At 71.9% G+C, this 107,091-nt stretch carries 102 protein-coding genes, 3 pseudogenes and 1 riboswitch; of the genes and pseudogenes, 30 read left to right on the forward strand and 75 right to left on the reverse strand.

The window, feature by feature from the left end; all coding sequences use genetic code 11:
• Nucleotides 1–223: 223 nt before the first annotated feature.
• From ACEQ2X_RS06720 to alaS, 31 genes and pseudogenes are all read right to left on the reverse strand, one after another.
• Complete coding sequence (locus ACEQ2X_RS06720) at nt 224–814, reverse strand: trans-aconitate 2-methyltransferase (protein ID WP_370325024.1); 591 nt, start codon at nt 812–814, stop codon at nt 224–226.
• Nucleotides 815–816: 2 nt separating this feature from the next.
• Complete coding sequence (gene nusB, locus ACEQ2X_RS06725) at nt 817–1,239, reverse strand: transcription antitermination factor NusB (protein ID WP_370325025.1); 423 nt, start codon at nt 1,237–1,239, stop codon at nt 817–819.
• Nucleotides 1,236–1,793 (reverse strand): elongation factor P, encoded by a 558-nt coding sequence (gene efp, locus ACEQ2X_RS06730; protein ID WP_370325026.1) that lies wholly within the window; start codon nt 1,791–1,793, stop codon nt 1,236–1,238. Before efp ends, nusB begins: the two co-directional genes overlap by 4 nt.
• Nucleotides 1,794–1,841: 48 nt before the next feature.
• Nucleotides 1,842–2,897, reverse strand: a complete 1,056-nt coding sequence (locus ACEQ2X_RS06735) for a M24 family metallopeptidase (protein ID WP_370325027.1) — start codon at nt 2,895–2,897, stop codon at nt 1,842–1,844.
• The gene (aroB, locus tag ACEQ2X_RS06740; protein WP_370325028.1) at nt 2,897–3,985 is read right to left on the reverse strand and encodes a 3-dehydroquinate synthase; all 1,089 of its coding nucleotides are present in this window, start codon (nt 3,983–3,985) and stop codon (nt 2,897–2,899) included. The genes ACEQ2X_RS06735 and aroB overlap by 1 nt, the downstream gene beginning before the upstream one ends.
• 19 nt (nt 3,986–4,004) lie before the next feature.
• Entirely contained in the window at nt 4,005–4,577 is a 573-nt protein-coding gene (locus tag ACEQ2X_RS06745) for a shikimate kinase (RefSeq protein WP_370325029.1), read from the reverse strand.
• 22 nt (nt 4,578–4,599) lie between these two features.
• Nucleotides 4,600–5,889, reverse strand: a complete 1,290-nt coding sequence (aroC, locus tag ACEQ2X_RS06750; RefSeq protein WP_370325030.1) for a chorismate synthase — start codon at nt 5,887–5,889, stop codon at nt 4,600–4,602.
• Nucleotides 5,890–5,926: 37 nt separating this feature from the next.
• The gene (locus tag ACEQ2X_RS06755; protein ID WP_370325031.1) at nt 5,927–6,769 is read right to left on the reverse strand and encodes a hypothetical protein; all 843 of its coding nucleotides are present in this window, start codon (nt 6,767–6,769) and stop codon (nt 5,927–5,929) included.
• 64 nt (nt 6,770–6,833) lie between these two features.
• The gene (gene pilO, locus ACEQ2X_RS06760) at nt 6,834–7,568 is read right to left on the reverse strand and encodes a type 4a pilus biogenesis protein PilO (protein ID WP_370325032.1); all 735 of its coding nucleotides are present in this window, start codon (nt 7,566–7,568) and stop codon (nt 6,834–6,836) included.
• Between the two features lie 16 nt (nt 7,569–7,584).
• Nucleotides 7,585–8,226 carry a hypothetical protein gene (locus ACEQ2X_RS06765; RefSeq protein WP_370325033.1) on the reverse strand — a complete coding sequence of 214 codons (642 nt, stop codon included), beginning with the start codon at nt 8,224–8,226 and terminating at the stop codon, nt 7,585–7,587.
• Nucleotides 8,223–9,278, reverse strand: coding sequence for a type IV pilus assembly protein PilM (gene pilM / locus ACEQ2X_RS06770; protein WP_370325034.1), 1,056 nt, complete (start codon nt 9,276–9,278; stop codon nt 8,223–8,225). The genes ACEQ2X_RS06765 and pilM (ACEQ2X_RS06770) overlap by 4 nt, the downstream gene beginning before the upstream one ends.
• 24 nt (nt 9,279–9,302) lie before the next feature.
• The gene (locus tag ACEQ2X_RS06775; RefSeq protein ID WP_370325035.1) at nt 9,303–9,530 is read right to left on the reverse strand and encodes a helix-turn-helix domain-containing protein; all 228 of its coding nucleotides are present in this window, start codon (nt 9,528–9,530) and stop codon (nt 9,303–9,305) included.
• Between the two features lie 400 nt (nt 9,531–9,930).
• Nucleotides 9,931–10,659: a hypothetical protein gene (locus ACEQ2X_RS06780; protein WP_370325036.1), complete on the reverse strand. Its 729-nt coding sequence runs from the start codon at nt 10,657–10,659 to the stop codon at nt 9,931–9,933.
• Nucleotides 10,656–11,372: a type 4a pilus biogenesis protein PilO gene (locus ACEQ2X_RS06785; RefSeq protein ID WP_370325037.1), complete on the reverse strand. Its 717-nt coding sequence runs from the start codon at nt 11,370–11,372 to the stop codon at nt 10,656–10,658. Before ACEQ2X_RS06785 ends, ACEQ2X_RS06780 begins: the two co-directional genes overlap by 4 nt.
• The gene (locus ACEQ2X_RS06790; RefSeq protein WP_370325038.1) at nt 11,369–12,025 is read right to left on the reverse strand and encodes a PilN domain-containing protein; all 657 of its coding nucleotides are present in this window, start codon (nt 12,023–12,025) and stop codon (nt 11,369–11,371) included. Before ACEQ2X_RS06790 ends, ACEQ2X_RS06785 begins: the two co-directional genes overlap by 4 nt.
• Nucleotides 12,022–13,077, reverse strand: coding sequence for a type IV pilus assembly protein PilM (pilM, locus tag ACEQ2X_RS06795; RefSeq protein WP_370325039.1), 1,056 nt, complete (start codon nt 13,075–13,077; stop codon nt 12,022–12,024). The genes ACEQ2X_RS06790 and pilM (ACEQ2X_RS06795) overlap by 4 nt, the downstream gene beginning before the upstream one ends.
• Before the next feature lie 148 nt (nt 13,078–13,225).
• Nucleotides 13,226–13,480, reverse strand: a complete 255-nt coding sequence (locus ACEQ2X_RS06800; RefSeq protein ID WP_370325125.1) for a hypothetical protein — start codon at nt 13,478–13,480, stop codon at nt 13,226–13,228.
• A 60-nt stretch (nt 13,481–13,540) separates the two neighbouring features.
• Nucleotides 13,541–13,690 (reverse strand): annotated as a pseudogene (locus ACEQ2X_RS06805) (prepilin-type N-terminal cleavage/methylation domain-containing protein); the annotation flags it as partial.
• A gap of 12 nt (nt 13,691–13,702) precedes the next feature.
• Complete coding sequence (locus tag ACEQ2X_RS06810) at nt 13,703–14,122, reverse strand: prepilin-type N-terminal cleavage/methylation domain-containing protein (protein ID WP_370325040.1); 420 nt, start codon at nt 14,120–14,122, stop codon at nt 13,703–13,705.
• Nucleotides 14,123–14,173: 51 nt separating this feature from the next.
• Nucleotides 14,174–14,272, reverse strand: a riboswitch (cyclic di-GMP riboswitch).
• A gap of 100 nt (nt 14,273–14,372) precedes the next feature.
• Nucleotides 14,373–15,596, reverse strand: a complete 1,224-nt coding sequence (locus tag ACEQ2X_RS06815) for a type II secretion system F family protein (RefSeq protein ID WP_370325041.1) — start codon at nt 15,594–15,596, stop codon at nt 14,373–14,375.
• Between the two features lie 33 nt (nt 15,597–15,629).
• Entirely contained in the window at nt 15,630–17,330 is a 1,701-nt protein-coding gene (locus ACEQ2X_RS06820; RefSeq protein WP_370325042.1) for a hypothetical protein, read from the reverse strand.
• Complete coding sequence (locus ACEQ2X_RS06825; protein WP_370325043.1) at nt 17,327–18,142, reverse strand: type II secretion system protein J; 816 nt, start codon at nt 18,140–18,142, stop codon at nt 17,327–17,329. Before ACEQ2X_RS06825 ends, ACEQ2X_RS06820 begins: the two co-directional genes overlap by 4 nt.
• A 1-nt stretch (nt 18,143) precedes the next feature.
• Entirely contained in the window at nt 18,144–19,886 is a 1,743-nt protein-coding gene (locus ACEQ2X_RS06830) for a hypothetical protein (RefSeq protein ID WP_370325044.1), read from the reverse strand.
• A 55-nt stretch (nt 19,887–19,941) separates the two neighbouring features.
• Entirely contained in the window at nt 19,942–21,636 is a 1,695-nt protein-coding gene (locus tag ACEQ2X_RS06835; protein ID WP_370325045.1) for a PilT/PilU family type 4a pilus ATPase, read from the reverse strand.
• A 339-nt stretch (nt 21,637–21,975) separates the two neighbouring features.
• The gene (locus tag ACEQ2X_RS06840; RefSeq protein WP_370325046.1) at nt 21,976–23,664 is read right to left on the reverse strand and encodes a GspE/PulE family protein; all 1,689 of its coding nucleotides are present in this window, start codon (nt 23,662–23,664) and stop codon (nt 21,976–21,978) included.
• Nucleotides 23,665–23,672: 8 nt separating this feature from the next.
• A complete protein-coding gene (locus tag ACEQ2X_RS06845) occupies nt 23,673–24,251 on the reverse strand; it encodes a hypothetical protein (protein ID WP_370325047.1) in 579 nt (192 codons plus the stop codon).
• A 22-nt stretch (nt 24,252–24,273) separates the two neighbouring features.
• Nucleotides 24,274–25,422, reverse strand: coding sequence for a DUF4388 domain-containing protein (locus tag ACEQ2X_RS06850; protein WP_370325048.1), 1,149 nt, complete (start codon nt 25,420–25,422; stop codon nt 24,274–24,276).
• A 42-nt stretch (nt 25,423–25,464) separates the two neighbouring features.
• The gene (locus ACEQ2X_RS06855) at nt 25,465–26,268 is read right to left on the reverse strand and encodes a shikimate dehydrogenase (protein ID WP_370325049.1); all 804 of its coding nucleotides are present in this window, start codon (nt 26,266–26,268) and stop codon (nt 25,465–25,467) included.
• 106 nt (nt 26,269–26,374) lie between these two features.
• Nucleotides 26,375–27,424: an endolytic transglycosylase MltG gene (gene mltG / locus ACEQ2X_RS06860; protein WP_370325050.1), complete on the reverse strand. Its 1,050-nt coding sequence runs from the start codon at nt 27,422–27,424 to the stop codon at nt 26,375–26,377.
• Nucleotides 27,421–27,867: a Holliday junction resolvase RuvX gene (ruvX, locus tag ACEQ2X_RS06865; RefSeq protein ID WP_370325051.1), complete on the reverse strand. Its 447-nt coding sequence runs from the start codon at nt 27,865–27,867 to the stop codon at nt 27,421–27,423. Before ruvX ends, mltG begins: the two co-directional genes overlap by 4 nt.
• Nucleotides 27,868–27,881: 14 nt before the next feature.
• Complete coding sequence (gene alaS / locus ACEQ2X_RS06870; RefSeq protein WP_370325052.1) at nt 27,882–30,566, reverse strand: alanine--tRNA ligase; 2,685 nt, start codon at nt 30,564–30,566, stop codon at nt 27,882–27,884.
• Between the two features lie 33 nt (nt 30,567–30,599).
• Here alaS and sppA point away from each other — a divergent pair, with 33 nt between their 5' ends.
• Together sppA and ACEQ2X_RS06880 are read left to right on the forward strand one after the other, a co-directional pair.
• Nucleotides 30,600–32,330, forward strand: coding sequence for a signal peptide peptidase SppA (gene sppA / locus ACEQ2X_RS06875; protein ID WP_370325053.1), 1,731 nt, complete (start codon nt 30,600–30,602; stop codon nt 32,328–32,330).
• Nucleotides 32,315–33,823, forward strand: a complete 1,509-nt coding sequence (locus ACEQ2X_RS06880; protein ID WP_370325054.1) for a glycoside hydrolase family 3 protein — start codon at nt 32,315–32,317, stop codon at nt 33,821–33,823. Before sppA ends, ACEQ2X_RS06880 begins: the two co-directional genes overlap by 16 nt.
• A gap of 10 nt (nt 33,824–33,833) precedes the next feature.
• On the opposite strand, the gene ACEQ2X_RS06885 is transcribed toward ACEQ2X_RS06880, so the two are convergent.
• Entirely contained in the window at nt 33,834–34,550 is a 717-nt protein-coding gene (locus tag ACEQ2X_RS06885; RefSeq protein WP_370325055.1) for a septum formation family protein, read from the reverse strand.
• Nucleotides 34,551–34,618: 68 nt separating this feature from the next.
• Between ACEQ2X_RS06885 and ACEQ2X_RS06890 the strand changes: the two genes are divergently transcribed.
• A complete protein-coding gene (locus tag ACEQ2X_RS06890; protein ID WP_370325056.1) occupies nt 34,619–35,164 on the forward strand; it encodes a CoA pyrophosphatase in 546 nt (181 codons plus the stop codon).
• A gap of 37 nt (nt 35,165–35,201) precedes the next feature.
• On the opposite strand, the gene ACEQ2X_RS06895 is transcribed toward ACEQ2X_RS06890, so the two are convergent.
• The 3 genes from ACEQ2X_RS06895 to ACEQ2X_RS06905 are packed head-to-tail and all read right to left on the reverse strand — an operon-like array spanning nt 35,202 to nt 37,479.
• Entirely contained in the window at nt 35,202–35,942 is a 741-nt protein-coding gene (locus ACEQ2X_RS06895) for a hypothetical protein (protein WP_370325057.1), read from the reverse strand.
• 7 nt (nt 35,943–35,949) lie between these two features.
• Nucleotides 35,950–36,876, reverse strand: coding sequence for a 1,4-dihydroxy-2-naphthoyl-CoA synthase (locus ACEQ2X_RS06900; RefSeq protein WP_370325058.1), 927 nt, complete (start codon nt 36,874–36,876; stop codon nt 35,950–35,952).
• 15 nt (nt 36,877–36,891) lie between these two features.
• Nucleotides 36,892–37,479 (reverse strand): hypothetical protein, encoded by a 588-nt coding sequence (locus ACEQ2X_RS06905; protein WP_370325059.1) that lies wholly within the window; start codon nt 37,477–37,479, stop codon nt 36,892–36,894.
• Nucleotides 37,480–37,610: 131 nt separating this feature from the next.
• Here ACEQ2X_RS06905 and ACEQ2X_RS06910 point away from each other — a divergent pair, with 131 nt between their 5' ends.
• Nucleotides 37,611–38,012, forward strand: coding sequence for a response regulator (locus tag ACEQ2X_RS06910; protein ID WP_370325060.1), 402 nt, complete (start codon nt 37,611–37,613; stop codon nt 38,010–38,012).
• 18 nt (nt 38,013–38,030) lie between these two features.
• A complete protein-coding gene (locus tag ACEQ2X_RS06915) occupies nt 38,031–40,187 on the forward strand; it encodes a cell wall-binding repeat-containing protein (RefSeq protein ID WP_370325061.1) in 2,157 nt (718 codons plus the stop codon).
• Nucleotides 40,188–40,212: 25 nt separating this feature from the next.
• Here the strand turns inward: ACEQ2X_RS06915 and ACEQ2X_RS06920 are convergent, their stop codons facing one another.
• Nucleotides 40,213–40,977 carry a D-alanyl-D-alanine carboxypeptidase family protein gene (locus ACEQ2X_RS06920; RefSeq protein WP_370325062.1) on the reverse strand — a complete coding sequence of 255 codons (765 nt, stop codon included), beginning with the start codon at nt 40,975–40,977 and terminating at the stop codon, nt 40,213–40,215.
• 98 nt (nt 40,978–41,075) lie between these two features.
• On the reverse strand, nt 41,076–43,658 hold the full coding sequence (locus tag ACEQ2X_RS06925; RefSeq protein ID WP_370325063.1) for a cell wall-binding repeat-containing protein: 2,583 nt from the start codon (nt 43,656–43,658) through the stop codon (nt 41,076–41,078).
• Between the two features lie 451 nt (nt 43,659–44,109).
• On the opposite strand from ACEQ2X_RS06925, the gene nudC reads away from it, so the two are divergent.
• Nucleotides 44,110–44,919 (forward strand): NAD(+) diphosphatase, encoded by an 810-nt coding sequence (nudC, locus tag ACEQ2X_RS06930; protein ID WP_370325064.1) that lies wholly within the window; start codon nt 44,110–44,112, stop codon nt 44,917–44,919.
• A gap of 105 nt (nt 44,920–45,024) precedes the next feature.
• Here nudC and galE read toward each other — a convergent pair whose 3' ends face one another.
• Together galE and ACEQ2X_RS06940 are read right to left on the reverse strand one after the other, a co-directional pair.
• Nucleotides 45,025–45,960 carry a UDP-glucose 4-epimerase GalE gene (galE, locus tag ACEQ2X_RS06935; protein WP_370325065.1) on the reverse strand — a complete coding sequence of 312 codons (936 nt, stop codon included), beginning with the start codon at nt 45,958–45,960 and terminating at the stop codon, nt 45,025–45,027.
• 36 nt (nt 45,961–45,996) lie between these two features.
• Nucleotides 45,997–48,384, reverse strand: coding sequence for a cell wall-binding repeat-containing protein (locus ACEQ2X_RS06940; RefSeq protein ID WP_370325066.1), 2,388 nt, complete (start codon nt 48,382–48,384; stop codon nt 45,997–45,999).
• A 180-nt stretch (nt 48,385–48,564) separates the two neighbouring features.
• Between ACEQ2X_RS06940 and ACEQ2X_RS06945 the strand changes: the two genes are divergently transcribed.
• Nucleotides 48,565–51,417, forward strand: a complete 2,853-nt coding sequence (locus tag ACEQ2X_RS06945) for a cell wall-binding repeat-containing protein (protein WP_370325067.1) — start codon at nt 48,565–48,567, stop codon at nt 51,415–51,417.
• Between the two features lie 3 nt (nt 51,418–51,420).
• Here the strand turns inward: ACEQ2X_RS06945 and ACEQ2X_RS06950 are convergent, their stop codons facing one another.
• The 11 genes from ACEQ2X_RS06950 to ACEQ2X_RS07000 all read right to left on the reverse strand — a co-directional run bounded on the left by ACEQ2X_RS06950 (nt 51,421) and on the right by ACEQ2X_RS07000 (nt 62,764).
• Nucleotides 51,421–51,789: a hypothetical protein gene (locus tag ACEQ2X_RS06950; protein ID WP_370325068.1), complete on the reverse strand. Its 369-nt coding sequence runs from the start codon at nt 51,787–51,789 to the stop codon at nt 51,421–51,423.
• 38 nt (nt 51,790–51,827) lie between these two features.
• Complete coding sequence (locus ACEQ2X_RS06955) at nt 51,828–52,442, reverse strand: acyltransferase (protein ID WP_370325069.1); 615 nt, start codon at nt 52,440–52,442, stop codon at nt 51,828–51,830.
• Nucleotides 52,439–53,455 (reverse strand): Gfo/Idh/MocA family protein, encoded by a 1,017-nt coding sequence (locus tag ACEQ2X_RS06960; RefSeq protein ID WP_370325070.1) that lies wholly within the window; start codon nt 53,453–53,455, stop codon nt 52,439–52,441. The genes ACEQ2X_RS06955 and ACEQ2X_RS06960 overlap by 4 nt, the downstream gene beginning before the upstream one ends.
• Nucleotides 53,448–54,533: a DegT/DnrJ/EryC1/StrS family aminotransferase gene (locus tag ACEQ2X_RS06965; RefSeq protein WP_370325121.1), complete on the reverse strand. Its 1,086-nt coding sequence runs from the start codon at nt 54,531–54,533 to the stop codon at nt 53,448–53,450. The genes ACEQ2X_RS06960 and ACEQ2X_RS06965 overlap by 8 nt, the downstream gene beginning before the upstream one ends.
• Entirely contained in the window at nt 54,533–54,940 is a 408-nt protein-coding gene (locus tag ACEQ2X_RS06970; RefSeq protein WP_370325071.1) for a type II toxin-antitoxin system VapC family toxin, read from the reverse strand. Before ACEQ2X_RS06970 ends, ACEQ2X_RS06965 begins: the two co-directional genes overlap by 1 nt.
• A complete protein-coding gene (locus tag ACEQ2X_RS06975; RefSeq protein WP_370325072.1) occupies nt 54,937–55,161 on the reverse strand; it encodes a type II toxin-antitoxin system CcdA family antitoxin in 225 nt (74 codons plus the stop codon). The genes ACEQ2X_RS06970 and ACEQ2X_RS06975 overlap by 4 nt, the downstream gene beginning before the upstream one ends.
• Before the next feature lie 21 nt (nt 55,162–55,182).
• A complete protein-coding gene (locus ACEQ2X_RS06980; protein WP_372530546.1) occupies nt 55,183–57,180 on the reverse strand; it encodes an ATP-binding protein in 1,998 nt (665 codons plus the stop codon).
• Nucleotide 57,181: 1 nt separating this feature from the next.
• The gene (locus tag ACEQ2X_RS06985) at nt 57,182–59,563 is read right to left on the reverse strand and encodes an EAL domain-containing protein (protein ID WP_370325074.1); all 2,382 of its coding nucleotides are present in this window, start codon (nt 59,561–59,563) and stop codon (nt 57,182–57,184) included.
• Nucleotides 59,564–59,798: 235 nt separating this feature from the next.
• The gene (locus ACEQ2X_RS06990; RefSeq protein WP_370325075.1) at nt 59,799–62,021 is read right to left on the reverse strand and encodes a cell wall-binding repeat-containing protein; all 2,223 of its coding nucleotides are present in this window, start codon (nt 62,019–62,021) and stop codon (nt 59,799–59,801) included.
• Between the two features lie 100 nt (nt 62,022–62,121).
• Nucleotides 62,122–62,547, reverse strand: coding sequence for a type II toxin-antitoxin system VapC family toxin (locus ACEQ2X_RS06995; protein ID WP_370325076.1), 426 nt, complete (start codon nt 62,545–62,547; stop codon nt 62,122–62,124).
• Nucleotides 62,531–62,764 carry an AbrB/MazE/SpoVT family DNA-binding domain-containing protein gene (locus ACEQ2X_RS07000; protein ID WP_370325077.1) on the reverse strand — a complete coding sequence of 78 codons (234 nt, stop codon included), beginning with the start codon at nt 62,762–62,764 and terminating at the stop codon, nt 62,531–62,533. Before ACEQ2X_RS07000 ends, ACEQ2X_RS06995 begins: the two co-directional genes overlap by 17 nt.
• 81 nt (nt 62,765–62,845) lie before the next feature.
• Here ACEQ2X_RS07000 and ACEQ2X_RS07005 point away from each other — a divergent pair, with 81 nt between their 5' ends.
• Nucleotides 62,846–63,991, forward strand: coding sequence for an ATP-binding protein (locus ACEQ2X_RS07005; RefSeq protein WP_370325078.1), 1,146 nt, complete (start codon nt 62,846–62,848; stop codon nt 63,989–63,991).
• Between the two features lie 12 nt (nt 63,992–64,003).
• On the opposite strand, the gene ACEQ2X_RS07010 is transcribed toward ACEQ2X_RS07005, so the two are convergent.
• Nucleotides 64,004–64,555 carry a hypothetical protein gene (locus tag ACEQ2X_RS07010; RefSeq protein WP_370325079.1) on the reverse strand — a complete coding sequence of 184 codons (552 nt, stop codon included), beginning with the start codon at nt 64,553–64,555 and terminating at the stop codon, nt 64,004–64,006.
• Nucleotides 64,556–64,858: 303 nt separating this feature from the next.
• Between ACEQ2X_RS07010 and ACEQ2X_RS07015 the strand changes: the two genes are divergently transcribed.
• From ACEQ2X_RS07015 to ACEQ2X_RS07025, 3 genes are all read left to right on the forward strand, one after another.
• The gene (locus ACEQ2X_RS07015) at nt 64,859–65,092 is read left to right on the forward strand and encodes a hypothetical protein (RefSeq protein ID WP_370325080.1); all 234 of its coding nucleotides are present in this window, start codon (nt 64,859–64,861) and stop codon (nt 65,090–65,092) included.
• 128 nt (nt 65,093–65,220) lie between these two features.
• Nucleotides 65,221–65,460, forward strand: coding sequence for a DUF6364 family protein (locus ACEQ2X_RS07020; protein WP_370325081.1), 240 nt, complete (start codon nt 65,221–65,223; stop codon nt 65,458–65,460).
• Entirely contained in the window at nt 65,457–65,873 is a 417-nt protein-coding gene (locus ACEQ2X_RS07025) for a PIN domain-containing protein (protein ID WP_370325082.1), read from the forward strand. The genes ACEQ2X_RS07020 and ACEQ2X_RS07025 overlap by 4 nt, the downstream gene beginning before the upstream one ends.
• 42 nt (nt 65,874–65,915) lie before the next feature.
• Here ACEQ2X_RS07025 and ACEQ2X_RS07030 read toward each other — a convergent pair whose 3' ends face one another.
• Complete coding sequence (locus tag ACEQ2X_RS07030; RefSeq protein ID WP_370325083.1) at nt 65,916–66,500, reverse strand: Uma2 family endonuclease; 585 nt, start codon at nt 66,498–66,500, stop codon at nt 65,916–65,918.
• 112 nt (nt 66,501–66,612) lie between these two features.
• Between ACEQ2X_RS07030 and ACEQ2X_RS07035 the strand changes: the two genes are divergently transcribed.
• Nucleotides 66,613–66,816: a type II toxin-antitoxin system VapB family antitoxin gene (locus tag ACEQ2X_RS07035; RefSeq protein ID WP_370325084.1), complete on the forward strand. Its 204-nt coding sequence runs from the start codon at nt 66,613–66,615 to the stop codon at nt 66,814–66,816.
• The gene (locus ACEQ2X_RS07040) at nt 66,813–67,208 is read left to right on the forward strand and encodes a PIN domain nuclease (protein WP_370325085.1); all 396 of its coding nucleotides are present in this window, start codon (nt 66,813–66,815) and stop codon (nt 67,206–67,208) included. The genes ACEQ2X_RS07035 and ACEQ2X_RS07040 overlap by 4 nt, the downstream gene beginning before the upstream one ends.
• Before the next feature lie 86 nt (nt 67,209–67,294).
• Here ACEQ2X_RS07040 and ACEQ2X_RS07045 read toward each other — a convergent pair whose 3' ends face one another.
• Entirely contained in the window at nt 67,295–67,705 is a 411-nt protein-coding gene (locus ACEQ2X_RS07045) for a type II toxin-antitoxin system VapC family toxin (protein WP_370325086.1), read from the reverse strand.
• Entirely contained in the window at nt 67,702–67,941 is a 240-nt protein-coding gene (locus tag ACEQ2X_RS07050) for a ribbon-helix-helix protein, CopG family (RefSeq protein WP_370325087.1), read from the reverse strand. The genes ACEQ2X_RS07045 and ACEQ2X_RS07050 overlap by 4 nt, the downstream gene beginning before the upstream one ends.
• Before the next feature lie 66 nt (nt 67,942–68,007).
• Between ACEQ2X_RS07050 and ACEQ2X_RS07055 the strand changes: the two genes are divergently transcribed.
• Both ACEQ2X_RS07055 and ACEQ2X_RS07060 read left to right on the forward strand, forming a co-directional pair.
• Nucleotides 68,008–68,253, forward strand: coding sequence for a type II toxin-antitoxin system Phd/YefM family antitoxin (locus ACEQ2X_RS07055; RefSeq protein WP_370325088.1), 246 nt, complete (start codon nt 68,008–68,010; stop codon nt 68,251–68,253).
• 2 nt (nt 68,254–68,255) lie between these two features.
• Complete coding sequence (locus tag ACEQ2X_RS07060) at nt 68,256–68,624, forward strand: type II toxin-antitoxin system VapC family toxin (RefSeq protein ID WP_370325089.1); 369 nt, start codon at nt 68,256–68,258, stop codon at nt 68,622–68,624.
• A 138-nt stretch (nt 68,625–68,762) separates the two neighbouring features.
• Here ACEQ2X_RS07060 and ACEQ2X_RS07065 read toward each other — a convergent pair whose 3' ends face one another.
• The 5 genes and pseudogenes from ACEQ2X_RS07065 to ACEQ2X_RS07085 form a co-directional block, all read right to left on the reverse strand.
• On the reverse strand, nt 68,763–70,175 hold the full coding sequence (locus tag ACEQ2X_RS07065; protein ID WP_370325090.1) for a hypothetical protein: 1,413 nt from the start codon (nt 70,173–70,175) through the stop codon (nt 68,763–68,765).
• A gap of 24 nt (nt 70,176–70,199) precedes the next feature.
• Nucleotides 70,200–70,253, reverse strand: a pseudogene (locus tag ACEQ2X_RS07070) (hypothetical protein); the annotation flags it as partial.
• Nucleotides 70,229–70,828 carry a cell wall-binding repeat-containing protein gene (locus tag ACEQ2X_RS07075; protein WP_370325091.1) on the reverse strand — a complete coding sequence of 200 codons (600 nt, stop codon included), beginning with the start codon at nt 70,826–70,828 and terminating at the stop codon, nt 70,229–70,231. The pseudogene ACEQ2X_RS07070 and the gene ACEQ2X_RS07075, both read right to left, overlap by 25 nt.
• Nucleotides 70,829–70,913: 85 nt before the next feature.
• Complete coding sequence (locus tag ACEQ2X_RS07080; protein ID WP_370325092.1) at nt 70,914–71,363, reverse strand: lamin tail domain-containing protein; 450 nt, start codon at nt 71,361–71,363, stop codon at nt 70,914–70,916.
• A gap of 16 nt (nt 71,364–71,379) precedes the next feature.
• Nucleotides 71,380–72,297 (reverse strand): tyrosine-type recombinase/integrase, encoded by a 918-nt coding sequence (locus ACEQ2X_RS07085; RefSeq protein ID WP_370325093.1) that lies wholly within the window; start codon nt 72,295–72,297, stop codon nt 71,380–71,382.
• 133 nt (nt 72,298–72,430) lie between these two features.
• Here ACEQ2X_RS07085 and ACEQ2X_RS07090 point away from each other — a divergent pair, with 133 nt between their 5' ends.
• Together ACEQ2X_RS07090 and ACEQ2X_RS07095 are read left to right on the forward strand one after the other, a co-directional pair.
• Nucleotides 72,431–72,754 (forward strand): hypothetical protein, encoded by a 324-nt coding sequence (locus ACEQ2X_RS07090; RefSeq protein WP_370325094.1) that lies wholly within the window; start codon nt 72,431–72,433, stop codon nt 72,752–72,754.
• Nucleotides 72,755–72,758: 4 nt separating this feature from the next.
• Nucleotides 72,759–73,292, forward strand: coding sequence for a DUF6036 family nucleotidyltransferase (locus tag ACEQ2X_RS07095; RefSeq protein WP_370325095.1), 534 nt, complete (start codon nt 72,759–72,761; stop codon nt 73,290–73,292).
• A 636-nt stretch (nt 73,293–73,928) separates the two neighbouring features.
• On the opposite strand, the gene ACEQ2X_RS07100 is transcribed toward ACEQ2X_RS07095, so the two are convergent.
• Nucleotides 73,929–76,946, reverse strand: a complete 3,018-nt coding sequence (locus ACEQ2X_RS07100) for a cell wall-binding repeat-containing protein (protein ID WP_370325096.1) — start codon at nt 76,944–76,946, stop codon at nt 73,929–73,931.
• A gap of 486 nt (nt 76,947–77,432) precedes the next feature.
• Entirely contained in the window at nt 77,433–79,331 is a 1,899-nt protein-coding gene (locus ACEQ2X_RS07105) for a cell wall-binding repeat-containing protein (RefSeq protein ID WP_370325097.1), read from the reverse strand.
• 73 nt (nt 79,332–79,404) lie between these two features.
• Between ACEQ2X_RS07105 and ACEQ2X_RS07110 the strand changes: the two genes are divergently transcribed.
• The gene (locus ACEQ2X_RS07110; protein WP_370325098.1) at nt 79,405–80,259 is read left to right on the forward strand and encodes a hypothetical protein; all 855 of its coding nucleotides are present in this window, start codon (nt 79,405–79,407) and stop codon (nt 80,257–80,259) included.
• Between the two features lie 430 nt (nt 80,260–80,689).
• A complete protein-coding gene (locus ACEQ2X_RS07115) occupies nt 80,690–82,318 on the forward strand; it encodes a DUF222 domain-containing protein (protein WP_370325099.1) in 1,629 nt (542 codons plus the stop codon).
• A gap of 323 nt (nt 82,319–82,641) precedes the next feature.
• On the opposite strand, the gene ACEQ2X_RS07120 is transcribed toward ACEQ2X_RS07115, so the two are convergent.
• From ACEQ2X_RS07120 to ACEQ2X_RS07145, 6 genes and pseudogenes are all read right to left on the reverse strand, one after another.
• Nucleotides 82,642–83,070 (reverse strand): HipA domain-containing protein, encoded by a 429-nt coding sequence (locus ACEQ2X_RS07120; protein WP_370325122.1) that lies wholly within the window; start codon nt 83,068–83,070, stop codon nt 82,642–82,644.
• Nucleotides 83,030–83,905: pseudogene (locus ACEQ2X_RS07125) on the reverse strand (HipA domain-containing protein); the annotation flags it as partial. The gene ACEQ2X_RS07120 and the pseudogene ACEQ2X_RS07125, both read right to left, overlap by 41 nt.
• Nucleotides 83,905–84,207 (reverse strand): helix-turn-helix transcriptional regulator, encoded by a 303-nt coding sequence (locus ACEQ2X_RS07130; RefSeq protein WP_370325100.1) that lies wholly within the window; start codon nt 84,205–84,207, stop codon nt 83,905–83,907. The pseudogene ACEQ2X_RS07125 and the gene ACEQ2X_RS07130, both read right to left, overlap by 1 nt.
• Nucleotides 84,208–84,301: 94 nt before the next feature.
• Nucleotides 84,302–84,460: a DUF86 domain-containing protein gene (locus tag ACEQ2X_RS07135; RefSeq protein WP_370325101.1), complete on the reverse strand. Its 159-nt coding sequence runs from the start codon at nt 84,458–84,460 to the stop codon at nt 84,302–84,304.
• The gene (locus ACEQ2X_RS07140; protein ID WP_370325126.1) at nt 84,453–84,713 is read right to left on the reverse strand and encodes a DUF86 domain-containing protein; all 261 of its coding nucleotides are present in this window, start codon (nt 84,711–84,713) and stop codon (nt 84,453–84,455) included. The genes ACEQ2X_RS07135 and ACEQ2X_RS07140 overlap by 8 nt, the downstream gene beginning before the upstream one ends.
• A complete protein-coding gene (locus ACEQ2X_RS07145; protein ID WP_370325102.1) occupies nt 84,670–84,978 on the reverse strand; it encodes a nucleotidyltransferase family protein in 309 nt (102 codons plus the stop codon). The genes ACEQ2X_RS07140 and ACEQ2X_RS07145 overlap by 44 nt, the downstream gene beginning before the upstream one ends.
• Nucleotides 84,979–85,159: 181 nt before the next feature.
• On the opposite strand from ACEQ2X_RS07145, the gene ACEQ2X_RS07150 reads away from it, so the two are divergent.
• The 8 genes from ACEQ2X_RS07150 to ACEQ2X_RS07185 all read left to right on the forward strand — a co-directional run bounded on the left by ACEQ2X_RS07150 (nt 85,160) and on the right by ACEQ2X_RS07185 (nt 96,541).
• A complete protein-coding gene (locus ACEQ2X_RS07150; protein ID WP_370325103.1) occupies nt 85,160–91,360 on the forward strand; it encodes an alpha-2-macroglobulin family protein in 6,201 nt (2,066 codons plus the stop codon).
• 113 nt (nt 91,361–91,473) lie between these two features.
• The gene (locus tag ACEQ2X_RS07155) at nt 91,474–92,478 is read left to right on the forward strand and encodes an ATP-binding protein (RefSeq protein ID WP_370325123.1); all 1,005 of its coding nucleotides are present in this window, start codon (nt 91,474–91,476) and stop codon (nt 92,476–92,478) included.
• A gap of 93 nt (nt 92,479–92,571) precedes the next feature.
• A complete protein-coding gene (locus ACEQ2X_RS07160) occupies nt 92,572–92,700 on the forward strand; it encodes a hypothetical protein (protein ID WP_370325104.1) in 129 nt (42 codons plus the stop codon).
• Nucleotides 92,701–92,748: 48 nt separating this feature from the next.
• Nucleotides 92,749–93,123, forward strand: a complete 375-nt coding sequence (locus tag ACEQ2X_RS07165; RefSeq protein WP_370325105.1) for an ArsR/SmtB family transcription factor — start codon at nt 92,749–92,751, stop codon at nt 93,121–93,123.
• Nucleotides 93,120–93,662, forward strand: coding sequence for an SRPBCC family protein (locus ACEQ2X_RS07170; RefSeq protein ID WP_370325106.1), 543 nt, complete (start codon nt 93,120–93,122; stop codon nt 93,660–93,662). Before ACEQ2X_RS07165 ends, ACEQ2X_RS07170 begins: the two co-directional genes overlap by 4 nt.
• Nucleotides 93,662–94,255, forward strand: a complete 594-nt coding sequence (locus tag ACEQ2X_RS07175) for a dihydrofolate reductase family protein (RefSeq protein WP_370325107.1) — start codon at nt 93,662–93,664, stop codon at nt 94,253–94,255. Before ACEQ2X_RS07170 ends, ACEQ2X_RS07175 begins: the two co-directional genes overlap by 1 nt.
• An 11-nt stretch (nt 94,256–94,266) precedes the next feature.
• A complete protein-coding gene (locus ACEQ2X_RS07180) occupies nt 94,267–94,686 on the forward strand; it encodes a nucleotidyltransferase domain-containing protein (protein ID WP_370325108.1) in 420 nt (139 codons plus the stop codon).
• Nucleotides 94,687–94,903: 217 nt separating this feature from the next.
• Nucleotides 94,904–96,541 (forward strand): DUF222 domain-containing protein, encoded by a 1,638-nt coding sequence (locus ACEQ2X_RS07185; protein WP_370325109.1) that lies wholly within the window; start codon nt 94,904–94,906, stop codon nt 96,539–96,541.
• Nucleotides 96,542–96,585: 44 nt separating this feature from the next.
• On the opposite strand, the gene ACEQ2X_RS07190 is transcribed toward ACEQ2X_RS07185, so the two are convergent.
• On the reverse strand, nt 96,586–96,951 hold the full coding sequence (locus tag ACEQ2X_RS07190; RefSeq protein WP_370325110.1) for a DUF2200 domain-containing protein: 366 nt from the start codon (nt 96,949–96,951) through the stop codon (nt 96,586–96,588).
• Nucleotides 96,948–97,478 (reverse strand): Uma2 family endonuclease, encoded by a 531-nt coding sequence (locus ACEQ2X_RS07195; protein ID WP_370325111.1) that lies wholly within the window; start codon nt 97,476–97,478, stop codon nt 96,948–96,950. Before ACEQ2X_RS07195 ends, ACEQ2X_RS07190 begins: the two co-directional genes overlap by 4 nt.
• A 78-nt stretch (nt 97,479–97,556) precedes the next feature.
• Between ACEQ2X_RS07195 and ACEQ2X_RS07200 the strand changes: the two genes are divergently transcribed.
• Nucleotides 97,557–97,799 carry a hypothetical protein gene (locus ACEQ2X_RS07200; RefSeq protein WP_370325112.1) on the forward strand — a complete coding sequence of 81 codons (243 nt, stop codon included), beginning with the start codon at nt 97,557–97,559 and terminating at the stop codon, nt 97,797–97,799.
• A complete protein-coding gene (locus ACEQ2X_RS07205; protein ID WP_370325114.1) occupies nt 97,799–98,212 on the forward strand; it encodes a PIN domain-containing protein in 414 nt (137 codons plus the stop codon). Before ACEQ2X_RS07200 ends, ACEQ2X_RS07205 begins: the two co-directional genes overlap by 1 nt.
• A gap of 7 nt (nt 98,213–98,219) precedes the next feature.
• Here the strand turns inward: ACEQ2X_RS07205 and aspS are convergent, their stop codons facing one another.
• The gene (gene aspS / locus ACEQ2X_RS07210; RefSeq protein WP_370325124.1) at nt 98,220–100,007 is read right to left on the reverse strand and encodes an aspartate--tRNA ligase; all 1,788 of its coding nucleotides are present in this window, start codon (nt 100,005–100,007) and stop codon (nt 98,220–98,222) included.
• 134 nt (nt 100,008–100,141) lie between these two features.
• On the opposite strand from aspS, the gene ACEQ2X_RS07215 reads away from it, so the two are divergent.
• Nucleotides 100,142–101,848, forward strand: coding sequence for a putative bifunctional diguanylate cyclase/phosphodiesterase (locus ACEQ2X_RS07215; protein WP_370325115.1), 1,707 nt, complete (start codon nt 100,142–100,144; stop codon nt 101,846–101,848).
• Nucleotides 101,849–101,868: 20 nt separating this feature from the next.
• On the opposite strand, the gene ACEQ2X_RS07220 is transcribed toward ACEQ2X_RS07215, so the two are convergent.
• The 5 genes from ACEQ2X_RS07220 to ACEQ2X_RS07240 form a co-directional block, all read right to left on the reverse strand.
• Entirely contained in the window at nt 101,869–102,519 is a 651-nt protein-coding gene (locus ACEQ2X_RS07220) for a DUF5684 domain-containing protein (RefSeq protein ID WP_370325116.1), read from the reverse strand.
• 56 nt (nt 102,520–102,575) lie between these two features.
• A complete protein-coding gene (locus tag ACEQ2X_RS07225; protein ID WP_370325117.1) occupies nt 102,576–103,277 on the reverse strand; it encodes an MBL fold metallo-hydrolase in 702 nt (233 codons plus the stop codon).
• The gene (locus ACEQ2X_RS07230) at nt 103,277–105,802 is read right to left on the reverse strand and encodes a bifunctional (p)ppGpp synthetase/guanosine-3',5'-bis(diphosphate) 3'-pyrophosphohydrolase (protein WP_370325118.1); all 2,526 of its coding nucleotides are present in this window, start codon (nt 105,800–105,802) and stop codon (nt 103,277–103,279) included. The genes ACEQ2X_RS07225 and ACEQ2X_RS07230 overlap by 1 nt, the downstream gene beginning before the upstream one ends.
• 51 nt (nt 105,803–105,853) lie before the next feature.
• A complete protein-coding gene (locus tag ACEQ2X_RS07235) occupies nt 105,854–106,387 on the reverse strand; it encodes an adenine phosphoribosyltransferase (protein ID WP_370325119.1) in 534 nt (177 codons plus the stop codon).
• 28 nt (nt 106,388–106,415) lie between these two features.
• The coding region (locus tag ACEQ2X_RS07240; RefSeq protein ID WP_370325120.1) for a GGDEF domain-containing protein at nt 106,416–107,091 on the reverse strand (676 nt) is incomplete at its 5' end.

The following is a 107,091-nucleotide window of genomic DNA, read 5'->3' on the forward strand; positions in this document are numbered from 1 at the left end:
CCCCCCGCGCCGCCCCCTCGGGGGGCCCCGGCGCCTGGCCCCCCTGGCCCCCCCGCAATTGGGTCCGGCGGCCCTCCCGCCCGCGATCGCGGAGGCGTAACGTCCCCGCGGACGGGCGGCCGCCCCCCTCACACGCCGCTCGTCGAACCCGCCAGGTCCGGGGAGGCCGTACCGCAACGGGGGGCGGCCTCCCCGGATCGACCGGCAGACTGCGACCGAGCGCTCAGGCCACCAGCCGGTGGGTGCTGACCGCGTAGTCGCCGCCGGCGTACCCCTCACCCTCCCAGGTGGCGCGGCGATCGACCAGGACCAGCCCGGCCGCCTCGCATGCCTGGTCGTAGGTGGCGAGCGGCAACTCGATCGGGCTCGGCCCGCCCCGCAGCGCGAATCCGGCGACCAGGTGGCCACCGGGGGCGAGGTGCGCGGCAAGCCGCGCGACGACCGCGTCGAGCGTGCCCGGCGTCAGGAACACCATGACGTTCCCCGCGGCCAGCACGACGTCGACCGTGCGGCCGAGGTCCACCGACACCAGGTCCGCCTCGACCCACTCGACGTCCTCGGACGCCCCCCGGGCCACGGCGAGCATCGACGGGTCCACGTCCACGCCCACGACCGACAGCCCGCGGCGGGCCAGCTCGACGGCCACCCGCCCGGTGCCGCACCCCGCATCCAGCACGGTCCGCGCCCCCAGCCCCTCCACCAGATCCGCCTCCGCGTGCAGGTACGCGCCGCTCGCGGCCTTGGCGGCCAGCCGGCGCTGGTAGGACGTCCCGCGGTCGGCGTCCCCGCCGGCGAGCCACGGGTTCTCGGGCACGCCTACAGCAGCCCCCGGTCGGTCGCCACGGCGGCGAGGATGCCGTTCACGAAGGACGACGACGAGTCGGTCGACAGGGTCTTGACCAGCTCGACCGCCTCGTCGATCGCGACACGCGGGGGGACGTCCTCCACGTACAGCAGCTCGGCGAGGCCCAGGCGGAGGACGTTGCGGTCGACGACGGGCATCCGCTCGAGGCTCCACCCGCGCGCCCGCTCGCGGATCAGCGCGTCGATCTCGTCGCGGTGCGCCGCGACGGTGTCGAGGAGCCGCTCGGTGAACTCGTCCAGCCAGCCGGCCCCCTCGAGCACCCGGTCGACCGGGACGTCGCGGACGTCGGCGGCGAACAGCGCCTCGAGGGCCCTGGTCCGGGCCTCATGGCGGGGCAGGGCCGCCCCGGTGTGCGGATCGTCAGCCTCGGTCACGCCCGCGAGAGGTACTCGCCGGAGCGCGTGTCGACCTTCACGCGGTCGCCGATGTTGACGAAGAGGGGCACCTGGACGACCGCGCCGGTCTCGAGCGTCGCGGGCTTCGACGCCCCGCTGACGGTGTTGCCGGCGACGCCGGGCTCGGTCTCGGCGATCTCGAGCTCGACGTTCGCCGGGAGGGTGAAGTCGATGACCTGGCCCTCGTGAAAGGTCAGCTCGATGACGTCGGACTCCTTGGTCCACTTCATCGCCTCGGCGACGACCTCACCTGGCACGAAGGTCTGCTCGTACGTGCTGGTGTCCATGAACACGTAGTTCTCGCCGTCCTGGTAGAGGTACTGCAGCTCGGTGCGGGTGACGATGGCCTGCTCGAGGTCCTCACCGGCCCGGAAGGTGCGGTCGACGGTCTTGCCGTCGGGGACGCTCTTCAGGGTGGTGCGGACGAACGCGCCGCCCTTGCCGGGCTTGACGTGCTGGAAGTAGTCGATCTTCCAGAGCTTGCCGTCGATCTTGACGGTCATCCCGTTCTTCAGGTTGTTCGTGGAGACCATGGGGAGATCCTCGTGGTGGTGGCAGGTGAGGGGTGGGGCGGCGGCGGCTCAGAGCTCGATCAGCTGCCGGGGGGCGGTGGTGAGGCGCTCGGCGCCGTCGGCACCGACCAGCACGACGTCCTCGATGCGGACTCCGCCCAGACCCGGCACGTACACGCCCGGCTCGACCGTGACGGTCGTTCGGGCACGCAGTGTACCGGGCGTGCTCGGTCCCAGGAACGGCGTCTCGTGTATCGCCAGGCCGACGCCGTGACCGGTCCCGTGGGCGAAGTGCTCGCCGTGCCCGGCATCGCGGATCAGGTCCCGGCAGGCCGCGTCGACGGCCTGGGTCCCCACCCCGTCGGCGACCGCCTCGACACCGGCTTGCTGGGCAGCACCGACCAGGTCGTGGACGCGCCGGAGGGAGGGGGTGGGCCGGCCGAGGGCGACGGTCCGGGTCATGTCGGCGTGGTAGCCGTCGACCAGCGCGCCGAAGTCCATGGTCACCAGGTCGCCCGTCCTGAGGGTCCGCGGGCCCGGCGCGTGGTGGGGCCGTGAGCCGTTCGGGCCGGACGCGACGATCGGGTCGAAGGCGGAGCCGTCGGCACCGAGGTCGGCCATGGTCTCGAGGAGCCGCCGCGCCACCTCCGCCTCGGTCAGCCCGGGCGCGAGCCAGCCCAGCGCCTCGTCGAAGGCCGTGGAGGTGATGGCGCAGGCCCGGCGGAGGATCGCGATCTCGGCGTCGTCCTTGATCTCGCGGAGGGTGCCGACGATCCCGGTGGAGGGGTGGAGGGGCCGGTCGGCGTCCAGGTCCTCCAACTGGCGAACGACCGACCAGGTGAGGTGGTCGGCCTCGACGGTGAGGGGGACGCCGGCCGGGTGGTGCTCGGCGAGCCACCCCCAGGTGCGGTCCGACACGATGGTCCAGCCGGGGGCGTCCTCGGCTGCCCGCTCGGCGTAGCGGTCGTCGGTCACCAGCACCGCCGGGCCGTCGGCCATGACGTGGACGGTCCCCGCGGACCCGGCGAACCCGGTCAGCCAGCGGACGTTCACCCGATCCGTGACGAGCAAGGCCGCGATGCCGTCGGCGACCATGGCCTCGCGCAGCCGGCCGAGCCGCTCCATCAGGCGAGGCTCCGCAGCACGTCGTCGACGAGGCCACGGCGCGGCTGGTCGACCAGGATGGCCTCGCCGGGGTGGGTGGACAGGACGAAGCGCACGCCGTCGCGGGCCTTCTTGTCCCGCGACATCACGTCCCACACGTCGCGGGGGTCGAGCCGCAGCCCGCGGGTGGGCAACCCCAGCCCGTCGAGGACCGCGACGGTCCGCTCGGCCAACCCTGCCTCGGAGACGCCCATCCGCTCCCCCAGCCGGGCGGCGAACACCATGCCGAGCGCGACCGCCTCGCCGTGGCGGTAGGTGTCGTAGCTGGTCAGTGCCTCGATGGCATGGCCGACGGTGTGGCCGTAGTTGAGCAGCGCCCGCCGGCCCGCCTCGGTCTCGTCCTCGCTGACGACCTCCGCCTTCACCGCCGACCCGCGGCGCACGATCTCGGCCAGCACGTCCGGGTCACCCGCCGTCGCCGAGCCGGGACGGGTCTCGAGCAGATCGAGCACGACGGGGTCGGCGATGAACCCGTACTTGGCGACCTCGCCGAGGCCGGCACGGCGCTCGCGGCTGGGGAGGGTCGCCAGCGTCGCGACGTCGCTGATGACCGCGAGGGGCTGGTGGAACGCCCCGACCAGGTTCTTGCCCTCGCTCAGGTTGATCCCGGTCTTGCCGCCGATGGCCGAGTCGACCTGGGCCAGCAGGGTCGTGGGGACCTGGACCACCGCCACTCCGCGGTTCCACGTCGCGGCGGCGAACCCGGCGAGATCGCCCACCACCCCTCCCCCGACGGCCACGACCACGTCGTCGCGCAGCAGCGGGATCTGGGCGAAGCGGTGCCACAGGGCGGTGAGGGTGTCGGTGGACTTGGCCTGCTCGCCGTCGGGGACGCGGATGCACTCGACGGCGAGCCCCGCCCGCTCGAGGGCGGCCTGGACCACGTCGCCGTGGAGCTCCCACACCATCCCGTTGGTGACGACTGCGGCGGTGCGGGCGTGCTCCGGCCACGTCACCAGCTCGTCGAGGCGTCCGAGCAGGTCCGCACCGACGTGGATCGGGTAGCTCCGCTCGCCGAGGTGGACGTGGATCGTGGTGGTATCGGTCATGGGGTCCCCTCCGTGGTGGTCACAGGCGCTCCTCCCGCGCGAGCAGCCCGGGTCGGGTGCGGGCCCAGGCGATCACCTCGTCGGCCAGGACCTCCGGCGGTCGACCCTCGGTCGCCAGGATGTGGGTGGCCGCCCGCTTGTAGGCGTCGTAGCGCTCGACGTACAGCCGCTCGAGGGTGGCCTGCAGCGTCGCGGGGTCGCCCAGCAGCGGTCGGGTGCCGCGCTCGGCCTCGGCGGTCAGGTGCATCACCAGCGCCGAGATCGGCGCATCCAGCCAGACGAGGTCACCGGTGCCGCGCAGCGCGGTGGCGTTCGTGGCCGACACCACGGCGCCGCCGCCCACGGCGATGACCTGGCCGCGGAGGGCGGAGACCTGGCGGACGGCGGCGCTCTCGAGCTCGCGGAAGTCCCGCTCGCCGTCGGTGGCGAAGATCTCGGCGATGCTGCGGCGCGCGTCGTGCTCGACGACGTCGTCGGTGTCCACGAACGGGCGGTCGAGGCGGTCCGCGACGAGCCGCCCGACTGTCGACTTGCCGCTCCCCATCAGCCCGATCAGGACGATGTTGCGGCCGGGGCTGATCACCGACGACATCTGCTGCGCATCCGGTCGCCGCTCAGGTCCCGTCGGGTGCGCGGTAGCGGCCGCCCTCGACGGGGTCGCCCTGGTAGGTCGCCTGGTCGGCGGTGGCGTCGTCGTAGGGGCCGCGCGGGCGGTCCACGCCGGCGGTGTAGGCCGACAGGTTGCGGACGACCTCGGCCACGCTGTCCCCGCCGGTCTTCTCGAGCAGGGCGTCGGCGAGGGTGAGGGCCACCACGGCCTCGCAGACCACGCCGGCACGGGGGACCGCGCAGACGTCGGAGCGCTGGGTGATCGCCGTCGCCGGATCCCCGGTGGCGGTGTCGACGGTGGCGAGGGGCCGCATCAGGCTGCTGAGCGGCTTCATCGCCGCGGAGACCCGCAGCACCTCGCCGGTGGTCATGCCGCCCTCCAGCCCGCCGGCGCGGTGGGTCTTGCGGGTGAAGTGGGTGCCCGCGTCGGTCCGGGCGCCGGGGAGGATCTCGTCGTGCGCCACCGACCCGGGGACGGCCGCCGAGCCGAACCCGTCGCCGATGCCGACGCCCTTGAACGCCTGGATGCTCATCAGCGCGGCGGCGAGGCGGGTGTCGAGCTTGCGGTCCCAGTGGACGTGGCTGCCGAGGCCCGGCGGCAGGCCGTGGACGACGACCTCGACCACGCCGCCGAGGGTGTCGAGCTCGGCCTTCGCCCGGTCGATCCGCGCCTGCATGGCCGCGGAGGTGTCGGGGTCGGCGCACCGGACCGGGTCGGCGTCGAGCGCCTCGAGGTCCCCCGGCTCGGGCAGGGGCGCCTCGGCGGGGGTGGCGACGTCGCCGATCCGCGTGACGTGGCTCAGGACGTGGACGCCGACCGCCGCGAGGAGCTGCTTGGCGAACCAGCCGAGCGCGACCCTGGTCGCCGTCTCCCGGGCGGAGGCCCGCTCCAGGACGTTGCGGGCGTCGTCGAAGTCGTACTTCTGCATGCCGACCAGGTCGGCGTGGCCGGGTCGGGGCCGGGTGAGCGCGACCCCGCGTCCGGTCCGGCCCAGCGCCTCGGGGTCGTCGGGCGCCTCGATGCCCATCGCCTCGGTCCACTTCGGCCACTCGGTGTTGTGGATCACCAGGCCCACGGGCGAGCCGAGCGTCAGGCCGTGCCGGACCCCGCCCATGATCTCGAGCCGGTCGACCTCGAAGTCCATCCGTGGCGAGCGGCCGTACCCCAGCCGGCGCCGGGCCAGCTCGGCGACCAGGTCGTCGGAGTCGACGGCGATGCCGGCCGGCAGGCCGTCGATGATGCCGACCAGGGCGGGGCCGTGGGACTCTCCGGCGGTCAGGTAGCGCAGCGTCATGGGGCGGACAGCGTACCGATGGGCGTGGGCACGCCGGTCACTTCACGATCGACTCGCCCTCGCAGAGGGTGAAGCGGGAGTCGCCGAAGAGGAACGTGGCGCAGACCCCGTCGATGTCGAGGACGCGGAAGCGGTCGGCGAACACGTCGCCCTCCCCGGCCTCGTGGGTCGTGCCGTTCACCGTGACGACCAGGCGGGGGGCGCCGTCGTCGTCGATGAACGCGTCGTCGAGGCGGACGGTCGTGCTGCCCACGTCGGCGGCGGAGGGGGCCATCGCGCCGGAGCCGGAACCCGACCCGCCGCCGGATCCGGACCCGCCGGTCGCGCCACCCGAGCCGGAGCCCGTCCCGGATCCGCTGCCCGAGCCTGATCCCGTCCCGGAGCCGGAGCCTGAACCGGAGCCCGTGCCGCCGTTGGCGTCGGCGGTGTCGTCCGCTGTCGCGCCACCTCCGGAGCCGGTCCCGCCGGTGGTCCCGCCCGTGCTGCCGCCGGTGGTGGCACCGCCGGTGCCCGTCGCCGGGGCCTCCGCCTCGACCACCAGCTGCTGGAAGGGGTCACGGGCGGTGAAGATCTCGAAGGTCTCCGGCACGACATCGTCCACCAACGGGTCGTCCACCAGCGGGTCGTCGCCGAGCGGGGCATCGGGGCCGTCGGTGGCATCCGGTCCGGGCGCCGCCCCACCGTCGTCGCCCGCGCCGTCGGGGTCCGTCGGCTGGACCGGCCCGGGCGAGGGCGCCTGCACGGTGTCGTCACCGTCACCCTCCAGCAGCGGCTGGGCGACGAACACCCAGACCGCGTAGAGGCCGGCGAGCACGACGACGACGCCGAGGGTGATCAACAGCCCGCGGCTGACCTGCTGCTCCTCGCGGGGCGTGCTCACAGCCCACTCCCATCGCTTGCGCGCCGGGAGTGCCCCCCGGCCTGTTCAGTGATCACTGGCGTGCTCACTGGACCTGCACCTCTCCGCCGGGGGCGCCGGCGTCGCCATCGCCCGGTGCCGCGGTCGCGGGCGTCGGGCTCGCGGTCTCCTCGACCGGCACGTCGGCGCCGACCTCCCCCTCCGCCTCCTCGGGGACGGGGGCGTCACCGCCCTCGGCCGGCCCCTCGGTCACGGTCGACTGGGGCAGCATCGCGAAGATCCGGCCGGTCATCGACACCGTCAGCTCGGGGAAGCCGTCCTCGGACTCGGTGATCGTGAAGCTGTCGACCTGCACCGCGCGGACCACCTCGATCTCGAGCCGGCGGAACAGGTCGACCAGCTGGAAGTACCCGCCCTGGACGTCCGCGGCGAGGTCGATGCTCGACAGCACCACCCCCTCGGTCGTCGGCGTCGCCCCCTCCATCGCCATGGGCGTGCCGAACGTGACCGACTGGATCGCGCTGCCCGACGCGTCGGCCGCCAGCTGCACCGAGCGGACGAAGGAGGGTTGGGCCGGGTCGCCGCTCGGGATCAGCGCGCGGAGCCGGTTCAGGTCCGCGCGGATCTCGAGCTCGGTGTCCCGGATCTCCTGCAGCTGGGCGAGCTGGTTGCGGAGCTGCTGGGCCTGGCCCTCGAGCTGGGCGGTCTCGTCGCGCAGCGCGGTCTCCTGGTCGTCCAGCGGCTTCCATGCCAGGAAGAAGAACGCCGCGCCGATGACCAGCATGGCCACGACGGCGATCGCGACGGCGGCCGGCCTCATGACGCGCTCCGCGGGATCACTCGGCGACCTCCGGCAGGCCCTCGTCGTAGCGGCCGGTGAAGATCTCGTCGGTCAGCAGGCCGGTCGCGTCGAAGTCGGTGACCCCGACGTCGCCGATCTCGTTCGCGTTCGCGGTGTTCAGGTACGTGACGGTCAGCCCGTTGACCTGGTCGAACTGGAGCAGGACCCCTTCGACGCCGGGCGCGTACCGCTCGATGGAGTAGCCCGACAGCTGGAGGGTGGCGACGTTCTCCCCCAGCGTCACCTCGCCCGCCACGTCGGCGGTCACGTCCCGTGCGACGGCCAGGTCGGTCAGCGACGCGGTCGACGGGAGGCTGAGCGCCACGTCGTTCAGCAGCCGTGCGACGGCGATCTCACCGGACATCGCCGTCATGAGCGTGGTGTTCCCGGTCGCGAGCTCGTCGGCCAGCGCCTGGAAGGCGCTGAGCGCGTCGACCTGGGCCTGCAGGTCGTTGACCTCGCGCTGGGCGGTGTCCCGGTCCGCGACCGCGTCGTCGACCGCCCCCTGCTTCATCACGAACACGAACGCGAGGGCGGCGCAGAACACCAGCACCAGCAGGACCAGCAGCGCGTTGGCGCGGCGCGCGCCGGCACGCCCCCGCTCGGCGGGGGGCAGCAGGTTGACGCGGACGCTCATGGCCGCGACCCCTCGAGCACGCCGAGGGCCAGGCCGATCGCGACGCTGAGGAACGGCTCGGCCTCCGACAGCTGCTCCGGCGACAGCGGCACGTCCCCGATCTTCAGCGACTGCATCGGGTGGCCGCGGTCGACCGGCATCCGCAGGACCTGGGCCAGGCGGTTGGGCAGCCCCGGGAGCATCGCCCCGCCGCCGGTCAGCACGACCCGCTGGACCTGCACCGCCTCGGACTGCGCGCGGTAGTAGTCGAGCGACCCGCGGATCTCGGAGATGAACCGCTCCGAGCGCTCGGCGATGATCTGCGCCTCCTGCCCCGGGGGCGGGGTCGGCGTGGCCTTGAGCGCCTCGGCGTCGTCCCAGGACATCCCGGTCGCGTTCGCGAGCGCCTCGGTGATGTTGTTGCCGCCCATCAGGAGGATGCGGACGAAGCGGGGCACGCCCTGGGAGTGGACGACGATGTTCGTCACCCCTCCCCCGACGTTGACGACCATCTCGCCCACGCCCTCGTCCTGGCTGGCGGCCTGGTCGGGTGGGACCAGGGCGCGCAGCAGTGCGAAGGCGTCGAGGTCGAGCGCGACCGGCGTCAGCTTCGCCGCGCTCAGCACCCCGAGGATCTCGTTGACCATCGAGGTGGTCGCCGCGACCAGCAGGATCCGGGCCATCTCGGTGCCGTCGGGCCCGGCGTAGGTGCGGAGGACCTCGAAGTCGAGCTGCGCCTCGTCCACCGGGATCGGGATGTAGTCCTGCACCTGGAACGGCAGGGATTCGCGCATCTGGTCGGGAGCCATGGCGGGCAGCTCGATCTGGCGCACCACGACCTGCTGGTTGGCCGCTCCGATCGCGACCTTCCTGCCCTTGAACTTGTACTGCTGCCAGAGGATCCGGAGCGCTTCGGCGACCTGCTCGGGCTCGACGATCTCGCCGTCACGGACCGCGCCGTGCGGCAGGAGGACCTGGCCCAGGCGCTCGAGCGTCGCCGGGCCGCGTCCTCCGGACAGCTGCACAGCGCGGACGGCGCTGGAGCCGATGTCGAGACCGATCGCGGAAGCCATTGGGGGAAGTGCTCCGGGCCGGTCCTACTGGCTCTGCGCTTCGCCCGGTGGTCTGGCGTCCCGAGCGACCTGCTGGAAGGAGCGGTCGATGTAGTCGGCCAGCTCCTTCCCGCGGATCCGGTAGTTCTTGCCGACCCGGATGGCGGGCAGATCACCGGCCTTGATGAGGCGGTAGACGGTCATGTTGCTCACTCGCATGTGCTCAGCTACCTCGGCGACCGTCCAGAGGCGGTCGTGGTCTATGGGTGCCATCGGTTCTCCTCCGAGACCGGGATCCGGTCTCCCCTTCGGTGACTGGCTGTGGGGTCAGGTCGGGGCGGGTCTGCCAACTCGCCGTCGTTCCTGATGCTGTGGGTGACTCACGCTCTGCCAAGCGTTGACACTCACGCCATGGTGCCACAGCGCCCACACTGCCCGTCAAGAGCATCATCAGTTCACTCTAACCACATGAGCCACATGTACAACAGCGGGAGTGGGGGTGGCGTGGGTCGGACGGTGCGCTCGGACCGCCCTTGCGCTCAGATCTGAGCGGTGCCTCCGCCGGGGCACCTCTGTCCACGATCTAAGCCGTGGCGCCGTCGCAACAGGACCGAGATCTGAGCCGTGCCTCCGCCGGCGGACCGCGGCCCCAGATCTGAGCTGGGGAGCGCGCTCAGCTCCGCCGGGCGGTGCCGCGCAGGAGCGCGACACCCATGAGGAGGGTGAGGGTGAGGAAGAGGGTGAGGGTGCCCGCAGGCGCGCCGGTCGCGGCCAGCTCGGTGACGGGCTCCTCGTCGTCGTCCGCGCTGTCCCCGTCGTCGGCCTGATCGTCGTCGGCCTGGTCGTCGTCGGCGTCATCGTCCACGCCGGATGTCGACCCCCCGGTGCTGCCACCGGTCCCGCCTGTCGTTCCCCCGGTGCTGCCGCCCGTCGATCCGCCGGTGGTACCGCCGGTGCTGCCCCCCGTCGATCCGCCGGTGGTACCCCCCGTCGACCCGCCGGTCGTCCCGTCCGTCGTGCCCTCCGTGGGCTGGTCGACCTGGGCCTCGACGACGACCTGCTGGAACGGGTCGCGCGCGCCGACGATCTCGTACTGCTCCTCCTCGACCTCGTCGAGGACGCCGAGGCCGTCGGAGTCGGTGCCGCCGTCAGCCGCGTCGCCCGCACCGGCTCCGCTGTCGTCCTCGGTCACGGCGTCATCACCGGTCACCGGCGGCTCGACCGGCGCGAGCGGGTCGGCGACACCCGGTTCGGTCGCGGTGGCGACCGGCTGGTCGTCGTCGTCGGACAGCAGCGGCTGGATGACGAAGCCCCACAGCGCGTAGAGGACCGCGAGGCCGACGACCACGCCGAGCAGGATCAGCAGGGGCCTGCTGACCTGTTGCTGGCTGGGCGTGCTCACTGGACCTGTACCTCACCGTCAGGGTTCGTGGTGCCCCCCGATTGTGCCGGGTCGGTCGCCGTCGGGGTTGCATCTGCCGCGGTCGGGCTGGCGGCCGGCGACGCCTCATTCGTCGGCGTGGGCGTCGTGGTGTCGGGGGGCACATCGGCGACAGGCGCCCGAACCAACATGTAGATGTCGGCGCTGAACGCCGCCGTCAGCTCAGGGAACCCATCCTCGGCCTCGGTCATGTTGACCGACGTGACCAGGACGGCGCGCGACGACCCGACCTCCAGGCGCCGGAGGAAGTCCACCATCTGGAAGTAGGTCCCCTCGACCGTCCCCGTTACGGTGACCGCGCCCAACGTGGTCCCGGGGATCCGCGTCGCGGGGGCGCCCTCGATCGCGGTGGGGTCGGTGAAGTTCAACGACGTGAACGTCAGGCCCGACGCGTTCCCGGCCTCCTGCAGGAGGTCCAGCAGCGTCGCCTGATCCGGTTGCGGGGGGATGTAGGCGCCGAGCCGGTCGAGCGCGGCCTGCAGCTCGGGCGCTCGCTCCTGCAGGCTGCGGAGCTGCGCGAGCTGGTTCGTGAGCGTGGTCTCCTGCGTCTCGAGCTGGACGATCTCGGCATCCAACGCGTTCCGCTGCTCCCGCGCCGGGTTGTACAGGAGGAACCACCAGCCCACGAGCGAGGCGATGGCGAGCAGGACCAATCCGACGATAAGCTGCCTCACCGCTCGGCCTCCGGCAGACCCTCGGCGTAGCGGCCGGTCCGCGCGTCGTCGTCCAGGCGCACCTCGGCGTTGAACTGGGTGATGTCGACGTCGCCGATCTCCCCGGCGGTCGCCGAGGAGAGGTACTCCTGGAAGAAGCCGTCGATCTCACCGAACCGGCGGAGGAGCTCCTCGATGCCGGGGGTGAACAACTCGGTGGTGTAGCCGTCCACGGCGAAGAAGCCGATGTCGGTGTCGTCGGTCTCGATGAACACGTCCTGCTGCCCGGGTAAGGCGCCCGTCGGCGCGTCGGTGAGCTGCCCGTCGATGTCGGTGAACGACGCGGAGGGTGGGATGCCCCGGGAGAGGTCGACGAGCAACTGCGCCCAGGACACCTCGTCCGCCATAGCGAAGGCGAGGACCTGGTTCCCCGATGCGACGTCGTCGGCGAGCTCCTGGAACACCGCCAGCGAGTCCACCTCGCCCTGCAGCTGCGCCACCCGCGTCGCGGTGGCGTCACGCTCCTCCTGCACCTGGGACAGGCCCGACAGCTGCAGGAGCGAGGCCAGGCCGAGGACCGCCCAGAGCAGCGCGATCACGAGCAGCCCGTAGAGGGCCCGCCGCCTGATCTGGACGCGGCGAGCATCCTCGTCGGGGAGGAGGTTGATCGTCACTCGAGGCCCCGCATGGCCAGGCCGACCGCGACGGCGAAGAACGTCTGCGCAGCCTCCAGCTCGTCATCGGTGAAGGTGAGGTCCTTCCCGATGTGGAGTCCGCGGAACGGCTTCCCGGTGACCGCCTCTGCGGCGAGGGCGCGCGAGATCCGCTCATCGATCCCGGGGATGAGGGAGCTCCCGCCGGTCAGCACCACGCGCTGCACGTCGATGGCACCGGGCGCGGCCCGGTAGTACGTCATCGAGTTGCGGATCTCCTCGACGAGCCAGGAGATGCGGTCGTCGAGGAGCGTCGAGTACTGCGACGACGCGCCAGGGGTGACCGACTTCAGCGTCTCGGCCTGCTGCCACTCCATCCCGAAGGCCGACACGAGGGATTCGGTGATGTCGTCCCCGCCGATGTTGATGATGCGGGCGAACCGCGGCACACCGTCGGAGTGCACGACGAGGTTCGTCAGCTGGGAACCGAGGTCGACGATCAGCTCGCCGCTGGTGTCCCCCGCCCCGAAGCGCTCGGCACCGTGCAGCGGGGTCCGCAGGGAGCGCATGGCGGCGAACGCGTCGAGGTCCAGCGCGACCGGTCGCAGCCGTGCCGCCTTCGCGACGTCGAGCACGCTGGCGACCATGTGCTTCTCGGCGGCGACGAAGAGCACCCGCATCATCGTGGAGCCGTCCTCGTGGGTGAACTCCTCGATGTACTCGTAGTCGAACTCGATCTGCTCGATGGGGAGGGGGAGGTAGTCCTGGGCCTGGAAGCGCAACGACTCCTTCATGTCCGGGACGTCGAGGTGGGGCAGATCGACGCGCCGCACGATCACGTGCTGGTTCGCCAGCCCCAGGGCCACCTTCTTGCTCTTGAACCCGAACTGGTCCCAGAGGATCCCGATCGCCTCGGTGATCGCCGCGGGATCGCGGATCTCACCGTCGATGACCGCCTGTGCGGGCAGCACGACCTGACCGAGCCGGTCCAGCGTGACGACGTCCTTGCGTCGGGACAGCTGGATGGCACGCACCGCGCTCGACCCGATGTCGAGCCCTATCGCCGTCGCCACCCGTTCGTGTGCTCCTCGCGGATCGGTTCGTGGTCGGCCCGCGGGCAGGGGGTCAGGCCGGCGGGTCCAAGGTCGGGCCGCAACATAGCACCGGGCCGTCCGGATCCCTGGGAGGGTCGGACGGCCCGGTGGGGTGCGTCTCGAGGGGTCAGAGCTCGGGGCAGTCCTCGAAGATCTGGACGCCGGAACCGCTGACGTAGTGGGCGACCTGGGCGTCCGCGGGGAGGCGCGCATCGCGCCCCTCGACGCAGAACTCGCTGCGGTCGTCGTTGGTCACGTAGGTGAGGGTGATGGAGGGGTCGGAGATCTCGAGGCCGATGTCCTCGAAGGCGTCCTGGTCCTCCGGGTACGCACCGCTGTTGGTCACGTACTCCGCCTCGACGTCGAGTATGGAGTTGCGCACATCGGAAAGGAGTTGCGTCTCCCATCCGTGCTCACGTTGAGACAGCAACAAGGGGACCGCAATCCCGGCGAGGACACCGAGGATGATCACGACCACAAGTAGCTCGACTATGGAGAACCCCTGCTCTGAGGGTTGCGTATCCACCGGCGATCTCCCACTTAAGGCGAACGGGTCAGAGCCACGAGGCCCTGACCCGTCGATACTGATCACCAAACGTTCGGATTACTCTGCGGGTTCGGTGTAACCCTGCAGACCGCCGTCGAGCGAGCTGTAGATCACCGTTCCATCGAGACTCTCATGCCCCCCCTCGATGGTGAAGTCGTTCTGGTTCAGCGTGATGTCCTCAGCCGCCATCGTCACTGGGCCGTCTTCCCCTTGGATATCGTCCAAGAACGCGAGGACCTCGGCTTCGGTGAGCTCATTGTAGACGCCACCATCGCTGGTTGCGGCAGCCTCGACCTCAAGGGCGAGGTTCCGAACAGTCGAGGTCAACTCTGCCTCCCAGCCGCGCTCGCGCTGGTTCAGGAAGGTCGGGATGGCGATGGCGGCAAGGATGCCGATGATGATCACGACGACGAGCAGCTCGATGAGGGTGAAGCCCTCCTCGGCGTCCCGCAGGCGCTCACGGAGCTTTGTGAACATGTGTATCTCCTCTGAGATATGAGTGCGATGATGCGAGGAGGGGTGCGTGCGCGAGGCAGCTCGGCTCACCACTTGCCTGAATGATGATGTGTGGCTCGTGGTCCCGTGGCTTTGCGTCCCGGCCTCACGGCCGGTTTGCCCGTTCTGCACACCTCCACCGGTTGTGGAGTCCGCCTGATGGAGGACAACCTCTGTATCGACAGCCGGTGAGCCACCTTGAGGCCTACCGGCGAAATTGCCTGGTCCGCCCCTACTGGACCAGGTCGAAGATCTTGAACATCGGCATGTACAGCGCGATGACCATCCCGCCGACGATCCCGCCCAGGACGGCGATCATGACCGGCTCGAGCAGCGCGGTCAGCTGCTCGGTGGTGGCCTCGACCTCCTGGTCGTAGAAGTCGCTGATCTTCTCGAGCATCTCGTCGATCGCGCCGGTCTCCTCCCCCACCGCGATCATCTGGACCGTCATAGGCGGGAAGACGGCGTGCTTCGACAGCGGCGTCGCCATCGACTCACCTTCCTTGACCCCGGCCTTGACGTCGTTGATCGCGTTCGACATGACCCCGTTGTTCACGGTGTCGGCGGAGATCTCGAGGGCCTGCAGGATCGGGACACCCGCCCGCAGCAGCGACCCCAGGTTCCGGGTGAAGCGCGACAGGGCGACCTTGTGGAAGAGCGGGCCGAACACCGGCAGCTTGAGCTTCATGCGGTCCAGGAAGAACCGGACGTTGTCCTGCTTCCGGGCCCACTTGAACCCCTGCCACGCCGCGATGGGCGCGAGGAGGAACAGGTACCAGAAGGTCCGCATGCCCTCGGACAGCATCACCAGCACCTGCGTGGGCAGCGGGAGCTCGCCGCCCAGGGACTCGAACAGCCCCTCGAACGTCGGCACGATGAAGATGATCATCGCACTCGAGAGGACGACGGCCATGATCAGCACGACGACCGGGTAGGTCATCGCCGACTTCACCTTCCGCCGCAGGGCGACGTCGGCTTCGAGCGTCGCGGCGACGCGCAGCAGCACCTGGTCGAGCAGACCCGCCGTCTCACCCGCGCGGACCATCGCGATGTAGAGCTTCGGGAACACCTCGTGGTCGGCCATCGCCGTCGAGAGCGGCCGGCCCTGCTCGACCTGCGAGCGGACCTCGCCGATGACCTCGGCGAGCTTCGGGTTCTCAGTCTGCTCCGCCAGGATGTTGAGCGCCCGGATGAGCGACAGGCCCGAGTTGATCATCGTGGCGAACTGACGGCTGAAGACCGCCAAGTCCGCGAGCGAGACCTTCTTCCCGAACCCCGGGATGTTGATCTCCTTCTGGGCGAGCGACTCCTTCTTCTCGCCGATGGAGACCGGGGCATACCCGAGCTCGCGAAGACGGTCGGCGACCGCCTTCTGGTTTGCCGCGGACATCGTGCCCGACTTGGTCTTGCCAGCACGGTCGCGGACCGTGTACTCGAACGTCAGTTGATCAGCCACGGCCGACCCTCCTGTGGTGGTTGAGCGCCGGCATCAGCCGTTCAGCTCCTCTGCGAAGCGCGAGACCCGCCAGCTGGCCGCGATGGGGTCGATGAAATGGGGCGGGTTCGTGAACGACAACCGGTTGTCGTAGTTGTAGTCCTTGTTGTAGCCCGTGGAGACGCTGTACCCGGAACCCGATCCGACCGGGCCGCGGTACACCTGTGCGATGGCGCCGTTGACCGACAGCTCCCCGAGCGCGTTCCCCCTCCCCCAGCTCTGGACGAAGAAGGAGTTCGTCACCGACAGGATCGCGGCATCGATCCGGGCGTTCGTGAAGGTGGCGTTGTGGTTGGGCAGGGCGTTGAGGTTGGTGCCCGAGGAGTTGACGGGGTGGTACACCTGCACGAAGTCCTGTGCCACCAGGCCGAGCATGTCGTCCGCCTCGTCCTCGTAGTCGATGTGCCACGTGATGATGATGTTGTTGGCACTCGCGATCGTGAGGCGCCCGTCCAGCGTCCCCTCGACGAAGGCGTCACCGGCGCGGCAGTTGTACGGAAGTGTCGGCACGTCGTTCGAGCGCGGGTACCCGAGGCCGTTGCCATTGCCGGCGAAGCAGGTGGCTGAGTAGTTGGGGTTCGAGGTGCTCGTCGGGATCTCCTGGACGAAGATGACGCCGTTGTCCGGGATCGGGATGGTCTGCGCGGGGTCCACGCCGTTCGTCCACGTGCCGCACCCGGGGCCGGAGTCCTTCGTGTAGGGGCTCTCGACAGTCAGCGTGCCGTTCGCGTTCATGCGGATCTCGGTCGGTCCGGTGAAGAGGCACCCCTCGGCCGAGGCGTTGGTCAGGTGATCCGCCTCGACCTTGATCACGGTGTTCGTCGGCGGCATCTCCAAGGGCTCGCGGTACCGCAGCGACCCACCGTTGAAGTTCGGCCGTGCGCCGTTCGTGGTGTCGTAGGCCGGCGTCCGGGGATCGCTGTTGCTCGCAGTTCCCTCCCAGGTGGCGTTGCCGTTCAGCCGGAACCTGTCGTTGGTGTGGAAGGGGCCGTTGACGACGTCCTGGCCACCCCAGTAGATCTCGGTGCACCCGTACCGCGTATCGTCGGGCCGCCCCGTGGTGGGACGCTCACGCTGCCAGCGGCGGCGGGCACAGTTGTTCGTCGCCCACTGGATGAGCTGTTCGCGCATCGACGTGTTGGACGAGTACGACACGTACGCCAGGGGCGCCAGGGTCTCGTAGTTGGTGAAGTAGAGGTAGTCGAGGAAGGATTCCTGGGTCACCTCCGCCTGGATGGTCCGCCACGTCTGCGCATCCGAAGGTCCGCTGTCCGGATCTCCACACGGTCCGGGCGCACACCCCGTGACCCGCACCCGCAGCACGCCCGTCGACTCGAGCTCGTCGTTGTCGACGTCGTAGGTGTACATCCCGATCCCCTCGACGAGGTTGGTGTCGGTGTCACCTCCGGCGATTGTGACGAACTGCGTGAACGCCCGGTTCTCGTCCGGTGCCGCGGGGGGGTTGGCACTGGTGTACTGCCAGTACTCGTCGCGGTTGTTGAGGCGGAACAGGTAGTCGTCCAGCCCGGCCTCGGCGGCAGCCAGCGCGGCGTGGACGTTCTGCTCCTCGTCTGCCACGGCGAGGGAGTCGCGCGCGACCGCGAAGGAGACCGTCACGAGCAGCGACAGGATCCCTGTCACAGCCATCACGACGATCAGCGCCGATCCCTCCTCCTGGGACATCACACGTCTCATGGGGATACCTCGTACGCCTCTTCATACGCGAAGCCGTTGATCTCGACGCAGCCGGCGGAGTCGAGCGTCGGCGAGAACCCGACGTCGCGAGCCGAGGCGAACCGCGCCCAGCCCTGCAGGTCCGCGGGGGAGGACTCGTAGCCCGTCGGCTCCTGGATGACCAGGCGGAAGCTGACGCTGTCGACCGCGCGCCGCTCGGCGGCGTCGAGAGCCGGTGTGAGGCGGACGCCGCACCTGGATGCCGCGTTGCTCTCGCCGCCACCGGCATCGAGGTCATCCCCGTAGTGCGTCCAGTAGGTGAACACGTCCGTGCTGGCGAGGTCGCGCACGATGGTCCGCTGCTGGGTGGGCGACGACATCGAGGGGTAGACCGGCGTGCCCTGGTCAACCCGGTCCGTGGCCGCCGTCGGGTACCAGATGCGCTCGATGAGGTCCCACTGGCCGTCGTCGGGCTGTTGCTCGACGACGATCTGGACCCGCACGGGGTTGTAGACCGTGTTGGTGTCGAGGTCCGCGGCGCGATCGGTTGAGCTGTAGAAGGTGACCGAGCTCGCCGTGCCAGCGGTGATCGCCTCGGTGGCGTCGCTGAGCGTGCCGTCGATGCTGACCGCGCCACGGAGCAGGCTCCCGACGCGGTCGACGGCCAACCTGGCCGTGCGGAGGTCGTTCATGGTGGCGTTCGCCGCACCCAGGTTGCGCTGGACTGCGACCGTCGAGGCGATGATCGCCGAGGAGACCAAGGCCATCAGCGAGATGCTGACCAGGAGCTCGGTCAGGGTGAACCCGCCCTCGTCGCGTGCCAGCCGTCGCACCTCACGGCCCTCCATAGATCAAGTCGCCTTCGCCGGCGTAGACGACGTAGCCCGCAGACGGGCCCCCGGTCGCTCCGGTGCCGGCGGGGTGGATCGTGTGGCAGACGTAGGGGCGACCCTCGGCCAGCACCGAGTTGCAGTTGAACGGCGTGGTCGGGACGCCGGTCCCGGCGACGTTCGGGTTGTCCCAGTGGAAGACCCAGCTGCCGTAGGGCACGAGGGCCTTCAGCTGCCCCTGGGCATTGCTGCGACCGAGGTAGAGCCGTTCGCCGTTCGGGCAGTTGGTGGTGTCACGCATGTCGATGTACACATCGGCGTTCGCCACTGTCTGGATGTCGGTGAGCCCACCAGGGCCCGGCCGGGCCGTCGTCACGGTCACCAACGCCATGGGGACCTCGATCCCATGGTCCGTACCGGGCTCGGCATCGAGGGCCTGTCGGCCGGATGCGCCGAAGGCCACGACCGGATCGGTGGCCGGGCACCGCCCCGGGTGGACCGTGTACCCGCCGGTGTAGGGGAACAGCACGCGCGACTCGCACGCGCCCGTGGTCTGGTTGAACAGCCCGCAGATCTCACCGTCCGGCCGAGCGACCGAGCTCGCGTCAGGGATGGCGCTCTGGACCAGTGACGGATAGGTCGTCACCCGGCCGATCGGGGAGAAATCCGTGGACGGGTTGTAGATCGTGTAGGCGATGTTGTACGGCAGGAACGCCTGCCATGGTGGTACCCCATCGCTCGGCACATCGAGGTTCCCGTTCACATCCAGGGCGGTTCCGTTCCGCCGGCATTCGATGGCCTGCTGGACCGGTCGGTAGGTCGGTGGCTCCGGATCCTGGGCCGCGTAGGCGGTCGGGTCATCGGCGCCGTTCGGGGCGGCGAACTCAACCCGCTGGGCGACGCAGTTCGGGAAGGGTGCGGCCGCGAAGGTCGGGAACAGGTCGTAGCTGACCGCCTCGTCGTAGGAGAACTCCACGACGGTCGTCGACTGAGCGCTGACCACGGCCGTGTAGTCGATCGCCTGGACCTTCGTGACCCGGTCGACGTACCCGGCCGTGTCGATCGTGATCTCGTACTCGTTGTCGGTCGGATCGTCCGGATCGACCGGGAGCAGGGCGAAGAACGCGCAGCCGGCGGTGTCCGTGGTAGCCAACTCAACCCCCGCCGCACCCTGGATGCGCACGGTGTGGCCCTGGGTCCCGACCCCGTCGCGATCGCGGACCATCACCGCGAGGTGCCCGGTGTAGGCATCGGAGTCGTCGAGTCGCGGGGTGATGACCGTGACGTTCTCCACAGGGGCGAGGTCAGGTTGATCGGGGAAGGTGACGACCTGGCGGACGCGGACGTAGTCCGCCTCCCCCTCGCCGGTCCCGAAGACCGAGCAGTCCGTCGTCTCCGAGTCGACGGCGACCCAGTTCGCCTCCCGGTAGACCTGGTACGGGATGCCGTTCGGGCCGGTCGCGTTGAACGTCGTCGTCAGGGTGTCTGACTGGGATCCGTCGCGGATCGAGGTCACCCAGTCGGCGAAGGGGATCGAGCGGAGGCGCTCCAACTCGAACTGCGCGATGTTCGCCGCGACCACGGTGTTCCGGCTGTCGCTCGCGACCTGCAGCGAGCGCACCACGCCGGAGGCCGTCGCGGCCATCGTCACCGCCAGCAGCGTGATGGCCACCATGACCTCGACGATCGAGATGCCTCGATCGTCCTCAGCAACGCGGCGGCGCAGCGCCAAGATCAACGTGCCCATGTCCCCCTCTTGATCGTCCGGTGCCCCGTCCGACTTGAGCGCAATTCGAACGATGTCACGCACGCCCGCAGAGGCGGTTGAAGTCCGCCACGTTGGCGCAGCGCTCGATCGCGTGGTTGTAGGTGACGATCCCGCGGTTCACGAGCTCCGCGAGGGACTGGTCCATCGCGATCATCCCGTGCTGCTTGCCCGCCTGGATCGAGGAGTACATCTGGTGGGTCTTGCCCTCGCGGATCAGGTTCTTGATGGCCGGCGTGGCGACCATCACCTCGACCGCGACAGCGCGCCCCGACCCGTTGGAGCGCTTGAGCAGCTGCTGGGTGACGACGCCATTCAGGGCGTTCGACAGCATCACGCGGATCTGCTCCTGCTGGTGGGGCGGGAACACGTCGATGATGCGGTCGATGGTCTGCGGGGCGTCCTGGGTGTGGAGCGTGCCGAAGACGAGGTGACCGGTCTCCGCGGCGGTGATCGCCAGCTGGATGGTCTCGAGGTCGCGCATCTCCCCGACGAGGATGACGTCGGGATCCTGGCGCAGGACGTGCTTCAGCGCCTGAGCGAAGCTGTGGGTGTCCTGGCCGAGCTCGCGCTGGTTCACCACCGACTTCTTGTGGTGGTGGAGGAACTCGATCGGGTCCTCGACGGTCATGATGTGTTGGGCGCGCTCGCGGTTCACGATGTCGATCAGCGATGCGAGGGTCGTCGACTTGCCCGAACCCGTCGGGCCGGTCACGAGCACGAGCCCGCGCGGCATGAACGCGAAGTTGCTCACCTGGGCGGGGATGCCGAGCTCCTCGAGCGGCTTGATCTCGAAGGGGATCACACGCATGACCGAGCCGATGGCCTCGCGCTGCTGGAAGATGTTGACGCGGAAGCGGCCGTACCCCGGGATGGAGTGCGACATGTCGAGCTCGAGCTCGTTCTCGAAGATCTCGCGCTGCTTCTGCGTCATGATCGAGTACAGCGCGTTGCGGAGCATGTCCGGCTCGAGGACGGGCACGTCGGGGAGGTGCTCGAGCTCGCCGTGGACCCGGATCGCCGGGGGGATGCCGACAGTGAGGTGGAGGTCCGATCCGCCGCGGTTGACCAGCTCGATGAGGGCCGCCTCGAGGTCGAAGCCGAGGGACTGCTCGTAGGCGAGTCGCTTGCTCTCCTGCATCGCGCTCTCGCGCCGCTCGGGGGCGGCGGTCGGTCCGGTGGGCGTGGACGCCGCGGCCATGCTCAGCCCCGCGGGGGGCTCCGCCGGGGCGGCGGCGCCGTCGAACCCGGGACCGGCCGGCTGGCCTGCACCGTCGACGGGGAGCTGCACGGTGCCGTCGGCGTCAGCGTCCGCGAGGTGCTCGATCGCCTCGGCGAGGGCGTCCTTGACCGCGAGGGCCGGGTGGGCCTCCAGCCCGGTGATCGCGGCGACCTGTGACAGCGCGGCGGAGTTGGCCGGGTCGGCCAGGGCCACCAGGACGCTGTCACACTGCCCGAACTGCCCCGGCAGGGCCATGAGCTGCCGCGCGACGTCGCGGGGCAGGAGGCGGGCGGCGGAGGGGTCGACCGATCCCGGCTTGACGTCGACGAACGGCAGGCCGATCTGGGTGGCGACCGCACCGACGATCTGCGCCTCGGTCGCCATGTTCAGCTCGATGAGGGTCCGGCCCAGGCTGGTCCCGTTGGCCATCCGGATGTGCTCGGCCTGCTCCAGCCGCTCGGGGGTCAGGACCCCGTGCTGGACCAGGACATCTCCCAAGGACTGAGTCATGCGTCTCCCCACAGTCACGGCCGTGGTCGTCGGTGCGAACGGTCATCACCCGGTGCGCGACCGGGTCGTCAGAGACCTCATCGGCCGGGAGGGCACCGGACTTGACCGTTTCCGCGTGGACGGGACAGCGCGGTACCGCCTGGAGGCGGTCCGACCGGGTCCCGGGGATGGTCTGTCGCCTTCGTCTCGCGGATCGGAACGAACCTGACAGACCTCGACGCGGGGGCCGTCGATCCACCGGAGGTCTGTCGCCTTCGTTGCGTGGACCGGAACGAACCTGACAGACCGCTCGACCTCCCACCCACCTGACAGACCTCGAGGCGTGGGCTCCGACCCCCCTCAGACGACCACGCGTCCGATCTCCTCGAGCGTGGTCTGGCCCAAGAGGACCTTGTGGAGCCCGTCCTCGCGGAGGGAGTGCAGGCCGTTGGCCTCCGCGGCCTTCGAGATCTCGTCGGTCGACGCCTTCTGGACGATCAGCCGCTCGATCTCCTCGTTGACCCGCATGATCTCGTGGATCGCCAGCCGCCCCCGGTACCCGGTGCTCCCGCAGTGCGAGCACCCGACTGGCCGGAAGAGGGGCGGGAAGCGGTCGAGGTCGGCCTCCTCGATCGGCAGGCCGGCGGCGCGGAGCTCGGACAGGGTCGGCTGGTACTGCTCCTTGCACTTGCTGCACAGCCGGCGCGCCAACCGCTGGGCCAGCACGCAGTCGGCGGCGGAGGCGACCAGGAACGGGTCGACGCCCATCTCGGTCAGGCGGGTCACCGCCGACGGGGCGTCGTTCGTGTGCAACGTCGACAGCACCAGGTGACCGGTCAACGCGGCCTCCAGCCCGATCTGTGCGGTCTCGTGGTCGCGCATCTCACCGACCAGCACGACGTCGGGGTCCTGGCGCAGGATCGACCGCAGCGCCATCGAGAACGTCAGCCCGGCCTTCTTGTTCACCTGCACCTGGCTGATGCCCGGCAGGCGGTACTCGACGGGGTCCTCGGTGGTGACGATGTTGATCTCGGGCCGCGAGATCTTGTTCAGGGTCGCGTACAGGGTGGTCGACTTCCCCGACCCGGTCGGGCCGGTGACCAGGATCAGCCCGTAGGGCTTGGTGAAGGACTCGCTGAACAGCTTGTAGTTGTGCTCGGTGAAGCCCAGGTCGGACAGGTCGAGCAGGATCGAGGACTTGTCCAGGATCCGCATGACGACCTTCTCGCCGTACACCGTCGGCAGGGTCGAGACGCGCAGGTCGATGTTCTTCGACGCCACCCGGATCGAGATGCGCCCGTCTTGGGGGACCCGCCGCTCGGCGATGTCGAGGTCCGCCATGATCTTCAGGCGGCTGACCACGCCGGCGTGGATCTTCCGCGACTGCGTGGTGATCTCGTGGAGCACGCCGTCGATGCGGTAGCGGACCCGCACCTCGGTCTCCTGCGGCTCGATGTGGATGTCCGAGGCCCGGTCCCCCACCGCCTGGCTGATCAGCGCGTTGACGAACTTGACGATCGGCGCGTCGTCGACGCCGGCGTCCTCGATGGCGGTGAGCTCGTCGTCCTCGTGCCCGACCTCGAGGTCGCTGCCGAGCTGGGCGACGGAGTCCCCGCCCATCGCCGCGTACCGGTCGAGCGCCGCGGTGATGTCCGAGCGGGTGGCGACGACGGGCTGGATCTCGCGGTCGCAGACGGTCCGCAGGTCGTCCAGTGCGATGACGTTGGAGGGATCGCTCATCGCGACCTTCAGGATCCAGCCGTCGGTGAAGCCGAACGGGAAGACGCTGTAGCGCCGGCACATCGCCTCGGGCACCAGGCTGGCGGCGACGTGGTCGACGTCCTCGCCCTCGAGCTCGACGAACTCGAGGCCGAGGTGGGTGGCGAGCGCGCTGACCAGGCCGGCCTCGGTGAATAGGCCCATCTCGATCAGGACCCGGCCGAGGGAGCGGCCGCGGCGCTGCTGCTCCTCACGAGCTGCGGCGAGGTCCTCCGCCGAGATCAGGCCCTCGTCGAGGAGGACGTCAGCGAGCTGTCGGGTGGACTGCACGGGCGGGGTCACGACCTCCCGGCGGTCGGGTCGGCGGCACCGCCGTCCACGCCGACCGCCAGGCGGTCGCGGGCGGCCTCGAAGAGCTCGACGAGCATGTGGCGTGCCGATTCGGGGTTCCGGGCGTCACCGGCGACGGACCGCACCTCGGCGGCCAGGCGCAGCTGGTGGTGGGCGCGGCGGGCGGACAGCTCCTCGCGTCCGGGGAGGACCTTGTTGACCAGCAGGATCCACGGGAGGTCGGAGGCGGCCTCGACCTGCTCGATGACGTCGGCGACCTCGTCGAAGGAGTCCGGGCGGGTGTCGTCGACCATGATCACGACCCCGAGGGTCCCCTCGCCCAGCGCCGCCCACAAGGGGTCCAGCCGGGGGTGGCCGGCGGTGCCGAGCAGCTCGACGTCGAGGCCGTCGTCCACGTGCATGCGGCCCACGTCCATGGCGAGGGCGGCCGGGTCGTCGTCGTCGAGGTCCAGGGCGGCGCGCGGCTCGGCCCGCGTGACGGCGGTGTCGGACAACGTCTGGATGAACGTCGTCTTACCCGCGCCGTAGGGACCCGTCACCACCACGGTCAGGGTGGGCGCGGTCACCGCCCCAGCCTCCCCGGACACCTCAGCCACCCCGGACACCCTCGATCAACCGGGTGAGCAGGTCGGAGCTGACCGTCGGCGGGGCGTCGGTCCCGTCCGCCGACGTCTCGGCCCTGGCGGCGGCCAGTGGCGAGCCGGGCGGCCCCCACCGCGGCACGACCGCGTCCGCTCCCCCATCCGCCCCCTCGACATCGTCCGCGTCGTCCGCGTCCTCGACATCCCCGTCGTCAACGGCCACCACCGCCTCGACGTCCACCTCGTCGTCGACCGCCGGCTCCTCCACACCCTCGCCCTCGAGCGCGGCGGCGACCGCAGCGCGACGCGAGGGGGCGGGGCTGGCCGGCGCAGGCGACGTCGGCGCGTCGTCCGGCGCGGGGGCGCCGAGCAGATCGTGCTCCAGAGCGGCCAGCGCGGCCTCGCGGTGCGCGGCCGAGGCGTCGGTCCCGTCCTCGTCGGTGGGCGCGATCAGGCCGTCGGCGACCATCTCGGCGAGACGCTGGGCGACGACGAGCCGGCTCTGGCCGCTGAGGCGGACCAGGTCGGCCACGGTGCGGGTGCCGTCGACGAGGGTGAGGATCCGCCACTGCTCGGCGTCCAGCTCGATCGTGCCGGAGGCGGCCAGCGGGGGACGGCACACCGCGACCAGGACCTGGTCGTCCGCGGGCACCTCGGCGGCGAGCTGCTCCCAGGTGGCCAGCCGGTCGCGGACGGCGTCGAGCACCTCGGTCGTGGCCAGCCCGGTGGCCGTGGGGGCGACCTCTGCGCCCGCGTCGAAGCTGAACTGGCCCGCGGCCCACCGCGCGAGCTCCACCACCGCGTCGGTCACCTGGTCGCGGATCAGTTCGGCCGCGCGGTCAGCGGCGATGCCCGCGTCGGCCAGCGCGGCGGCGACATCCCCCGACCCCACGTCCCCCGACCCCTCGTCCTCGCGCGCGTGTGCGCGCACGACGTCGGCGACCGCGTCGACGTCCAGCTCACCGCTGTGGACCAGCCGGGCGGCCAGCGGGGCGCGGGTGACGTCGGCGACCGCGAACGCGATGTCGCCCTGGCTGATCCAGATCCGCCCCTGGACATCGTCGTGAGAGACGTGCAGCACACCGGTCTTCCGCGTCGTCGCGAGCAGACCGAAGACGTCGGGCAGGGAGAACTCGGTCAGCGACCCCGCGAGCATTGTGGACCTTTCCGTGGGCGGACGGACTCGACATCGGCACCCTCAGGGCCCGACTTGAGCAGCCGCTGCCCACATCACCCCCTCCGGCGGGGCCTGGCCGGTCCACCGGGCGAACGCCGCCTCGGCCTGCCCGACCAACATGCCGATCCCGTCGACCGCGACGGCCCCCCGACGACCGGCCTCGGTGAGGAACGGGGACGCCGGCCCGTAGTTGAGGTCGAGGGCCACCTGCCCCTCCCCCAACCCCATCAGCTCCTCCGGCAGCCGCTCGCCGTGCCTGCCCAGCGGGGTCGCGTTCACGACCACCCGCGGCGGGTCGTCGTCCGCCATCTGCCCGCCCGCCCGCCGGGCCAGCGCCTCGACGTCGGCCGCGGCGTCCGCGCGTCGCGCTTCGACCCGGACCGCGGCGCCGATCCGGCCCAGCGCGACGGCGGCGGCACGGGCGGCCCCGCCGGCGCCGAACAGCGTCACAGGGTCACCCGCGGTCACCCCGCATTCGCCCAGGACGGCCATCAGCCCGGCCGCGTCGGTGTTGTCGGCCGCCAGCCGCCCGTCGGCGTCCCAGTAGAGGGTGTTGGCCGCGCCGATGAACTCGGCCTCCTCGGTGGCGGTCTCGGCGATCGCCAGCGCGGCGGCCTTGTGCGGGATCGTCACGTTGGCGCCGAGGAACCCGAGGGCGACGAGCCCCTCGATGGCCGCCGTGAACCCCTCCGGGGCGACGTCGAAGGCCAGGTACACCGCGTTCAGCCCGGCCGCGGCGATCGCCGCGGAGTGCAGCTGCGGCGAGATCGAGTGCCCCACCGGGTGGCCGAGCACGCACAGCAGTCGCGTGGCCGCGTCGGTCATGGCCCTGCACCCCAGTGTGTCGGTACGCCCGTCAACATGATGGGCGTACCGACACACCGACGGGCGTGCACGGCGACGCCACCGATCCGCGCCACGACGCCGCTCCCTACCCGCCGCGGATCTCGGCGATGGCCTGGTTGTGCTCCTCGAGGGTCTCGGAGAACCGGTGCTCGCCGGTCTCGGGGTTCTCGACGACGTAGTAGTAGAAGCCGGTGTCCGCCGGTCCGGCGGCGGCCTCGAGCGACGCGCGGCCGACCCCGGAGATCGGCGTGGGCGGCAGGCCCGGGTACACGTACGTCGACCACGGCGTGTCGAAGGAGTAGTCCTCGGTCAGCAGCCGGTCGGGCCGCTCACCCGTCGCGATCGTGATCCCGTAGACGACGGTGGCATCGATGTTGAGGGCGATGCCGTCCTCGATCCGGTTGTGGATGACCGAGGAGATGACCGGGCGCTCGTCGGCGACGCGAGCCTCCCGCTCGATCAGCGAGCCGAGGGTCAGGGTCTCGTACAGCGACAGGCCGTTGCGGGACGCCGCGCCGACCTCGTTCACCACCGCGTCGGTCTCCTGCACCAGGCGGGTCAGGACCTGCTCGGGGGCCTCCTCCACCGTGAACTCGTAGGTGTTGGGGAACAGCAGCCCCTCGAACGCCTCGGCGCCGTCGGGCAGCTCGCGGTCCGGCGGCACCCACTCGGGGATGGCGACCAGCGCCAGCGCCTCGCGGAGCTGCTCGACGGTGAACGGCGACCCCTCGGCGTCGGCGATCCGCTCGAGGGTCTGTGGGACGGTCAGGCCCTCGGGGATGGTGACCCGGAACACCTCCGCCCCGGCCGGCCCGGCGACGAGTTGGTCGAGCAGGTCGTCGGTGCTGGCCTGGGGGTCCAGGGTGTAGGTGCCCGGCTTGATCTGGCTGGCCCGGCCGCCGATGGACGCCGAGGCGGTGAACGCGCTGGCGGAGGCGACGACGCCGTTGTCCTCGAGGATCTGGGCGACCTCGCGGGCGCCGGTGCCCTCGGGGATCGTCAGCGTCACGGGCCCGTCGGCGAGCGCGACCTCGTCGCCGCCTCCCAGGCCGGCGTTCCACTGCTGGAAGGCGTAGTACCCGCCCCCGATCAGGGCGATCAGGAAGACGAGGAACACCTTTGAGGAGTTGGTCATGGGGGTGGCGGCTCGCTTGTCGGAGTCGTCGGGGGGCGGCTGTCCAGCCAGGATTGCAGCAGGACGCTGGCCGCGACCTGGTCCTTGTAGCCCTTGGTCTGGCGGGTGGTCTTGCCCGACGCGCGCAGCACCCGGTCCGCCTGGACGCTGGTGAGCCGCTCGTCGTGCAGGTGCACCACCGCCCCGACCTGCCGGAGCTGGTCGGCCAGCGCCTCGGCCATCTGCGTCGAACCAGTCTTCCGCCCCGCGAGGGATCGTGGCAAGCCCACCACCACGGCCACGCAGCCGAGGTCGTCGTGGACGGCCTTCACCCGCTGCGCCGCACCCCGCCCACCGGCCACCGTCGAGTGCGGGGTGGCGACCAGCCGGTCGGGGTCGCTGACCGCCAGGCCGATCCGCGTGGTGCCCGGGTCGACCCCGAGCACCCGACCCGGCCGGGTCACGCCGACCGTCACGGTCAGGCCTGCAGGCGCGACCGGGCCTCGGCGGCGGCGACCTGGACGGCCTCGGCGACCTTCGAGCCGTCCTTGCCGCCGGCCTGGGCGTCGTCGCCCGTCCCGCCCGCGCCGCCCCCGACGACCGTGGCGCCGGGCCGCAGCACGTCGGCGGCCTGGGTGCCCGCCTCCACGACGTCGGCGGACAGCGCGGCGAGGAGCTGGGCCTTGCCGTCGGCCTTCATCGTCCCCAGCACCACCGCACCGCGGCCGATGCGGTTGCGCAGGTCGAGGGCGAGGGTGCGGAGCGCGTCGTGGTCCGCGCCGGCGATCACGCCGGACACCACGCGGGCGTCGCCCACGGCCTCGGCATCGGCGAGCAGCTGGTCGGCCTGGGCCAGGACGGCCTCCTCACGGGCCCTCGCGAGCTGCTTCTCGACATCGCGGACCCGCGCCATCAGCTCCTCGACGCGGGCGGGCACGTCCTCGGACGGCACCTTCAGGATCCGCGCGACGGACTGGGCGATCAGGCGCTCCTTCGACAGGTGCCCGAACGCCTCTGGCCCGGTCAGCGCCTGGATTCGTCTGACGTTGTTCGCGATCGACCCCTCGTCGAGGACGGTGAACAGCCCAACCTCGCCGGCGGAGTGGACGTGGGTGCCGCCGCACAGCTCCTTCGAGTACTCCTCGATGGTGACGACGCGGACGGTGTCGCCGTACTTCTCCCCGAACAGGGCGGTCGCCCCGGTGCTGCGGGCCTCCTCCTGGCTCATCAGGCGGGTCTGCACCTCGGGGTTGTCGGCGATGCGGTCGTTGACCAACCCCTCGAGCTCGGCCAGCTGGTCGCTCGAGATCGCCTCGAAGTGGGGGAAGTCGAAGCGGAAGTGGCCGGCGTCGATCGCCGAGCCGGCCTGGGCGGCGTGGTCGCCGAGCATCTCGCGGATCGTGGCGTGGAGGATGTGGGTGGCGGTGTGCCCCCGGCGGATGGAGGTGCGCCGGTCGTGGTCGATCTCGGCCTCGGCGTCCTCGCCGGTGGCGACCTCGCCCGCGACGACGGTGCCGGTGTGGACGATCAGCCCCTCGGCGGGGGTCGTGGTGTCGGTGACCTGGATGCGCCCGGTCGGGGTGGTGATCACACCGTGGTCGCCGAGCTGGCCGCCGCCCTCGGCGTAGAAGGGGGTGCGGCGCAGGACGACCTGGACCTCGTCGCCCTCCTGGGCGCGGTCGACCAGCCCGCCGCCGGCGATCAGGGCCGCGACCGCGGAGGTGTCGGACTCCCGCTCGTAGCCGGTGAACTCCACGCCGCCGGCCGCGGACGCGGCCTGCTTGTACACGTCGGTGCTGACGCCCTCGCGCCCGGCCTTCGTCGCGGCGCGGGCGCGGGCCCGCTGGGCGTCCATGTGCTCGGCGAACGCGTCGCGGTCGAGGGTGACGCCCTGCTCGGCGGCGATCTCGATGGTCAGGTCGACGGGGAAGCCGTAGGTGTCGTGGAGGGTGAAGGCGGTCTGGGCGTCGAGCGCGGAGCCCTCGGTGGCCTTGGCGGTCTCGATCGCGCTGTCCAGCATCGACAGGCCGGAGCGGAGGGTCGCGGCGAACGTGTCCTCCTCGGCCTGGGCGACCTTGGTGATCAGCGTCGCCTGGGCCTTCAGGTCCGGGTAGTGGTCACCGTAGGTGTCGATGACCGCACCGGTCATCGTCGGCATGATCGGGTCGTCCAGCCCGAGCTTCCGGGCGGAGTTGACCACCCGGCGCAGCAGGCGGCGGAGGACGTAACCGCGGCCCTCGTTGGCCGGCAGGACCCCGTCCCCGATGAGGAAGGCGGTGGCGCGGGCGTGCTCGGCGATCACCCGCAGCCAGACATCCGAGGGTGTCGCCCCCTCCCCGAACTGGCCGGTGTAGGGCGTGGACGTCAGCTCGCTGGCCAGGTCCACGAGCGGCCGGAACTCGTCGGTGTCGAACAGGGTCGGCACGTCCTGCAGCAGCATCGCGACGCGCTCGAGGCCCGATCCGGTGTCGACGTTCTGCTTCGGGAGGGTCCCGACGATCGAGTCCGACCCCTTCAGCTCGGGGTTGCCCCGCCCGTCGGTCTCGTACTGCATGAACACGAGGTTCCAGTACTCGGTGTACCGGGTCTCGTCGACGACCGGTCCGCCCTCGGCACCGTGCTCCGGCCCGCGGTCGTAGAAGATCTCGGTGCACGGCCCGCACGGGCCCGGCCCGCCGGTGGACCAGAAGTTGTCCTTCGCGTCGCGCCGCTGGATCCGGGCCGCGGGGATGTCGGTCTCGGACAGCCACAGCTGCTCGGCCTCGTCGTCGGACTCGTACACCGTCGCCCACAGCCGCTCGGGGTCGAAGCCCAGCCCGCCCTCGGACGCCGGGGTGACCGACAGCTCGTAGGCCCAGCGGATCGCCTCGGCCTTGAAGTAGTCGCCGAAGCTGAAGTTGCCCAGCATCTCGAAGAACGTGAGGTGGCGGGTCGTCCGCCCGACGTTCTCGATGTCGTTGGTCCGCGCGACCTTCTGGATCGTCGCCGCCCTCGGGTGCTCGGGGGTCGCCTCGCCCAGGAAGTAGGGCTTGAACGGGACCATGCCGGCGACGGTCAGCAGCAGCGTCGGGTCCTGCGGGATCAGGCTGGCGCTGGGCAGCACGCGGTGGTCGCGGGCCCGGAAGAACTCCAGGAAGGACGAGCGGATCTGGGCGGTCTGCATCCCCGCAAGCCTAGGCGGCATAGCGTGGCGGGCATGCGCATCGCCGGACTGCCGTTGCCCTCCCCCTCCCGCGCCTCGCGCGCGGAGGCGACGACGCTCCTCGAGCTCGACCTCACCCGGGGCCTGGTGGAGGCGCCGCCGAGCACCCCGCTGCAGGCGCTGCGCGAGCGGGGCACCCCGAGCCTGCGCTCGGTCATCGATGCGCTGCGGCGGGCCGCGGACGACGAGCGCGTTGGCGGGCTGGTCGCCCACGTCGGCGGAGCCGAGCTGACCTTCGCCCAGGCCGGTGAGCTCCGGAGCGCCGTCGCGGCCTTCCGCGCGTCGGGCCGGACGGCGGTGTGCTGGACCGAGAGCTTCGGGGAGTGGGGACCGGGCAACGTCACCTACCACCTGGCCTGCGCCTTCGAGGAGATCTGGCTACAGCCCTCCGGCGACGTCGGGCTGACCGGCGTCGTCGCCGGCGCGGTGTTCCTGCGCGGCGCGCTCGACAAGCTGGACGTGGAGCCGCAGATCGGCCAGCGCCACGAGTACAAGACCGCCGCGGACACGTTCCTCCGCACCGAGATGTCCGACGCGCACCGCGAGATGGCCGAGCGGCTGGCCGCGTCCGCCACCGAGTTCCTGGTCGCCGACGTCGCCGCGGACCGCGGCCTGACGCCCGAGCAGGTCCGGGCGGTGATCGACGAGGCGCCGGTGACCGGCGAGCGGGCCGTGGAGCTCGGCCTGGTCGACCGGCTCGGCTACCGCCACGACGTCTACGCGGCGCTGCGCGAGCGGCTGGGGGGCGGGACCGGGGCGGGGTCCGGGTCCGGTGACGTCGAGCTCAAGTACGTCGAGCGCTACGGCAAGGGTGTGGGGGCCGCCATCAAGGCGACCGCGACCAGAGGCCGACCTGTCATCGCCGTCGTGCAGGGGTCGGGGACCATCCACCTGGGCCGGTCCAACGCCTCCCCGCTGGCCCGCTCGGAGTCCATCGGCGCGGACACCTTCGGCGCGGCCCTCCGCGCGGCCGGGCGGGACGACGACGTCAAGGCCGTGGTGGTCCGGGTCGACTCCGGGGGCGGGTCCTACGTCGCCTCCGACGCGATCCGCCGGGAGGTCCTGGCCCTCCGGGAGGCCGGGACGCCAGTGATCGCGTCGATGGGCTCGGTCGCCGCGTCAGGTGGCTACTTCATCGCGATGGCCGCCGACGAGGTGCTGGCGGACGCCGGGACGCTGACTGGGTCGATCGGGGTGCTGGCCGGCAAGCAGGTGCTCGCCGAGGCCCTCGGGCGGATCGGCGTGAACGTCCAGAGCGTGTCGACGGGCCGGTACGCCGAGATGTTCTCGAGTCAGCGGCGCTTCACCGACGAGGAGTGGGCGCGGCTCGGCGAGTGGCTCGACCGGGTCTACGACGACTTCACCGCCAAGGCGGCCGCGGACCGGGGCATGGGTGTCGAGGACCTGCGCGCGGTCGCCCGCGGGCGGGTCTGGACCGGCGCGGACGCCCAGCGGCACGGGCTGGTCGACATCCTCGGCGGGTTGGACGACGCGGTCGGGCGGGCCTGCGCGCGAGCCGGCCTGGACCGGCGCGACGTCGAGGTCAGGCCGTTCCCCCGCTCGAACGCGCTGGCCCGGATGATGCCGGCGGAGAACTCCGACCACCCGGCGGCGATGACCGCGTCGCTCGCGGGCGCGGCCGGGTCGTGGCACGCGCTGTTGGAGGTACTCGGCCTGCCGCCGGTCGGGGTCCTGAGCATGCCGGTGCGGTGGCAGCTGCGGTGAGGCGTCGCGGGGGGTTCGGGGTCCTCCTCGTGCTGGCGCTCGCCGTGGTCGTGGCGGCGTGCAGCGGTGGCGGGTCCGAGGATGTCGCCGACCGTCCGCCCGACCTCGAGTCCGTCGGGACCGAGGCGTGGATGGGCGAGGGCGTCGACCCCGGCGCGACCGCGGTGCAGCCGGGCCCCTCCAGCGAGGACCCGACGGCGGCCGGCGAGGTCGAGGTGCCCACCGGGCCGGCGTCAGCCCCGCCCCCCGCCGGCGGCGACGCCGCCCCGGTCGATCCCTCCACCGACGTGGCGGCGATCGTCGCATCGATGACCGTCGAGCAGAAGGTCGGTCAGCTGTTCACCGCGACGGTGATCGGCGATGACGCGGTGTCGGTGTCGGACGCCGCCGCGACGGCGAACCAGGCCCTGTACGGCGTCGCGACCCCGGCGGAGGTCGTGGAGCGCTACCACCTCGGCGGCGTCGCGTACTTCGCCCACGACCAGGGTCCGGGCACCTCGAACGTCGCCGACCCGGTCCGCACCGCCGCGCTGTCCGCCGGGCTGCAGCAGGCCGCCGCGGCCGGCTCCGGCATCGGGTTGCTCATCGGCGCGGACCAGGAGGGCGGCCCCGTCGTGCGCCTGCGGTCGCCCGTGACCGTGTTCCCCTCCGCCCGGGACGTCGCCCGCACCGGCGACGTCGACCTGGCCCGCGAGGTCGGGCAGGTCACCGGCACCGAGATGCGGGCAGTCGGGGTCAACTGGGTCTACGCGCCGGTCGCCGACGTCAACGTCAACCCGTCCAACCCGGTGATCGGCGAGCGGGCGTTCGGCACCTCCGCCGACGCGGTCGTCCCGTTCGTCCGCGCGACAGCTGAGGGGTTGGCCGCCGGCGGGGTCCTGCCGACCCTCAAGCACTTCCCCGGGCACGGCGACACCGACATCGACAGCCACTCGAGCCTGCCGACCATCACACACGACGCGGCGACGCTCGAGTCGGTCGACTGGCCGCCGTTCGCCCTCGCCGAGGAGCTGGCACCGATCAGCGTGATGGTCGGCCACCTGGCCGTCCCCTCCCTCGACCCCTCCGGACGTCCCGCGACGATCTCCGCCGACATCCTGTCGGTGCTGCGCGACGACGCGGGTGCCGGAGGTCAGGGGGACGGCGGGCTGGGCTTCGACGGGCTGGTCGTCACCGACGCGATGAACATGGGGGCGCTGACGGGGTTCGGCGACGCCGGGTCGCTGGCGGTCGACGCGATCGTCGCCGGGGTCGACGTCGTGCTGATGCCGAGCGACCTGCCCGTGGCCTGGGAGGCGGTGCGGGCCGCGGTCGAGTCCGGTGAGATCAGCGCGGCGCGGCTCGACGAGGCGGTCACCAGGATCCTCGAGGCCAAGGCCGCCATCGGCGTGCTCGACGCGCGCGCCGCCGGCGGGGGGATCGACCCGTCCGTGCTCGGGACGCCAGCCCACGCCGATGTGCGGGCCCGCGTCGAGGCGGCCTGCGGGTGCTGATCCCGCCCGGCTACCGCGCCAGCGACCCGGTCAGGTCCGCGCCGTCCGCCGACGTGGCGATGCAGGTCAGCCCCCGGTCACCCTGCTGCCAGCTGCCGAAGGTCGGCGACAGCCAGACGACGTCGAGGTGGCCCGCGGCCGCCTCGACGAAGAAGTCGAGTCCCGTGTAGGCCTCGAACTCAGGCAGGCACAGGTCGACGGCCTCGTCCTCCACGCCCAGGACCGGGAAGGCCGCGTCGTCGTCACCTGGCAGCTCGGTGACGAAGAACACCTCGCCGCCGTGGGCCTGGTCGCAGGGGACCGTGTCGAGGGAGGTGATCTCCGCCATCTCCTCGGGGACCTGGACGCAGTCGCCGGCCGACAGCCGGTCCACGTCCCGGGACGTGCTGATCACCCCGGTCGTCTGGAGCACGATCACCCCGCTGACGATCACGACCACCACTAGACCGGCGATCAGCCACCCCCTCCCCCGCCTCCGCTGCGGGGGCTGCGGCGGTGGCCCGTACGCCCCCGGCCGGTAGCCGCCCTGGTGGACGAACCCCTCCGGAGGCCCGCCCTGCGGCGGGTACGCGCCTGGTGGGACTCCCTGAGGCGCCCAACCCTGCTGCGTGGGGCTGGGCTGGTGCGGGGAGCTGGGCTGCTGGTCGCCCCAGCCCACCTGTGCACCCCAGCCCTGATCTCCGGCCCCCGGCTGTGGCGGCGGGTTGCCGCCCGGCGGCTGTGACATCTGCGACCCCTCGACGTGGACGGTGGTGACGATAGGGCACCGATCCGCCGCCGATAGGGTTGTCGCCCGTGCTCGATGTCGTGACGCTGACAGCCCGGGTCGCCGCGCACCGGCCCACGGCGCACCCCGAGGCGTGGGCGTCGACGGCGCTGATCCTGGGCGACGGCGGCGACGGCCCGGAGGTCCTGTTCATCCGCCGGGTCACCCGTGCAGGCGACCGGTGGTCCGGCGACATGGCCCTGCCGGGCGGGAAGGTCGACCCGGGTGACGCCGACGTCGTCGCGGCCGCGGCCCGGGAGGCGTTCGAGGAGACCCGCGTGACCGTCGGCGACCCCGTCGGCCGCCTGGACGACCAGCAGGCGCGGGCGTTCACCGAGCGGATCGCCACGGTCGTGTTCACCGTCGACGGCCTGCCCGAGCCGGTCCCCGAGCCCGCCGAGGTCGCGGACGCCATGTGGCTGCCGGTCGCCGCGCTGGCCGATCCGGCGCACCGCACCTGGTACCGCTACGGCGGGGTCGTCCCCTTCCCCTCCCTCACCATCGGCGAGCACATGATCTGGGGCCTGACCCACCGGATCATCACCCACTTCCTGTCCGTCGCCGGGATCACCTGACCCCTTGGGAGGTGCCGGGCCGTCGCCACCGTGTCGGTCATTCGCCGACTCCGGAGCCGCGGCTGCGCGGCACGCCGTGCACGACGTCGGGGATCGGCAGGGCCTCGGCGGTGATGTCGACGCCGTCGGCGTCGTGGAACGACACGGTGCCGATCTCGAAGCCCTCGTCCTCGCTGCCGCCCTCGAGGGCGTGCAGGCGGAGGGTCCGCAGGTCCGCGGGGAGGGGGATGAACAGCGCCCAGCCCTCGAAGGCCTGGACGGCGGTGACGGCGTCGGTGGGGATGCCGATGTCGACCCGGCCGACCGCCGTGCCGGTGCGGGTCACGTAGTCGTTGGCAACCACCTGGTCGGTGCCGGTGCCGGTGAGCTCGTCCGCCACGAGCAGCTCCCCGGACGCGTCGAAGTCGCAGACGACCGTCAGGGCGATCTGGTCCCCGTCGACCTCCTGGGGCCCGGTCCGCGTCATCGTGTACCCGACCCCGGGCAGCTCGACGACCGGTGAGTCCACCGGCACCTCCAGCCACCGCGACTGCTGGTCGACGCCGCAGCTGCCGTCGTCGTCGGGGACCGCGTCGACGACCGCCGCGGTGCGGACGTCGGCGGGCAGGCCCGAGGGGTCGGCGACGGCGTCCGCCACGGCCGCGGCGTCAGCCGCCGGCAGATCCCCACCGCCCGCGGGCAGCAGCAGCAGTCGCGGACCACCGCCGCCGCAGCCGGCCAGCGCCAGGACCAGGCCGACCACGACCGCGCAGCCCCCGCGGAGACAGGACGCGACCACGGCCTGCTCAGTAGTGGTAGGGGACGGCCGACCAGTCGGGGTCGCGCTTCTCGAGGACCGCGTCCCGACCCTCGGCGGCCTCGTCGGTCCTGTACGCGAGGCGGGTGGCCTCGCCGGCGAAGACCTGCTGGCCGACCATCCCGTCGTCGGCGAGGTTGAACGCGAACTTCAGCATGCGCTGGGCCGTCGGGGACTTCCCCAGGATCGTGCGCCCCCACTCGAGCGCGACGACCTCGAGATGGTCGTGGTCGACGACGCGGTTGACCGCGCCCATGTGGTGCATCTGCTCGGCGGTGTACGCCTCGCCGAGGAAGAAGATCTCGCGGGCGAACTTCTGGCCGACCTGGCGGGCCAGGTAGGCCGAGCCGTAGCCGGCGTCGAAGCTGCCGACGTCGGCGTCGGTCTGCTTGAACCTCCCGTGCTCGCGGCTGGCGAGGGTCAGGTCGCAGACCGCGTGCAGGGAGTGCCCCCCACCGGCCGCCCAGCCCGACACCACGCAGATCACGACCTTGGGCATGGTCCGGATCAGCCGCTGCACCTCGAGGATGTGGAGGCGTCCCGACCGGGCCGGGTCGATCGACTCCGCGGTCTCTCCCTCGGCGTAGCGGTAGCCGTCACGTCCGCGGATGCGCTGGTCGCCGCCGGAGCAGAACGCCCAGCCGCCGTCCTTCGGGGACGGTCCGTTGCCGGTCAGCAGGACGCAGCCGACCTCGCTCGACCTCCGCGCGTGGTCGAGGGCGGTGTACAGCTCGTCGACGGTGCGCGGGCGGAAGGCGTTGCGGACCTCCGGGCGGTCGAACGCGATCCGCACGACCGTCCCGCGCCCCCGCGCCCCGCGGCCGAGCACCTCCGCGCTGCGGTGGTACGTGATGTCGGTGAAGTCGAACCCCTCCACCGGCTCCCAGGCGGCGGCGTCGAAGATCTCTGAGACCATCGGGGAGGGGGAGGGTCAGGACCGGCGGGTGCGGGCCAGCAGCCCGGCGCCGATGAGGAGCGACATGCCGACCAGCCCGGCGAGGGCGGCCACGGGTGCGCCGGTGTCGGCGAGCCCGGTGGGGCCCTGCTCGTCGTCGGCCCCCTCGTCGGACGCCTCCTCGGTCGCCTCGTCCCCCGTCGCCTCGTCTGTCGGCTCCTCGCTGCCCTCCTGGGATGCCGGTTCCGCGGACGGCTCGTCGGCGGGCTCCTCAGACGGCTCCTCCGAGCGTGCCTCGTCGGAGGGGACGATCTCGATCGTGCCGGTGATCGCGCCGTCGGGGCTCGTGAAGGTCGAGGTGATCACGCCGCTGAAGGTGATCGTGAACGTCCCGTTCGGGACCAGGTCGCCGGAGTCCCACCGCCCGGCGTCGTCCACCAGCCGCACCTCGCCGTCAGTGGTGTTCGTGAAGACGATCGGCTCGTCGATCCCGGCGACGACCGGATCGGGGTCGATGCCGTCGTCGGTGATGGACACCGCGACGTCCGCGGAGGCCGCGGTCGGGACGAGGAGCAGGGCGGCGGTCACGAGCGACAGCAGCACGAGGGCGCGGTGGCGGAGCATGGGCCCCGCAGTGTACGGAACGCGCCCCCTCCCGCAGCAGCCGTCCGCACCTGGTCGGAGAGCCAGGCCCGTGAGCCCGGGCGGTCCCGCATCCCTCACCCCCCGTGACCGTCCGCTAGCCTGCGGTGGCCGTGACCGAGCAGACCCCCCGCCGCTGCCTGTTGGTCGACGACGACGACGCCATGCGGATGCTGGTGCGCCTGCACCTCGAGGGTGTGGACGCCGACGTCGTGACCGCGGCGAGCGTGCCGGCGGGCTGTGAGCTGGTCGACGCCGAGGACCCGTCCTTCGCGATGGTCGTCGCCGACCACCGGATGCCGGGCACGGCGGACGGGGTGGACCTGCTCCGCCACGCCCGGGATCGCGATCCCGCGACGAGGCTGGTGCTGCTCAGCTCCCACTTCGCGCCGGAGACGGTCGCGGCCGCGGAGGCGCTGGGCGCGACGGTCGTCGACAAGGCAGATGCCGACCGGGTCGCCCGGCTGTGGGCGGCGGCGGATGACGGTGGGGGACCCACGGGCCCCGGCCCCTGACCTGGACAGGAACCCCACGTGACCACGCGACGCCCCACCCCCCTCCACCTCGCCGCGGGGGTGGTCCTGGCGGTGCTGCTCGCCGCCCTCCTCCCCTCCCCCTCGGCTGCCCAGCCCGAGGTCAACGCCGACGGCGACACCCTGTTCGTCGTCAAGGCGGACGAGACGCCGTCGAACGCCGAGATCGCGGCGCGGCTCTCCACCGAGACCTTCGGCGAACCCGCCGCTCGGGTCGTGATCGGCCGGGACGACGAGTTCGCCGACGCGCTGGCGTCGGGCCTGCTGCAGCGCGACGCCCCGCTCCTGCTGGTCCCGACCGACGGGCCCATCCCGCCGGTCGTGGCCGACGAGCTCGACCGGCTGGCGCCGGAGGAGGCGGTGGTCCTCGGCGGTGAGGCCGCGGTCGGCCCCGCCGTGGTCGCCGAGCTCGCCGACCGCGACATCGACGTGACCCGCTACGCCGGGGCGTCGCGGCTGGAGACCGCCGTCGCGGTCGCCGAGGCCGAGTCGCCCGCGGCGGACACCGTCATCCTGGCCCGAGCGTTCGGCGCGGAGGGGTCGACGGACCCGACCCAGGCCTACGCGGACGTGATCGCCGCCGGCGGGCTGGCGGCGGCCAACGGGTGGCCGGTGCTGCTGACCGCCACCGACTCCCTGCCCGCCACCACCCGCGCGCACCTCGAGGCGCACGCCGACGACATCGACACCGTCGTCGTGCTGGGCGGCACCGCCGCGGTCAGCGACGCGGTGCTGGCCGAGGCTGTCGCGATCGTCGGGGACGGCGAGCGGGTGGCCGGCCCGAGCCGCGCGGCGACGGCGGTGGCGGTGGCCGCGAAGCGGGGCGCCCCCACGGCTGCCGACGCGGCATCCGTGATCCTCGTGGACGGCAACGACGTCGTCGACTTCACCCAGGACCGCTTCACCCAGGGCGGGGTCCTGGCCGGGCCGGATGCGTGGGCGGCCGGGTTCGCCGCAGCGGCCCTGTCGGGCCGCACGGGTGCGCCGATCCTGTTGTCCGCAGGGGCGACCCTCCCCCCGGAGACCCGCGACCACCTGGCCGGCGGCCTGACCGGCCGTGACGGGGTCGCCCTGGTGTGCCTCACCAGCACCCGCGCCTGCGAATCCGCCCGCATCGCCGGGGGGCTGGCACCGCCACCCCCCGTCGAGGGACGGATCGTGTTCGAGGGGTCGGGCGGCATCGCCGGTGACGCCGACATCTACGAGCTGGCGGCCGACGGGGCCGTCGACGTGGTGGCGAGCGACGCGCACTCGGCCGTCGCCGCACCCGACGGGTCGGCGTTCGCCTACACCCAGCTCGACCGCTTCGACGGGAACCACCAGCTGGCGGTGGCCACGCTCACCCCCGGCCAGCCCGCCGGCGCAGACGTCCGGGTGGTGGCCGACGGGCTGCTGAACCAGGGCGGTCACGACTGGGCGGCCGACGGCAGCGCGATCGCCACCCGACTCCAGGGCGGCGCGCTCGTCACCGTCGACACCGATGGGGCGTCGGCGCCGGTGCCGCTGGACCTCAGCCCCTACGAGAACGGCTTCGACGACCTGGACTGGCTGGACGGCATCCAGATCCTGTCGGCGACGACGGGTGAGGAGGTGGTGCTGGCCCGCCGCGACGGCTCCGCCGCCCCGCAGGTGCTCGTGCCGCCGGCCCCACCCCTCACCCTGATCAGCGGTCCGCTGGTGTCGCCGGACCGCACACGCGTCGCGCTGTCCTACGCCGACTTCGAGGGACAGGGCCGGGGCGGCATCCGGATCCTCGACCTGCCGACCGGCCAGACCACCACCGTCCCCGGCACCGGCGACGGGCTGTTCTACCCCGACGAGTGGTCGCCGGACGGCACCCAGCTGCTCGTCGACGTCCAGGGCGGTCTGGGCTACAGCGTCGCCCTGGCGACGGTGCGCGCGAGCGCGACGGCGGACTCCGCGCCCCGGCTGGTGATCGGCGGGGACGAGTCCCAGGGCTGGTCGGGGACGTTCAGCCCCGACGGCACCACCCTGGCGGTGCAGGGACGCTTCGATGGCACCTACGGCGACGGGACACCGATCGCCGAGCCGGGCCTGCACCTCATCGACGTGTCCACCCGCACCGGCCGGCTGCTGGTCAGCCAGGAGGACGTGCGGCTGTTCACCGCCGGCGACGTCCTGTGGCTGCCGCGGTGACGTCGCCGTCCGGCCGGCCGGCGGCTCAGTAGGCCGATGCCTTGAACGTCCAGTGCCACGGCTCGCGGGCGACGTCCTCGACGAAGCCGTAGGTCGCGCCGTGCTCGCGCATCCAGGCCTGGGCGCGGTCGTCGAGGTCCAGGTCGATGGACAGCCCCCAGCCGTGGTTCGAGCTGCCGGGCGCGGCCGCGCGGCCACCCTGGCTGTAGAGGCCGTAGCGGTCGACCATCGCCTGCTGCCCGGCGAGGTCGCGGTAGGAGGAGTTGACGCCGAACGACACCCCGTCCCGCGCCGCCGCGGCGACCATGTCCCGGAACGCGCGGGCCGCCGGCTCCCACAGCGTGTGGTCGCCGACGCCCACCGACGCGAGGGCGGCGCTCGGGATCTGGCCGTTGCCGTAGGCCTGCAGCTCCGGTGGCGGACCGGACCGGTCCAGGGCGAGTGGTCCGCTGGTGGTCCGCCCGCTCGCGCCGACCGGGGCGACCCCGGCGACAGCGGTGCCGGTGCCGGCGCCAGGCAGCGCCGGGCTGATCAACCCGGGGGTGGAGGTGAGGGACACGCCGGCGCCCAACCCGACCGGTCGCTGGAACCCCGCGTAGGTCGCCGCGCCGGCGGCGGGAGCCCCGGCCGGGGAGCCCTGGGCGTCCAGCTGGGTCTGCAGGGTCGCCGCGACGTCACCGCCGGCCGGCGCCGCCCCGGACGGCGGGGTCGAGCGGAGGCTGGCGATGGCGGCGATGCGCTGTGGGATGGTGTGGAGGCCGATGTCGGGTCGCATGGTCGCGTGCTGCACGCTCGCAGCGTCGGGGACGACGGAACCGGCGACCTCCGTGTCGCGCGACCTCCTCATCGGCCGCGGCCGCCGACCCCTGCGCGGTCGGCGTCCTGGCCCTAGCGCTGCGCCTCGCTCGACAGGCGGTGCTCGGTCCCGTCGTCGGTGGCGCGGACGGTGATGGTCCCGAGGACCTCGCCCCGGTCGATCAGCGCCAGCTGGTTCTCGAACTGGGCCAGCCCGACGGTGTCACCGTTGATCACGTACACGTCGGAGCCGCCGAAGATCGACGAGGTGTAGTCGAGGTCGTCGTAGACGATCCCGGCCTGGACGGTGACGTCGTAGGTGTTGGCGCCCTCGGTGATGTCGGTCACCTCGCCGCTGAGGTCGCGGTTGACCAGGGCGATCTCCTCCGGCGTGCCGGTCGCGGGGTCTCCGACCTGGTAGCTGACCGCGTCGCCGGCGGTCCGGGCGGCCTCGAACTCCTCCTCGGTCGCCACGCGGTCGTCGATGCGGAACACCGCGTCGGCGGAGTAGCTGACCAGGATCCGGCCGTCGACGGTGAGGGCGACGATGTCACCGCCGTCGGCGGGCTCGGGCGCCGCGGCGCTGCCGTCCGGATCGAAGGTCTCGGTCACCGTCCCCGCGACCGGCGGCACCGGCGCGTTGTCGATCTCGAAGGCCTCCACCCCTCCCCGGCGGTCGTACGTGACCTCGTCGCCGACGCTGAGCGCCTCGGCGAATGCGGCGAAGTCGGTGTCGTCGCCGTCGACCTCGAAGGTCTGGGCGTCGGTGCCGGCGCGGGCGCGGAAGCGGTCGTCCTCGGCGGTCAGCGGGTCGTCGCCGAGCCCGCCGATCCGCAGCCGTGCGATGCCGCTGACCGCGTCGACGCTGATGTCCAGGGCGGGGCCCTCGACGACCCGGTTGCGGAGGCGGATCGAACTGGTGGTGAGGGAGACCTCGTCACCCTCGTTCGCGTTCGCCTCGAACCCCTCCCGGGTGCTGGCCTCGCCGTCGACCTGGTACGCGCGGTCGTCGGTGATCTCGAGGCCGGGGCGGAGCACCACGCCGGTCACCGGCTCGACGATCGCGAACGTGCCGGCGGCGACGTCGACGTCCCCGAGGGTGCCGCTCGAGATCGTCGCGGGATCGACGTTGACGAGGTCGTGGACGTCGCCCTCCGCGGTGTCGGCGGTGAAGGTGACGCGGTCTGCGACGGTGACGGCGGCCTCGAAGGCACCGATGGTGGCCGGCTCGCCGTCGACGGTGAAGACGTCCTCGTCGTCGTACGACACGGTGAGGGGCACGTCGGCGTCGGTGGCCACGAACGTGTAGGCGTCCGACCCGGTGGAGGTGCCGACGACGATCCCCTCGGCGGGGATGGCCGGGTCGACCAGGATGACCACGTCGGTGGTCTGGACCGAACCGTTCTCGTAGGCGATCTCGAAGGTGATCGTGCAGGGGCCGGGCTCGGCGGCGATCTCGACGGCGAACCCGCCGTCGGCGTCGGTCGTGAGCAGCCCCTCGGTCACGCACTCCCCGAAGACCGCGACGCGGGCGGGGACGTCGAAGGTGTCGATCGTCCCGATCAACGGGGTGCGGGAGGGGATGGGCTGCTCGGAGTTCTCGAAGGTCAGCTCGGCCTGGGCGGGGAGGCCGAGGAGGATGCGGGCCTGCTCGCACGCGGTCGCGCTGGTGGCGCAGACCAGGACGGGCTCGTCGACGTCGGTGGCGTCGACGGCGAACGTCTGGCTGGTCGAGATCAGGAACTCGGTGGTGGCCGGCGGCAGGGTGTCGCCGTTGGCCAGCAGGACCGGCGCCTCGGCGATCGCGCCGTGGGCAGCGGCGGCGAACCCGGCGGCCCAGGCGTCGTCGGCCTGGCCCTCGACGAGGATGATCCGCTCGGCCTCGGCGGCGGAGTCGAACCCGCGTGCCTCGGCGATCGCGGTCGCGGTGTGGAACCGGGTCGGGCCGGCGACGCGGTCCACGTCGATGTCGAGCGCCTCGATGGCCTCCTCCACGTCGGTGCCGATCGCGGCCTCGCCGCCGAGGAGCATGACCCGGTCGACGTCGCCGTCGGTCAGGAAGGCCTCGGTCTCGACGGCCAGGTGGTCGGTCTGGGTCAGCAGGATCGGCCAGCCGGTCTCGGCCGCCCACGCGCCGGCGGCGAGGGCGTCGGCGAAGGCCTGCGTGTCGTCCCCGGCGGCCCCGAAGGCCCGGGCGACGATGGCGGTGGAGGGGGTCTCGGCCTGCTCCGCGACCTCGACGGCCGTGGCCAGGCGGGTCTCCCCGGCCAGGCGGGCGACGTCGAGGCCGAGGTCCTCGAGGTCCTCCTCCACGTCGGCGTCGATCGCCGCCTCGCCACCGAGGATCGTGACGTCGGTGGCCTCGAGCCGGTCGATCTCGGCGGCGACGTCGTCGTCGAGCTCGTCCGGGCCGGTCAGGAGGAGGGGGCTGTCGCCCTGCAGGGTGCCGGAGGCGAGGGCATCGGCGAAGGTCTCGGTGGTCGCGAGCAGGACCTCGGTGACCGCGTCGTCCTCGGTGAACGTCGCCCGGCTGAACCGGAGGGCGATCTCGGTGGGGTCGAGGTCGACGTCGTCGCCGCGGATGTCGATCGTGTCCGACACCGCCCCGACGGCAGGGCCGGCGAGCAGCCCGAGGGCGAGCATCGCGACGGTCAGCAGGAGGGTGAGGTGGCGCACGGCAGTCTCTCGCGTCGGCGTGGCCCCGGACGGCAGACCGGGGTCGGGCTTGGCGGTGGATGCTAGAACGCCACCGCGTCAGGGTCGTGGCACTGACGCGCGCGGGCGGTGGATCGGTGCGGGGGTGGGCGGGGTGGCGGGGCCGGTGTGGGCGAGGGCGAGCGGCTCGCGTGCGCCATTCGCCCACGGGTCACTCGCGGGGACGTCGCGACGACCTCCCGCCCCGCCATGCACCCACGGGTCCCTCGCGGGGACCCCGCGTCGACCTCCCGCCCCGCCAGTCGCCCACGGGTCACTCGCGGGGACCCCGCGACGACCTCCCGCCCCGCCAGTCGCCCACGGGTCACTCGCGGGGACCCCGCGACGACCTCCCGCCCCGCCATGCGCCCACGGGCTCCTGGCGGTAGTGCCGCCGGGGGCGGCGACGATCGTGTCGCCTACGCTTCGCCCGGTGGAGCACCCCGACGTCGCCGCCGCCCTGGATGACCCCTCGATCACGGTCGTCGTGACCCGACGACGCGACGGACACGTCGTGGTGGTCGAGGGCGGGTGGCCGGAGGGGGCAGACGTCGCCGAGGCCCCGATCGTCGTCGCGCCGGGCGTGATGAGCGTCGTGGTCGACGACGGCGACCCGCTGCCCGTCGGGGAGTTCACCGACGCGCGGACGGCGATGTTCAGCGTCGCGGAACCCGAGGTGCTGCTCGGGGCGATCGCGTTCGGTCAGTGGCGGGCGCGGGAGCGGTTCTGCTCGCGGTGCGCCAAGCCGCTGTCTCCGGCCCGTCGCCCCCGGACGCTGGTGTGCCCCGAGGGCCACCTGGCGTTCCCGCGCATCGAGCCGGCGGTGATCATGCGGGTCGTCGACGCCGACGACCGGCTGCTGCTGGCCCGGCAGCCGTCGTGGATGGAGGGGAGGTTCAGCGTCCTCGCCGGGTTCGTCGACCCCGGCGAGCGGCTCGAGGACACCGTCCGCCGCGAGGTGACGGAGGAGGTCGGGAGCACCGTCCGCCAGGTCGACTACGTGACGAGCCAGCCCTGGCCGTTCCCGTCGTCGCTGATGCTCGCGTTCCACGCCGTCGCCGAGACCACCGACATCCGGCTGGACGACGACGAGATCGCCGAGGCGGAGTGGTTCACCCGCGAGGAGCTCGAGGTCGCGATGGGAACCGGCCGGGTGGGCCTGCCCCCTCCCCTCTCGGTCGCCCACAAGCTGGTGTCCTCGTGGTTCGGTCGGCCGCTCGCGACCTGGACCGCGGGACGCTGACCAGCGTCGAGTCACGGCGCCGGCGCCGAGATCGGGCACCGAGGTTGGGCGCGATCGGGGCCTCCTTCGCCTGACGGCGAAGTTCGGCGCGATCCTGGCGGCCTGCTAGGCCCGCATCGCGTCCCAGGCGTCCGCGATCCCGTCGCGCAGCGACCGCGTCGGTCGCCAGCCGAACATCGCCTCGGCCTTCGAGGCGTCCGCCACCAGCTCGGGGGGGTCGCCGGGCCGACGGTCGGCCTCGACCACGTCGATCGTGCGGCCGGTCACGTCCTGCACGGCGTCCAGCACCTCGCGGACCGTCGCGCCGTCCCCCGTCCCGAGGTTGACGATGTGGTGGACACCGTCCTCGAGCACGTCCAGCGCCATCAGGTGGGCGTCCGCCAGGTCCACCACGTGGACGTAGTCGCGGACCGCGGTGCCGTCCCGGGTCGGGAAGTCGGTCCCGAAGACGGTGAACGTCTCACCCGTTGCGCCGCGCAGGAGGTTCGGGACGAGGTGGGTCTCGGGGTCGTGCCGCTCGGTCCGCCCGCGGTACGCACCGACGACGTTGAAGTAGCGGAAGCTCATCGCCGCCAACCCGTGCGCCGTCGCGTACGACGTCAGTGCGTGGTCGAACGCGAGCTTGGTCATGCCGTAGGCGTTCACCGGCGCGGTCGGGGTCGCCTCGGTGATCGGGAGCACCGCCGGCTCGCCGTAGACCGCGCAGGTCGAGGAGAAGAGGATCCGCTGGACGCCCGTCACCCGCATGGCATCCAGCAGCGCCAGCCCCTCCCCGAGGTTGTTGGCCCAGTGCTTCTCGGGCTGGGCGACCGACTCCGCGACCAGGGCATCCGCGGCGAGGTGGACGACGAGGTCGAACGAGCCGTCCAGCACCTCCCCGGCCCGCGACAGGGGCAGGTCCACGAACACGGCGTCCCCCACCGCGTCGGCGTGGCCCTGCCGCAGGTCGTCGAGGACCACGACCTCGTGGCCCTCCTCGGCGAAGCGGGCGGTGACCACCGATCCGATGTAGCCGGCTCCTCCGGCGACGAGCACCTTCATCGCGCGAAGGCTAGCCGCGGGCCACGTCCGCTCCGGTCACTCACCGCAGGGCCACCGCCCGCCCTGCAGGCTGGTCACGACGTCGGTGTCCTCCGGCCCCGAGAGGTACGCCGTGGTGTCGTCGCCGAGGTCCGCGGACCACGAGAGGTAGTCGACCTCCGGCTCCCGGGGTTGCGCGCCGGGGACGCGGGACTGCAGCTCGGCGACCGTCATGCCGACGGTGACACCGGCAGGGGTGGCGATCACCGGATCCGTCCCGTCGACGACCCACAGCTGCAGCACCCCCTCGTAGGACTGGACGCTGAGTCCACCCCAGATCACACGACTGATCCGCTCGGCACAGGCGTCGACCGGGTTGGCGGGCGCCGGGTCGCTCGGCCGGGCGGGCATCACGGCGTCCGGCTGGCCGAGCACCGCGGTGAGCGCCTCGACCGCCTCGTCCTCCGGCGTGCCGATCGCCACGCCGGCGAGGGCACGACCGTCACCCTCGACCGCATCCCCAACCGGGTCCGGCGGCAGCTCGCCGACGGCCTGGCGGGTCACGGTGGTGCTGACCGCGACCGGGCCGCCGTAGACGACGAAGGTCGTCAACCCCTCGTCCTCGATGAACGACGCCAACGCCGCGGGCATCCCCGCGCCGGGCGTGAGCAGGACCGGGATGCCCCGATCGGCCGCGTGCACGGAGCCTGCAAGCCCATCTGGGAAATCCTCCCCTGACGCGAGGGCGGCAACCCTCGAGCTCAGGTCGAGGTCGAGGGTTCGTGCGACGTCGATCGACAGCTGCGTCGGATCCGCACCCGGGATGACCCGGTCGACGTCCGGGGACCACATGGCGCTGTCGCCCACCTGGATGGCCTCTGCGGAGGGGTTGGCGGCGACGTAGTCCACGCCTGCGCCGCCGGAGACGACGACCGCGTCGGCCGCTGGGCCGGCGACCGCCCCGGCGAGGATCCCGGGTGGGAAGGTGCCGCCGTCGACGAAGAAGATGCGCTGCGGGTCGTCGGTGACCGCATCGGCGATCGCGACGGAGGTCTCGCCCCGGCCGACGCCGGCCAGGCGCACGACCTCGAAGCCGAGCGCCCGGACGTCCTCGGCCACCTGCTCGGACAGCACGGCGGTCCCCCCGACGAGGTGGACGGTGGCGCCCGGGCTGACCGCGCGCTCGAGCTCGGCCGCGGTATCGGGGTGCAGCGCGTCCAGGCCGGACAGCAGCAGCGGTCCACGTCCGGCGGCGAGCGGGGTGGCGGTCTGGGCGTCGGCGAAGTTCCCCGCCGTGGCGATCACGGCGGTCTCCGCGGCGCCATCAGGCCACAGGTCGCGCGAGATCGCGATCGCCGTCTGGACGCGCGTGACGCCGAAGAGCCGCTCGATCCCGTCGGGGTCGTCGACCGGCGGCGGTCCGGGAGGCGGCGGCGGGGCTCCCGCCGCCACGGGGGCGAAGGTGTGCCCCGTCCCCCCTCCACCCGGAAGGGCGATGCCCCCGCCGCCGATGCCGTGGACGCCGGCGGAGCCATCGGCGTCAGCGCCGGCGACCAGCTGCCCGTCCGCGGACACGTCGGTGATGACGTCGAGGGACAGCGGCAGCTCGGTCGACCCGCAGCAGCCGGACGCGTCGGTCGACCGCACGGTCACCGACGGCCCGCCGTGGCGGTCGACGAAGAGGAGCTCGCCGGTCCCCTCCACCGGCTGCATCGAGTACACGCCGAGACCGCTGCGGTCCCGGCCGTCGTCCAGGATCCGCTCCTCGGCCTCGGTGTCGAGGTCCACGGCGACGATGCCGTCGTCTTGGCCGTCGAGCCCGGTGACCGCCAGCCGCGAGTCCGGCAACCACCCGACGTTCCCGTAGATCAGGCCGTAGCGGACCCCGCCGTCGGTGTCGACGACGAGGACGTCGCACTCGCCGATGTCGCCGAAGCAGGCGGTGAAGACCAGGAACCGCCGGTCGGGAGAGGCCACCACCCCGGGCCGGTAGACCGTGGCCGCGGGTGCCGCGGAGTCGAGCGGCCAGATCTGGCGGGCGGGCGCCTGCCCGTCGGAGGTGAAGGCCTGCACCCCCTCCTCGGTGATCACCGCGACCCAGCGGTCGTCGAGCCACGCGACCTCCCCGGGCGCCGGCGCGATCGCGGTCGCGAGCTCGGTGACCCGACCGTCCCGCACGTCCGCCACGGCGAGGCGACCGGACGCGTCGAGGCTGGCGAGCCGGGTCCCGTCGGGCGACCAGGACGGCACCCCGGCGATCGGGAACTCCGCGCTCGCACCCGTGGCGAGGTCGTCGACGACCACCCGGTCGCCGCTGTGCGCCAGGTAGGCCACCCGCGCATCCGGCGGGTCTGCCTGCCCGGCCGCCGGCGGCACGACCAGCGCCAGCAGCACGCCGAGCACCCCCACCACCGTCGCAACCGCACGCCGTCGCCCGTCTCCCATGCCGTCTCCTCGCCTCTCAGAGCGCTCCGCCGTGACGCGCCGTGATCGGCGACCCTACCGGACCCACCCCGCACCCCCACAGCCCTTCCCGCCGCCCTCCTCGACTCTCGGTTCGTGGCGCGTGACGGAGGGTACGGCACCTCCATCGGCCCCGGCCCTGGGGGCCATGGAGGAGTCCGCATGCGCCCGTCCCGTCCGTCCGCGATCGCGCTCGTCGTGGTCCTCGCCGCCGCGCTGACGGCCGTGGTGGCGGCCGCACCCCGATCGGTGGCCCAACGAGGCGCGTCCGGCCGGGACGACGGGATCACCACCGTGCCCGACGACGTGATCGTGCCCACCACGTCGACCGATCCGGCGGTGCGGATGCGGGAGGTGGCGGCGCTCGCCCCGTCGACGACGGCACTGCTGACCACGACGGCGGACTTCCCGGACGCCCTGGCCTCCGGGGTGCTGCAGGACGACGCGATGCTGCTGCCCGCGACCCGCGACGCGCTCGGCCCGGGGGTCGCCGACCTCATCCGCGCCGCGGACGTGACCGACGTGGTCGTCCTCGGCGGGACCGCGGCGATCAGCGACGCCGCCCTGGCCGAGCTGCCCGACGGCGTCCCCACCACCCGGATCGGCGGCGCGGAGCGGACCGAGACCGCGGCCCTGATCGCCACCGCCGCCGCGGCGGCGGACGACACCCGACCCGACGCGGTGCTGGTCGCCCGGGCCCGTGGCAGCGCGGGCAACCCCTCCAGCGGGTTCATCGACGCGATCGGGGCGGGCGCCTGGTCCGCGCAGACCGGCTGGCCGGTGCTGCTGATCGACGGGGACCGCGTCAGCGAGCCGATCCGACAGGCAGTCCGCGACCTCGACCCCGACCGGGTCGTGGTGATCGGGGGGACCGCCGCGGTCAGCGATGCCGCGGTCGCGGACCTCGCCAGCGGGCGTCCGGTCGAGCGCATCGCCGGTGCCGAGCGGGCCGAGACCGCCGCGGCCATCGCGACCGCCGCCCGGCCGGACGGCGCCGAGACGGTGTTCCTCGTCGACGGGACCGACCCGGATGCCTGGGTCGACGGGTTCCCCGCAGCGCATCCCGCCGCACTCTCCGATGGCGTCGTCCTCCTGAGCGCCGGCGAGGAGCTGCCGGCCGCCACCCGCGACGCGATCGCGGACCTGCGCCCGGACACCATCACCTGCCTAACCGCGACCGAGGCCTGCCTCGCCGCCCGCGACGCCGCCGGGATGCCGCCGGCGATCGAGGTGGCCGTCACCCCTCCTCCAGGCGAGTTCCTCCCGGCTGGCGCCGACATCGCCGTCACCACCCCCGGCACGCCCGACAGCCGGATCGAGGTCGTCGACGACGGCGGCTGCGCCACGGTCGGCCCCGACGGCCGCGGTCGGGCGACTGCCCCCGCCGGGACGGACTGCACGGTCGTGATCCGCGTCGTCGCCTCGGGCCGCACGGCCCAGACCACCACGATCCGCTGGCCGGCCGTGAGCATCGACCGGCGGACGGCCGTCGGCGGGGTCGACTTCGCGACCGCCGTACTCGGCAACCGGTGGGACTACGCCCAACCGATCGACGCGCGGGTCGACCCGGTGATCGGCGGCAACGCCGGCTCGGCACGCGTCGACGCCGCGGCTGGCGTGCTGACGTTCGGCGACCGGGCCGGCGTGACCGTCCCGCTGCTGTGGGCCAACTTCCCCGGCGCGGTGCCGATCGCCCCGGACGGGCTGGTCAACCCGGTCGACGCGAACCGGTTCCGCCACGCACTCATCCGCGTGTGGGCCAGCGAGCCGGCCGGCATGAGCCTCGAGTGGCGTGCCTGCACCACCGGGAACTGCATCAACCACCCGACGACGCAGGGGAGGGTGCATGCCGGGCTGGCGGCCGGCTGGCAGACCGTGCAGCTCGATCTCGGCGCGCAGCCGAGCTGGGGCGGCGACCTCCACCAGCTGTACCTGTTCGCGAACGCCGCCCAGGTCCGCGTCGACGACGTCCGCTTCGTGGAGGCGCCGACCGGCGAGGCGATCACCGTCACCGCCGACCCAGCGGTGCAGCTGACGTGGGACCGCGACGACGACCCGTCGAACAACACCGACCCGACATCACCGGACCACGGCCCGCTGGTCGACGGACGTCTGGCCGCCGACGAGCTGCCGCCGGGCGACTACTGGATCCACACCTCCACGGGCGCGACCCACGGACCGGTGCGACTCGCCACCCCACCGGCGCCGATCATCAGCGCCCCGTCGGTCGAGTCCGCCCCCGACTACGCCACCGAGGTCCGCGGGAACCCGTGGGACTTCTCCCCCGGCCCCGGACCGGCCGGCACCGATGACCTGGCCGGCATCGGCGGGGTGTCCTCCGCCACCACGACGGCTGACGGCGTGCTGCATGCCACCAACGGCGGGAACGACCCGTGGATCGAGCTGGCCATGGCCGGCCCCCTGGACCCGAACCGCTGGCACACGGTCACGATCGACTTCGACCTGGAGGGGCCGATGCGGCTGGAGGACGCACCCGGCGGCGGGGCCCACGGGCGGATCCTGTTCCGCCACGCCGGCAGCGCGACGTGGCGCAACGGCGCGGAGATCGTGGCCTACGACAACCAGCGCCGCTTCACGATCGACATGCGACGTCCCGACGCCGTCGAACCGGGCACCCCCGCGTGGACCGCCGCACCGATCACGGCCATCCGGTTCGACCCCAACGAGGACCCCGGTGCCCGCCGGTGGAGCGTCGACCGGATCCGCCTGACCGGCGCCGTGCCGGCCGCGGGGTCCACGCCGCTGACGATCCGCGAAGCCGGCATCCCCGACGACGGCCAGCGGACGGTCCGCTGGACCGCGGCTCCCTCGCCGGCCGGGGGCGGGCAGGCGATCACCCCGCCGACGACGTTCTCCGCGACCCCGCACACGACCCCTGGGACGACGTGTGGCCTGACGCCAGGCACCTGGTGGGTCACCGCCCAGGTGACCGACGCCGACGGCCGCACCGGGTCGGCGACCGGCCGGACCCCGCTCGTCGTCCAGCCGTGCTGACGGCTACTCGGGCCGGTCCTCGGTCAGGATCTCGATGATCTGGTCGATGCCACCTTGGAGGCTCGCGAACCGTCGGTCGTGACGCCCCAGCACCTCCCCGTGCGCGCCCAGGATCCGACTGTGCTCACCCAGGATCCGGCTGTGCTCGTCGAGCACACGCCCCTGCTCGAGCTGGGTCTCCCGCAGCGCCTGCAGCACCGACATGTGGGCCCGGAGCTCCGCCCGGACCTCGGAGACGTCGCGATCGGCACCACCTGCGAGCACCCGCGCAGCCTGTGCATCCGCGGAGGTGTGCGCGAGTTGCTCGCGCACCTCCCGCATCTCGCCTTCGAGCGCCCCCACCCGTCGTTCGAGGTCCTCGTCGTCCGGCACCGCGCACCTCCCGTGTGGCCGTGCCGCCACGCTACCGGTCAGCGGGGGTTGGCGATCCCCTCAGTCCACAGCCGCAGACCCTCGCCGTCGCCCACGTAGGTCGACCCGTCGACCGGGCAGCGCCACGTCCCGTCGGGGCGCTCGGTCAGGCGGACGCCCTGCCGCCCGACCCACCCGATCCGGCGCGCGGGCACCCCGGCCACCAGCGCGTGGGCCGGCACGTCGCGGGTGACCACGGCCCCGGCGGCGACCAGGGCCCACTCCCCCACCGACACCCCGGCCACGACCGTCGCGCTGGCCCCGATGGCGGCGCCCTGCCCGATCCTGACAGGTCGGGGCTCCCAGTCGGCCGCGGACTTCAACGCCCCGTCCGGGGTGATCGCCCGCGGGTTCAGGTCGTTGGTGATCACCGCGGCCGGGCCGATGAACACCCCGTCGGCGAGCTCGGCGGGGGCGTAGACCAGGGCGAGGTTCTGGATCTTGCACCGGTCCCCCACGCGGACGCCGGCGTCGATGAACGCCCCCCGCCCGACGACGCAGCCCGCGCCGACGACAGCGCCCGTCCGGACCTGCGCGAGCCCCCACACCTTCGCCCCCTCCCCCACGGATGCCCCGTCCTCCACGATCGCGTCGTCGTGCACGAAGGCGCTCACGGCCTGACCACCTCGACCGTCTGCCCGGTCCGCGCGGAGGCGAGCAGCGCCTCGGCGACCCGCACCGCCTGCAGCCCCTCGGCCACCGACACGACGGCCGCCGTCGAGTCGACGCCGAGGATCGCGTCGCGGAAGGCCTCCAGCTCGACCACCAGCGGCTCGCGCTTGGGGATCGCGTAGCGGGTGACGTCGCCCTCTGTGACGCCGCGGAAGGTGCGCATCGCGTCCCAGCGGAGCGGCTCGGTGCCGTTCGCGTGGAAGGTGAGGTCCGCGGTGACGGTGTCGGCGACGAACTTGCCCTTCTCGCCGAGGATCACGGTCGTCCGCTCCTTCGTCGGGTTCAGCCAGTTCACCTGGTGCGTCGTCACCGTCCCGTCCGCCAGCCGGCCGGTCGCGGCCAGCAGGTCCTCGTGCGCCCGGCCCGCCTTGTGGGCGGTGAGTGCGGTCACCGACGCGTACGGCGAGCCCCCGACCCAGGCGGTCAGGTCCACGTCGTGCGTGGCCAGGTCGAGGACGACGCCGACGTCGGCGATCCGCTCGGGGAACGGGCCCTGGCGGCTGGTGGCGATCTGGTGGACCTCGCCGAGCTCGCCGGCCTCCAGGCGCTGCCGCAGGGCGATCAGGGCCGGGTTGCACCGCTCGATGTGGCCGACCGCGCCGACCACACCCGCCCGCTCCACGGCGTCCGCGATGGCCGACGCGGCCGAGACGTCCCCCGCCAGCGGCTTCTCCACCAGCACGTGCACCCCCGCCTCGGCCAGCTGGACCGCGACGTCCCGGTGGTGGGCGGTGGGGGCGGCGACGACGCAGCAGTCGATGCCGGCGTCGAGCAACCCGTCGAGGGAGGGGTGGAGGGGCACGCCGTCCACGACGTCCGGCTGGCCGGGATCGCCGGCGACGGCAGGATCGACGACCCCGACGAGGTCCACGCCCTCGAGCGACCGGAGCACCCGCGCGTGGTTCCGCCCCATTGCGCCCAGCCCGACCACGCCCGCGCGGAGCCGCTCAGCCACCGGCGCCGACCCCTCCCGCGGAACCCACACCGTTGACCGCCTCCACGATCGCGGTCACCTCGTCGTCCGTCAGGTCCGGGCGGACCGGCAGGCTCAGCACCTCCGTCGCCGCCCGCTCGGTCTCGGGCAGGTCGAGGTCCAGCCCGAAGCTCGGCAGGCGGTGGACCGGCGTCGGGTAGTACACGCCGCTGGCGATCCCCCGGGCGCGCAGGTGGTCAGCAAGCGCGTCACGGTCTCCGCTGCGCACGGTGTACTGGTGGTAGGCGTGCGTCGCCGCAGCGGCCACCGGCGGCACGACCACACCCGTCAGCTCGGCATCCAGCCGCGCCGCGTTGGCCTGCCGGCGCGCGGTCCACCCCTCCACCTGGGTCAGCTGGACCCGGCCGATCGCCCCGCCCAGGTCGGTCATGCGGGCGTTGAAGCCGACCAGCTCGTTGGCGTAGCGCTGGGCCATCCCCTGGTTGCGGAGCAGGCGGACGGTCCGGGCGACCTGCTCGTCAGCGGTGACGACCATCCCGCCCTCGCCCGTCGTCATGTTCTTGGTCGGGTAGAAGCTGAACATCGCGAGGTCGCCGAGCGCGCCAACCGGCCGGCCGTCCCACGTCGCGAGGTGCGCCTGGGCCGCGTCCTCGACCAGCGCCAGCGACGACCGGTCGGCCACCGCCCGCAGCGCGGTCATGTCGGCGGGGTGCCCGTAGAGGTGGACCGGCATGACCGCCGCGGTGCGGGGCCCCACGGCTGCCGCGACGGCGGCGGGGTCCACGCAGAACGTGGCCGGGTCGATGTCGACGAACACCGGGTCGGCGCCGCACAGGCGGACGGCGTTGGCGGTGGCCGCGAAGGTGAAGGAGGGGACGATCACCTCGTCCCCCGGGCCGATCCCGAGGGCCAGCAGGCCGAGGTGCAGCGCCGACGTCCCCGAGCTGACGGCCACGCAGGTCCGGTCGTCGACGAACGCGGAGAACTCGGCCTCGAACGCCTCCACCTCCACACCCTGGGCGAGCATCCCGGTCGCCATCACGCGGTCGACGGCCCCCCGCTCGGCGTCCCCGATGATCGGGCTCGACAGGTGGATGATCACGGCTGTCCCCCGTGGTCGGCGGGGTGGCGCACGGCACAGGGGGGATCGGCCCTCGCGATGCGCAGGTCCGTGGTGACCAGTGCCGCACCCAACCGCTCTGCGAGCGCCACGTAGAGGCCGTCGAGGACGCGGATCCGATCACCGAGCTCGTACGCCCGTCGCGACAGCTGGCGGTCGACGGGGTGCAGCTCCTGGGGCAGCCCCATCGCCTCGTCGAGCGCGTCCGCTGCCCCGCGATGTGACACATCACCCGCTCGCGCCAAGCGGCTGAGGGCCGACAGCACCTCCGCGGGCTGGTGGGCCGGGGCATGGATCTCCTCGTCCTCCAGCACCGCGAGGACCCATTCGCCTGACGGCCTGTCCGCAACCACGTCGACGAGGGCGGCCGCGTCCAGGACGATCATGCGCCGAACTCCTCGCGCACCGCGTCCATGAGGTCGCCGGTCCCGATGCTGGTCTCCGTCGACCGGCGCGGCCGCGCACGAACTGCTCGTATCCAGTTCGCCACCGAGCGGTCGCGGAGCTCCTGCTCCACGGCTCGTTGGGCCAGCTCGGACAGTGAGAGGCCGCCGCGACGGGCCCGGTCGTAGAGGTCATCGGGCAGGTAGACGCTGACCTTGGGCATACCCCCAGGGTACCCCCACGCTCACCCCGTCCCGTCCAGCACCTCCCGGACGGTCCGGAGCAGGCGAGCGGTGGTGAACGGCTTGGGCAGGACGGCCTGGACGTCGAGGTCGTCGAGCTCGGCGCGGGAGATGGCGGTCTGCACGCCGCTCGAGGCGATCACCGGGACGTCGTCCAGGTGCTCGCGGATCGCCCGGATCGTCGCGGCGCCGTCCATCCCCGGCATCATCATGTCGGTCACCACCACGGCGACGTCCTCGCGCTGGGACGCGAGCTCGGCCGCCTCGGCGCCGCCACCGGCGACCAGGACGTCGTACCCCTCCCCCTCGAGGGTCACCGCGACCGTGGTGCGGATGACCTCCTCGTCGTCGACGACCAGGACCACCTCGCCGCCGCCGGCCACCTCCCCCTCGCCCGCGCCGGCCGCCTGGGCGGCGGACCCGTCGGGGGCGGCCGGGAGGTGCACCTCGAAGGTCGTGCCCTCCCCCGGGCGGCTGTCGACCTCGATGAACCCGCCGTGGCTGCGCACGATCCCGGCCGTCACCGACAGGCCGAGTCCGGTCCCCTGCCCCTGGCCCTTGGTGGTGAAGAACGGCTCGAAGATGCGCTGGACGACGTCGGGGGGCATGCCGCTCCCCTCGTCCTTGACCGCCAGCCTCACGTAGCGGCCCGTCGCGACGTCGCTGTTCCGGACGGCCTGGGCATCGACCACGACGTTGGCCGCCGAGAGCGACAGCTGCCCGCCGCTCGGCATCGCGTCCCGCGCGTTGACGCACAGGTTCAACAGCACCTGGTGCAGCTGGGTGGGGTCGCCGACGACCGGCCACAGGTCCGGGTCGGCGTCGCGGGTCGTGCGGACGGACTTGAGGAAGGTCTCGTCGGCGAAGCGCTGGACCTCCGCGAGCAACTCGTCGACGTCGACGGTGACGCGCTCCCCCTCGACCCCCCGGGCGAACGTGAGGATCTGCCCGACGATGTCCGCGCCGCGGCGGGCGCTGCCGGCCATCAGGTCGATCACCTTCAGCTTGACCGGATCGGTCTCCCCGCGGCGGAGGATCGGCTCGGCCATCATCACCGGGGTCAGCACGTTGTTCAGGTCGTGGGCGATCCCCCCGGCCAGCTCACCGATCGACTCCATCCGCTGGACGCGGGCGAGGTGCTGCTCGAAGGCGCGGCGCTCGGTCACGTCGGCGTTGATGACCATGATCGAGCGGGGCTCGCCGTCGTCGTCGCGGACGAGGGTCCAGCTGGACTCGACGACGATGGCCTCGCCGGCGCTGTCGTGCTGGTGGAGCTCGCCGGCCCACTCCCCCTCCAGCTGGACGGTGGCGCGCACGTCGTCGTAGACGTCGACGTCCTCGTGCAGCAGCGCCCGGCTCGACTGGCCGATCGCCTCCCGCGCCGTCCAGCCGTAGAGCAGCTCGGCACGGCGGTTGAAGTACGTGATCCGGTCGTCGAGGTCGCTGACGATGATCGCGTCGCTGGCCTTGTCGAGCAGCTCGGCCTGCTCGCTCAGCTTGGCCCCGTGGGACTGCAGCGCCAGCCGGTCGCTGCGCTCGCGGGTGACGTCCCGGAAGTAGACGGACAGCCCGTGATCCGAGGGGTGGACCCGCAGCGTGAACCAGCGGTCGATCGGCCGGAACCACCACTCGTCGAGCACGACCGGCTCGTCGCCGGCCATCGCCGCGTGGAAGGCGTGGTACAGCGGCGTGTCGACCAGGTGCGGGAACGAGTGCCAGAAGTTCCGGCCGAGGACGTCCTGGCCGCGACCGGTCAGGATCGCGAGGGCCTGGCGGTTCGCATACGTGACGCACCAGTCCCGGTCGACGGTGTAGAACGCGTCGCTGATCCGCTCGAGCGTCGCGGCGAGCCGCGACTCGGGTGGAGGAGCCCCCGGCGCGGTCGTCCCCTCCCCCGCCGTCCCCGCGTCGCTGCCACGTCGGGCCCGCCCGACGACGACCGCTGCCAGGACGCCGAGCGCGAGGCCGATCGCGAGGCCCGCCACGAGCCCCAGCGCCACGTCAGGCACGGACCCCCGCGGGCACGTCGCCCCGGTCGCGTCGCCGCTCGACCAGCCGAGCGGTCAGGGCCTCCGGCGCGGCCGGACGACCCAGCAGGAACCCCTGCACGCGGTCGCAGCCGAGCGCGGCGACGGTCTCGAGCTGCGCGGCGGTCTCCACGCCCTCCGCCACGACCCCCAGGTCGAGGGCGCGGGCCATGGACGTGATCGCCTCCAGCATGTGCCGGTCGGCGTCCTCGGTCCCCCGACGGCTGATGAACGAGCGGTCGATCTTCAGCTCGTCCACCGGGAGGGTGTGGAGGTAGGCGAGGGAGGAGTAGCCGGTGCCGAAGTCGTCGATGGCGATCTGGACGCCGAGGTCGCGGAGCCGGTGGAGGTCGCGGGTGACCTGCGCAGACGTGCCCACGACCGAGGACTCGGTGATCTCGAGGCACAGCTGGGTGGGCGGCACGCCGGTCTCGGCGAGCACCGACGCGACCTCGCTCGGCAGGTCGCGGTCGCGGAGCTGCGCGGCGGCGACGTTCACCGAGACCCTGATGGGGTGGCCGGCCGCCCCCCAGGCGGCAGCCTGCCGGCAGGCGTCGCGGAGCACCACCCGGCCGATGTCGAGGATCTGGCCGTTGGCTTCGGCGACGCCGATGAAGTCGAGGGGCGGGACGACGCCGCGGGCCGGGTGGCGCCAGCGGACCAGCGCCTCGGCGCCGACGATCCGGCCGGAGTCGACGTCGAGGACGGGTTGGTACTCGACGAACAGCTCGTCGCGCTCGAGGGCCAGGGCCAGGTCCCGCTCGACCTCGAGGTGGGCGGCGGCGTAGGCGGTCATGGAGGGGTCGAAGACCACCCAGGGCTGGCTGGTCCGCGTGGCGTGCGACAGGGCCGCGTAGGCGTCGCGGAGCAGGTGGTCCGGCGCCGCGTGGGGTCCGCGTCCATGGGTCACCCCGATCGTGGGCTGCACGGCGACGCCGGACATCGCCGGGTCGGGATCCGCGTCCGGGTCGACGGCGCCGGCGAGGAACGGCGCTTCGAACGCCTCCTGGACGGCGGAGACGATCCGGATGCCCGCCGCGCCGTCGGCGTCCGGCAGCAGGACGACCAGGACGTCGTCGTGGCCGCGCGCCAGCAGTCCCCCGGCGGGGACGACCGCGCCGAGGCGGCCGGCGGCCTCGGCCAGGAGCGCGGCAGCGGCGGCGTACCCGCGGCTCTGGGTGACCAGGCCGATGCGGCTCGACCCGATGGCGACCAGCGAGGCGCCGTGCCGGGCCTCGGGGTCCTCCAGCGCGGCGCCGACGGCGTGGAGGAGCGCGGTGGCGTTCGGCAGCCCGGTCTCGAGGTCGTGGGTCGTCCGGTGGTGCAGCTGCGCCTCGTGGCCGGCCCGGATGTCGAGCATGGCGTTGACCTGGGCGGCCAGCTCGGTCAGCTCGGCCGTGCCGCCGGGGTCGACGTGGGCACTCGCCGGATCCCGGCTGCCGGCCACGACCGCCGCGGTGATGCGGCGGAGGGGGGCGGCGACCCGGCGGTCGAGCACGAAGGCCGCCAGCGCCACGAAGGCGAGGGCGACGACGCCGACCAGGATCTCGCGCCACAGCACGTCGCGCGCGATCCCCACGACCACGTCGCGTGGCACCGCCGCGGTGATCGCCCAGGGCGTGCCGCCCACGTCGGCGGTGGCCTGGTAGAGCCGCTCGCCGGCGTCGACGCGCCAGTCGCCGCGCGGGCTGCGGGGCACGTCGTCGACACCGTCGCCGACCCCGATCGGGCTGGCGGGCGAGGCGGACACGACCTGCCGACGCTCGGTGTCGACGACGGTGACGACCGCGTCGCCAGCGCCGGGGAGCACCTCGGTCATGGCCGTGGCGGTCTCGTCGACGAACATGAGGTTGACGACGACGCCCGCGGGATCGCCGTCGGGCCCGAGCGGGGCGCCGACGGCCACGACGGGACGGGCGGTCAGCCCGTCGACGCCGTCCCAGACGACGGTCGTCCCGTCGGCGGCGAGCACCTGCGCCAGCCACGCCTGATCGGCGTGCACGCCGGGTTCGCGTGCCGCCGGGTCGTCGGTGGAGGTGCAGGTGATCGTCCCGTCGGCGGTGACCAGCTCGAGGCGGAGGGTCGGGAAGACCCCGGCGCCCTGGGTGGCCAGGCTGCAGGCGTCGTTCGGGACCAGGCCGTCGACGAGGTTCGGCTGCGCCAAGAGGCCGTCGACGATCTGGACGGACTGGTCGACGGTGGTGGTGACGGCCTCTGCGGCCTGCCCGGTCACCACGGCCATGTCGTCGAGGGTCTGGGCGCGGGTGGTCCGATCGGTCCACACGAACCCGTAGGCGCTGGCGGCCAGCACCGCGACGGCAGCCGTGGCCACGATCAGCACGAGGTACGTGCGCACCGACCACCGGCTCTGCCTCACCACCTCTGCTTCACCACGTCCGCGGAGCCCCTCTCGACACGTCGACGGCCGACCCATCGCCAGGTGCATCGACCTACGGTGCGTCGGCCTTGAGCGACTGCCGGTCGGGATCTCACACCCTGAGGCTATGAGATCCGGTCTCATCATGCCCAGAACCGGCGGCGGTCCCGGCCACGTGGGTGACCGGGACCGCGCTGTCAGCCGACCGTCGTGATCAGCTGCGGGCCGTGGTGGTGGACGTGACGATGTTGGAGGGGTCGGACTCCTGTGGACCCAGGGTCTGGGTGGCGTACAGGTGGTACTCCGTCTCCGGGGTCAGGCCGTCGAGGACGACCTGCATCCCCTCGGTCTCGGGGTCGGTGTCGGCGGCGTCGCCGAGCAGGACCTCGTCGCTCTCCGGGTCGGCGGCCGGGTCCTCACCCTCCGCCGGCTCCGCGGCCTGGTAGATCGTCACGACCGCCTCGGGGTCGAGGTCGGTGAGGGTGAGGGTGATCGACGTGTCGGTCACGGACTCCTCGGCTGCCGTCGGGGCGGTCGGGGTGGCGTCCTCGATGCAGAGGGTGTCGGTGCCCTCGGGGTCGGCGGCCGACGAGCCGTCGATCTGGTCGCCGACGGTCAGGACGGCCAGGAGCTCCTCGACGGTGATGTCTTCGGAGCCGTCACAGGCGCCCAGCGGACCGGGCGAGGGGGTGTTGAGCGGCGCGTCGGCCTCGTCGACGACCTGGATCGCGTCGTCGTCGTCGGGGGTGTAGGTGGCGTCCGCGGTGGCGAAGACGCCGGTCTCGTAGTCGACGTACAGGATGTCGGCGTCCTGCAGGCCGACCGTGCCGTCAGCCGCCGGGGGGAGGACGCGGGTCGGGCCGCCGACGCCGTACAGCTCCTCCTCGATCGGGGTGCCGTCCTCGTCGAGGTCCAGCGCGCCGTCCTCGTCGGCGTCGACGAACACGACCTCGACGACCTCGTCGAAGGTGTCGCCGCCGACGGTGAAGGTGAGGGTGCCGTCCTCGGCGGGCTCGGCGGTCTGCACGTCGTCGGCCGTGGCGACGTCCTCGCCGTTGACCTGCGGGATCGTCGCGTCGGTGTCGCCGAGGCCGGCAGCGGTGCCGTCCTCGCTGGCGGTGAAGGTGGCGTCCGCGCCGGCCTCGGACACCTGGACGTTCTCGGCCGGGACCAGCGCGATCGTGTAGGTGGTGCCGGCCTCCAGCTCGGTGGCGGTGAACTCGCGGGTCTCCTCACCCTGTGCCTCGCCCGGCTCGGCGGGGGTGACGGTGAGGTCCTGGCCATCGGTGGCGGGGCCGTCGGTCTCGGTGACGACGGTCAGCTCGAGGATCTCCGCGGCCTCCTCGCACTGGCCGTCGGGGGCGGTCGGGCCGCAGATCAGGCTGTAGGCGGTCGTGTCGGCCTGGGCGAAGCCGGGTGCGTCCACGTCGGGCAGGGGGGACTCGTCGCCGGCCAGGAACTCCGCGGTCGGCGCGGGCAGGGCGTCGGTGGCGGAGTTGGCCAGGACGACCGGAGCGCCGTTCGCGCCAGCCAGGGCGGCCGCGGAGAACCCGTCGGCCCAGGCGTCGGCGCTCTGGCCGTCGACCAGGATGCTCAGCCCGGCGTCGTCGTGGGTGGCGTAGCCGCGCTCGGCGGCGATGGCGACCGCGGTGTCGAAGCGGGTGTCCCCCTCGACGCGGGTGACCTCGCCGGCCAGATCGTCGGCCTCGGCCTCGACCTCGGCGCTGACCGCGTCGGTGCCGCCGACGACGTACACCTGGGCGTAGGAGGCAGCCTCCATGTGGGCGGCGGTCGAGGCGGTCAGGACGTCGGTCTGGGTGAACAGGACGGCCCAGCCGTTCTCCGCGGCCCACGCGGCGGCGGCGATGGTGTCGGCGAAGGCCTGGGTGGCGTCGCCGCCCTCGGTGCCGAACCCGCGGACGAGGAGGGCGGTGTCGGCGTCGACGGTCTCGGCGACCGCGACGGCGGTCTCGGTGCGGGTCTCGCCCTCGAACCGGTTGACGGTGTAGCCAGCGGCCTCGAGCTCGTCGACCACGGACTGCTCGATGGCGTTCTCGCCGCCGAGGACGTGGACGGTGGTAGGCGCGAGCCGGCTCAGCTCGGCGGCGACCCGCTCGTCGAGGGCGTCGCCGGGGGTCAGCAGGAGCGGTCGGCCGGTGGTGCCGTCGGTGCCGTCGCCGGCCTGCAGGCCGCCGGAGGCGAGGTTGTCGGCGAACAGGTCCTCGCGGCCGAGGAGGACCTCGTCGGCGCCGTCGGGGAAGGCCAGCTCGGACCAGTCGATGGCGATGGCGACGTTGTCCTCGGCGTCGAGGGCGAGCGCCTGGTCACCGCCCTGGGCGGAGGCGGGTGGGGCGGCGGCGACGAGCAGCGCGGCGATCAGCGCCACGACGGCGGTGAGCGCGAGCGACGTCAGTCGCCTGGTGGGCGTGGTGGACATGCATCCTCCTGTGGTGGGGTGTGCGGGTTCCTCGCGGGTCTCAACGAGGAGACGTCCGCCAGCGCACGGTCCCGCGTTGGACGGCCGGACAGGGTGGGCGTCAGCGGGGAGACCACAGGGGGACGTCCAGCTTGCGGTAGGTCCCCGTCGCGCGGTGGTCCCTGGTGACCAGCGGAAGCCGGTGGTGCAGCGCCGTCGCACCGACGAGTGCGTCGTACACCGCCCCGCCGGCGATCCCCAGGTGCGCCAGTCGTTCGCGGAGGGCGGCGGTGGCCCCCTCGTCGAGAAAGCGCGTGGCCGGGAAGTTCGCCGTGAGCAGCCGCTGGGTCGCCGACGGGCTGCGGCGCAACGGCGCGGGCAGCCTGGTCAGCACCGAGTAGGTCTCGAACGCCGCATGTCCGGCGAGACCGAGGGTTCGTCCGCGGAGACCGTCGCGAACCTCCGCGTGGTCCTCGTGATCGCTGACCACGAGGGGCACCGCCACGCTGGTGTCGACGAGCAGCGCGGCGTCAGCGGCGGTCGGCATCCCGCAGGGCCCGCACCACGTCGGCATCGATCCCGGTTCCCGTGGGCGGGATGACCAGGCGGCCCTCGACCTCCACCAGCTCGTCAGAGGTCACAGGCTCGACGCGCAGGGCGGTCCCGTCCGCGGTCAGCTCGACCTCTCCCGGCCGGAGACCCAGCCGATCGCGCAGGGGCTTCGGGATGACCAACCGGCCTGCCTTGTCGATGGTTGCACGCATGGCATCGACGCTACCACCCGCGAACCAGGTGCGAAGGGCGTGGGGAAGACGGCGACGTGCCTGGAGCGCGCTCGGACGACCGTGTTGCTCGACGATCCGGACCGCCGCGCCATCGTCGCCGCGGACCCGGCCCGGGTCCTCGAGTCCCTCGCTCCGGTTCTGTTGGACGAGTGGCAGCACCTCCCCCGGTTGTGGGACGACGTCCGTCGACGCGTCGACGGTGGTGCCGAACCGGGGTCGTACCTGCTGACCGGTAGCGCCTCCCCGGACCGCGGCGGCGGGCGCCACTCGGGTGCAGGCCGGATCGTCAGCGTCCGGATGCGTCCCCTGAGCCTCGCCGAACGCGGTCTGGCCGTGCCATCGGTGAGCCTCGAGGTGCTGGCGAGTGGGGGGCGCTCCGCGGTGGGCGGCGAGTGCGACGTCGACCTGGAGCGGTACGTCGATGAGATCCTCGCCAGCGGTCTTCCGGGCATCCGGCCTCACGCCGGACGAGCTCGCCAGGCGCTCCTCGACGGCTACCTCGACCGGATCGTCGAGCGCGACTTCCCGCAGGCCGGCCACGACCTGCGCAACCCCGCGGCCCTCCGCCGCTGGCTGACCGCGTACGCCGGCGCCACCGGCACCCAGGCCGCCTACGAGACCATCCGGGACGCGGCGTCCTCGGGGCAGGGGAACCCGCCGGCGCGGACGACGGTCCAGCCCTACATGGATGTGCTCGAACGCCTGTGGATCCTCGATCCCGTGCCTGCGTGGATGCCCACACGCTCACGGCTGACCCGGTTGACCCAGCCCCCGACGCACCACCTGGCTGATCCCGCCCTGGCGGCGCGGCTCCTCGGCGTCGGGGCGGGGCAGCTGCTGGACGGCCGGTCCGGCGCCATGTCGATGCCGCGCGACGGGACGCTGCTCGGGGCGCTCTTCGAGTCCCTGGTCGCCCAGTCCATCCGCGTCTACGCCCAGGCCGCGGGGGCACGGGTCGGTCACCTCCGCACCAAGGGTGGTGCGCGGGAGGTCGACCTACTCGTCATCCGCGACGACGACCGAGTCGTGGCGATCGAGGTCAAGCTGTCACAGACGGTGGACGACCACGACGTCCGACACCTCCGCTGGCTCGCCGATCAGCTCGGCGACGGACTCCTGGACGCGCTCGTCGTCACCACCGGTCACGAGGCCTACCGTCGGCCGGACGGGATCGCGGTGGTGCCTGCGGCGCTGCTCGGCACGTGAGGCGAACCGGGGTCAGGGTTGGGTGGCCTGCAGCAGCGCGAACATGAACCCGCACAGCACGACGACCATCCCGAAGAGCGAGATGATGACCGCCCGCGTCTGACCGGTGATGGCCGCGTTCAGCTCACCGCGCAGCTCTGCCCGGAGCTCGTGGCCGACCGACGTGAGCGCACCTTCGATCCTGATGACGCGCTCCAGCAGCTGCAGGAGGAGGGACTCCTGTGCGGCGAAGCGCTCGTTGACCTCGGCGCGGAACGCGGCGTGCTCGTCCTTGGTGTGGAACACCGTGTGGAGGTTCGCCAAGTCCGCCTTGGTCGCGAAGCGCTCCAGGTCGTCCTTGGTGGCGAAGCGCTCGAGGTCCGCCTTGGTCGCGAAGCGCTGCAGATCGTCCTTGGTGGCGAAGCGCTGCAGCTCGGTCCGGAGGTCCGCGATGTCCTGCTTCGTCGCGACCTCGTCCGCGCCCCCTCGGGGCAGGTGGGCCATCATTATCCGGGCTGCCTCGGTCCCGAGCACGCGGTCGAGGTGATCGCCCAGGACTGCGCGCTCGTCGTCGGTCACCGCCATGGTCCACCTCCTTCCCGCAGGCGTCAACGTCCAGCGCAGCGTACGGTGTCACCCGCCCCGGCCGTCTGGCTTGTCCACAGCGGGAGCGCCGGGGCGGCGCCATCCGGTCCCGACCACCGGCTCGCTCAGGGATCGACCCAGTCCACCGACCCCGCGCGCTCGGCGTGGATCCCCGGTCCGCGGGCCGTCCTCGTCGACATCGTTGCAGTCGAAGGTCGCGGGGTCGACGCCGTCGGGTGGGACGATCAGCAGCACGGCGAAACGTTGGTTGTGGACCGCAGGTTCCAGCAGCAGGATGCGAGCATGCCTTCCGTGACCATCAGGGACGTTCCCGAGGCGACGCGGAACGAACTCGCCGCACGTGCCGCCCGGACCGGCCGGTCACTCCAGGAGTACCTGCTGGCCCAGCTCGTCGAGCTCGCCCGCCGTCCCGACCCGGAGGCCGTCCTCAACAGGCTGCGGGCGCGCAAGGCCCACGCGGGCAGCCGGTTGGACGCCGAGACCATCATCGGACATCGGGACGCCGAGCGCCGATGACCGTCGTCGGCGACGCGCCGGTCGTCGTCGCGACCTCGTCGACTCGGGCGTTGACGGGACGTGGGCGGAGGACCTCTGACGGATCGCCGCGGTAAGCCACACGTGATGTCGCGCTACACTGATTCACGGTGACGACGAAGAACATCACGCTGTCCATGCCCGAGGAGCTGGTACGGCGCGCCAAGGTCCTGGCGGCGCAGCGGGACACGTCGGTGTCCGCGCTGGTCGCGCAGCTCCTGGAGGAGCTGGTCGGCGACGTGCCCCACTACGACCAGGCCTGGGCTGAGGAGGAGTCCCTGATGGCGGACGGCATCGGACTGCGGGTGGGTGACATCACCTGGACCCGCGATGATCTCCACATCCGATGACGTCGGAGTTCGTCGACACGAACGTGCTCCTGTACGCCTACGACATCGACGCCGGTCACCGCCACCACCGCGCGCGGGCACTCGTGGGGGAGCTCGGACGTACCCGACGTGGTGCGCTGTCCGTGCAGGTGCTCCAGGAGTTCTACGTCAACGCCGTGCGGAAGATCGCCGTGCCGCTCCCGCCGGATCGTGCCCGAGGACGGCTGCGGGTCCTCAGCAGGTGGCGCACGCACTCCCCCCTCCCACACGACGTGGTCGCCGCGACCGAGCTGTCCGAGCAGCACCAGATCTCGTTCTGGGACGCCATGATCCTCCGCAGCGCCAGCGAGCTCGACTGCGCGATCCTCTGGTCCGAGGATCTGAACGCCGGCCAGCGGATCGCCGACGTCGAGATCCGCTCCCCCTTCGACTGACCTCGAGGATCATTGGAGACGCGCCGGCCTCCGACGACCAGCTCAGCCAGCCACGGACAGCACGTCGGCGACGTCGATGACCAGGCCGGGGACCGCGGTCGCGGCCAGCTCGCCGGCGGTGTGGCGGACGACGGATCCCCACCCGTCCGGTGAGGGATCGCGGTGGACGTGGACGCAGCGGCGGTCCAGGTCCACGACCCAGTACTCGCCGAACCCGGCCGCGCCGTAGCGGCGGGCCTTCTCCCCGAGGTCGAAGCGGCCGGAGGTGACGGCGACCTCGACGATGAGCACAGCCGCGTCGGGGTGGCGGTCGGTGAACCGGCCGGCGGGGACGATGGTGAAGTCCGGCTCGGGGAGGGTGATGTCATCGACGTCGAGGGGCACCTGCACCCCGACTTCGAAGGCGTCACCGGCCGCGAGGACGAGCACCCGGTTCATCCGCCGTAGGACGGTGTTGTGCAACGGACCCTGCGGGCTCATCTCGACCAGCACCCCTCCGACCAGCTCGACGTGGGTGCCCTCGAACAGCCCGAGGTCGACGAGCCGTTGGAACTCCACCGACCGGAGGGGTCGGAAGGCCTCGGGCAGCTCGCGGACGGGCGGGGCGGGCGTGGTCACCGTGATCATCTCCACCGGAGGGTGCCGGATCGGTCGACGGTCAGACCGACCGATCGATCGGCGCTGTGGACAAGCCTACGTCCGCGACGAGGTTCGGGGACTGGTGGTGTAGCGTTGGTGTATGACACGCACAAACATCGACCTCGACGACCGGGCTGTCCAGCTGGTGATGCAACGCTTCCGGCTCGGCAGCAAGCGCGAAGCTGTGAACCTGGCACTGAGGCGACTGGCCGCCGAGCCGCTCGACCTCGACGACGCCCGAGCCCTGATGGGGTCGGGGTGGGACGGTGACCTCTCTGAGATGCGGGCCGGCCGGACTGCATGATCGTCGTCGACACCTCGGCCTGGGTCGAGTTCCTCCGCGGCACGGACTCCGCGGTGTGCAACACCGTGGACGGTCTCCTCGACGCAGAGGACCTGGCCGTCACGGACGTGATCAGCATGGAGGTCCTGGCCGGTGGGCGAGACGACCACCACGTCGCACAGCTCCGCGGGCTGCTCGCCCGTGCCGCCCAGCTGCCGACCGACGCCGCCAGCTACGACCATGCGGCGGCCTTGTACCGTCGGTGTCGTCGTCGCGGTGAGACCGTCCCCAAGCTCATCGACTGCCTGATCGCCGCCGTGGTGATCGACGCCGATGCGTCGTTGCTGCACGCCGACGCGGACTACGACGTCCTGGCCCGCCACACACCGCTGCGGGTCCACGAGGTGCGCTGACCGCAGCTCGCGTGTCCGCGCCAGATCACCTCGCCACGACAGATCGGTGGAGGACGGCTGACCCGGTGAACCGGTCGACCGCCGGTTCAGAGGAACGTGTCGGGGTCCACGCGCGTCAGTCCCCCCACCGAATCGAAGTCCTGGTCGACGGTCAGGATCCGGTCGATCCCGAGCTCCCTGCACACCGCGACGTGGATGACATCGCGAGAGGACAACCGTGGCATCGAGGCGAAGAGATCGACCGCCCTCGCGATGACCGCATCGTCGATCGCGACCAGCGGCGCGAACATCGTGATCGTCGACTGCGCCATCGCGGTGCCGATCTGACGGTCAGCCCGCCCGAACCGGTGGAGGATCTCCTGGACGACCTCAGCAGAGGTGACGGCGTCCTCGGCCCCATCGAGCACCGCCCGGAGTGCGGCGCGACACCCGTCCCGCTTCGGGTGATCTGCACCGCCGGCGTACATGATCACCGACGTGTCGACGTAGAGCGTCATCCGGCCGCGCCGTCGATGATCTCCCTCTCCAGGTCCTCCCAGTCACCGACCGGCGCGTTCAGCGCCATCAAGGCGTCCAGACCCTCGCGGCGGCGGTTGGCATCGGGTTGGTTGTAGGCATCGATGGCGTCCCGGATGACCTGACCCACCGAACGCTTCGCCTCCGCAGCGAGACGCTCGACCTTGTCCCGCTGACTCCGGGTGAGGAGCACCTGCGTGCGTTCGCTGTAGGACATGCACATACCATACTATGCTCCGTGGCGTTCTGGTCAACTAGACCAACTGGTGGCACGCTGTGTCGCATGGGCATCCCTGAGACCGTGAACGTCTACGAGGCGAAGACACACCTCTCGAGGTTGATCGACCGTGCACTGGCGGGCGAAGAGGTCGTCATCGGGCGTGCCGGCAAACCGCTGGTTCGGCTGGTCAAGCTGGATGTGCCCGTCCGCAGGACACCGGGGAGCGCACGCAACCAGATCTGGATGGCCGACGACTTCGACGAACCCGATGAGCGGATCATCGACGCCTTCTGGGGGGAGCAGCCCTGAGGTTGTTGCTGGACACCCACGTCCTGCTCTGGTGGTTGGCCGACGACGAACGCCTGGGCCATCGAGCCCGCGAAGCCATCGCCGAAGCGGAGCTCGTGGTCGTGTCGGCGGTCTCCGCGTGGGAGATCGGCATCAAGCAGGCCCTCGGCAAGCTGACCGGCCCGGAGGATCTGGCCCGGGAGATGTCCGACAACGCCTTCACCGCCCTGTCCGTGTCCGTACGGCACGTCCTGGCCGCCGCCCGTCTGCCGGCGCATCACCAGGATCCGTTCGACCGGATGCTCGTGGCGCAAGCCAACGCCGAGGACTTGGTCCTGGTCACCCAGGACGACCACATCCGGACCTACGACGTGACGATCCTCACGGCCTGAGCCGGCGGCATGCGCCGGCGTCCGGACCTCGCGGCGTCGCTCGTCGCCCGAAGTCGACTCCCTCGTCGTTGTATCGGCTGATGGTGGTTGACCGTCCTCCAGGAGCGGCACCACTAGCAGCGATGCGTGGTCCGACGGTCAGCCCGACGGAGCCGTCGGGACGTCCAACAGGTCGAGCCCGCCGTCGACGGCGATCAGCGCCGTCGCGCCGTCGTCGGTGATCGCGAGCCCGCGCGAGCCCGCCGGTCCCTCGGCGAGGACCTCGCCGCCGGGGTCGATGACGCGGGCGGCCTCGACGGTCAGAACGACCCGGTCGCCGGACGGGGTGATCGCGGTCCCCTCCCCCTCCCCCAGGTCGGTGGCGGTGCCGTGAGCCAGGTCGAGCAGGCTGGTGGTCGTCCCGCAGCGGATCAGCGCCGTGGCGGTGTCGTCGGTGACCATCACCAGCCGGCAGTGGGCCGGCTCGGCGGCGACGTGCGCGGCGATGTCCACGTCGCCGGTCGCGACGGTCGTCCTGGCGATCAGCAGGCGTCCGGTGGGCTGGCCGTCGGTGCCGAGCTCCTCGCCGTGGGCGACGACGGTCGTGGCGGCCTCGTCGACGGCCAGGGCCGTGTAGCAGTTGCTGGCTCCTGTGGTCGTCGCCTCGTGGATCGCGTCGCACAGGTCGGTCGGGACGGTTCGGGTGGTCTCGGCGCGCCAGTCGTGGAGGGTGGGGCAGGCGCCGGCGTCGCAGGCCTGCGCGGTGACGGCGATGTCGCCGCCGTCTGCGAGGACCTGGTGGCCGTCACCGAAGCCCATCCCGGCGGTGGCGGGCAGGTGGGTGAGGGAGCCGTCGGCCAGGTCGGCGATGACCCCGACCTCCTCGCCGGTCTGTGGGTCCAGGACGACGGTGACCGCGGCGACGGTGCCGTCGTGGCTGACGTCGGCGAGGTGCTGGGCCGCGCCGGGCGATCCGAAGCCGACCCGGGTGGCCTCGCCGGTGGCCAGGTCGACGCCGACGACCCCGACGGCGGTGGTGCCGCCGCTGTGGTGCGGGCAGCCCTGGGTGGCCAGGTAGACGATCGTCGAGCCGTCACCGCTCAGCCGGGCGGTGTCGAATCCCGGGCACTCCCCCGCCAGGGCGAGGTCGTCGGCGATCGGGGGCAGGTCGAGGACATCGCGGGCGGTGCGGCAGACGTCGGGGTCGACGACGCAGGTGAGGCGGATGCCCTGCGGGTCGGTCGGCGCCTGGGCGAAGGTCTGGTCGGCGTCGGCGGGTCCCTCGAGCCAGGCGGTGGTGACGCCCGGCAGGCCGCCCTCGCGGCCCAGCACGATCGGGGCGTCGAACATCGCGGAGTGGGCCGCGGCGGCGAACCCGCCGGCCCAGGCGTCGGGGTCCTCGCCGGCGACGAGGGTGACCCGGGCGACGTCGGCGGCGGAGTCCGCCCCGCGGATCTTGGCGACCTCGATGGCGGTGTCCGCGCGGGCGTCGCCGGCGACGCGGGTGACGGTGATGCCGAGGGACGTGAGCTCGGCCTGGACGGCGTCGGAGATCGCCGCGGTGCCGCCCATGAGGTAGATCTCTTCGATGGCGGAGGCGGCCAGGTAGCTGCGTGTGGCGGCGGTCAGCTGCTCGGTCTGGGTGAGCAGGACCGGCCAGCCGTTCTCCGCGGCCAGGCCGCCGGCCGCGAGGCTGTCGGCGAACGCCGGGTCGGGTCGGTGGAGTCCGCGGCGGGGAAGGCGCGGACGAGGATCGCAGCGGTGGCGTCGGGCGCGTCGCGCTCGGCGATGGCGACCGCGGTCTCGAACCGGGAGGGGCCTTCGCGCCGGCTCACCGCGTAGCCCCGGTCGGTCAGGTCGTCGGCGATCGCGGCAGGCAGGGCGGCCGCGCCGCCGAGGAGGACGACCTCCTGCGGGGCGAGCTCGCCCAGCCGCTCGGCGACGCGCGGCTGCATGCCGTCGCGGGAGACCAGGAGGAGGGGCGCGTCCTGCTGGAGGACTCCGGAGGCGAGCGCGTCAGCGAAGTCGTCGTCACGGGCCAGGACGACCCGGTCGGCGGTCGCGAACGTCCCCTCGGACAGGCGGGCGGCGATCTCGGCGTTCGACGGCTGCTCGTCGTCCTTGGCGATGAAGATCGTGTCGTCGGCCTCCTGCCCGCCGACAGGGACGGCGATGACCAGCACCCCGAGCACCCCGAGGATCGCCACGATCGTCCGTGCCCGCATGTCCGGACCTCCTCGTCCCTGCCGCCTGTCCGAGGAGTATCGCACTCCGGCCATGCGCCGCGGGAGGGTGTTCCGTGGGGCCTGGCTACTCGCCGTACCGGAAGGCGTCGACCTCAGCGCCGGCGGCGTCCAGCAGGCGCACGGTGTCACCACCGTCGTCCAGGACCTCGGTGTCGAGGCAGGCGAAGACCGCATCGTCGGTCTCCGTACCGCAGCCGGTGTGGATCCGCAGCTCCCCACCGGGATCGAGCTGACGGCCGATGCCGAGCGGCAGCCGCGTGCCGTCGGCGTCCTCGAGCGCCCAGCCGCCCATGTCGGTGCGCTGGTCGAAGTTTGAGGCGACGACCACGTGCTCACCGCCGTCCACGGCCAGGTCATCACCGTCGACCGCCGCGACGACCGCCGCGATGTACGCGGTCGGATAGGCTGCCGCGTCGTCCGCCGGCCGGTCGTGGCGGATCTCGCCGTCTGAACCCCCGCACCCCCAGAGGACGGCCAGCAGCACCAGCACGCTCCCGATCCACCTCCTGCGCATCCCGGGAGCGTAGCGGTCACCACATGCCCTCCAGGCTGCGGTGGAGATCGTCGATGACCAGGTGGGTGTAGCCGACGGTCGCGTGGATCGTGGTGTGCCCGAGGAGGCGCTGGACGACGTGGATGTCGACGCCGGCCCGGACCAGCTCGGTCGCGAAGGTGTGCCGCCACCGGTGGGGGAAGTGGCGGCCAGGGACCCGCGCGCCCTGACCGGCCAACTCGACCTCCCGGTAGACCGCTTCGTGGCTGAACCCGCGGTGCGGGGTGGTGACCTGCGGCGCGGGGTTCGACAGCAGCAACGGCGATGCGGGCAGGTCGGGACGGATGTCGGTGAGGAACGCGTCGAGGACCGCGACCGCGGGTTCGGGGAGCACGACCGTCCGCGGTCGGCCGCCCTTGCCGATGACGCGGGCCTGGCGGGCATCGAGGTCCAAGCGGTCCAGGCGAAGGGACCGCAGCTCCCCCGACCGCATGCCCGTGTACCGCAACGTCGCGACGATCGCATGGCGGATCCGGCCCCGCACGTCACGCAGGGCGGATGTGTGGTCGAGGATGGCCACGACGTCAGCCGGCGCGTACACCTCGATCGCGCGGGGCGTCGGCGACGGCGCCTCCAGACCCTCGGTCGGGTCGTGGTCGACGCGTCCGGTGAGACGCTGCCAGGCGAAGAAGCGACGAAGGGCCACGAGCTCGGCGCGGCGGCTGTAGGCGCTCAGTCCGCGGTCGGCTTCGGTGACGAGGAACGCGGCGAGGTCCGCGGGCATGGCCGTCGTGGGGGACCGGTCGGGGTGGGTGGCGTCCCACCAGTGCGCAAAGGTCCGCAGGTGCAGATGGCGGTGGCGGAGGGTCTCGTCGGCCAGGCCGGCGACGCCGCGCTCGTGGGCGATGAACCCGTCGATCAGCGCCGCCCAGCTCGGAGGGGCATCGGGAGGCATGGGACCTGAGCGTGACACGTGGCCACAGGCGCCCAGCGCCAAGTTCCGCGACCCTGTGGATGAGCGCGCAGCGAGGCCGGCTGCGCGTCCCTGGGAGCCGCTGAGGCGCGCATCGTCTGGCAGGATCGTCGGCATGCAGTCCGAGCGCCGTCGCGACGACTTCAGCCGAGCACTCCATGCCCGGCTCATCGAGCGGCTGCAGCAGGATCCTGCGGGCGTCACCGCTCACGCGCGGACGCAGCTGGCTCGCCTGCGCGACGCTGATCGCGCTGGCCACGCAACGGTGCTGTTCGACCGGTGGGCCGCCATCATCGACGCGGGTCCTCCGGCGATCGAGGAGGCACTTCGAGATGACAGCCCGGAGGGGATGCGGTTGCGGCAGGCCGGCCCGTTCGCCGGCGTGCTGAGCGCGCAGGACCGGTGGGCGATCTGGCGGGCGGTCCGCGATGCGGCGTGAGCAGTTGGCCCATCTCGTCCGCGCTGCCGGGGCCATCCTCGACGTGAACGAGCTGCTGGTCATCGGCAGCCAGTCGATCCTGGGCTCGTTCACCGAGGAGCAACTCCCACCTCCGGCGATCTTGAGCATCGAAGCCGACCTGCTCACAAGGGATGGCTCTCCGGAGTCCGCCGACCTCATCGACGGAACCATCGGGGAGCTGTCACCGTTCCACGACACCTTCGGGGTCTACGCCCAAGGGGTGGATCGGACCACGGCACGGCTGCCGTCGGGGTGGGAGGACCGTCTGGTCCGCTTCGAGCGCGCAGACACCGGCGGGGTCGTGGCGTGGTGCCTGGAACCCCACGACCTCTGGGTCGCCAAGCAGCTCGCGGGACGGCCCCAGGACCGGACGTTCTGCCGTGCGGTGCTGTCCCACGGACTGCTCGACACCGACGAGCTTCTTCGGCGCATCGACGCCGTGGACGCCACCGCCGGAGAACGCCACCTGCTGCGGGGCCTGGCCGTCGCTCGATCCGGTCCCGGTGGCGACGCCTGACTGATTACCCACCTCCTGACCCGAGCGGGTCAAAGGACGTCGTTCTGGTCGCGCAGCTGCTCACCCGCCGCAGCGTTGAAGCACGGTCACCTGATGCGGTCATCGCTCGCCGACACGGCGTGGATGACGCCGACTTCGTACCTCCACATCAGTCCAGAGGACGATCGGCACGATCGACCGCCGGCCGCTGCCGTTGACCCAGGCGCACCATCCGAGGGGCCGCTGCCCGCAGGAGGTGTTGTGGCCAGCGACACGATCGGTCACATGACGAACGGCCCGGCCCCACGAAGGGGACCGGGCCGCTTGTCCTAGCTACTTGCTTGTCTTACCGGGGCCCCGGCCGGTGAAGAGGCCGGGGACCCGGTGATCTATCAGAATAGATCTGCCAGCAAACTATACCATCATTCCTTTGTACGCATTCGAGGCCAGTCATTCCGTCGCACATGTTTCGTCAAGGCCAACACGCGCATCCGGTCATCCCAATTTGCGACCCGGCTTCTTACGCGCCCCACTTCACCAAGACGCAACTCGCAAATACGCAGCTCTCCCGGCAAGTCGATCTGATCACTTCGCCAATGCTCGGGAGCCCCGGTCCATCGGACCGGGGCTCCCAGCGCATATCTGGACTTGATCTACCTAGACGGCAGCTTCAGTCGAAGAAGCACTCTCCAGGCTGATAGGTGCCGTTGCGGCGCCTCCTGCACTGGAGTCAGTGATGGTGTAGAAGAGCGTCTCGCCAGCGACGAGATCGCGGTTGGTGGCCACAGATGCCATGGTCGGAGCGGGCCCTGTCACGGTGGCGCTGCCGAGGAGGCGGCCTTGCGCGTCGTAGACGTTGAAGACGTCCCCTGCCTGAGCCTGATCGGCCGTGACGTCCGTGAGGGTCACGGTGTCACTGGCTGCGTCAGGAACGACCTCAGTCGTGTCCGGCGCTGCCGGAAGGTCCGCGTTCGTGCCTGCAAGGACACGCGTCCGATTCGGAAGGACCTCGCCAGATCCAGCAAGATTCCAGCCGGCAACGCTGTTGCCGATACCGGATGCCGTCCGGACCTCCAAGAAGTCAGCGCCAGCCGTATCGAAGGCAAGTCCTGCAGTGCCGCCGATGTTCTGGGTTGAAGGCCCAAAGGTCATGGCCACATTCAGGATGTTGCTGTTCGTGCCAGAGACGGTGCAAGTGGCGTTTGACCCACAGGTGACTGTGGCAGCGGTCCCATCGTCGTCGATCAGGGTCAACGACGCGCTGTCAGCGACCGTGATGGCACGGTCGAACTGGAACGAGAAGGTGTCACCGGCATCCAGGATGTTCGCTTGGTTGCCGGCACCGGGGCCATCGCTGATTGCGCTCGCGACGGAGATAGGCGACGGAGCAGCACCCGTGTTGACAACGAGGCCCGTGTCGGTGGCGGGAGCAAGGCTGGACTCATCACCATCAACCGTCTGGGTAGCCCAGAACTCATAGCGGGTGTTAGGCGAAAGGTCGGTGATGTTGACCTGGAATCCGGCTTCCGTCGTGTCCGCGTCTGTAGTCGTGGTAACGAGCAACGGAGCGTTGGCCCGCGTCATGGACGCGTCAGTTGCAGCTGCTCCACCGTAGACCTTGACAGTCGCGCCGGCAGTAACGCCGGTGAGGTCAAGCTCAACAGATGTCGGAGTCACATCGGACGACGCCACTGTCAGAGGAGCCGGATCAGTGTCATTGAGGTTGAATGTGCTGACGAGCGCCTCATCAGCAGCATAGGTCGAAGTAAGGAAACCATCGCCCCTGCTCAGCTGAGTCTCGAAGGCCTCCATGGTGACGGGGGCCCCGTTGACCCGGAAGGAGTCATTGGAGTCGTAGTAGTAGGTACGGAACCCAAGGTCAGTCGGGGCCTCGTCAGGGCCACTGTCAGGGTCAGCCACGAAGAAGTCGAGGTCGTCGTTCGTGATCTCGACATCCTCTGCGTCGACGGTGGCGTCCACACTGAACTCACCACTCTGGGCCTCAGCGGGGACCCACTGCTTGGACCCACCGATGCCGAAAGGCTCGGTCGGCAGCTTGGGCTGGTTGTTCGCGGTCTCAGGAACCGTCAGGTCCAGCTCGCCGTCGTTGTCGGAGTCCACATAGACCACCGGCACAACACTTACGTTGGCCGTCTCAGAGTCGACGGTGAAGGTCAGCGTGCCGTTCGACGGCTGAGCCGACTGCGAATCCGCGTTGTCCGTGGCGGCACCGTTGACAGTCTCAACTCGCGCAGCGGTGTTGCCGAGGTCGTCGGCCTGGTTGGCGGTCCCTTCGTTGTCACCGAAGGAGACGTTGCCGTCCTCGCCGGTCGTGACTTCATCAGTCGGAATGAGCTCAATCCGGTACGTAGTGGCATCGTCGAGGCCACTCACGGTGTAGGTCCGCGAGCCACGGTTGACGTTGACGCCGGCGGCCTCAGACACGATGTTGACAGCAGCCTCTTGCGGGGTCACATCGAACGCCTGGTTGCCCGCCGGCGGGGGCGGCTCCTCACCTGTCATGAGCTCCACCGGGGTGACGGTGGCGTCCAGGGCCTCGGCGAACTCACCACACTGGTCAGCGACGTCCTGGGCGAACTCGCCCTCGGCGTCCTCGACCTCGGAGGGGACGGTGGAACCGCAGTAGCCGACGATGTTGTCCTCGTCCTGAGCGAACTCAGCAGCGTCACCAGCCAGGAAGGCGATGGTGGGCTCGGGGAGCGAGTCGGAAGCGGAGTTGGCGAGCACGATCGGGTTGCCCTGACCACTCACGTGAGCGGCGGAGAAGCCGTCGGCCCAGGCGTTGGCGCCCTGGCCGTCGACGAGGATGGTGCCCTCGGCGTCAGCGGCGCTGTCGTAGCCACGAGCGTTCGCGATCGCGACCGCGGTCTCGAAGCGGGTCTCACCCTCGACGCGCTGGACGTCGTCGACCATCTCGGAGACAGCGTCCTCGACGTCCTGGGAGACGGCGGAGGTACCACCGACGATGATGACGGTGTCGTAGCCGGCCTCCTCGATGTGCGCGGCGGTGTTGCCGGTGAGCACCTCGGTCTGGGTCAGCAGGATGTTGGCGTCATCCTCAGCAGCCCACCCGCCAGCGGCGAGGGAGTCAGCGAAGGCCTGGGTCTCGTCGTCGCCGCCGAAGCCACGGGCCAGCACCGCGGTGCTCGAGCCGTTCTCCTCAGCGATCGCGATGGCGGTCTCGATGCGGGTGTCGCCACCGAGGCGGGTGACCTCGCCCTCGACCAGCTCGTTGAGCTCGTCCTCGACGTCCTCGGAGACAGCGTCGACCCCACCGAGGATGGTGACGTCGTCCGCGCCGAGGCGCTCGATCTCGAAGGCGGTCAGCTCGGACAGCGCATCGCCGGGGGTCAGCAGCAGCACGGAGTCGTCCTGCAGCGCACCCGATGCGAGGTTGTCGGCGAAGACGTCGTCACGACCGACCAGCACGCGGGCGGGCCCGTCGTTGGTGTCGTCGTCGTCCTCGTTGTCGACCTCGGGGTAGGCCACCTGGGACCATGCCACCGAGTACTCGACGTTGGTCGTGCCCTGGAGCGACAGCACAGTGTTCCCATCGGTGTCCTGTGCGGACGCCACCCCAAGCGGCAACAGCGCCACCACGAGGGCAGCAACCGCGACCAGCGCCAACCGGCGCGAAGTCTGGGTGATTGTCATTGTGTAAGGCCTCCTAGAGCCTCGGGATTCCAAGAAGAACGGTTCGGCGCCGACCTCATACGCACCCGACCCGCGCACCGGTCGTACCGGTTGGGTCGCAAGCGGCTGCCCCGGTGAGGGGCGCGCCTCGGCTGCGCACTAGGTGGTGCCTCCCCTATTCAGTTCGGGGGCACGCCTTTGCCATGACTTGGCTCAGGCTTGCCTCCGGGTCTACAGACGTACGTCAGGAGCCCTCCCTTACGGCTGGTCCCAACAAACCTCCTTCGACCGGTGTCGGAGGCTAGGGACCTCTAGGGGACCGGGCAAGGAAGTCCAACCGCCATCCGTACAGGTGGGGCCCTGCCGCGCCCGCCGGCAGGGGATTGCCCTCCACCGTCGGGCCGTCTTCGAATCAATCACCGTCGATGCTCGGACAGCTCCGGATCCATGGATGACGAACCGGCGGGCCCGAAGAGGACCCGCCGGTCGTGTGGCGCGCTGCTGCAGCTAGCCCTCAGCCGCGGCCAGGGCCTCCTCGACATCGGTCGCGACATCCTCAGACAGCGCGTCCACGCCGCCGTAGATGAACACCTCTTCGACCGTCCCGGCAACCGACGTGACGTCGGCCACGACGGCGGGAAGCTCGTCGGGGGTGCTGAACAACAGCGGCCCGCCATTCAGGGCGATGTGGGTCCCACCCGTGAGCGGGTCGGCGAAGGCCGCGAACGTAGCCACGCCGATCGCCGGCGGGGCGTCGAAGAAGGCCTCAGCCACCGCCACGGACAGATCGGGCTCGTCATCGCCAGTCACCGCGCCGGCGTCCGGCGCGGCGTCAGCCGCCGCGTCACCGATCGCGGTGACGTCGACGCCGGCGTGGTCAGCCAGCCACGCAGCCGTCTCGGGCGGCATGGTGGAGTCGGAGGTCAACAGCACCACGCCGTCGACGGCAACCGCGGCAGGACCGGCCACGGTGCTGGGGACAAAGTCCCCACCATCGGCCAGCAGTACCTGGTCGGTCTGGGCGAAGCCGCCGTCCACCAGCCGATCGGCAGTGAGCGTCGCGGTCTCGAAGCGGTTCACGCCGGCGATGCGCACGACGTCGAACCCGAGAGCCTGCAGTGCGGCCTCCACGTCGGTTGTAAGCGCCTCGACCCCACCCATGATGTAGATGGTGCCGTCAGCGGCGAGGACGCGGTCGATCTCCTCAGCGACCATGTCAGCCAGGGAGTCCGTGAAGGTGAGCAGGACGGGGCCGTTCACGTTCGCAGCCAGCGGCGTGCCGGTCACGGCGTCGGCGAAGATGCCTTGGCGGGCGACCACCACCGCATCGGCCTCGCCGTCCTCGAAGTGCTCCTGGGAGTTGATGACCGACGTCTCGATCCGCTCATCTCCACCGAGGCGGGTCGGCTCGGGGACCTCCTGCGCCGGTGGCACCACCGGGTCCGGGCCTGGCGGGACGAACGGCGGCGGCTCGCAGTCCTCGGCGAAGGCGGAGTCGACGAGCACGCCGTGCTGGTAGAGGTAGAAGGCGTCGCCGACACCGGGGTCACCCGGCGCGTAGACGTCCGACCCGCCTGCCGGGATGCTCGGGTCCAGCCCGACGCGGTCCAGGGGGTCCTCGGTCGCCCCGAACTGGTCGTGCTTGGCGAAGGTGGCCCGGACCCCGTCGTTGGTGACCTCATAGCCGACGAAGTCGCCGGACTCGCACAGCAGGTCCACGCGCAGGTCGCCGTTGGCGAGGGAGTTCCCTCCCTCACCCTCCACACCGCAGGCCCGGCTGTTCACCGAGTCCCCGCTGTTGAAGAACGTGCCGCCGTCGACGCTGAGGTAGAGGGTCCCTGCGGTCGCGGTCACGTAGACCCACCCCTGGCCGCCGGCGGGGATGGGATCGGCCACGGTCCCCTCAGGCATCGGCGACTGGCCGCTGCCGCGCAGCTCCCACGCGATGCGCCCGCCGGCGATGGCTGAATCGGGGTCCCGGTTGTCGATCCGGAAGATGTACTGGCCCGTCTCACCGTCCGCGCAGATGGCGACCCCACCGGGGCCGGGTTCCAGCGGGGTGGTCGTGCACAGCTCGTCGCCGGTGGCGACGCTCCCGTACTGCTCGCCGTACCAGTACAGGTAGATGGTCTCGGTGCCCTCGGGGAGGCTGCGTGTCACCTCCTGCTGGGTCGTCGGACTGACCAGGTGGCTGTCGAGCAGCGGGAAGCGGTCGGCGTTCTCCGCGTCCTCGACCGTCGAGTACTCGAGGGCGGCCTGCCCGATGTTGTAGCTGCCGGTCCGCGTGACGGTGAAGGCGAAGTCGGTGCCGTTCTGGCAGGTCCCGTCGACTTCGATCCCCTCGGTGCCGTCGCAGGCGTTGTTGTTGTGGGTCTTGGTGTCGGAGTCGGTTCCGATGTCGGGCACGACCACGTCGACGATCGTCGTGTTGGGCCCGCCGGCGTCGGTGGTGGTGAACCAGTAGACGCTGCCCGGTGGGATGAGCTCGTCGTTCGATCCGTCGTTCGAGCCCGGGCCGTCCCAGGTGACCTGGCCGACGTCGAAGGCGACGTTGCCCTTGTTCCCGCCACAACAGCTGGTCGGTGTCGCGGACGCAGTCCGCGGTGAGCTGGATGTCGATGACCGCTTCCTCGACGGCGGCGCCCGCGACGTCCGGCTGGCCACCGACGACGAGGTCGACGCCGATGACACGACCCGCGCCCTGGTCGATCAAGGCATGGACGGCCGCTGGGTCGCGTTCCGGCCCGCAGACCCCCTCCCCGCCGACACGCCCGTGACCATCAGGATCGGCGAAGGAACCCCGTCCGCCGAGGGACCGCGCACCACGTCCTCCGATCAGACCGTCAGGGGCCGGACGGTCGACACCGACCTGGTGACGCTGGACCCGTTGGCCGAGACCTCCTCGCTCTCCCCGGTCAGGGTCGGCCCCGCCGAGCTGCGCGTCGTCGCCCTCGACGTCGACCCGGACGACTGGGACGCCTACCTGCGCCTCCGGATGGAGACCAGCGTCGAGCTCGTGCAGGAGTGCACGCATGTCCTTGTGCGGAGGTCCGCGGTGACGACGCGGCGGTGTGGGTTGAGGCGGACCCGCCGTAGATCCGCCAGAGCGGCGCTGTTGGACGCCGCCGAGGACGGCCGCCTGGACGAGCTGTGCGATCGGATCGGCCTCTCGACCGCCGGAGTGCTGGCCCAGGCACGAGCCCTGGGCGACGGCCTACCGCTGTACGAGGACGACGCAGGGCTGTACGCGCGACAGCAGATGCGTGCGGTGGGCATGGCGATGGAGCTCGGCTGGCTGGTCGAGCTCGATCTCGAGTTGATGGCCGAGCGATGACTCCCCGCCGGCTCGATCCCGCGTCGGTCGCGGCCAGGCTCCGCCTCACGACCGAGGCGCTCGAGGACCTGCGATCGGTCGGACCCGTGGGTGTGGAACGCCTCGAGAAGGACCGGGTGGCCCGTCGTGCCGTGGAGAGGTGCGCATCTCACCTGGTCGACACCGCGGCGGCGATCAACGCGCACCTCGCCGGGGCGGTCCTGGGCGAGGCACCACGCGACCTCGCGGAGTCCTTCGACCTGGTCGCCGAGGCCGGGGTGGGGCATGGCCACGTACGTCAGGGACGGCGAGCAGGATTCGTAGCCACGCCTCTTGTCACATCAACCACTCGACCCACATGTGTTGACCCACCTGTCGGGGCGTCGCGGCGGTTGTCCTCATTCGCCGGAAACCCCTTGATCTTGCTGTTGGAAGAACGTATGTTCGGGTCATGTACGGGGATGGCAAGGCGATGGATCCGGTGGTCGCGGTCGCCGGTGCGTTGGAGGGTCTTGGGGCGTTGAACCGCTGGCTCGCCTCCGCCATCGACGAGGGCGGAGGGATCGATCCTGGCGTGGTGACCGTGCTGGCGGAGGGGGTGGGGTCGATCGATGCGGCGGTCGCTGCGGCACGGGTGCGGCTGATCGATCTGGCCGAGGACGGTGGGGTGGCGGGGGCGGAGGGGGCGGTGTCGACCGCGGCGTGGTTGGCGCAGACGATGCGGTTGACTGGCGGGCATGCGCGGCGGGAGGTCCGCACCGCGGTGGTGATGGCGGGCTTGGACGGGGTGCTCGACGCGCTCACCGCGGGGCAGATCTCGCGGGCGCACGCCCAGGGGCTGGTGGCCGCGGCGGAGCGCCAGCAGGCCGATCAGGAGGCTGCGGAGCGGGCGCGGCGGGCGGCGGAGGACGAGGCGCGACGCGAGCGGGAGGAGGCCGACCGTCGGGCGCAGGCGGAGGCGGCATCGCTGGCCGAACGTGCCCGGTTGGCGGCTGCGGCGGCGGCGCGGGAACGTGAGCTGGCCGAACAGGCGGCACGAGAGGCGGCGGAGCGGGAGGCGCGGGCGGCGGCGGAGCGGGCGGCACGACGGGACGAGCTCCTCGGGCGGGCCAAGGGTGGCGAGTCGCCTGATCAGGTGCGGGATGCCGCCAAAGCAGCGCGGGCGGCGGATCCCGATGCGATGGAGGCCTCGGCTGCCGCCCAGCAGTCCCGCCGGTCGCATCGGGACTGGGTCGATGACGAGTTGCAGATGGGCTGTTACGCGGGCCGGATGCCGTTGGCGGACTACGAGATGTTCAAAGCGGCCATGCAGGCCGCCCGCCATCCCGATGACCCCAAGACCCCCGAGGCGGAACGCCGCAGCTATGAGCAGGTCGAGGCCGACGCGTTCGTCGACCTTGTCGGTGCGGCGGTCAAGGCGGGCGACCTGGGGACGGTCAAGGGGGTGAAGCCACACGTCACCGTCACCGCACCGGTCGACACCCTGCTGGGTGGCGACGAGGCGGGGCGGGGCCAGTTCGGCTCGTGGCTGTCCCCAGAGACCGTCCGACGGCTCGGCTGTGACGCCGGGCTGGTCCGCGCGATCGTGGACGCCGCCGGGCAGGTGCTCGACATCGGCCGGGAAACCCGACGGTGGACCACCGCGCAGTACCGGGCCGCGGAGGTGACCTTCGGCGGCTGTGCGTTCCCCATCGCGGACCGGGCGGCGTGTGGCCGGCCGATCGGCTGGACCGATCTGCACCACATCATCTGGTGGCGTCACGGCGGCCGCACCGACCAGGCCAACGGCGTCCCGTTGTGCAAGCGGCATCACACCGCAGTGCACCACGACGGCTGGACGCTCACCTACGAGTTCGACACCGTCACCGTGGCCATCGAGCGGACCCGTCACGGCCGCCACATCAGGCGGACCGTCTGCTTCACCCCCGACCGCGACCCGACAGTCACAGCGGAACCCGCCGTCGCACGCGACCCCGCCAGGGGAGACGGCAGACGACCACCTGACCGGCCCGACCGCCAACCAGCACGACCTGCCGCACGGGCCAGACCGAGGCCGGAACCAGGACGACTACCCCTCTGACCCGCACCCCACCAACCACGGTGGGGCCACCAGGCTGTCCGGCATGCGGACCGGCTGACCCGCCCCGATCTCGATCCCGCCCCCGCTCATGCATCGGGACGGGGGCCTCGTTCAAGGAACGATCCGGGCCCGGGGCGCGTCGGACCCTTCGCAGAAGAGATGTCCGGCGCACCAATGTGCCGGCGGCACGAGCGGAACGGACGGTGCTCGTGAAGGCCAGCCCTGTCTCTCAGGCGGCCGAGCAGACCGACGAGCACGTCCCTGTGACCGAGGACACGGCCCTGCCACCGGACCGGATCGACCCGGTCATCCGGTCCGGGTGGTCAGTGGTCCAAGGCCCGCCGGCAAGCTGCGAGGTGATCGTGCAGCCTCTCGCCGAGGCCGGTGATGAAGACCAGATCCTCGCCCGCGCCCGTGTCCGGCGTGGTGGCGACGGCCTCCTCGAATGCGTCAGGAACGGCATCGACGAGGGATCGGATCCGCCTCAAGACGGCGTGCCCGTCGATGCCCACAGCGTCGGCAAGACGGCGCCAGTGCCGTCCAGCGATCTTGTGCACGTGGTAGTGGCTGTCGATCTTCAGGGCGAGCTTCAGCTCTCGGCGGTGGTAGTAGGGCAGCGCGCTGGCGATGTCGTAGGCGGGGGCGAGCCGGGCGGAGCTGCCTGCCAGGAGCACCGACAGGTTCTTGGCGTGCAGACAGGGTCGCGCCCAGCAACCAGGTGCAGATGAGGAGGTCGAACAACCGGTTGACATCGACCTCCACGTCGTTGTCCCGCAAGAGGTTGACGACCTCGTGGACGCCGGGGCCGCCTTCGTTCTGGTACTTCGACTCCGGCGGGTAGCCCAGTGCTTGGCAGAGATCCTCCTGGTGCACGCGGACGACCATCCCATCGGTGCTCGTGCGCCGGTCGTAGCGGACGGAGACGAACGCGGGGACGGATCCGAAGTGGTGGATGAAGCTGTCGGCGGCAGCGATCCCGAGCCGCCTGAGCGTCTGGACGCAGAGGTGCTCGTTGAGCGTCATGTTGTCGAACGCCACCGCCGCCGGCTTGATGATGTGGGTGGTGGGGCGGCTGCCGCTCGGCCGTGCCCAGCGGTCGTCGATGCGGGTCAGTGCGATCTTCGGTTGCGCCCCCCCGAGGGAGAAGTAGCCGGCGTCGGGCAGCGGCCGGTCTGTGCTGGAGGCGGTGGCGATCTCGGAGAGCTGTACGCCGATGGTGTCCTCGTCGAGGAAGCGGAGGTCACCGGTGTCGTCGGGCGGGTCGTCGTCTCGGGTGAACTGGACCGCGCCGGCACAGTCGAGTCCGATCGGAGTGGACAGCAGCGCGAAGGGGTGATCGGCGACCTGCATCTGACGGGCCCAACGCCGCAGAGTGCGATCGTTGTCGGGCAGCAGTCCTGCGATCCACGGGCCGACGACGGCATCGGGATGGGTTCTCCGGCGGAGTGGCATCGCCAGCGACAGCGGAGTCGCCTCGTCGCGGTACTGGTAGTCGGTGTCATAGGTGTACGTCAGCCGCCCATCGGCGCGGGTGAGGGTGCCGATGCGGCGACCGTGCAGCCAGACGGCGAGGTCTCCGGTGTTCATCACCCATCGTCCGCCGGACGGCTGACGACCGAGCGTTCGATGATGTCATCAAGGACATCTGGACCGGGCACCGGGCCGGTGTCGCCCGCGACGGTCTCGGGAGCCACGGTCAGCGTCATGTGGAGCACGTCGAGGACGGCGAGGAGGGTGCTGAGTCGCAGGTCGTGGGCCCCGGACTCGAGCCGACTTATCCACGCGCGGGTGACGCCGGCGGCCTCCGCGAGATCGGATTGGGTCAGGCCGAGCTGGGCCCGACGGTCCACGATGAGCGCGGCGACCTGTTGTGTGGCGGTTATGCGCATGGAGACCCTCGTGTGCAGGAAAGTACACAATCATCACCCGGTGTGCAGTTTACTATACAACGCAATAGAGCTGTGCACTTGACTACACGAACCGTCAGCCTCCGCTCGGCTCCTCGCCTTCCTCAGGCGGCGCAGCCTCCACGCCTGCTGAGGACCCCAACGCCCCCACAAGTCGTGGAAGGTCCTCGGTGATGGTTGCCCAGAGGATGTCGAGGTCGATGTCGAAGTAGTGGTGGATCAGACGATCACGCATCCGTGCCGCGGCTGCCCACGGCAACGGAGGGGTACTCCTCTTGAGCTGTCACCGTGACGTGCTTGGCTGCCTCTCCCACGATCTCCACCAGTTTGGTGAGCGCCAGCCGCAGGAGCTCGTCGTGCTCGAGGTCTTGTCGAGACCGACTCGCGGAGTACGTGATGGCCTTGCGGGCCGCCTCCACGAGGTGCCTGATTCGAACCTCGTCCTCAGGCGGCGGCATAGAGGTCGCGTGCCTGACGTCGGACCTCATCGCGGAACAGGACGCTGAGGTCGTGATACGTGCGCAACTCGACCTCCCGCCCAACCAAGCCCTCCAGCTCCATCTCGAGTTGGGCGAGCCTCAACAGACCTGGCTTTCGTCCCGGCTCGAACTCGATGAGCAGGTCGAGGTCGCTGTCGAGCCCCAACTCATCGCGCAATGCCGACCCGAAGACGGCAAGACGCGTGATCCCGTTGCGACGACAGAACGACGCGAACTCCTCATCCAACGTGTGCAGAGACTCCACTGCCGTCATGGGCTCAGTGTGCCTCAGGACCGCACAGCCCGAGAGGTCCCGGGCACCACGCCCGTGTCGGGGGAGTCAGGCTGTTTCGGACGATGAGGGGAACGATCCGGGCCGGGGGGGCGTCGGACCCCTCGACGATGACGTGTCCGGCACATCCTTGTGCCGGCGGCACGAGCGGATCGGAACGGTGATGGGCGAGGACCGGAAGCGACGGGTGGGACGGTGGCCGTGGGCGCTGGCCGCGACGCTCGTGATCGCGCTGGTGGCGGTCCTCGTGACGGTCGACGGGGACGACGGGGAGCCGTCCGGCGACAGCACCCAGTCCGGCAGCACCGCGCAGACCGGCGGGCCTGACGCGGCGGACGGGGACGGCGAGGTGCGGATCATGCTTCGCGAAGGCCAGGCGGCCGAGCAGGCCGACGAGGACGTCCCGGTGACCGAGGGCACGGCGCTGCCGCCGGAGCGGATCGACGCCGTCATCGACCGGTTGGACCCGTTCGCCGGCGAGGAGAGTGACCGCCAGGAGTTCGTCCGGCCCGCCGAGTCCCTGCTCCCGCCGACCGCCGGCGAGACCATCCCGACCGCCTTCCCGCCCGTCGGCACCGAACCGCCCGCCGACGCTCCCGACCAGTCCCCCACCGGTCCCCTCGAGGTCCTGCGCGTCCAGCCCGAGGGGGAGGTCGACATCGCCCCCTCCCTCAGCGTCACCTTCGACCAGCCGATGGTCCCCCTCACCACGCTGGACCAGCTCGACGCCGCCGATGTCCCGGTCACGGTCACCCCGGAGCTGGACGGGCGCTGGCGCTGGATCGGCACCCGGACCCTCCGGTTCGAGCACACCGCCCAGGCGATCGACCGGCTCCCGATGGCCACCGAGTACACCGTGACCGTCCCGGCCGGGACCACCTCGGAGACCGGGGGCACGCTCGCCGAGGACGTGACGTTCACGTTCTCCACCCCTCCCCCGACGGTCCAGGGGTTCGGTCCGGAGAGCGACAGCCTCCCCCTCACCCCGGTGTTCGTCGCGGTGTTCGACCAGCTGGTCGACCCCGACGCGGTCCTCGACCACCTCACCGTCGACGCCGACGGGGACCGCGCGATCCGCCTGGCCACCGACACCGAGGTCGACGCCGACGACACGGCCCGCGAGCTGGTCGACCAGGCCCTGGATGGCCGCTGGGTCGCGTTCCGGCCCACAGACCCCCTCCCCGCCGACACGCCCGTGACCATCACGTTCGACGAGGGCACCCCGTCGGCAGAGGGACCGCGCACCACCACCGCCGACCAAACCTTCCGGGGCCGGACGTTCCCGCCGCTGACGATCACCGGGACCGAGTGCGGGTTCGGGGGCACCTGCCGGCCGGGTGAGCCGCTGATCATCACGTTCTCCAACCCCCTCGACGCCGGCGCCTTCGACCCGGCGGGCGTGACCGCCGACCCCGCGATCCCCGGCATGACCGCCAGCGTCCGCGACGCCCAGCTCGTCGTCCAGGGCGGGACCGAGGCCGACACCACCTACGCCGTCACCGTCCCCGCCGGCTTGCGCGACGACCGGGGTCAGACCCTCGGGCAGGACGAGACCCGCGAGTTCGACGTGGGCGACCCACGCCCGTTCCTCCGCCGGTTCGACACCGATCTGGTGACCCTCGACCCGCTCGCCGAGGACCCCTCCCTCGCCCTGGTCAGCGCGGGGCACACCGAGCTGCGCGTCGTGACCCTCGACGTCGGCTCGGAGGACTGGGACGCCTACCTGCGCCTGGACCGACACGGGGACCGGATCGCCGTCCCCGACTTCCCGGTCACCTCCGACGAGGTCATCGACACCGGCGCGGACGACGGCACGACGGTCGAGACGATCGTCGACCTGGCCGAAGCCGTCGGCGACGACGGGCAGGCGCTGGTCTACGTCGAGCCGACCCGGGAGTTCCCGCCCAACTCCGAGGAGTTCTGGGAGAACCGCCCCCTCCTCATCTGGGTCCAGGACACGCACATCGGCATCGACGCGCTCGCCGACGGCCAGCGGCTGCTGGTGTGGACCACCGACCTGCGCGACGGCAGCCCGATCGCCGACGCGTCGGTGACCTACGGCGATCAGAGCGCCACCACCGACGGCGAGGGGTTGGCGTCCTTCGACCTCGACACCTCCGGCGCCGCGGCGATCACGGCCACGGCGGAGGGGCAGACCGCCCTGCTGAGCGCCGGCTACGTCGAGCGGTGGACCGCCCAGCCGCGGCGCGACGTCACGCGCTGGTACACCCTCGACGACCGCGGTCTCTACCGGCCGGGCGAGACTGTGCAGCTCAAGGGGTGGGTCCGGCGCCTCCAGCTCTCGCAGGACGCCGACCTGGCCCTGCCGGGTGAGGGGACGACGATCGACTACCAGGTCTACGACGGCCAGTACGCCGAGATCGCCACCGGTGAGGTCACCCTCGACGCGTTCGGGGCGTTCGACCTGTCCGTGGACCTGCCGGAGGGCGCGAACCTCGGCCAGGGGGCGGTGTCCTTCCAGCTGACCGGCGTCGACGGTCTGGAGGAGGGCTACTGGGAGCACCCCCTCCGCATCGAGGAGTTCCGCCGGCCGGAGTTCGAGGTCACCACCTCCGCGGTCAGCACCGAGCCGCACGTCGTCACCTCCCCCGTGACCGTCGCGGCGGAGGCGACCTACTTCGCCGGCGGCGGCCTGGCCGGCGCCCCGGTGACGTGGACGGTGAGCCACGCCCAGACGGCCTACTCCCCTCCTGGGTGGGAGGGGTTCAGCTTCGGCGTGTTCGTCCCCTGGTGGTACGCGGGAGGGTTCGAGGACGGGTTCGGCGGCGGGTTCGAGACCGAGATCGGGCCGTGCTGCGGGCCGGAGGTCGAGGAGACCGTCGAGCGCTTCGACGGCGTGACCGACGCCCAGGGCCGCCACCACCTCGAGATCGACATCCAGGGCGACGCGCCGGACCTCCCCCTGTCGGTCTCTGCCAACGCCGCGGTGACCGACGTCAACCGGCAGTCCTTCGCCTCCACCACCGACCTGCTGGTCCACGCCGGCGAGCGCTACCTCGGCCTGCGCAGCGACCGGGCGTTCGTCCGCCAGGGCGACCCGCTGCGGATCGACGCGGTCCTGACCGACATCGACGGCCAGGCCGTCGCCGGCGAGCCGGTCACGCTCACCGCCGAGCGCCTGGTGGAGGAGTACGTCGACGGCGAGTACACCGAGACCGCCGTCGACCCCCAGACGTGTGAAGTCACCAGCGCCGACGAGCCGGAGCGCTGCGAGTTCGACACCACCGCGGGAGGGCGATACCGCATCTCGGGCACCGTCACCGACCCCGACGGCGGCATGAACCGCACCGAGTACGAGGTGTGGGTCGCCGGCAGCGAGGAGATCCCCACACGCCGGGTGACCCAGGAGCAGCTGACCCTCATCCCCGCCGAGCAGGAGTACCTGGCCGGCGACCTCGCCGAGATCCTGGTCCCCGCCCCGTTCAGCCCCGCCACCGGGTTGGTGACGATCACCCGCAACGGCATCGAATCGACACAGGTGATCGAGGTCACCGAGGGCTCCGCGGTCGTGGAGATCCCCCTCACCGACGACATGATCCCCAACATCGAGGTCCGCGTCGACCTGGTCGGCGCGGCCCCGCGGGTGCTCGACGACGGGTCACCGGCGGAGGACCTGCCCGACCGGCCGGCGTTCGCGAGCGGGACGGTGTCGATCGCGGTCCCGCCGACCTCGCGGACCCTCACGGTGGACGCGGTCCCGCGCGACGAGGCCGTCGAGCCGGGCGCCTCCACCGCGGTCGACGTGACCGTGACCGACGCGGACGGCACCCCGGTGGAGGGGGCGGACGTCGCCGTCGTCGTGGTGGACGAGGCGCTCCTCTCCCTCATCGGTCGCGAGCTCCAGGACCCCGTTGACGCCTTCTACTCCCCCCACGGGACCTACCTGGACGCCGAGCTGCTCCGCCGAACCCTGGTGCTGTCGCGGTCGGATGCGCTCGGCACGGCGGCGGGCGGCGGGGAGGACGAGGCGCGGGGCACCGCCGACGACGCGGCCGACGACTCCGGGGGTGCGGCGGAGGAGGAGGCCGCCTCCGAGGCGCTGGCCGACGGTGACGCGCTGGAGGCCGAGGTCGCCCAGGCCGCGCCGGCCCCGACCGGCGGGGACGGGGCCGCGCCGCCGATCGAGGTCCGCAGCGACTTCGACGCCCTCGCGGTGTTCGCCCCGTCGCTGACCACCGACGCGTCCGGGCGGACCAGCGTCGACGTCGACGTGCCCGACAGCCTCACCCGCTACCGGGTCATCGCGGTCGCCGCCCACGGCGCGGACCGGTTCGGCAAGGGCGAGTCGACCCTCACCGCCCGCCTGCCCCTGCAGGTCCGCCCGTCGGCTCCCCGGTTCGCCAACTTCGGCGACGCCTTCGAGCTGCCCGTCGTCCTGCACAACCAGACCGATGCGAACGTGGACGCCGACGTGGTGCTCGAGACGGCCAACCTCACCGCGGGGGAGGGTGGGGGTGACGGTGAGGGTCCGGTCGGGCGCGCCGTCACCGTGCCCGCCGGCGACCGGGTCGAGATCCGCTTCCCGGTGACGACCGTCGACGCCGGCACGGCCCGGTACCGCGTGACCGCCGTGGCCGCTGAGGGCGCGGCGGGGGGCGCCTCCGACTCCTCGGCCGGATCGTTCCCCGTCTACACGCCCACCACGTCGGAGTCCTTCGCCACCTACGGCGTGGTCGACGCCGGCGCGGTCGCCCAGCCGGTGCAGACCCCCGAGGGCGTGATCCCGCAGTTCGGCGGCCTGGAGGTCACCACCTCCTCCACCGCCCTGCAGTCGCTGACCGACGCGGTGCTGTACCTGGAGGAGTACCCCTACGCCTCCTCCGACGCGCTGGCCTCGCGGTTGCTCGCGATCGCGGCGCTGCGGGACGTGCTGGCGGCGTTCGAGGCCCAGCAGCTCCCGCCGCCGGAGGAGATCGAGGCGACCGCCGCCGCGGACGTCGAGGGGCTAGTGGGGTTGCAGAACGACGACGGTGGCTGGCCGGTGTGGGACCGGTCACGGCCGACCGAGCCGTACCACTCCATCCAGGCCACCCACGCGCTGGTGGCCGCGCGGGAGGCGGGGTACGCGGTGCCGCAGGGCACGATCGACTCGGCCCTCGGGCGGCTGCGGACCATCGAGGACGTCATCGATCCCGAGTGGGGTGAGGCGACCCGCCAGACCCTGCGGGCCTACGCCGTCCACGTCCGGGCCCTGGCCGGTGACCGGGATCCGGCCCGGGCGGCGGAGATCCACGCGGCGTTGGAGGGGCTGGAGGCGGGGTCGTCGGACGAGGGCGCCTCAGCGGGGTTGCCGCTCGACGCCCTCGCCTGGCTGTGGCCGGTCGTGGACGACCCTGCGATCGCCGCCGACATCGCCCAGACCTTCGCGAACCAGGTCACCGAGACCCCGTCGGCGGCGACGTTCACCACCGGCTACGGCGAGGACGCCCACCTGGTGCTGGCCTCGGACCGGCGGACCGACGGGATCATCCTTGACGCCTACCTGGCCGTGCAGCCCGGCAGCGACCTGGTCCCGAAGATCGTGAACGGCCTGATCGCCAACCAGCGCCAGGGCCGGTGGGAGAACGTGCAGGAGAACGCGTTCATCCTGCTGGCGCTGAAGCGGTACTTCGACACGTTCGAGGCGACGACCCCGGACTTCGTCGCCCGCGTGTGGCTCGGGGACCTGTACGCGGCCGAGCACGGCTACGCGGGCCGGTCGGTGGACTCCACCCTCACCGTGGTGCCGACCGCGGAGCTGCTGACCCGCGACGACCCGCAGCTGGTGGTGGCCAAGGACGGGGAGGGGCGGCTGTACTACCGCCTCGGCCTGCGGACCGCGCCGGACGACCTGCAGCTGGAGCCGCGGGACGAGGGGTTCGTCGTCGAGCGGACCTACGAGGCGGTCGGCGACCCTGGTGACGTCGTGCGCGACGCGGACGGCGTGTGGCGCGTCGCGCCGGGTGCCGAGGTCCGGGTCACGGTGACGATGGTGGCCGACAGCCGCAGGGTGAACATGGCGCTGGTCGACCCCCTCCCCGCGGGGTTCGAGGCGGTCAACCCGGCCTTGGCGGCCTCGCCTGCCCTGCCGCCGGACCCGCCGTCGGAGGACGAGGGCGACGGCGGGTGCTGTGTGCCGTTCGGGATCAGCTGGTACCCGACCTGGTACGACCACCAGAACCTCCGCGACGACCGGGTCGAGGCGTTCAGCGGGTTCCTCCCCGCGGGGACGTACGAGTACAGCTACATCGCACGGGCGACGACGCCCGGGACGTTCGTGGTCCCCCCGGCGGTGGCCGAGGAGATCTACACCCCCGAGGTCTTCGGCCGCACGGCGACGGACACGGTGGTGGTCGGCGGGTAGGTGCGATCGAGGACGGCGCGAGACGCGGCCCGTCTTGAAAATCAGGCGCGAGCTGCCTGAATTACATACTCTTCGCACATGGATATCGTGCCGCGCCTTGCGACCGCACGGTCATCGACGAGGTGCAGCGAGCGCCAGACCTGATCCTGGCGATCAAGGCCGCGGTGGATCGCGATCGTCGTCCCGGACGGTTCCTCCTGACCGGATCCGCGGACGTGCTGTCGACCAGCGGGTCGCGAGAGAGCATGGCCGGCCGCACCGAGGTCATCGACCTCTGGCCCCTCAGCCAAGCGGAGATCGAGCACCGCGACGGCATGGATCTGGTTCGGCTCTTCGACACCGACATCGACTTCAGCGGACTCCCGCCGGTGACCCCCCAGGACGCGTGGGACCGTGTTCGGCGCGGTGGGTACCCAGAGGCGGTCGCCCGGGCTGGAGATCGGAGGGCTGCCTGGTGGGACGGCTACATCCAGGAGGTCGTGCGCTTCGAGATCGCCGAGCTCAGCGCAATCGAGGGGCTCCTCGAGATCCCCAGGCTCCTGCGGTTGATCGCCCACGCCAACGCCGGCCTGTTGAACTACGCCCACCTGGCACGCGACCTCGGCGTGTCCCCCCGCACGAGCACCCGGTACCTGACGCTCCTCGCCGACACCTACCTGGTCGATCTGGTGCCCGCCTGGACGCGCAGCGCCCGCAAGCGCCTGGTCAAGTCACCCAAGGCCTTGATCGCGGATTCGGGTCTGGCCTGGCACCTCAGCGGTCTCGGTCCAGAGCCGCCTGGCCTGGACTCCGGCCGACACCTCGAGGCCTTCGTCCTGGCGGAGCTGCGGCGGTTGTCTGACCTCACGGTCGCTGGTCCGACCCTGCACCACTTCCGGACCTCGGGGCAGCGGGAGGTGGATGCGGTGCTCGAGCACCGCGACGGCCGGGTGGTCGGCATCGAGGTCAAGGCGGCCAGAACGGTCCGGGCTGGCGACTTCGCCGGCCTGCGCACCCTCGCCGAGGTGGCCGGCGATCACTTCACGGCCGGGCTGGTGCTGCACCCGGGCGAATCCGCAGTGGCACACGGAGGGGGGCTCTGGTCGGTTCCCCTGTCGCTGCTGTGGACGGGGATCTGACCCGCCGGGCCGTGCAGCCTCGGTCCCGCCCATGGGTGAACGAGGCCCTGGTGGACCGGGCATGCCGGGATCAGCGGTTGGACGCTGGCGCTGGTGCTGGATGCCGGGGCGCTCGTCGCCCTCGAACGCGTCGACCCCGCGATGTGGGCTCGCTACGAGCTCCAAGGTCGGGACGGGGTGCCGCCGGTCACCCAGCTGACGACCGCCACTACATGCGCTTGACCATATATATGTGACAGCGTATGGTCCATGCGAAGGAGGCGCGAGTCGATGACCACAGAGACCCTGGACGTGCTGGGAGTGATCGCCGAGCCGACGCGCCGGCGGATCCTCGACGCGGTCCGGGAGCGTGAGCGCTCGGTCGGTGAGCTCGTCGAGCTCGTCGACTTCCACCAGCCGGGCGTGTCACGCCACCTGAAGGTCTTGCGGGACGCCGGGCTGGTCGAGGTGCGGCGTGACGCCCAACGGCGGCTCTACCGACTGCGACCCGAGCCGCTCCGGGAGCTCGACGAGTGGCTCGAGCCCTACCGCGCCCACCTGGCCGACCGGCTCGACGCGCTGGGCCGGCACCTCGACCGGATCGCAGCCTCCCCCTCCCCCGCTGTCACCCCTCCCCCTGCTCAGACCGAAGGGACCGCCAGATGAGCCAGTCCGACGTCAGCGCGCACGACGGCGTGCTGGAGCGCACCCCGACCGGCGGGTTCATCCGCTTCGAGCGCCGCTACCCCCACCCGATCGAGGAGGTGTGGGACGCGATCACGAACCCGGCCCGGCTGGCCGACTGGTGGGTCCCGTTCGAGGCGGACATCACCCTCGACCTGCGGCCCGGCGGGAAGATGGTGATGGCCGGGCGGGGAGACGACGCGCCGACGATGGTCTGGGAGGTCCTGGCCGTCGACCCTCCCCGGCTGCTCGAGCACACCCACGCCGATGAGGGGTCGCGGATGCGCTGGGAGCTCGAGCCGGCAGGTGAGGGGTGCGTCCTGCGGGTGAGTCACCACGTCCCCGACCCCGCGGTGGCGATCGAGCGGAACTACCTCGTGGGGCTCCACACGTCGCTCTCGGCGCTCGGCCCGACCCTCGACGGCCGTCGGGCGTCCTGGGACCGCGAGGAGTTCGAGCGCCTCCGGGTGCGCTACGCCGCGCGCGGTCTGGGCCTCGCCGATCCCGCTGGAGGTCGCTGATGCGGACCGTCTTCGCGTTCCTGCTGACCTCGCTCGACGGGAACCACGCCGGACCCGGCGGGGAGTTCGGCTGGGCTGACATCGACGACGACTTCCACGCGTTCTCGCTCCGCCAGCTGAACGACATCGACGTGGTGGTCTTCGGCCGGACGACCTACGAGCACATGGCGGCCTGGTGGCCGACCGCAGAGGCGCGGGCCTCGGATCCCGACACCGCGGCGCGGATGAACGCGGTGCGGAAGGTCGTGTACTCCCGGTCGCTCGACGAGGCGACCTGGGAGGGGACCGAGCTGGTCGCCGACGACGCGGCGACGCACCTGACGGGGCTGAAGCGCGAGGGCGGGAGCGGGGACATCGCGATCTTCGGCAGCTCCACCCTGACCGCGAGCCTGCTCGACGCGGGTGTCGTGGACGAGCTCCGCATCCTGGTCGACCCGATCGTGCTGGGAGAGGGCCAGCGGCTGTTCGCCGGGGTGGCGCACCGGTTCCGGCTGGCGGTCAGCCGGACGACGACGTTCCGGAACGGCAACGTCCTGCTCTGCGGGGCGCCGGAGCGGGTTGCGGAGCGGGTGGCGGTCGGAGCGGCTTCGTAGAGTCGAGCGCGATGGTCACGATCGCACAGGCTCGAGCGACGCTCCTGGACGCCGCGGACGATGGCCGCCTGGACGAGCTGTGCGATCGGATCGGCCTCTCGGTGGTGGTGCTGTTCGGGAGCGCGGCCCGGGCGGAGTGGGCGAGCCACCCGCGTGACCTGGACATCGCCGTGCTGCCGCGTGACCCGCGGTCCTTCGACCGGATCGCCTGCCACACCGCCTTCGTCGACCTGGTGCACATCGATGCGGTGGACCTGCTCGACCTCTCGACCGCCGGAGTGGTGGCCCAGGCACGAGCCCTGGGCGACGGCCTTCCGCTGTACGAGGACGACGCCGGCCTGTACGCGCGACAGCAGATGCGTGCGGTGGGCATGGCGATGGAGATCGGCTGGCTGGTCGAGCTCGACCTCGAGCTGATGGCCGAGCGATGACTCCCCGCCGGCTCGATCCCGCGTCGGTCGCGGCCAGGCTCCGCCTCATGACGGCGCGGGCATGCGGGACAGCGAGCAGGGGTTCGTAGCCAGGCCCCCCTTGTCACATCAGCCACTCGACCCACTTGGGCTGACCCTCTTGGCGGCCGTCGCCGCGGTTGTCCACATCCGCCAGAAATCCCTTGATCTGGCGGTTGGAAGAACGTACGTTCGGATCATGTACGGGGATGGCAAGGCGATGGATCCGGTGGTCGCGGTCGCCGGTGCGCTGGAGGGCCTTGGGGCGTTGAACCGCTGGCTGGCCACCGCTGGCGCCGATGGTGGTGGGGTCGATGCGGGGGTGTTGACCGTGCTGGCGGAGGGGGTGGGGTCGATCGATGCGGCGGTCGCTGCCGCACGGGTGCGGCTGATCGACCGGGCCGAGGACGTCGGGGTGGCGGCAGCGGAGGGGGCGGTGTCGACCGCAGCCTGGCTGGCACAGACGATGCGGTTGACCAGCGGGCATGCGCGGCGGGAGGTCCGCACCGCGGTCGTCATGGCGGGCTTGGACGGGGTGCTCGACGCGCTCACCGCAGGGCAGATCTCGCGGGCGCACGCCCAGGGGCTGGTGGCCGCGGCGGAACGCCACCAGGCCGATCAGGAGGCCGCAGAACGCGCCCGACGGGCAGCGGAGGACGAGGCGCGACGCGAACGGGAGGAAGCCGACCGTCGGGCCCAGGCCGAGGCGGCATCGCTGGCCGAGAAGGCCCGTCTGGCGGCTGCGGCGGCGGCGCGGGAACGTGCGCTGGCCGAACGGGCGGCACGGGAGGCGGCGGAGCGGGAGGCGCGGGCGGCAGCTGAGCGGGCGGCACGACGTGACGAGCTGTTGGGCCGCGCGACCGCGGGAGAGTCGCCAGATCAGGTGCGGGACGCCGCCAAGGCGGCGCGGGCGGCGGATCCGGACGCGATGGAGGCCTCCGCAGCCGCACAGGTCCAACGCCGGTCACATCGCGACTGGATCGATGACGAGTTGCAGATGGGCTGCTACGCCGGCCGGATGCCGTTGGCGGACTACGAGATGTTCAAAGCCGCCATGCAGGCCGCCCGCCACCCCGATCACCCCGACACCCCCGAGGCGGAACGCCGCAGCCACGAACAGGTCGAGGCCGACGCCTTCGCCGACCTGATCGCCGCTGCGGTGAAGGCGGGCGATCTGGGGACGGTCAAGGGCGTCAAGCCACACGTCACCGTCACCGCACCCGTCGACACCCTGCTGGGTGGCGATCAGGCGGGGCGGGGCCAGTTCGGATCGTGGCTGTCCGCTGAGACCGTCCGCCGGCTCGGCTGTGACGCCGGGCTGGTCCGCGCGATCGTGGACGCCGCCGGGCAGGTGCTCGACATCGGCCGGGAAACCCGCCGGTGGACCACCGCCCAGTACCGGGCCGCGGAGGTCACCTTCGGCGGCTGTGCGTTCCCCATCGCGGACGGGGCGGCGTGTGGACGGCCGATCGGCTGGACCGACCTGCACCACATCATCTGGTGGCGTCACGGCGGCCGCACCGACCAGGCCAACGGCGTCCCCCTGTGCAGACGCCACCACACCGCGATCCACCACGACGGCTGGACGCTCACCTACGACTTCGACACCGTCACCGTCACCATCGAACGCACCCGGCACGGCCGCCACATCCGACGGACCGTCTGCTTCACCCCCCAACAGACACCGTCCACGGACCCCATGACCGCGGTGCCGCCGGACCGGACCGGGCGGGACGGCCGGCGACCACCCGACCGACCCGACCGGTCCGACCGCCAGACGGCACGACCCGCCGCCCGGGCCAGACCCCACCCCGAACCCACCCGACTACCCCTCTGACCCGCACCCCACCAACCACGGTGGGGCCACCGGGCTGCCCGGAGTCAGGGCGAGGGTGACGGGGACCGCAGGATCTTCTCCATGGCCTTCCCGCGCGCGAGCTCGTCGACGAGCTTGTCCAGGTACCGGATCTCGCGCATGGTCGGCTCCTCGATCTCCTCGACCCGGACACCGCAGATCACGCCGGTGATCAGCTCGCGCGACGGGTTCATCGCCGGCGCCTCGGCGAAGAAGGTCTCGAAGTCCGTCCCACGCTCGAGCTCGGCGTCCAGCTCGGTCTGGCTGTACCCGGTCAGCCAGCGCAGGATCTCATCGACCTCCGCCTTTGTCCGGCCCTTCCGCTCGGCCTTGGCCACGTAGTGGGGGTAGACGCTCGCGACGGCGGTCGTGAAGATCCGGTGCCCGCTCACGGCAGCTCCGCGAGATCGACGTCGATGCCCAGAGCCGGCGACGTCGCCGAGGTGGCGGTCGCCACCCGGCCGTACCCCTCGGAGCCCGGCTCGGTGTGGACGTGGATGACCCGGTCCTGCAGGTCCACGACCCAGTACGTCGGGACGCCGGCCGCGGCGTAGATCCTGGCCTTGCGACCCAGGTCGAGGGCACGGCTGGACTCGGCGACCTCGATGACGAGCTCCGCAGCAGCTGGATGACCAAGACCATGGTCGCGCCGCACGATCGCGAAGTCGGGTTCGGGTTCCGAGACGTCCGATGCGGCGAACGGGACCTGTGGTCGGACCTCATACGGTCCACCCGCGCAGGCGAGCACCAAGATCTCGGTCAGGCGCGTGATAACGGCGGCGTGGCGACTCCCCTGCGGGCTCATCTCGACCAGCATCCCGTCGAGCAGCTCCACCCGGTCCTCGGGTCCCAACGCGCCGTGATCGACCAGCAGGTCGTACTCGACCCGCTTGAGCGGTCGGACCCGGACGTCGGTCATGTGCTCAACCTACCCCGATCACCCATCACCGACTTGCACAGGATCAGTGCGGCACGTATCCGGTGCTACCTTGGCCGCATGGCGAACCTGACGCTCAAGGTCGGCGATGACGTGCTCCGACGAGCCCGGATCAGTGCGCTCGAACGTGGCACCTCGCTGAACGCACTCGTCCGGCGCTACCTCGAGGAGCTGGCCGGTCCGTCCGACGCGGACCCCGTCCAGGCGTTCGTCGCCGAGGCCGAACGCTCGCCGGGCGGCAGTGGTCCGGGTGGGCGCTCATGGACTCGAGCGGACCTCCACGATCGCCATCAGTCGGCCTGATGAGACCGTTCATCGACACCAACGTCTGGGTCTACGCCGTCGACGCCGATGAGCCCGAGAAGCGCGGCCAGGCGCTCGACCTGCTGCGCGACGTCGGTCGGGACGCGGTCATCAGCGCACAGGTCATGTCGGAGTTCCACGTCACGGTGACCCGCAAGCTCGCTCGACCGCTCCACGCAGATGTCGCGAAGGGCCAGGTGCAGCGGCTCGCACAGCTCACCGTGGTACCGACCGACCACCGCCTGGTCCTCGATGCCATCGATCTCGCGGATCGTCATCAGATGTCCCTGTGGGACGCCATGATCCTCCGAGCCGCCGTGACCGGTGGGTGCGACGTCGTCTACACCGAGGACCTGGCCGACGGTGCCGAGCTCGACGGCATCACGATCACCAACCCGTTCCGAGACGGCTGACCGTCGATCAGCCCTTCACCGGCGGGGGGAGCACGCGCAGGCCGAGCTCGGTCAGCTGGGCCTCGTCGACCGGGGCGGGGGCCTCGGTCATCGGGTCCGAGCCGGACTGGGTCTTCGGGAACGGGATCACGTCGCGCAGCGACGACGCGCCGGTCAGCAGCATCACGATCCGGTCGATCCCGAAGGCGATGCCGCCGTGCGGCGGGGCGCCGTAGCTCAACCCGCGGAGCAGGAAGCCGAAGCGCTCCTCCGCCTCCTCCGCGTCGATGCCGAGCAGCTCGAACACCGTCGACTGCACCGACCGGTCGTGGATCCTGATCGACCCGCCGCCCAGCTCGAGGCCGTTGAGGGCCAGGTCGTAGGCGTTCGACTTCGCCGACCCCGGGTCGTCGGCGAACGTCGCGGGGTCCGCCGGCGCGGTGAAGGGGTGGTGGGTGGAGTCCCACCGCTTGCGCTCGTCGTCCCAGGCGAACAGCGGCCAGTCCGTCACCCAGACGAACCGCCACTCCCCCTCCGGGATCATCCCGTTGTCGCGCGCAAGTGCGACGCGCACCGCCCCCATCAGCTCCTGGGTGAACACCGTCTCTCCGGCGCCGAAGAAGATCGCGTCGCCCTCGGTCGCCCCGCAGGCGGCGATGATCCCAGCGATCTCGTCCTCGGACATGAACTTCGACAGCGGTGAGCGGAGGCCGCCGCCCTCCTCCACCACTCCCCACGCCAGGCCCTTGGCACCGCGGCGCTTGGCGAAGTCGACCCAACCGTCGAACTCCTTGCGGGTCAGCGACCCGCCGCCGGGCAGGCACACCGCCACGACGGACCCGCCGGACGACAGCGCGCCGGAGAAGACCCCCACCTCCGTGCCGGACAGCACCTCCCCGAGGTCGACGAGCTCCATCCCGAAGCGCATGTCCGGCTTGTCCGAGCCGAAGCGGCGCATCGCCTCGTCGAAGTCGAGCCGCGGGAACGGGGTCTCGAGCTGCACGCCGAGGACCTGCTCCCAGATCGCGACCATCATCTCCTCGCACAGCGCGAAGAGGTCCTCCTCAGAGATGAAGGACGCCTCGACGTCCAGCTGGGTGAACTCCGGCTGGCGGTCGGCGCGCAGGTCCTCGTCCCGGAAGCAGCGGGCGATCTGGTAGTACCGCTCGAACCCGGCGACCATCAGCAGCTGCTTGAAGATCTGCGGCGACTGGGGCAGCGCGTAGAACGACCGCGGCTGCAGACGGGAGGGCACCAGGAAGTCCCGCGCCCCCTCCGGCGTCGAGCGGGTCAGGATCGGCGTCTCGATGTCGAGGAACCCGTTGGCCTCCATGACCTGGCGGATGATGGCGGTCGTCTGCGCCCTGACCCGGACCCGCCGGTTGAGGGAGGGGCGGCGCAGGTCGACGTAGCGGTGGTGCAGCCTGACGTCCTCCGCCGTCACAGCCACATCGCGACCCTTCGGGTCGACATCGTCGGTGATCGGGAACGGGACGGTCTCGGCCACGCTCAGGACCTCGACGGACGACGCGGCCACCTCGACCTCGCCGGTGTCGATGGCCGGGTTCTCCTGCCCCTCTGGGCGCACCCGCACCGACCCGCGGACCCGCACCACGTACTCCGGGCGGACGTCGTGGGCGGCCTGCAGCGCCTCACCCGCGGAGGGGTCCGCGACGACCTGGACGATCCCGGTGCGGTCCCGCAGGTCGAGGAACACCACGCCGCCGTGGTCACGTCGGCGATCCACCCACCCCGCGAGGACGACCTCGTCGCCGTCGTGTGAGGTGCGGAGGGTGCCGGTGCCGTGTGTTCGCATGCTGCCGTAGGGGTTCATCGCCCTGAACGGTAGCCGACCGTCGACGATCCTTGATCGTGCGGTCGGCCCGCAGCATAGTTCGCGCAGACCCCCACCTTCCCCCCTGAGGTCGTCAATTGTCCGATGCAGTCCGAGTGGACACGACGCATGGGCTGCCCCCGGCCGTCCTCGACCTGAGCGACCCGGCCGGGCGCTCGATCCACACCCTGTTCGGGCAGTCCGTCGTCGGGATGGTCCACCTGCGGACCGACGGGACGATCGTCCTGGCGAACCAGGCGTTCGCCGACATGCTGCGGACCACCGCGGACGAGCTGGCCGGCACGTCGCTGGTCGCGCTGGCCGCGGAGGAGGACGTCCAGCGCGAGCGCACCACGATGCTGCGCATGATCGACGGGGTCCTGCCCCACCACGCGGCGGAGTTCGTCCTCGAGCGACGCGACGGCGGCACGGTGGCCCTGCAATTCGGCATCTCCGCCCTGCTCGACGTCGACGGGACGTGCACGTCGCTGGTCTGCCAGGTCATGGACGTCTCGCGCCTGCGCCGCGCCGAGGACTTCATGTCCCGCCGCGCGCTGTTCGACCCCCTCACCCAGCTGATCAACCGCACCCTGCTGATCGACCTGCTCGGCGACCAGCTGCGGGTCCGCCAGAACCCCTTCGCGGTCATCGCGATCAACCTCGACCGGTTCAAGGCGGTCAACGACTCCCTCGGCCAGTCGACCGGCGACGGGGTCCTCGTGGAGATCGCCGGCCGCCTCCGCCAGGCCCTGCAGCCCGGCGACGCGGCCGCCCGGATCGCCGGGGACGACTTCGTGCTGCTGTGCGGCAACATCACCAGCCGCGCGCAGGTCGACGCGCTCACCCAGCGGGTCCTCGACGGGATCGCCGAGCCGATCGACGTCGACGGGCTGCGGATCCAGCTGACCGCCTCCGCCGGCATCTCCCTGGTCGCGCCGGGCACGGGCCAGAGCGGCGATGAGGTCCTGACCCAGGCGACCCAGGCGCTCAAGCACGCGAAGGAGCGCGGTCGGGCCCGGTGGAAGGTCTACGACCAGGAGATGCGGACCGCGTCGACGGACCGGCTGCGGATCGAGACGTCGCTGCGGACCGCGCTCGACGAGGGGCTGATGCGGGTCGCCTACCAGCCGCTGCGGGACCTGCGGACCGGGGAGATCACCGGCGCCGAGGCGCTGCTGCGCTGGCACGACCCGTTCCTCGGGCCGATCGACCCGCCGGACTTCCTGCCCGTTGCCGAGGAGACCGGGATGATCGTCCCGCTCGGCCAGTTCGCCATGTCCCAGGCGGTCCGCGCCGTGGCCACCTGGCGGGACCTCACCGGCCTGCCGCTGTGCGTGTCGGTGAACCTGTCACCCCACGAGCTGAACCGGCACGGCATCACCGAGCGGGTCAGCGACGCGCTCGACGTCGCCCGGCTCCCCTCCACGGCCCTGCGCTTCGAGATCACCGAGGGCGTCCTGGTCCACGCCGACCAGCAGGTGCGGCGCAACATCACCGACCTGCACGCCCTCGGCATCGCGATCGGCATCGACGACTTCGGGACCGGGTACGCGTCGATGTCGTACCTGAAGACCCTCCCGCTCGACTTCGTCAAGATCGACCGGTCGTTCGTCGCCGGCATCGACTCCTCGCGGGAGGACCAGGCGATCGTCCGTGCCACCCTCGAGCTGGCGCACGCGCTGAACCTGACCACGATCGCGGAGGGGATCGAGTCGGACCGCCAGCTGGACCTGCTCACCGAGCTGGGCTGCGACTGGGGGCAGGGCTACCTGATCGGCGAGCCCAGCACCTCGACGGCGATGCTCGAGCGCGTCAGCGGCTGACCGGCTGACCTCGCGCGGCGTCAGCCGAGCGGCGGCGGCGGGTAGCCCCCGGAGCCCTGGTTCGGGTCGCCCTGACCCTGGGGCGGCTGGCCCCACTGCGGCTGGGACGGCTGCTGGGGCGGCTGGCCCCACTGGGGCTGGGACGGCTGGGACGGCTGCCCCCACTGCTGGCCCGGCGGCGGCGCGTAGCCGCCCTGCGGCGCGTACCCCTGCTGGCCGTAGCCGACCTGGCCGTAGCCACCCTGCCCGTAGCCGCCGTACCCCTGGGGGCCGGACCAGCCGGGCCGCCCCTCGGGACCGGCCGGGCCGACGTAGCGGGAGTCGCCGAAGGCGAGGATCGGGATGAAGATGATCGACAGGAACGCGATGCCGATCCCGAACGCGGGGTCCTTCCCGAAGGACTTCGCGAGGTCCATCGCCAGGATCACGCCGATGACGATGTTCACGATCGGGATGAGGAACAACAGCGCCCACCAGCCCGGCCGCCCCGAGATCTCGGCGAACGTCCAGTAGTTGTAGATCGGGATCAGGACCTTCCAGCCCGGCTCCCCCGCCTTGGTCAGCAGCTTCCAGCCCGCGGCGATGAACAGCACGAAGATCGCCAGGTAGAACAGCAGGAAGACGATCGCGATGCCCGCCCCTGCCGCTGCGCCCAGCTCGTCCTGTGCCAACAGAATCCCGTCCATCCTCGACCCTTCTCCCGTGTGGTGCGCCAGCAGGGTAACCCCTAGGGCACGCCGAGGTCGCGGATGATCTCCGCGACGAACGGGTTGGTCCGCCGCTCGGTGCCCACGGTGGTCTCGGGCCCGTGGCCGCTGACGATGCGGGTGGCGTCGGCGAGGGGCAGGACGACCCGGTGGATGGAGCGGGCCTGCTCCTCCCACGAGCCCCGCGGGAAGTCGGTCCGGCCGACCGAGCCGGCGAAGATCAGGTCGCCGGAGATCAGCACCGGGTCGCCGTCGACGTCGTCGGTGAGGAACACCGACGAGCCCGGCGTGTGCCCTGGCGTGTGCCGGGTGAGCACCCGCATGCCGGCGAGGGTCATGACCTGGTCGTCGCCGAAGGTCGCCAGGTGGTCCGTCGGCGGGTCCCAGTCGAGGTCGAACTGGGCGCGGAGCATCTCCGGCGGCGCCCCGAACGCCGCGGCCGGCGAGTCCCACAGCCACCGGTCGTCGTGGTGCATCCGCACCTCGACGTCGAGCTCGCGGACCAGCTCCGGCACCGCCCACAGGTGGTCGAGGTGGCCGTGGGTCAGCAGGATCGCCTCACAGGTCACGCCCCGGTCGGCGAGGACCTGCTGGACCGGCCCGTCCCCTCCCTGGCCGGGGTCGATCACGAACGCCGCACCACGCTCGAGATCCCCGACCACGTAGCAGTTGGCCTGCCACATGCCGAGGGTGAGGACGTCGATGAAGGTGGAGTCGACCACTAGGCCCTCGTCGCGCTCCGCTTCGCGCCGTTCGACGACCGGGGGATCACGCGGTAGGCGTCGTAGACCGCCTCGACCTTCTTGACCTGCCGGAGCACGTGGTCGAGGTGGGTGATGTCGGCCAGCTCGAAGGTGAAGCGCAGCAGCGCGACCCGGTCCTTCTTGGTGGTGACGTTCGCCGACACGATGGAGACGAACTCGTCGCCCAGCACCGTGGTGATGTCCCGCAAGAGGTGCTTGCGGTCGAACGCCTCCACGTCGATCGTCACCCGGAACGTCGCCGGGGTCTGGGTGTTCCACCGCACGTCGACCAGGCGGTCCGGTTCGCTGCGCAGGTCATCGGCGTTCGGGCAGTCGGTCCGGTGGACGCTGATGCCCCTGCCCCGGGTGACGAAGCCCATGATGTCGTCGCGGGGCACCGGGGAGCAGCAGCGGGCGAGGGTGACGAGGACGTCGTCGACGCCCTCGACGAACACCGCCTCGGAGGACCGGCGCGGCTCGAAGTCGTCGACCGGCGGGGCGGTGTACCCCTCGTCGGCGTCGGCGTTCGGGTCGACGTGCCCCTCGGCCTCGGCGAGCTTCTCCCCCACCTGCTGGGCGATCGCCTTGGCGGTGATGTGCCCGTCGCCGATCGCCCGGTACAGCGCCTCCAGGTCGGCGTAGTTGTGGGACTGGGCGATCTCGAGCAGCGTCGGCGACGCGATCTGGGACTTCCAGCCGCGGCCCGACTTGGCGAGCACCTTGCGGAGCTGCTCGCGGCCCTTCTCGATCGCGTCCTCGCGCCGCTCGCGGCTGAACCACGCCCGGATCTTCGACCGCGCCCGCGACGAGCCGACGAACTCGAGCCAGTCCCGGCTGGGCCCGGCGTCCTTCGACTTGCTCAGCAGGATCTCGACGGTCTCGCCGTTGCGGAGCTCGTACTCGAGGGGCACCAGCCGGTCGTTGACCCGCGCGCCGATCGTGCGGTGCCCGACGTCGGTGTGGATCGCGTACGCCAGGTCGACCGGCGTCGAGCCCCGCGGCAGCTGCTTGATGTCCCCCGCCGGGGTGAAGACGAACACCTCGTCGGCGTAGAGGTCCAGCTGGACGTTCCGCATGAACTCGCCGGGTGAGTCCCGCGTCGAGGACTCCATGTCGAGCATCTGGTCGAGCCACTGCGCGTCCCCGCCGGACGCCGGCGCCCCCCGCGCGGTCTCCTTGTACCGCCAGTGGGCGGCCACGCCGTACTCGGCGGTGCGGTGCATGGCCTGGGTGCGGATCTGCACCTCCATCGTCTTGCCGCCGGGTCCCACCACCGTCGTGTGCAGCGACTGGTAGAGGTTGAACTTCGGCATCGCGATGTAGTCCTTGAACCGTCCCGGCACCGGGCGCCACACCGCGTGCAGCGTCCCGAGCGCCGCGTAGCAGTCCTTCACCGAGTCGACGATGACCCGGATGCCGACCAGGTCGTAGATCTCGCCGAACTCCTTGCCCCGCACCACCATCTTCTCGTAGATGGACCAGTAGTGCTTCTGGCGGCCCGTCACCGTCGCCCGGATCTTCACCGCCCGCAGGCGCTCGGTGACGTCGGCGATCGCCTCCTCGATGTAGCGGTCGCGACCGGGCTGCCGCTCGGCCACCATCGCCTTGATCTCCTCGTACCGCTTGGGGTGCATGCACTGGAAGGAGCGGTCCTCCAGCTCCCACTTGAACTGCTGCATGCCCAACCGGTGGGCGAGGGGGGCGTAGATCGACAGGGTCTCCGACGCCTTCTGCTCCTGCTTGTGGCGCGGCATGTGGTGGATCGTCCGCATGTTGTGCAGGCGGTCCGCGAGCTTGATGAGCAGGACCCGGTAGTCCTCGGCCATCGCGAGCAGCATCTTCCGGAGGGACTCGGCCTGCTGCTCCTCCTTGGTCTGCACCGCGACGCGCTCGAGCTTGGTGACGCCGTCCACGAGGTTCGCGGTCGCGTCGCCGAACTCCCGCCGGATGTCCTCGAGGCCCCACTCGGTGTCCTCGACCACGTCGTGGAGCAGCGCTGCGCAGATCGTCGCGGTGTCCGCGCCCAGCTCGGCGAGGATCTCCGCCACGCCGATCGGGTGGATGATGTAGGGCTCGCCACTGCGCCGCTTCTGGCCGCGGTGGGCGGCGTCGGCCACCTCGTGGGCGCGCAGGATCAGCTTCAGGTCGACCCGCGCGCCGTTGCGCTTCAGCGCCTGGACGACGGGCTGGATCTGGTCGGGGATCTGGGTGCCGAGGTCGAACGGCAACCGCGCGAGGACCGCGCGAACACCGGACTGGCGGCGGGCGTGCCGGGCGCCCGGCGGGGCCACCTGCTCGGTGCCCTGGGGCGGGGTGTGCTCGACCGGTGCCGGGGTCGGTTCGGGCGTCGCCTCCGGGGGCGGTGGCGGGCTCGGCTCCCCCGTCGGGGAGGGGTCTGCGGGCGCGCGGGGGTCCGGCTCAGCCGTCCGCTCGACGACTGGGGAGGCGGGACGATCCTGTGCGCTCGTGATGTCCTCCGTTTTCCCAAGAGGTGGTGACGACAAGCGTAGTCGGACTGTCGATGGGCGACGAACCGCAGATGACCGACCGGCCGGTCAGTAGCGCAGCACGGTCGTGAGGGGCACGCCGTCCAGCACCTCCCGCCCGCCGAGGAACCCCAGCTCGATCAGCACGGCGAGGCCGACGACGTGCCCGCCGGCGCGGCGCACCAGGTTGGCCGCGGCACGTGCCGTGCCACCGGTCGCCAGGACGTCGTCGACGACCAGCACCCGGTCGCCGTCGTCGAAGGCGTCGACGTGCACCGCGATCGTCGCGGTGCCGTACTCGAGGTCGTAGGTCTCCTCCACCGTGTCACTCGGCAGCTTCCCGGCCTTCCGGAGCGGCACGAACCCGGCGCCCAGCACCCGGGCGATCGGGGCGGCGAAGATGAACCCGCGGGCCTCGATCCCGACGACCGCGTCGATCTCGGCGGTCGCGTAGGGGCGGGCCAGGGCCTCGACCGCCGCGGCGAACAGCTCGGCGTCGGCCAGCAGCGGGGTGATGTCCTTGAAGGTGATGCCGGGCGAGGGGAAGTCCGCCACGTCCCGGACGGCGGCGTTCAGGCGATCGATGGCCTCATCAGACGACATGGCCCCACGCTAGAGCAACGGTCGTCGATCAGGCGCAGTCGCGGCGGGCCCGGCGGCGCTGGCGCTTGTCGGCGTACATCGCCCGATCCGCGGCCAGGACGGCGTGCGGGAGCGTGCCGTTGGCCCAGCGGCCGGCGGTGCCGACGCTGGCGGCGATGCCGGCGTCGGCGAGGTCGCGGCGCAACCGCTGCGCGGCGTCGAGCGCATCGGACTCGCTGGTCTGGACGAGCAGCGCCGCGAACTCGTCCCCGCCGAGCCGGGCGACGTGGTCGTTGCGGCGGTGCCAGATCCGCAGGACGTCCGCGGCGCGGCGGAGCAGCTCGTCCCCGGCGTGGTGGCCCTCCGCGTCGTTGAGGGACTTGAGCTCGTCGAGGTCGATGATGGCCACGGCCGCCGGCAGGCTGTAGCGGCTAGCGCGCTCCTCCTCGTCCGCGAGCACCTGGTCCCAGCCGGCCCGGTTCAGCAGGCCCGTCAGCGGATCGTGCCGGGCGGCCAGGCGGGCCCGGGCGGCCTCGCGGAGCGCGGCCTCGCGGACGAGCTCCGAGGACAGCAGGGCGGCGAGGACCCGAGCGGTGCGAGCCACCTCCGCGCGGAGGTGGTCGCGCGGGGACGCGACGTCGTTGGCCGGAGGCTCGGGCGCGGTGCCGACGAGCGGGGCGAGCGGCGTGGCCTCGGCGGGGCGCGGCGCGGGCGGGCCGACGCCG

This window comes from Euzebya sp. (assembly GCF_964222135.1).
Classification (GTDB): Bacteria; Actinomycetota; Nitriliruptoria; order Euzebyales; family Euzebyaceae; genus Euzebya.

What these genes read in the sequence shown, in the direction of transcription:
- ACEQ2X_RS07200 (WP_370325112.1), top strand. Translation starts at nt 97,557, where the DNA reads ATGGCGAACCTGACGCTCAAGGTCGGCGATGACGTGCTCCGACGAGCC.
- ACEQ2X_RS06900 (WP_370325058.1), bottom strand. Translation starts at nt 36,876, where the DNA reads ATGGTCTCAGAGATCTTCGACGCCGCCGCCTGGGAGCCGGTGGAGGGG.
- ACEQ2X_RS07045 (WP_370325086.1), bottom strand. Translation starts at nt 67,705, where the DNA reads ATGACGCTCTACGTCGACACGTCGGTGATCATGTACGCCGGCGGTGCA.
- ACEQ2X_RS06855 (WP_370325049.1), bottom strand. Translation starts at nt 26,268, where the DNA reads ATGACCGACGCGGCCACGCGACTGCTGTGCGTGCTCGGCCACCCGGTG.
- ACEQ2X_RS06905 (WP_370325059.1), bottom strand. Translation starts at nt 37,479, where the DNA reads ATGCTCCGCCACCGCGCCCTCGTGCTGCTGTCGCTCGTGACCGCCGCC.
- ACEQ2X_RS07000 (WP_370325077.1), bottom strand. Translation starts at nt 62,764, where the DNA reads ATGCGTGCAACCATCGACAAGGCAGGCCGGTTGGTCATCCCGAAGCCC.
- ACEQ2X_RS06765 (WP_370325033.1), bottom strand. Translation starts at nt 8,226, where the DNA reads ATGAGCGTCCGCGTCAACCTGCTGCCCCCCGCCGAGCGGGGGCGTGCC.
- ACEQ2X_RS07185 (WP_370325109.1), top strand. Translation starts at nt 94,904, where the DNA reads ATGTACGGGGATGGCAAGGCGATGGATCCGGTGGTCGCGGTCGCCGGT.
- ACEQ2X_RS07140 (WP_370325126.1), bottom strand. Translation starts at nt 84,713, where the DNA reads ATGAGGTCCGACGTCAGGCACGCGACCTCTATGCCGCCGCCTGAGGAC.
- ACEQ2X_RS07235 (WP_370325119.1), bottom strand. Translation starts at nt 106,387, where the DNA reads ATGTCGTCTGATGAGGCCATCGATCGCCTGAACGCCGCCGTCCGGGAC.
- ACEQ2X_RS06830 (WP_370325044.1), bottom strand. Translation starts at nt 19,886, where the DNA reads ATGGGCACGTTGATCTTGGCGCTGCGCCGCCGCGTTGCTGAGGACGAT.
- ACEQ2X_RS07100 (WP_370325096.1), bottom strand. Translation starts at nt 76,946, where the DNA reads ATGACAATCACCCAGACTTCGCGCCGGTTGGCGCTGGTCGCGGTTGCT.
- sppA (WP_370325053.1), top strand. Translation starts at nt 30,600, where the DNA reads ATGCGCATCGCCGGACTGCCGTTGCCCTCCCCCTCCCGCGCCTCGCGC.
- ACEQ2X_RS07050 (WP_370325087.1), bottom strand. Translation starts at nt 67,941, where the DNA reads ATGTCCTACAGCGAACGCACGCAGGTGCTCCTCACCCGGAGTCAGCGG.
- ACEQ2X_RS07130 (WP_370325100.1), bottom strand. Translation starts at nt 84,207, where the DNA reads ATGCGCATAACCGCCACACAACAGGTCGCCGCGCTCATCGTGGACCGT.
- ACEQ2X_RS07165 (WP_370325105.1), top strand. Translation starts at nt 92,749, where the DNA reads ATGACCACAGAGACCCTGGACGTGCTGGGAGTGATCGCCGAGCCGACG.
- mltG (WP_370325050.1), bottom strand. Translation starts at nt 27,424, where the DNA reads ATGACCAACTCCTCAAAGGTGTTCCTCGTCTTCCTGATCGCCCTGATC.
- ACEQ2X_RS07180 (WP_370325108.1), top strand. Translation starts at nt 94,267, where the DNA reads ATGGTCACGATCGCACAGGCTCGAGCGACGCTCCTGGACGCCGCGGAC.
- alaS (WP_370325052.1), bottom strand. Translation starts at nt 30,566, where the DNA reads ATGCAGACCGCCCAGATCCGCTCGTCCTTCCTGGAGTTCTTCCGGGCC.
- ACEQ2X_RS06940 (WP_370325066.1), bottom strand. Translation starts at nt 48,384, where the DNA reads ATGGGAGACGGGCGACGGCGTGCGGTTGCGACGGTGGTGGGGGTGCTC.
- ACEQ2X_RS07055 (WP_370325088.1), top strand. Translation starts at nt 68,008, where the DNA reads ATGGGCATCCCTGAGACCGTGAACGTCTACGAGGCGAAGACACACCTC.
- ACEQ2X_RS06745 (WP_370325029.1), bottom strand. Translation starts at nt 4,577, where the DNA reads ATGTCGTCGGTGATCAGCCCCGGCCGCAACATCGTCCTGATCGGGCTG.
- pilM (WP_370325034.1), bottom strand. Translation starts at nt 9,278, where the DNA reads ATGGCTTCCGCGATCGGTCTCGACATCGGCTCCAGCGCCGTCCGCGCT.
- ACEQ2X_RS06945 (WP_370325067.1), top strand. Translation starts at nt 48,565, where the DNA reads ATGCGCCCGTCCCGTCCGTCCGCGATCGCGCTCGTCGTGGTCCTCGCC.
- ACEQ2X_RS07170 (WP_370325106.1), top strand. Translation starts at nt 93,120, where the DNA reads ATGAGCCAGTCCGACGTCAGCGCGCACGACGGCGTGCTGGAGCGCACC.
- ACEQ2X_RS06810 (WP_370325040.1), bottom strand. Translation starts at nt 14,122, where the DNA reads ATGTTCACAAAGCTCCGTGAGCGCCTGCGGGACGCCGAGGAGGGCTTC.
- ACEQ2X_RS06835 (WP_370325045.1), bottom strand. Translation starts at nt 21,636, where the DNA reads ATGACTCAGTCCTTGGGAGATGTCCTGGTCCAGCACGGGGTCCTGACC.
- efp (WP_370325026.1), bottom strand. Translation starts at nt 1,793, where the DNA reads ATGGTCTCCACGAACAACCTGAAGAACGGGATGACCGTCAAGATCGAC.
- ACEQ2X_RS06975 (WP_370325072.1), bottom strand. Translation starts at nt 55,161, where the DNA reads ATGCCCAAGGTCAGCGTCTACCTGCCCGATGACCTCTACGACCGGGCC.
- ACEQ2X_RS07075 (WP_370325091.1), bottom strand. Translation starts at nt 70,828, where the DNA reads ATGCGGGCACGGACGATCGTGGCGATCCTCGGGGTGCTCGGGGTGCTG.
- aroC (WP_370325030.1), bottom strand. Translation starts at nt 5,889, where the DNA reads ATGACGCTGCGCTACCTGACCGCCGGAGAGTCCCACGGCCCCGCCCTG.
- ACEQ2X_RS07090 (WP_370325094.1), top strand. Translation starts at nt 72,431, where the DNA reads ATGCAGTCCGAGCGCCGTCGCGACGACTTCAGCCGAGCACTCCATGCC.
- ACEQ2X_RS07110 (WP_370325098.1), top strand. Translation starts at nt 79,405, where the DNA reads ATGAGCTCGTCGTTCGATCCGTCGTTCGAGCCCGGGCCGTCCCAGGTG.
- ACEQ2X_RS07080 (WP_370325092.1), bottom strand. Translation starts at nt 71,363, where the DNA reads ATGCGCAGGAGGTGGATCGGGAGCGTGCTGGTGCTGCTGGCCGTCCTC.
- galE (WP_370325065.1), bottom strand. Translation starts at nt 45,960, where the DNA reads ATGAAGGTGCTCGTCGCCGGAGGAGCCGGCTACATCGGATCGGTGGTC.
- ACEQ2X_RS07025 (WP_370325082.1), top strand. Translation starts at nt 65,457, where the DNA reads ATGACGTCGGAGTTCGTCGACACGAACGTGCTCCTGTACGCCTACGAC.
- ACEQ2X_RS07010 (WP_370325079.1), bottom strand. Translation starts at nt 64,555, where the DNA reads ATGGCGGTGACCGACGACGAGCGCGCAGTCCTGGGCGATCACCTCGAC.
- ACEQ2X_RS07120 (WP_370325122.1), bottom strand. Translation starts at nt 83,070, where the DNA reads ATGTCAACCGGTTGTTCGACCTCCTCATCTGCACCTGGTTGCTGGGCG.
- ACEQ2X_RS07115 (WP_370325099.1), top strand. Translation starts at nt 80,690, where the DNA reads ATGTACGGGGATGGCAAGGCGATGGATCCGGTGGTCGCGGTCGCCGGT.
- ACEQ2X_RS07195 (WP_370325111.1), bottom strand. Translation starts at nt 97,478, where the DNA reads ATGACCGACGTCCGGGTCCGACCGCTCAAGCGGGTCGAGTACGACCTG.
- ACEQ2X_RS06970 (WP_370325071.1), bottom strand. Translation starts at nt 54,940, where the DNA reads ATGATCGTCCTGGACGCGGCCGCCCTCGTCGACGTGGTTGCGGACAGG.
- pilO (WP_370325032.1), bottom strand. Translation starts at nt 7,568, where the DNA reads ATGAGGCCGGCCGCCGTCGCGATCGCCGTCGTGGCCATGCTGGTCATC.
- ACEQ2X_RS06990 (WP_370325075.1), bottom strand. Translation starts at nt 62,021, where the DNA reads ATGTCCACCACGCCCACCAGGCGACTGACGTCGCTCGCGCTCACCGCC.
- ACEQ2X_RS06850 (WP_370325048.1), bottom strand. Translation starts at nt 25,422, where the DNA reads ATGCTCGCGGGGTCGCTGACCGAGTTCTCCCTGCCCGACGTCTTCGGT.
- aspS (WP_370325124.1), bottom strand. Translation starts at nt 100,007, where the DNA reads ATGCGAACACACGGCACCGGCACCCTCCGCACCTCACACGACGGCGAC.
- ACEQ2X_RS06735 (WP_370325027.1), bottom strand. Translation starts at nt 2,897, where the DNA reads ATGGAGCGGCTCGGCCGGCTGCGCGAGGCCATGGTCGCCGACGGCATC.
- ACEQ2X_RS06885 (WP_370325055.1), bottom strand. Translation starts at nt 34,550, where the DNA reads ATGTCACAGCCGCCGGGCGGCAACCCGCCGCCACAGCCGGGGGCCGGA.
- ACEQ2X_RS06775 (WP_370325035.1), bottom strand. Translation starts at nt 9,530, where the DNA reads ATGGCACCCATAGACCACGACCGCCTCTGGACGGTCGCCGAGGTAGCT.
- ACEQ2X_RS07085 (WP_370325093.1), bottom strand. Translation starts at nt 72,297, where the DNA reads ATGCCTCCCGATGCCCCTCCGAGCTGGGCGGCGCTGATCGACGGGTTC.
- ACEQ2X_RS07145 (WP_370325102.1), bottom strand. Translation starts at nt 84,978, where the DNA reads ATGACGGCAGTGGAGTCTCTGCACACGTTGGATGAGGAGTTCGCGTCG.
- ACEQ2X_RS07175 (WP_370325107.1), top strand. Translation starts at nt 93,662, where the DNA reads ATGCGGACCGTCTTCGCGTTCCTGCTGACCTCGCTCGACGGGAACCAC.
- ACEQ2X_RS07015 (WP_370325080.1), top strand. Translation starts at nt 64,859, where the DNA reads ATGCCTTCCGTGACCATCAGGGACGTTCCCGAGGCGACGCGGAACGAA.
- ACEQ2X_RS07040 (WP_370325085.1), top strand. Translation starts at nt 66,813, where the DNA reads ATGATCGTCGTCGACACCTCGGCCTGGGTCGAGTTCCTCCGCGGCACG.
- aroB (WP_370325028.1), bottom strand. Translation starts at nt 3,985, where the DNA reads ATGACCGATACCACCACGATCCACGTCCACCTCGGCGAGCGGAGCTAC.
- ACEQ2X_RS07065 (WP_370325090.1), bottom strand. Translation starts at nt 70,175, where the DNA reads ATGGGCGGCACCGCGGCGATCTCCGACGCCGTCCAGGCCGAGCTCACG.
- ACEQ2X_RS07205 (WP_370325114.1), top strand. Translation starts at nt 97,799, where the DNA reads ATGAGACCGTTCATCGACACCAACGTCTGGGTCTACGCCGTCGACGCC.
- ACEQ2X_RS07030 (WP_370325083.1), bottom strand. Translation starts at nt 66,500, where the DNA reads ATGATCACGGTGACCACGCCCGCCCCGCCCGTCCGCGAGCTGCCCGAG.
- ACEQ2X_RS06820 (WP_370325042.1), bottom strand. Translation starts at nt 17,330, where the DNA reads ATGAGACGTGTGATGTCCCAGGAGGAGGGATCGGCGCTGATCGTCGTG.
- ACEQ2X_RS07150 (WP_370325103.1), top strand. Translation starts at nt 85,160, where the DNA reads ATGGGCGAGGACCGGAAGCGACGGGTGGGACGGTGGCCGTGGGCGCTG.
- ACEQ2X_RS07135 (WP_370325101.1), bottom strand. Translation starts at nt 84,460, where the DNA reads ATGCGTGATCGTCTGATCCACCACTACTTCGACATCGACCTCGACATC.
- ACEQ2X_RS06995 (WP_370325076.1), bottom strand. Translation starts at nt 62,547, where the DNA reads ATGCCGACCGCCGCTGACGCCGCGCTGCTCGTCGACACCAGCGTGGCG.
- ACEQ2X_RS07035 (WP_370325084.1), top strand. Translation starts at nt 66,613, where the DNA reads ATGACACGCACAAACATCGACCTCGACGACCGGGCTGTCCAGCTGGTG.